The sequence below is a fragment of the Arthrobacter sp. 05L44 genome (assembly GCF_056397605.1).
Genome location: NZ_JBFTNS010000002.1, coordinates 625,648 through 740,990 on the forward strand (window position 1 = coordinate 625,648; position 115,343 = coordinate 740,990).

Here is a 115,343-nt window from a genome sequence, read left to right on the forward strand (position 1 = left end):
ACCCTAGGGATGGAACGGATCGAGGTCCGGTGCGCGGCGTGTGACTCGCACCTTGGCCACGTGTTTGAGGGTGAGGGCTACGGCACGCCCACGGACCAGCGCTACTGCATTAACTCGGTCTCGCTGAAGCTGGTGGCCGCGGAGGACGCACCCGCCGCCGGCACGGACGCCTGAGCCTTTCTCCGCCAAACCGACGCCAAACCAGCTCCAGCCGGCGCTAGCCCTCGCCGGGCTGGAGCTGGGCGGCCCGGCGCAGTCCGGATGCCCCAGAGTTTCTTATGCTCAGCTGCTTTTTGGGTTAGAGGTTCTGTTTGCTTGCTACGCTCGCCGTAGACGTTCCCAGCAACCAGAAAGGCGACCGACGATGACCACGACCGCCCTCACCGCACCTGCCCCGATCACCGCCGCATCCCCGGAGTGGCAGCGCCTCAAGGCCGCCGCCACCGCCCTCCAGGCCCTGCAGGTGAAGGACGGTTCCGTTCCCGACGCCGCCGACCACGAGGCGGCCGCCGCCCACGTCACCGCCATCACCACGGCCATCGCGGCCCTCGCCCCGGCCTTCCCGCACGACGCCAGCTACCTCGAGCTGCTCGCCGTCGACTTCGGGCGCTGGGCCGACGGCGGCTTCGGCGTCCCCGACTTCCTGGACTCCCTCCAGGCGTTCCAGCCGCAGCAGCAGCGCGTCAACGGCCTGCAGCACCTCGTGGTCTTCCCGATGTACACCCAGAACGGCAGCAACAACCGCCTGGTCGAGGCCGTCCTCATCGAGGTCATCTGGCCGGAGTTCATCGCCGGCCTGGAGGCGGGCGAGTACTCCAACAAACTCTTTGTCCCGATCCGCTTCCTCGACTTCACCCCGGGCTACGACACTAATTCCGCCGTCCTCTTCCCCGAGACGGTCGCCGTCCGCGAGACCCCCACCTTCACGTGGGGCGCGATCTTCGCCGACCGCGAGGCCGCCCGCTTCCGCCGGGTCCTGGCCGCCGCCGCGGACATCACCTCCCTGCAGCTTCCGGCTGACGCCGCCGCCCTGCTCGAGGACCAGGAACTGACCCAGGAAACCTTCGTCATGTGGGACCTCATCCACGACCGCACCCACATGCGCGGCGACCTGCCGTTCGACCCCTTTATGATCAAGCAGCGTATGCCGTTCTTCCTGTACTCGCTGGAGGAACTGCGCTGCGACCTCACCGCCTTCCGCGAGTCCGTCAGGATCGAAAAGGACGAGGACGCTGATCCGGAAGCACGCCGGCACGCCAAGCTGGTCCAATACGCCGTCATCTTCGACCGCATCTTCCGCTTCGCCATCACCGGCAGCCGGGTCCGCAACTACGACGGCCTCGGCGGGCAGCTGCTCTTCGCCTGGATGCACCAGCACCACGTGCTGCACTGGACCGACAGCAAGCTCAGCATCGACTGGGACGAGGCCGCCGACGTCGTGGTGGAACTCGGCGCAAAGATCGAGGAACTGTACTGGCGCTCGATCGACCGCCCCAAGATGGCCCACTGGCTGGCCGCCTATGAGCTCATCTCCGGCACGGTGACACCCAACCCGGCATCCGTCTGGTCCAAGGGGCCCGGCGCCCTGCCGCTGGACGGGCCGCCGCGCGGCCTGACCGACCAGGTGCTCGACGACGAATTCCCGCTCTCCATGTTCTACGAGGCGCTGGAGAAGAAGATGCGGACCGTCATCGAATCGACCGCCGGCATCACGGGGTCCACCGGCAACCGCCAGGACACGGCCGCCGAATGAGCGGTGAAACGCCCCTGAACATCCTTGTGGCCGGCGGCAGCGGTCCGTCCGGGATCGCCGTCGCCCGCGCCCTCCGGGGTGCCGGCCACACGGTCTTCACGGTCGGTTCCGATGCCGGCCGCATCCAGGCGGCAGCAGCCGCAGCGGGCGACGGCGTCGTTCCGCTGACCTGCGACCTCGCTGATCCGGCCGCCGTCCGGCAGTTCCATGCCGACCTCACCGGACCGACCGGGGGCATTGACGGCGTGATCCACCTGGTGGGCGGATGGCGCGGCGCGAAGGGCATCGCGGACCAGAGCGATGAGGACTGGGACTTCCTGGAACGCAACGCCGTCACCACCCTGCGCAACGTCAGCCGCGCGTTCTATGACAACCTCGCCGCGTCGGCTAACGGCCGCCTCGCCATCGTCTCGTCCACTGCCGTGGCCGCGCCGACGGCGGGCGGCGCCAGCTACGCCGCCGCCAAAGCCGCCGCCGAGGCGTGGACCCTCGCCGTGGCCGACGGTTTCCGGCGCGCCCAGTCGGGGCGCAAGGAAGACCCGGTGGAGCAGCACAGCGCTGCCGTCGTCTTTGTGGTCAAGGCCCTGGTCGACGCCGCCATGCGCGCGGCGTCGCCCGAGCGCACGTTCGCCGGCTTCACCGACGTCGAAGACCTGGCCGCCGCCGCCGTCGACCTCTTCCGCACCCCCGCCGCTGAACTGAACGGCCGGCGCCTGCCGCTGGCCCGGTAAGCCGGCACCCCTAAACTGAAAGTGTGAGCAACGAGATGACCACCACGGTCGAAACCACCACAGACACTGCCCCTGCCAGCGCCGCGGCGCGGCTCCACGATCCGTCGGTCCGGGGCTTCGCCTCGGACAACTACTCCGGTGTGCACCCCGAGGTCCTCGCGGCCCTGGCGGCCGCCAATGAGGGCCACCAGGTCTCCTACGGCGAGGACGACTACACCGCCCGGCTGCAGCAACTGATGGAGCAGCACTTCGGCGAGGGCATCGAATGCTTCCCCGTCTTCAACGGCACCGGCGCGAATGTCCTCTCGCTCCAGTCCCTGCTCCCCCGCTGGGGCGCGGTCATCTGCGCTTCCACCGCCCACATCAACATGGACGAGAACGGCGCCCCGGAGCGGATCGGCGGCATGAAGCTGCTCCAGGTCCCGACGCCGGACGGCAAACTCACCCCGGCCCTGATCGACCATGAAGCCTGGGGCTGGGGCGACGAACACCGCGCCCAGCCGCTGGCCGTCTCGATCACGCAGACCACGGAGCTCGGCACCTGCTACACCCCGGACGAGGTTCGCGCCATCGCCGAACACGTCCACTCCAAGGGCATGAAACTGCACATGGACGGTGCCCGCCTGGCCAACGCCGCGGCCCACCTCGGTGTCCCGCTGCGCGCCTTCACCCGCGACGCCGGCGTGGACATCCTTTCCTTCGGCGGCACGAAGAACGGGCTGTTGTTCGGCGAGGTGGTCATTGCGTTGAACCCGGAGGCTGCCCACGGCTTGTTGTTCCTGCGCAAAATGAACATGCAGCTGGCCTCCAAGATGCGGTTTATGTCCGCACAGTTTATCGCCCTGCTCGAGGGCGATCTCTGGCTGCGTTCGGCCTCGCACGCCAACGCGATGGCAACCCGGCTGCGCGCCGGCGTCGAGTCCATCCCGGGCGTCGAACTGAGCCAGCGCACCGAATCCAACGGTGTCTTCGCCGTCCTGCCCGCCGGCGTTGCCGACCGGCTGCGGAAGTCGTTCCGCTTCTACGACTGGAACGAAGCGAACCGCGAAGTCCGCTGGATGTGTTCCTTCGACACCACCGAGGACGACGTTGATTCCTTCATCGCCGCGGTCAAACGCGAGCTCGCGGACAGCTAGGATCGGACCCCGGTTCCGGCGGGCGGCGAGCCTGCCGGACCGGGACCACGCCCGTGCATAACCTTTCACTGTGAACGCACTCGACCAGGTTCCGGCGGATTTCCTCTTCGCCCTGGGGACCCTTCGATCAGCACGGTGCCGGAGCGAGCTGCGCCTGGACGAGATCCCGGCACCGGCCCGGCTCGCACCGTACGCTGTCGCGCTGGGCGCGGAGGTTGTGGTCCCCGGCGACGGTGCCTCCGGGGCGGTCCATGGCCCCGCCGCTGCTGCGCTGGCGCCGGCGTCCGGCAGCGACGACGTCGAACTCGCCACCGGCCGCTTTATCCTCCTGCACGATCCTGACGGCTCCGCAGTCTGGGACGGTCAGTTCCGCATCGTGACCTACATCCGCGCCCAGCTGGAACCGGACATGGGCAACGACGAAATGCTCGGCTCCGTGGCCTGGACCTGGCTCGTGGAGGCGCTGGAAACCCACCGCGCGCCGTACCGCTCGGCCGGCGGGACGGCCACCCGGGTGCTCTCGGAAAGCTTCGGCACCCTCGCCGGAAGGCCGGACACCATCGACATCGAACTGCGTGCATCCTGGACCCCCGAGGGCAAGGACATCACGGCCCACCTGGAGGCGTGGTCGGACATGGTGTGCACGTTCGCAGGCCTGCCGCCCCTGCCCGAAGGGGTCTCCGCACTGCCCCGCAGGCGTCCGCGGCTGTCATGACCGGACCCGGACCGACGCCGCTTCGGCCGCTAACGCCCGCGATGTCGGTAAACTGGGGTCATCATGACCCCTCATAATCCGGAAACCACCACCGCGGGCCCGTCCACCACTGCAGCGGCCGCCACGGCCGCCGGCGCATCGGAGGCCGCGGAAACCCCGGCCCACATCACGGTGGAAGGCTTCGACAGCCTGGTCCCCGAGGTCATCGACCTCGACGCCCCCCGTGACGGCGTGCCCCTTGTCATCGAGACCCGGTCAGGACTGGAACGCTGCGCCGCGGCCCTCGCCGCAGGGCACGGCCCCGCCGGGGTGGACGCGGAGCGGGCCTCCGGATTCCGCTACGGCCAGCGCGCCTTCCTCGTCCAGATCCGGCGCGAAGGCGCCGGCACCTGGCTGATCGACCCCGAGCCCTTCGGCGACCTCAGCATCATCAACGACGCGCTGCGCGGGGTCGAATGGATCCTGCACGCGGCCAGCCAGGACCTCCCCTGCCTGTCCGAACTCGGGATGTGGCCGGACAAACTCTTCGACACCGAGCTCGCCGCACGCCTGGCCGGCCTGCCGCGCGTGGGCCTCGCCGCGGTCATCGAACAGCTCCTCGGCTTCGGCCTGGCCAAGGAACATTCGGCCGCCGACTGGTCGACCCGGCCGTTGCCGGAGCCCTGGCTGCGCTACGCGGCCCTCGACGTCGAGGTCCTCACGGAACTTCGCGAGGAGCTGATCGAGCTCCTCACCGCCGACGGCAAACTGGACTACGCGGAACAGGAATTCGCCGCGATCCTTGAGGCCGGCCAGGCTCCTCCGCGGGTGGACCCGTGGCGCAAGACCTCCGGACTGCACCAGATCCGTGACCGCCGGCAGCTCGCCGCGGTCCGCGAACTCTGGCTGGAGCGTGACTCCCTAGCCCAGAAGCGCGACGTCGCCCCGGGCCGGCTCATCCCCGATTCCTCCCTGGTGGCCGCGGCCAAGGCCATGCCCAGCACGGTCCCGCAGCTGCTCGGCACCAAGGGCTTCCACGGCCGCGCGGCCCAGCGCGAGGCCCCGCGCTGGCTGCGCTGCATCAGCACCGCCCGCACCCTGGAGGAGCTGCCGCCGCTGCACCTGCCCACGAACGCTCCCCCGCCGCCGCGCGTCTGGGCGGACCGGGACCCGGAGGCCGCGGCACGCCTGGCCACGGCCCGGCCCAAACTGCAGGCCCTGGCCGAGGAACTGAACCTGCCGGTGGAAAACCTGCTGACCCCGGATTACCTGCGCCGCGTGGCGTGGCGTCCGCCGGCGGAAATCAGCGAGGAAGGCATCGCCGAAGAGCTCCAGAACCTGGGCGCCCGGCTCTGGCAGATCCAGCTGGCCACGCCGCTGATCACCGAGGCGTTCCTGAACCCCCAGCCGGTGCCGCCCAAGGAACCCAAAGCAGCCCCGGCTGAGGCTCCGGGCGCCGGTTCCTGACCGGCCGGCCACTACTCCTTGCCAGCTATGTTACTGATGAGTAACATAGCTAGGGATGCCGCCAGGATCATCCTGTGCCGCGCCGTCACCGGCAGCGGCCTGGATTCCGGCACCCATGTCTCAATGAGGAGTAATACGTGAGCCAAGCCAGCAGCGCAAAGCAGGGCACCGGAAGCCCCCGTGCCGTCCGCGACGTCGTGTTTGTCGACGGCGTCCGCACCCCCTTCGGCCGCGCCGGCGAGAAGGGCATTTACGCCGGCACCCGCGCCGATGACCTTGTGGTCAAATGCATCCGCGAACTTATGCGCCGCAACCCGTCACTGCCGCCCGAGCGCATCGATGAGGTAGCCATCGCCGCCACCACCCAGACCGGTGACCAGGGCCTGACCATCGGCCGCACCGCGGCCCTGCTCGCCGGGCTCCCCCGGACCGTTCCCGGCTTCGCGATCGACCGGATGTGTGCCGGCGCCATGACCGCCGTGACCACCACGGCCAGCGGCATCGGTTTTGGGGCGTACGACGTCGTCATTGCCGGCGGCGTCGAACACATGGGCAACCACCCGATGGGCGCGGGCGCGGACCCGAACCCGCGCTTTATGTCCGAGCGGATCGTGGACCCCGCCGCCCTGAACATGGGAAACACCGCGGAGAACCTGCACGACCGGTTCCCCGCCATCACCAAGGACCGCACGGACGCCTACGCCGTGGCCTCCCAGGACAAGCTGGCCGCCGCCTACGCCAAGGAACAGATCCAGCCGGACCTGGTGCCCGTCGCCACCATGAAGCCGGGCCAGGGCTGGGCCGTGAACACCGTGGATGAGCCGCCGCGCCCGGGCACCTCAGTGGAGGACCTCGCCGCGCTGCGCACCCCGTTCCGCGCGCACGGCCGGGTCACCGCCGGGAACGCCGCCGGCCTCAACGACGGCGCCACCGCCGCGCTCCTGGCCTCCGCCGATGCCGCAGAGGAACTTGGCCTGCCGGTGAAGATGCGCCTGGTCAGCTACGCCTTCGCCGGCGTCGAACCCGAAGTCATGGGCATCGGCCCGGTCCCGGCCACCGAGAAGGCCCTCAAAAACGCCGGACTGGGCATCGAGGACATCGGCCTGTTCGAGATCAACGAGGCCTTCGCCGTCCAGGTGCTCAGCTTCCTGGACCACTTCGGCATCGCCGACGACGACCCCCGCGTCAACCGCTACGGCGGCGCGATCGCCGTGGGACACCCGCTGGCCTCCTCCGGCGTCCGGCTGATGAACCAGCTCGCCCGGCAGTTCGAGGAAGACCACAGCGTCCGCTTCGGCATGACCACCATGTGCATCGGCCTCGGCATGGGGGCGACCGTCATTTGGGAAAACCCGCACCACGCCGACTACACCACCCAGACTGGAGCCGCAGCATGAGCGCCGCCGATTTCCACAAACTTGCCGAGCTGTTCCCGCAGGAAACCGTGACGCACTCCTACGTCCAGGACATCCAGCTCCCCGCCGTCAACGGCACGAGCCCCGGCACGTTTGCCCTGGTGACCCTGGACAACGGCCTGGACCACTCCAAACCCACCACCCTGGGCCCGAACACCCTGATCGAACTCGGCACCGTACTCGAGGGGCTGCGGGACCGTGCGGCACGCGGCGAGATCGTTGGCGTCGGGGTCACCGGCAAGCCGTACTTCCTGGTGGCCGGGGCGGACCTGTCCACGGTCAAGTCCGTCAGCGGCCGGGAGCAGGGCCTCTGGATGGCCCAGCTCGGCCACGACGTCTACGCCACCCTGGCCAACCTCGGTGTGCCCAGCTTCGCGGTCATCAACGGCCTGGCACTGGGCGGCGGGCTGGAAATTGCCCTGCAGTCCACCTACCGCACGGTCTCCACCGGGGCCGGCGCGCTGGCCCTGCCGGAAGCGTTCATCGGGCTGATCCCGGGCTGGGGCGGCGTCTACATCCTGCCGCGGCTGATCGGGCCGGAGAACGCCGTAAAGGTGATGATCGAGAACCCGCTGAGCAACAACCGCACCCTCACCGGCCCGCAGGCCTACGAGCTCGGCGTGGCCGACGCCATCTTCGAACCCGCCGACTTCGTGGAGCAGTCCGTTGCCTGGGCCGCGCAGGTCATTGCCGGTGCCGTGAGCCCCGAGAGGGCCAACGCCGTCGATCCCGCCGCCCCGGAGGTCGCCGAACGCTGGGCGGCGTCCGTTGCCGCCGGCCGCGCCTTCGTGGAGGCCAAGACCTCCAACGCCTCTCCCGCCCCGGCCAAGGTGCTGGACGTGCTGGAAGCCAACCGCACCCTGACCCAGTCCGAATCCGCGGAACTCGAATGCGAGACCCTGGCGGACCTGATGCAGACGGACGAATTCCGCTCCACCGTCTACGCCTTCCTGGACCTCGTGCAGCGCCGCTCCAAGCGCCCGGCCGGCGCCCCGGACCGCAAGCTCGCACGCCCGGTGACGAAGATCGGCGTCGTCGGCGCAGGGCTGATGGCCAGCCAGCTCGCCCTGCTCTTCGCCCGCCAGCTCAAGGTCCCCGTGGTGATGACGGACATCGACCAGGCCCGGGTGGACAAGGGCGTGGGCTACGTCCACGCCGAGGTGGATAAGCTGCTGGCGAAGAAGCGGATCAGCGCGGACGCCGCCAACCGGACCAAGGCCCTGGTCAGCGGCTCGGTGTCCAAGGAGGCCTTCGCCGACGCCGACTTTGTGATCGAGGCGGTGTTCGAGGAGCTCAACGTCAAGAAGCAGGTGTTCAAGGAGGTCGAGGCGATCGTCTCGCCGGAATGCATCCTGGCCACCAACACCTCGTCACTCTCCGTCACGGCCATGGCCGAGGATCTGCAGTACCCGGAGCGCCTGGTGGGATTCCACTTCTTCAACCCGGTGGCTGTGATGCCGCTGCTGGAAATCGTCCGGGCGCCGAAGACCGACGACGCCGTCCTGGCCACCGCGTTCGAGCTCGCCAAAGGCCTGAAGAAGTCCGCCGTGCTGGTCAAGGACGCGGCCGCCTTTGTGGTCAACCGGCTCCTGCTGCGGCTGATGGGCGAAGTGACCGCGGCCTTTGACGAGGGCACCCCGGCCGAGGTGGCGGACAACGCCCTGCGGCCGATGGGCCTGCCGATGACACCCTTCACCCTCGGCGCCATGGTGGGCCTGCCGGTGGCGCAGCACGTGCAGGAGTCCCTGCACGCCGCGTTCGGGGACCGATTTACGGTCTCGCGGAACCTGCAGGCGCTGATCGAGAACGGCATCACCTCGATCTGGGATCCGGCGTCGGTGAAGGCCGGCAAGCCCGTCATTCCGGCCGAAACCCTGGCCCTGATGACGTTCGGCGACTCGCCGTCGACCGCCGACGAGGTGCTGCGCCGCACGCAGGACGCCCTCGCGGAGGAGATCGGACTGATGCTGGCCGAGGGCGTTGTGGCCGGCCCGGAGGACATCGACCTTTGTATGATCCTCGGTGCAGGCTGGCCGATGTTCCTCGGCGGCATCACCCCGTACCTGGACCGGGTGGGCGCCTCCGAGCGCGTCACCGGCAAGAAGTTCCTGGCACCGGGGGTGGCTTCGGAGCCCGCCTCCTGAGCACCCGCCTCCTGATCACCCTCCGCCCAGCGCGCAGCCGTCCCGTCCTTCCGGCCGGGACGGCTGCGCCGTTTTGTCAGGCCTCCCGCAGGCGCCCGCAGTCGAGCGCCAGGACCCTGTGGGAGTTGGCCCGGGCGTAGGCGGCGTCGTGGGTGACCATTACGACCCCGGCGCCCCGCGCCGCCGCCGCCGTGATCGCGTCGTGCAGCCGGTCGAGGCCGTGCCGGTCCAGCCCCACCGTGGGTTCGTCCAGGGCGATCAGGGCGGGCCTCCGGGCAAGGACCGTGGCGAGGGCCAGCAGCCTTTGCCGGGACGACGGCAGTTCCGCAGGATGCGTTTGGGCGGCATCGGCAAGCCCGACGGTGGCCAGCGCCTCACGGGCCTGCTCCGCCGCGGCGGCGGCACCGACAAGACGGCGCAGCCCGAAACCGGCCTCCCGCAGCACAGTCCGCTCGAAGAGCTGGTCCCGCGGCTGCTGGAAGAGCAATCCGGCCGATGCCGCGATCCGGCCCGTGGGAACTCCGGCAATGGATTGGCCCAGCACGCGGACATCGCCTGCCTGCGGCCGGAGCAGACCGTTGATGTGCCGCAGGAGCGTGGATTTACCGGTGCCGTTGGGGCCGGTAATGGCGACGATTTCGCCGGCTCTAACGGTGAGGTCCAGGCCGGACAGCAGGTCCGGGGCGTCCGTGTGCCCGGCAGGAGCGTCTCCGGCCGGGTACCGGAAGCTGATCCCCCGCAGTTCCAGGACGGGGGCTCCGGTGCCGGGTCCCAGATCCGGAGGCAGCGGAGCGTGTATGCCGTCGACTACGACGGCGGCATCGCGCAGGGCGGTGCCCCTCGCAACGTCGGCGGGCCGGCCTTCCGCCGTCATGGTTCCGTTGTTCAGGACCAGCCAGTGCCCGGCGCTGCGGGCCAGCGCGTCCGCGGCCTGGGTCAGCAGGATGACGGCGGTCCCGGCCTCGAGCAGCCCGTCCAGCAGTGTCCGGAACTGGCCGGCCCCGGCCGCGTCCAGCGAGGCGAGGGGTTCGTCGAGTACCAGCACCTCCGGGCCCGCGATGACGGCGCAGCCGAGGGCCAGGCGCCGGAGCTCGCCGCCGGAGAGCCGGGCCGGGTCGCGGTCCAGCAGCTCGGACAGTCCCGTCTGCCGCGCAGTGTGGGCCACCTGCCGGAGCATGTCGGGACGGGGCACACCGCGGTTCTCCAGCCCGAACGCCAGTTCTTCGGCCACCGTGGTGCGCACCGTGGAGAGAATCGCGGCGGCGTCCTGGGGCACGTAGCCCACCCTGGCCGACCAGGCCGCAGGGTTCACCCGGGGATCGTCGCTGCCGCCGTTGAACTGCAAGCTTTCCGCGCCAAGGGCCAAGCTGCCGCGCAGGACCCCGGAGTGGCCGGCCCGGAGCCAGCCGGCGAGCAGTTTGCCCAACGTGGTCTTGCCGCTGCCGGAGCCGCCCAGGACGGCTGTGAGCGTGCCGGGCCGGACGTCGAGCCGCACGTCCCGCAGCGCGTCGGCGTCGTCGCCGTGGAAGCTGAAGCTGCCGATGTGCGCGGCAAGCGCGGGGCCGGCGGGAACCGGCGCCGACCCTGCACGCCCCTGCGCGGGCAACGGCTGCCCCCCGTTCACGAGGGCACCGCGGCGGGCCAGGCGGTGATGAGCCGGACGACGACGGCGGCCGTGGCCAATGCCAGGGCGGCGGCCCGGAAGATACGCTGCCCGGCGGGGTCCGGCAGTTCCCGGTAGCTGGTCCGTGGACCGGGTCCGCCGAAGCCCCTGGCGTCCAGGGCCTGTGCCCTGACACCGGCGTCCTCGACCAGGCCCAGGACCAGCGGCACGGCCTGCAGCCGGGCGGCGGCAATCCGGGGCACGAGTCCGCGCCGGATCACGAGTCCCCGGGCCTCCTGGGCCTGCCGGATCCGTTCGAGCCGGCGGCCCATGGCCGGGATCAGCGACAGGGTGGAGGCGATCACGAAGCTTGCCTGCGGCGGGATGCGCCGCGCGGCCAGGGCGGTCAGGAGGTCAGGGACCCGGACCGTGAAGGAGAACAGCAGGAAGACCAAGACACATGCGGCCGTTCGGGCGGCCAGCTCAAGGCCAAAGCTGAGCCCCTCGGCTGTTACCCGGGCCGACCCCCACTGGGCCAGGACGGTCCGGCCCTCCGGGAAGAACAAGCCGTGCAGCAGGAGCAGGGACAGGAACAGCGGCGCCAGGATAGCCGCAGCGCTCCCGAGCACCCGTAGCGCCACCCGGGCACGTGCCGCGAGCAGCACGGCGGCCAGCGCCACGGCGACGGACACCGCCCAGTTGCCGGCCGCCGTCGTGATGACAGCCGCGCAGCCGGCCGCGGTCAGCGCCGTCAACGGGTGCAGGCGCATGACTCAGTCAGCGGGCGTCGCGGGGGCCTTGCCGGCGAGGACCCGGAAGCGGCGGACAAACGCGAACTGGAAGGTGGTCCGTCGGGGCAGGGCGTAGGCCAGGAGCGCCGCGATGGTGAAGACGATCGCCTTGTCCATCGGGTCCGAAATGAGGGCCTGCTTGGTGATTGCGGCCAGGAGGGTGTCCCCCATTGCCCGGAAGGCGCTGACGATGGCGCCGGTGCCCAGCCCTGAGGTGCCCCCGAAGACGAAGGCCGCGATCGGCGCAGACACAACGCCCGCGAGGATGCCGGTCACAAAGCCGGCCACGGGCGCGAGGTAGAAGCGGCGGAAGAGTCCGGCGCGGGCCGCCATGCCCGCGAGGAAGCCGATCAGGGCCGCGCCGGCGGCGAAGGGAAGCACCGTGGGGTTGAAAAAGGACCAGGCGATGCTGCCGAGCACGCCGGTGGCGGCGCCGGCTGCCGGTCCCGCGAGGACGGCGATCAGGACGGTGCCGATCGCGTCCAGGTAGAACGGCAGGCCGGTGTTGCCCATCAACTGGCCGAGGCCCACGTTCAGCACGATCGCGACCGGCATCAGGACCAAAGTGGAGGTGGGCAGGACGGGAAGCACGGCCACAAGGAGCAGCACTGCGCCCAGCAGGAACCCGCCGAGGGCTACCAGGGCGGAGAAGCTGGTGGGCCCGTTCGCGATGTCCGCGGGCTGCGTGAGGACCAGGAACACGTAGGTGGCGGCGATGGCCACGGCACCGGCGATTTCAAGCAGCCGGCGCCGGCGGGGTGCCGTTCCGGTCCCGGAACCGGCTGCGGGGAGGGTGAGGGGCTGCTGTGACATGGGAAGGGTCCTTAGGCGTGGTTGTGCAACGTCCGCCTCATGTCACCTCGGCGCAGCTATCATCTTAGCGATCCGCGGGCCCGCCCGGGAACACGGACGGGCCTCGGCAGTGCTACCGGCCGTCCAGGGTGCGCGCCAGGGCGCCCACGGAGGAGATCAGCTCGTCGAAGCAGTGTTCCGGGTTGTTCCCCGTCACGATCCTGGCGTTCGGCGCCAGGCCCCAGAGCCCGCGGAAGTCAGCCACCGTGGTCCCGGCCAGCAAGGGCGAGTCCGTCTCGACGTCCACCGTGGCCAGCCGGGTGCTGAACGGGGTGCGTTCGACGGCGGCACAGGCGGCGAAGGCGTCGTGCATGTGCGCGATGTAGCCCTGGTCGTAAAGTCGGTGGAACTCCATGTAGAACCGGATCGCATCTGACAGGCAGGCCACCAGCGGGCTGCTGGACCGGCTGCGCTGGCCCTCCGGCTGGTCCGGCAGCACTAGCTCGGGTTCCGCGGCCCCGGCGGCCTCACCCAGGAGCCGCAGATGTGCCGGCACCATTTCGATGCGCTCGGTGGATTCCAGCGCGCACACCACCGGGAGTTTCTCCTCGGGCAGCCCGCGGTAGGCGGCGTAGACCTCCTTGGCGGCGTGGGGGTCCACCGCGGTGTTCCACTCCGCCGTCGGCGTGGTGTTGCCCTGGTAGTAGAAGCTGCCGCCCATGATGACCAGGCCCTTGAGCAGCCGCGGCAGTTCCGGCTCCCGGCGCAGGGCGAGGGCGAAGTTGGTCAGCGGACCGGTGATCAGCCCGGTGATTTCCCCGGGATGCGCCCGGGCCTCCTCCACCCAGACGTCGACGGCGTGGCGCTGCGAGATCGGCTGGGCGGGGGCGGGCAGCTCGGCGTAGCCGATCCCCTGCGGGCCGTGGGTCTCTTCGGTGGTCACGAGCGGTATCTGCAGCGGGACCTCCGCGCCGGTCGCCACCTCGATCCCCTGCCGCCCGCACAGCTCCAGCAGGGACAAACTGTTCAGGGCCACCTGGCGCGCCCCGACGTTCCCGGCAGTACAGGTGATCGCCTGCAGCCGCACCTCGGGCCGGGACAGCAGGTAGACGATGGCCAGGGCGTCGTCGATCCCGGTATCGACGTCCATCAGGATCCGGCGGACGTCGGTGTCGGTTTCAGGCACGCGCGGGCTCGGAACGATGCTGCTCACTCCGGCGGCTCAGAACAGGGCGACTTTGGGCGTGCGCGGGAAGATCTGGTCGAGTTCGGCGAGCTCCGCGGCGTCCGGGACCCAAGCGACCGCGGCCGCGTTCTGCCGGACCTGTTCGGGCCGGGTGGCGCCGGCAATGACGCTGCTGACGGAGGGCTGCGCGGCAAGCCAGGAGAACGCCACCTGGATCTCGTTCAGGTCCCGCTCAGCGGCGAAGGCCGAGAACTTGGCGAGCTGGTCCCAGTCGGCGTCGTGGACGAGGTTGGTGCGGGTGTGGCTGAGCCGCGACCCCTCCGGCGCCTGCCCCTTCGAGTACTTGCCGGTGAGCAGGCCGTTGGCCAGGGGGAAGTACGGCAGCACCCCGAGGCCGTAGGCTTCGGCGGCCGGGGTGACTTCCAGTTCGGCGCGGCGGTCCAGCAGGTTGTAATGGTTCTGGCTGGAGATGAAGCGCGCCCCGCCCCGGTTGTGGGCCACGAATTCGGCCTCCGCGATCTGCCAGCCGGCCCGGTTGGAGTGGCCGATGTAGCGGACTTTGCCGCTGGTGACGAGCTCGTCGAGGGCGGCGAGGGTCTCGTCGATAGGGGTCAGCGGATCCGGGGTGTGGAACTGGTACAGGTCGATCCAGTCCGTGCCGAGCCGACGCAGGGACGCCTCGGCCGCGCTGACGATGTAGCGGCGGGAACCGCGGGCGCCGAAGTCGTTGCCGTTGGCCCCGCGCATGTCCATGCCGAATTTGGTGCCGATGATGGCGTCCTCGCGCCGGCCGGCGAGGGCCTTGCCCAGCATTGTTTCGCTGAGGCCCGGCTCGCGGCCGTAGGCGTCGGCGACGTCGAAGAACGTGATCCCGGCGTCCAGGGCGGCATGCACGACGGCGTCGGTCCCCTCCTGGGACTCGGTGGCGGTGTTCGCGCGGCCCAGGTTGTTGCACCCGAGGCCCACGGCAGAGACGGTCAGTCCGGAATTTCCCACACGGCGGTAATCAGTCATGGGATTCAGCCTATAACGGCGGCGGTCGGCGGCCCGTCAGGCCAAGGAGGTGCCGGCGGCGTCAGCCCGCGGAGGCGGCGGGCACGCGGGGTGGGGTGCCTTATCCGGCCGGCAGTTCGAGCCCGTGCTCATCCATGGCGTCCTGGAGCTGGGCGAGGGTGCGCGGGCAGACGCCCGGCATCCCGGTCAGTCGGCGGCGGCCCAGTTCCCGGACGTGTTCCAGGGTTTCCACCCCGGCGTGGGCGAGCGACTTGCGCGCCGGCGCCGCCAGGCCCGCGGGAAGTGGAGTGCTGCCGGGTCGAGGGGTTTTTCGCGTCATTGCGTAGCCTTCCGGTCGTTTGCCCCCAATTGGGTGTGAGCCGTGCCCGGCTCCGTTCGGGTGGTCACGGGCCGGCATCGCCGGCCGCGTCGCCTACAGCGAGAAACTATTGGCCGGTTTGGCCGAGTGTTTGAGCTTGAATTCCGTCCCGCCGAAGGGGGCGGCGCCGATGCTGAGCTTGGTGAAGTCCAGGTCCTCGCCGCGGATGCAGACCTTGATGGCATTGACGGTCTTGTTGACGTCCGGGGTGAGGCAGAAGATGTTGAGCTTCGCGTCCGCGAACTCGGAACGGTCCACCACTCCCAGGCCGCGCCAGGCGAGGTGGCTGATCAGGGCGTCCTTCGCCTTTTCCTCGAGGTAACGGTCCCGGCTGGTGCCGTCCTTGGTCTTGAGCGCGTACTGCGCCACCACCCAGAACTGGTCCTCGTCGGGGATCTCCGCGTACCCGTCTTCGGCGCATTGCGCGGCGAAGGCCTCCATCAGTCCTTCGCCGGCGGCGGCGTCCGCAGCCTCGGTCTCCTCGGTCTTGCTCTGGTGCCCGACGACGCCGTGGTTCATCACGAACTCGTTGTACTCCTCGTCGATCCAGGCCTCCCGGAAAAGCAGGGTCCCTTCGTCGTCGCGCTTGTAGACCCGGATAATGCCGCTCACGGCTGTCCCTTCGTTAATTGACACAAGATCGGCGTTGACTGTCACAGGATCGGCAGGCTGCCGGTGCTGGGGTGCTGCTGACCGGGCAGCGGCCGGGCGAACGGCACCTTGGTCCCAAGGACCTGGGCGACGACGTCGTGCGTGATTTGCTGGGCAGTCAGGCCCACCCGTTCGAGCACCTGGCTCCGGCTGCCGTGGTCCAGGAACTCCACCGGGAGGCCGACCTCATTGAGTGCCGTGTCCACCCCGGCGGCCCGCATTTCCTGGCGGATGCGGGATCCAACGCCGCCGGCTCGGACGCCGTCCTCGATGCAGATGACCAGGCGGTGGTGCGAGGCGAGGGCTATGACGGAGCGGGGCACCGGCAGGACCCAGCGCGGGTCCACGACCGTGGAGCTGATGCCCTGGGCGCCCAGCCGGTTCGAGACGTCCAGCGCGAGTTCGGACATGGCACCGACGCTGACGATCAGGACGTCGTTCTCGTTTGACCCTGCCGGCCGGCGGGCCAGGATGTCGACGCCGTCGCCCAGCCGTTCGACGGCCTCGACTTCGGCACCCACGGTGCCCTTGGAGTAGCGGATGACGGTCGGGGCGTCCTCGATGGCCACGGCCTCGCGCAGCTCCTCGCGGAGCCGGGACGCGTCGCGGGGCGCCGCGAGGTGCAGGCCCGGCACTATCTGGACCATGGCCATGTCCCACATGCCGTGGTGGCTGGCGCCGTCGGGTCCGGTTACGCCGGCCCGGTCCAGGACCACCGTGACGCCGGCTTTGTGCAGGGCCACGTCCATCAGCAGCTGGTCGAAGGCACGGTTCAGGAAGGTCGCGTAGACGGCCACCACCGGGTGCAGGCCGCCGAACGCCATGCCTGCGGCGGAGGTCAGGGCGTGCTGCTCGGCGATGCCGACGTCGAACACCCGGTCCGGGTGACGGGCGGCGAACTTGTGCAGTCCCACCGGGATCAGCATGGCCCCGGTGATGCCGACGATGTCTTTCCGCTCGTCCGCAATGTCCGCGATCTCATCGGCGAAGACGGAGGTCCAGGACTTCGCCCCGCCCGCTTCGGTGGGCTCCCCGGTTTCGGGGTCGATGATGCCCACGGCGTGGAACTGGTCCGCCTCATGGGCCCGGGCCGGCGCGTAGCCGTGGCCCTTTTCGGTCATGGCATGGACGATCACGGGGCCGGCGTAGGTCTTGGCCGTGGCAAGGGCATTTTCCATGGCCTGGAGGTTGTGGCCGTCCACCGGGCCGATGTACTTCATGCCGAGGTCCTCGAACATGCCCTGGGGTGCCCACCAGTCCTTGATGCCCTTCTTCATTGCATGCAGGCTCTTGTAGGTGAACTGGCCCACCGGGCCGCCGCTCTGCAGCCGCTTTTTCCACCAGTCCAGGGCGCCCTCGTAGGCGGGGGCCGCGCGGAGCGAATCGATCGTGGGGCGCAGTGACGCGAGGTAGTCCGCGACGCCGCCGACGGTCGGCGCGTAGGACCGGCCGTTGTCATTCACGACGATCACGACGCGGCGCTTCTTGTCCGCGGCGATGTTGTTGATGGCCTCCCAGGCCATACCGCCGGTCAGCGCACCGTCACCGACGACGGCGATGACGTACCGGTCGCCGTCGCCCGTCAGCTGCCGGGCGCGGGAGATCCCGTCAGCCCAGGACAGCGAGGAGGACGCGTGCGAGCTTTCGACGATGTCGTGCTCGGATTCGGCGCGGTCCGGGTAGCCGGAGAGGCCGCCCTGCTGCCGGAGGGTACTGAAGTCCTGCCGGCCGGTGAGGAGTTTGTGCACGTACGACTGGTGGCCGGTGTCGAAAACGATGCTGTCGCGCGGGGAATCGAAGATCCGGTGCACCGCGATGGTCAGTTCAACGACGCCTAGATTGGGCCCGAGGTGGCCTCCCGTCTGGGAAACGTTGCCGATCAGGAACTCCCTGACCTCGGCCGCCAGCTGGTCCAGCTGCGCCTGGGACAACTTGCTCAGGTCCTGCGGATTCCGGATGGTCTCCAAAATTCCCAACGGCCCCTCCTTGCGGGTAGTAGACATGCCTTTTAACTCTAACGCCTCGGAGCCGGGCCGGGTGCCGGAACGCGGAAGCCCCGGTCCGTCGGGACGGACCGGGGCTTTCGGGTGGTGCTGCTCTGTCTCCGCTAGCTAGCGGAGATCTGGCGCAGCACGTACTGCAGGATGCCGCCGTTGCGGTAGTAGTCGGCTTCACCCGGGGTGTCGATGCGCAGGACGGCATCGAACGAGGTGGTGGAGCCGTCTTCGGCCGTGGCGGTGACCTTCAGGGTCTTCGGCGTGGTGCCTTCGTTGAGGGCGGTGACGCCTTCGACGGAGAACGTTTCCGTGCCGTTCAGGCCCAGGCTGGCGGCGTTTTCGCCGGCCGGGAACTGCAGCGGCAGGACGCCCATACCGATCAGGTTGGAGCGGTGGATACGCTCGTAGCTTTCCGCGACGACTGCCTTGACGCCCAGTAGCGCGGTGCCCTTGGCGGCCCAGTCGCGGGACGAGCCGGAACCGTACTCCTTGCCGGCCAGGACCACCAGCGGGGTGCCCGCGGCCTGGTAGTTCTGCGCGGCGTCGTAGACGTAGGCCTGCGGGCCATCAGCCTGCGTGAAGTCGCGGGTGAAGCCGCCTTCCACGCCGTCGAGGAGCTGGTTCTTGATCCGGATGTTGGCGAAGGTGCCGCGGATCATGACTTCGTGGTTGCCACGGCGCGAGCCGTAGGAGTTGAAGTCCTTGCGCTCCACACCGTTGGCCAGCAGGTACTGTCCGGCCGGGGTGTCCGACTTGAAGGAACCGGCCGGGGAGATGTGGTCAGTGGTGACCGAGTCGCCGAGCTTGAGCAGTACGCGCGCCCCGGTGATGTCCTGGACGGGCTCCGGCTGCGCCTGCATGCCCTCGAAGTACGGGGGCTTCCGGACGTAGGTGGACTTCTCGTCCCAGGCGAAGGTGTCACCGGCCGGGGTGTCGAGCGCCTTCCAGCGGTCGTCACCCTCGAAGACGCCTTCGTAGCCGCGGGCGAACATGCCCTTGTCAATCGAGGAGTCGATGACCTGCTGGACCTCGACGGGGTTCGGCCAGATGTCCTTCAGGAAGACGTCGTTGCCGGCCTCGTCCTGGCCCAGGGCGTCGTTCTCGAAGTCGAAGTCCATGGTTCCGGCCAGGGCGTAGGCGATGACCAGCGGCGGGGAGGCCAGGTAGTTCATCTTGACGTCCGGGTTGATCCGGCCTTCGAAGTTGCGGTTGCCGGAAAGGACGGCCGTCACGGAAAGATCGTTGGCCTGGATGGCCTCAGAGATCTCCGCGTCGAGCGGTCCGGAGTTACCGATGCAGGTGGCGCAACCGTACCCGACGATGTAGAAGCCGAGCTTCTCCAGATAAGGGGTCAGGCCCGACTTGTTGTAGTAGTCGGTGACGACCTTCGAGCCCGGGGCCACGGAGGTCTTGACCCACGGCTTGGAGGTGAGGCCCTTGTCGACGGCGTTGCGGGCCAGCAGTGCCGCGGCCAGCATCACGGACGGGTTGGAGGTGTTGGTGCAGGAGGTGATCGAGGCGATCGACACCGCCCCGTGGTCCAGTTCGAACTCGCGGCCGTCGGCGGTCTTGACGGCCACCGTCTTGGACGGGCGGCCGTTGGACTTCGGGCCGTGTCCGTGCGGTGCCTGCTCCGTGAGGTGCGTCGCCGAGGCGGTGAACGAAGGCGAGTCGGAGGCCGGGAAGCTCTCGTCGATGGCTTCGTCCAGGCTGCCGTCTGCGAGGTCTTCCTTCACGTAGTTGCGCAGGTCCTCGCGGAACTGGGCCTTGGACTCGGTGAGGATGATGCGGTCCTGCGGGCGCTTCGGGCCGGAGATCGACGGGACAACCGTCGAGAGGTCCAGCTCAAGGTACTCGGAGAACTTGATCTCCCGGGAAGGATCGTGCCAGAGGCCCTGTTCCTTCGCGTAGGCCTCCACGAGGGCCACGTTCTCGTCCGAGCGGCCGGTGAGCCGCAGGTAGTCGAGGGTGACATCGTCGATCGGGAACATTGCGGCGGTGGAGCCGAATTCCGGGCTCATGTTGCCGATGGTGGCGCGGTTGGCCAGCGGCACGGCCGCGACGCCTTCGCCGTAGAACTCCACGAACTTGCCGACCACACCGTGCTGGCGCAGCTGTTCGGTGATCGTCAGCACAACGTCGGTAGCGGTGGCGCCGGCCGGGATGGATCCGGTCAGCTTGAAGCCAACGACGCGCGGGATCAGCATGGAGACGGGCTGGCCGAGCATTGCTGCCTCGGCTTCAATTCCGCCGACGCCCCAGCCGAGCACGCCCAGGCCGTTGACCATGGTGGTGTGCGAGTCAGTACCGACGCAGGTGTCCGGGTAGGCGCGGAGGGCGCCGTCGACGTCGCGGGTCATAACGGTGCGGGCCAGGTATTCGATGTTCACCTGGTGCACGATGCCGGTTCCCGGCGGCACAACCTTGAAGTCGTCGAACGCGGTCTGGCCCCAACGCAGGAACTGGTACCGCTCGCCGTTGCGCTGGTACTCGATCTCCATGTTGCGCTCCAGCGCGCCGGAGTTGCCGAAGGCGTCGATCTGGACGGAGTGGTCAATGACCATTTCCGCCGGCGCCAGGGGGTTGACCCGCTTGGGGTCGCCGCCGAGTTCCTTGACGGCCTCCCGCATGGTGGCGAGGTCAACAACGCAGGGCACGCCAGTGAAGTCCTGCATGATCACGCGCGCCGGCGTGAACTGGATTTCAGTGTCGGGCTCGGCGTTGGGATCCCAACCGGCCAGTGCTCGGACGTGATCGGCCGTGATGTTGGCGCCGTCCTCAGTCCTCAACAGGTTTTCAAGCAATACCTTGAGGCTGAACGGAAGGTTTTCTGCACCTTCAACGGAGTTCAACCGGAAAATTTCGTATTCGGTACCGGCTACATTAAGTTTGCCTTTTGAACCGAAGCTGTCCACAATGCTCATCGCAGGACTCCTCTCGCAACAGTTTCATCTTTGTCGCGCCGCAGACCCCTTGCTAGTTAGGTCATCCTAACTAAGACATGACCGTCTGGCGATCATGTCAGGGACTGCAGTGCGCGGCGTCGGACTACTTCTGCCATCCTAGTGGCCTCAGCCCCGGGGAGTCAGTAGCGCCACAGTCTCCATGTGGTGGGTGTGCGGGTAGAGGTCGACGGCGCGCAGCCGTTCCAGCCCCCAGCCGGCCTCCTGAAAGTAGCCCACGTCGCGGGCGAAGGACGCCGGGTCGCAGGAGACGTACGCGATGGCCCGCGGGCCGGCCGCGACAAGCTGGTTCACCACGGCCTTGCCGGCGCCAGCGCGGGGCGGATCCAGGACCAGTGCGTCGAAGTTGCGCGGCTTCTGGCGCAGCACGCGTTCGACCTTGCCCTGGATGATCTCCACCTGGGCCGCGCCGTGCAAGTTCTTGCGCGCGTCCCGGCTGGTCCCGGGGGCGCCCTCCACCGACAGCACCGACCCGGTGACGCCCACAGCGTCCGCGAGGGGCGCGGTGAACAGGCCGGCACCCGCGTACAGGTCGGCGACCACCGCACCGGCGCCAAGGTAGCCGCCGTCGTGCAGGAAGCCGGCGACGGCCTGCACGAGGGTCTCCGGGGCATCACGGTGGATCTGCCAGAAACCGTCGCCGGTCACTCGGTACTCATGTCCGGCGGCCGATTCCTGGACCCAGGTACGGCCGCGCAGCTGGGTCACCGCGCCGTTGGCCGGATCCACCCGGGCGACGGAGACGTCGTCGGGCAGCTGGGCCAGGATCGCGCTGAGGCGCTTCGCCCGGGTCCCCGCGGCCGGCGCGAGGAGCACCAGCGGCCGCGATCCGTTCGCCGGGGCCGCGACCTCGATCCGCTCAATGCCCTGGAGGTCGATGTCCCAGAGGCGGAGGGCGTTGATGCCGTCGACGGCCAGGGGCATCTCCCGGACGGGAAAGACGGTATCGGAGCGGTGCGCGTGCATGCCGAGCTTGCCACCCGGGGTGACGGCGAACCCGGCCCGGGTCCGCCAGGCCAGGCCGGTTGCGTCCGCGGCGGCAGCTTCCCCGACGGGCTCGACGGTGAGGTCCGGGAGGTCGACGCCGGCCAGCCGGTGTAGCTGTTCGGCCAGGACCTCGGCCTTGAGGCTGCGCTGGCGTTCCAGGGTGATGTGGCCCAGTTCCGCGCCACCGACGGGCGGGTGGCCGTGGGACCAGGAGCGCTGGGAGTCGGCCGCGTGCCAGAAGTGCTGCACCCGGTCCGGGGAGGCTTCCAAAACTTCGACGACGTCGGCACGCCAGAACTTGGCGGAGTCGCCGTCGTCGGTGAGCCGGATCCTGACTTTCTCGCCGGGGATGCCGTGGCGGACGAAGATCACCCGTCCCTCGTGCCGGGCAACGCAGTGCCCGCCGTGCGCGACGGGCCCCACCTCAACGACGAGCTCGGTCAGGGCGGGCGTCGTGGTGTCGGTGCTCATTGGATGTCCTGCAATTTCTTGGCTTCTTCGGAGGATTTCAGCTGCCACGGCACGCTGGCGACCATAACGCCCGGCTCGAAGTGCAGCCGGGTTTTGATCCGCAAGGCTGTCTGGTTGTGGACCAGCTGTTCCCACCATTTGCCCACGACGTATTCGGGGATGTAGACGACAATCAGGTCACGCGGCGAATCCCGCCGCATGTTCTTGATGTACTCCATGATGGGCGTGACCGTCTCGCGGAACGGGCTGGCCAGCACCGTCAGCGGGACCGGAATCTCCAGCTTTTCCCAGTCCTCGAGGGTCTGTTCGGTTTCCTCGGGGCTGATGTCCACGGTGATGGCGTCCAGCCGGGAGGGCCGGGAGGCGCGGGCGTACGCCAGGGCGCGGAGCACCGGTTTGCGGACGTGCGAGACCAGGAGGACGGCGTGGACCCGGGTGGGCAGGGCCCGCGGCGAGGAGTCCTCATCCACGGCGAGCTCCTTGGCGACGTTGTCGTAGTGCGCCCGGATGCTCCACATGATCAGGAACAGGACAAACATGGCCAGCAGCGCGATCCAGGCGCCCTGCTCGAACTTGGTGATCAGCACAATCACCAGGACCAGGCCGGTCATGCCGAAACCGATCGTGTTGATGGTGCGGGATTTGATCATCCGCAGTTTGGTGGCGGGGTCCTTGGCGAGTTTCAGCTCGCGGCCCCAGTGCCGGATCATGCCGAGCTGGCTCAGCGTGAAGGAGATGAAGACGCCCACGATGTAGAGCTGGATGAGCTTGGTGACGTCGGCGTTGAACGAGATGATCAGGACCAGGGCGCCCGCGGCCAGCGCGAGCACACCGTTGCTGAAGGCGAGCCGGTCCCCGCGGGTGCGCAGCTGCCGGGGCAGGTAACCGTCCTGGGCCAGGATGGAGCCGAGGACCGGGAATCCGTTGAACGCGGTGTTGGAGGCGAAGACCAGGATCACGCCGGTGGCGGCGACCACAACGTAGAAGGGGATGGAGCCGGCGCCGAAGACCGTCTGCGCGATCTGGCTGATGGCCGGGTTCTGGATGTAGTCATCAGCGAGCGGTTTGCCGTTGAGCAGGAACTCCTTGGCCGGGTCCAGCACAATGTGCACCTTGGTGGCGTTGGCCAGGTAGATGATGCCGGCGAGCATGGCGGCGGCGATCACGCCGAGCAGCAGGAGCGTGGTGGCCGCGTTTTTGCTCTTGGGTTTCTGGAAGTTCGGCACACCGTTGCTGATGGCCTCCACGCCCGTCAGCGCGGCGGCACCCGAGGAGAAGGCCCGGAGCAGCAGGAAGGCGCCGGTCAGGCCGACGAGCCCCTGGTCGAAGCCGGGGGCCGGGATGATCTCGAACTGGGCCGACGGCGCCTGGCCGAGCTGCCCGGTGACGGCCTGGAAGATGCCGACGGCGGTCATGCCGAGGATCGAGAACATAAAGATGTAGGTCGGCACCGCGAAGACGCTGCCGGCCTCCCGGATGCCGCGCAGGTTGACCAGGGCCAGGATCACCACACCGATGGTGGCGATGGTGGCCTGCTGGCCGTGCAGCGACGGGACGGCTGTGGTGAGGTAGGCCGCGGCGGAGGACATCGACACGGCCACGGTGAGCACGTAGTCCACCAGGAGCGCGGAGGCCACGGTGAGTCCCGCGTACTTGCCGAGGTTCTCGTTGGCGATTTCGTAGTCGCCGCCGCCCGAGGGGTAGGCGTGGACGTTCTGCCGGTAGGAGGCCACCACCGTCAGGAGCACCACCATCACGGCGAGGCCTACCCAGGGCGAGAACGCTACCGCGCTGACGCCGGCCAGGGCCAGGGTGAGGAGGATTTCGTCCGGTGCGTAGGCCACTGAGGACAGTGCATCCGAGGCGAAGATCGGAAGCGCGATCCGTTTAGGCAGCAGGGTATGGGCCAGACGGTCGTTCCGGAAGGGCCGGCCGACCAGCACCCGCTTCACCGCATTGAAAATTGTCAGCACCAGACAAAGCTAGTCTGATTCGGACGCGATGTCATGACGGCGGAGCCTGCCCGCACGCCCGCGGCCGGCCGCGCCGCCGTCGCACCGGCTCCGGACGGCCGCTGGCCGGTAGAGTTTTACGCAGCAACAGAACCGCAGCAGTACAAAAAGGAAGCTTGAGGAGGCACGTGTGGCGCACTTCGTGATCATGGGTTGTGGCCGTGTTGGGGCAACCCTGGCGCACACACTGGAGGACGCAGGCCATTCGGTCGCGATCATCGACCAGGACGACCGCGCGTTCCGGCGGCTCCGGACGGGTTTCTCCGGCCGTAAGGTCACCGGCGTCGGCTTCGACCGGGACACGCTCAAGCAGGCCGGCGTCGAGGAGGCCTATGCCTTCGCGGCCGTCTCCAGCGGCGACAACTCGAACATCCTGGCCACCCGTGTGGCCCGCGAGACCTTCCACGTCCCCCACGTTGTGGCGCGGATCTACGATCCGGGCCGAGCCGAGATCTACCAGCGCCTTGGTATCCCCACGGTCGCCGCCGTGCGCTGGAGCGCCGACCAGGTCCTCCGCCGGATCCTCCCGGAGCAGCATCTCGCCGGTGACTTCCGCGACCCCTCCGGCCGGCTGGTGCTGGCCGAGGTGGACGTTGACTCCGGCTGGATCGGCCACCCCGTGTCCGCGCTAGAGAAGGCTGCCGATATCCGCGTCGCCTACCTGACCAGGTTCGGCGAGGGAATCCTCCCCGGCCCCGGCACCTCCTACCAGGACGGCGATACCGTCCACGCCATGCTCAGCGTGGACCGCACCTCCGAGGTCGCCCACATTCTTGCCAAGTCCCCCGCCAAGGAGTCTAAGTGAAAGTTGTCATCGTCGGGGCGGGCAGCGTCGGGTCCTCCATCGCCCGTGAACTGCTGGCCCACAAACACGAGATCCTGCTGATCGACCTCAAGCCCGAGGTGATCGGCCGCAGCGGGCTGCGCGGCGCGCACTGGCTGGTGGGCGACGCCTGCGAGCTCAGCACCCTCAAGGACGCCCGCCTGGAGGACGCCGACGTCGTCGTTTCGGCGACCGGCGACGACAAGGTGAACCTGGTGGTGTCGCTGCTGGCCAAGACCGAGTTCGGCGTCGGCCGCACGGTGGGCCGGGTCAACAACCCCAAGAACGACTGGATGTTCGACGACTCCTGGGGCGTCGACGTCGCGGTCAATACTCCGCAGCTGATGACGGCACTGGTGGAGGAAGCTGTCGAAATCGGCGACCTCGTCCGGCTCCTGACCCTGCAGACCGGGGTGTCCTCACTCGTGGAGTTCACTGTGCCGCACGACTCCCACGTCATCGGCCTGACTGTCGGCGATATCGACTGGCCCGAGGACGCCACGCTGGTGGCCATCCTGCGCGACCAGGCGCCCATCACGCCCAGCCGGGATGACGTGATCGACGGCGGCGACGAACTCTTCTTCGTCACCACCATCGCGGCGGAAGACGGACTGCGGGCGCTGCTCTCGGCCCCGGAATCCCCCGACGGCGCCGGCGAATCAGGCGACGGCCAGCACCCGGTCACGGCCGAGCATCACGGCCGCGAAGCCCAGCCCGCCGGGGACGACGGCTTCGACGGCTAGTCCCCCGCCGGCTCCGCAACCGGCTCCCCCACGGGGGCCGGGGCCGGGCGGGTCAGCAGCCACGCGACCCACATACCCAGGATGTACAGCGGTGCGCCCATGATCAGCCGGGTGGTGGCGAGCCCGGCGAGGCCCTGCTCCCCCATCAGGTACAGCGGGACCTGGACGATCAGGCGCAGGGCCAGGACCGAGATGATTACCCATGTGCCAATCCGGTAGGACTTCACCCGCGCCGGGTGCTTGCGCCAGTCCAGGCCCTCGTTGCGGATGAATCCGAAAAGCAGGCCGGCGAAGGGCCAGCGCACCGCGATCGAGATGGCCATGGCCAGGATGTAGCCGAGGTTGGTGAAGAAGCCCAGGACGTAGAAGTCCTCGGCCTTCCCCGTGGAGTTCGCCAGCCAGGCGGAGAGCCCGACGCCGACAATTCCGGCCAGCGCCTGCGTCAGGGGTTTGCGCTGCACCAGCCTGGCGACGGTGAACAGGGCGGCGACGGCCAACGCGGCGATCAAAGCCGCCGGCAGCTCCCGGGTAACCGTGAACACGATCAGGAAGACCAGGCCGGGCAGGATGCTCTCGGCGATCCCCTGGACGCCGCCGGCGCTTTTGAGGACGTCGATGTTGCCGTTTTCGGAGCGGTGCAGGCCGGCTTTGGCGGCGTAGCCCTCGGCGAGCTGCGCCACCGTGGGCTGCGGGGCGTCGGCCTGTGGCGGGTTCTCGGGGGTGCTCATTAGTGCTCCTCGCGGGAGAGTATTTCGTAGCGCGGATTGAACATGGTGGGCAGTCCGTCGCGGACGGTGACCATGCCCTCGAGCCGGAGTTCCAGGCCGGCGGTCACCCCGGGGATGCGGCGCCGTCCCAGCCAGACCACGCGCAGCCGGTCGGCGGCCACCACGGGACGCTTGCGGCGGTTCTCCGCAGAGCCGGCCGGGGCGGCACCGGATCCGCCGGCGGCCGCCGATCCCGGCACTGCCGATTCCGTCGCTGCTGCGCGGGCCGCGGGCCGGGCCTTGGGCGGCGGGGCGTCGTGGTCGGTGATGATCGCGGTGAACGCGGCGACGTCGCAGGACGGGGCATAGGTCACGGACTCAATGAAGCCCCGGCAGAGGACCCGGCCGCGCTCCGGAAGGCCCCGCACCGGGACGGTGGCGGGCGCTTTCCTGACGGGTCCATCAACCAATCTGGGTTATCTCCGGTCCACGCTCGGGCTCTTCGAACTGCGGCGCGCCCGCGGGTGCGGCCACGCCGGTGTCCTTGGGCAGCCGCAGCTGCAGCAGGTCGCGGGGCGGCATGGGGCTTTCGCCGCGTACGACGACGATCTGGCGGAACAGCTCCTCGAGTCCGGCCGCGGCGGCGCGGTCCAGCGCGGCCTCTCCGCCGAGGACACCGCGGAGGAACCAGCGGGGACCATCGACGCCGATGAAGCGGGCGACGCGGTAGCCGTCGCTGCCGTCGCCGGCGGGCAGCTTGGCGACGAGTTCGATGCCGAAGTGGCCTTCGATCTCCTCGACCTGGCCGCCCTGGCTGCCGACGGACTGGCCGATCTGCTCGCGGATTTCGTCCCACAGCCCCTCGGAGCGGGGTGCGGCGAAGGCCTGCAGCTGGAGGCTGGAGCCTTCCAGGTCCATGGTGACGGCAACAACGCGCTGGGTGGCTTCTTCCACCTCAAGGCGCAGCTGCAGGCCCTCGCGCGGGGAAATCAGCAGCGCGCCGAGGTCCACGTAGCCGTCCTGGTTCTCGATCTCCGCAACGTCGTACGGCCCGGAGCTGCGCTGTGCTCCATCCAGGGCACCGTCCCCGGCGCCGGCTGATGCGCCGGTTTCGGCCGCGGTGTCTTCCGTGCTCTCAACGGTGTCCGTCGACTGGTCCTGCTTGGCTTTCTTGCCACGCCCAAAAACCATGGGTTGTCTCCTTAGTTGTGATCCTGCACGAACGGGCCCGGCTGCCGCTGGGGGTTCAGCCGCGCCCTCGGGCGGGGGTTAGGCCCGGGGTGCGCCGAAACCACCGGTGGAACCGAAGCCGCCGCCGCCGCGGACGGAATCGCCGAGCTCCGGGACGGGCACGAACTCCGCGTACTCCACGCGCTGGATGACCATTTGTGCAATTCTATCGCCGCGCCGAAGTTCAATGGCCGCGTCGCGGTCAGTATTCAGGAGCGTCACGGCGATCTCGCCGCGGTAGCCGGCGTCGACCGTTCCGGGCGCGTTGACCACGGTCAGCCCGTGTTTGGTCGCGAGGCCGGAGCGCGGGTGGATCAGCGCGACAAAGCCGTCCGGCAGCGCGATGGACACACCGGTGGGCACCAGGCGCCGCTCCCCGGGTGCCAGGACCACGTCCTCGCGGGCGCGCAGGTCCGCGCCGGCGTCGCCGGGGTGCGCGTACGACGGCGGTTCCAGACCGTCGTCGAGCATTTTCAGCTGCACTTTGAGGGTGGGGGTTCCGTAGGCTGGAATGTCGCCGGCTGCGGGCTCTGCCGGCAGGGTGTTCACGGCGGTGGTTTCTTCAGTCACAGTGACCCACTGTAACGCCCGGGGCGAACCTAGGACTACCACGGCGGCGCCGGGCAGGTCCGGCGTGCCCGGGCGCCGCCGGCGGCGCCGAGGTGAAATGGTCCGGGAAAAGTGAAAAGCTGGGCTCATGCCCGAATCCAGTGCAGCAGTGCCTGCCTCCAACAGCACCCCCGACGACGCCGCAGTCCTGTTCAGCGAGAAGCTGTGGCCGAATTTTTGGATCTGGCTGGTGTCTGCAGGGCTGGCTTCGGCCGGTTACCTGGTGTTCGCCCCGATCAGTATTTCTGCCGGGATTACCGCGGCGATCGTGCTGTTCATCATCTTGGCGGTACTCCTGGTCCTGTCCACCCCGTCGCTCACGGTCACGGCGGCGACGCTGCGGGTGGGCCGCGCCACGATCGAACGCCGCTTCATCGGCAGCGTGGAGGCCTTCCGCGGCGGTGAAGCGACGGCGGAACGGGGTACCCGGCTCAACGGCCTGGCCTTTATGTGCATCCGTGGCTGGATCGACCCCGTGGTCCGCATCGAAATCACCGATCCCTCGGACCGCACGCCGTACTGGCTGGCCTCCACACGTCACCCCGACGAGCTTGTGGGAGTCCTGTCCCGCTAGTGGCGGCCCGCTGGTTCCGGCGGTTAGCCTTCACAGTCCTTGCAGTACTTAAGGCCGTCCTTTTCGCGGGCTACCTGCGAGCGGTGGCGGACCAGGAAGCACGAGGCGCAGGTGAATTCGTCCGCCTGGGCGGGCAGTACCCGGACCAGCAGCTCCTCGCCGGACAGGTCAGCGCCCGGGAGTTCATAGCCCTCCGCGAGGTCGGTCTCGTCCTCATCGACCACCGCGGAAGGCTTATCCGTGCGCCGGGACTTCAATTCCTCAATGGAGTCCTCGTTGAGGTCTTCCTCGGTCTTGCGCGGCGCATCGTAATCTGTCGCCATTAGTTGTTGCTCACACTCCGCATTCGTTGGATTGGTTCGCCGGCCCGTTCCGTCCGAGGCTGGTGGCCTCGACCGGCCAGGGTCCGGTTCACCGATGTCAACGCCGGACAACCGCTTTTTGTGCCCGATGTCGGGTCATCTTTGCTCAAACCCCGGCCAAACACCAGAGGCCCGCGGTCCGGCGGCCGTGCGGGGTTGCAGGACCCGGAGCCCAGGCGGCGGAAATACCCGGAAAATCGCGGCGCGCCTGCCCTCCTCACCCGAATTACGGCCCATCGGTGGCAGAGTTTCGAATGTTAGTAATGCCAGGGTGGAGGATTTGTATGCAGGATCTACGGCTTGTAGGCGTCCACGACGACGGAGAGCATCTCCTGTTGAGTGGCACCGGCGGCGAGATGTTCCAGCTGCCGATCGATGAAGCACTGCGGGCGGCGGCAAGCCGTCCGGCGGCGAAAGCTGCGTCCGGGGCGGCCGCCGAACCCATTGCCATGTCCCCCCGCGACATCCAGGCCCGGATCCGCGGCGGTGCCACGGCGGCCGAGGTGGCAGAACTCTCCGGCATTCCGCTGGCCAAGGTCCAGCGCTATGAAGGACCGGTGCTGGCTGAGCGCGAATACGTCGCCCAGCAGGCCCGCAAGGTGGAAGTGGCCACCCCCTCCGCCGGACATGACAGCTACCGCTCCTATTTCGGAGACCAGCCGGCGACCCTGGACGACATGGTCACCCACCGGCTCCGGATCCACGGGATCGAACCGTCCACCGCGGAATGGGACTCCTGGCGGCGGCCGGACGGCAGCTGGAACGTGGTGGTCCGCTTCGAGGCGAAGTCCGGCGCCCATGCCGCCATCGGCGAAGAGCCGCCGGCCATGTGGACGTTCAGCCCGGCCCGGAAATCACTGCAGAACGCCAACCGGTGGGCCCAGCAGCTCAGTGAGCTCGAGCCGATGGACGGACCGGTCCCGGCACGCAGGCTTTCGGCCGTCTCGGACCGCCCCTTTGATTTTGAAACCGACGCCGAGGCAGCCGCACGCGGCGCCACGGCGTCGCTCAGTGTTGTCCCGCCGAACGGCGGCCAGCCGGACCAGGACGCGGACGGGCTGCTGGACATGCTCCGCTCCCGCCGCGGCCAGCGGATGGGCCTGGACGAGGACGCTGACGACGCGCTGGCCCTCTTGCTCACCAACGGCGTTCCCGCGGCCCACCCGCGGCCGTCCGAGGTTCCCGCGCTGGAAGAGGACGACGGCGACGCAGACTCTGCCGAGTCCGCCGACTCTGCCGATCACAGCGATGCCGGGAAACCCGCTGACGAGGACCGCCCCGCGGCGAAGTCCGAACCGCGGACGGCCCCGGCCCCGGACACGGTTCCGGATGCCTTCACCCGCCGCCGTGACGCCCGGCCCTCCATGCTGTCCCGGCTGACCTTGGCACCGCGGCATCAGGACGATGACGACGACTCACTGAAGCTCCACGACGGGGTCAGCACCGAAACCCGGGAAATCACCATCGCGGCCTCCCAGCTGCGGCCCGTCCGGACCGGCCCGACGTCGAGCCCCGGACTGGACGAGCTCCTGGGCGGCGGACCGTCGCGGCGGACGCAGTCCGACTCCCCCGCCGGATCCCGGGCCGACACCGTCCGGACCGAGCCCGTGCGCCCTGAGCCGGTCCACCCCGGACAGTCCCGCGCCGAGCGCGAGCCGGAGACCCCGGAACGCCAGCCCTCCAAGCCGAAACGCTCCAGCGTGCCCAGCTGGGACGAGATCGTCTTCGGCACCCGCAGCGACTAGGCAGGCCGGCGCAAGCCAGCCTGGCGTTCCCAGCACACCTGCCTGTGCACCCTGAGGAGCCGGCCGCGGGTCAGCGGCGTCCGGCTTTCCGGGCAGTCTTTCCGGTGGCCCGGAAGCTCAGCAGCGGCACTTCCCGTTCAGCCTTGGTCAGCGACCCGTGCTGGCCCACCACTTCGAGCGCCCGGGCCTGCACCCGGCGGGTGTCATAAAACGCCAGTGCGTCGCGGGCGGCAATCATCACGTCACCGATCCGGGGAGCCACCGGTCCGCGGACGTCGCCAAACAGCCCCGCCGCCACCGCCTCTTCCCGGGTGAACGCCCAGATCCGGTCGCCGAAACGGGCCCGCCAGGCATCGATGAGGCGCACCCGGCCGTCGTCGTCCGTGCCGTCTTCCAGGTACAGGTGGACCATCCGCGGTTCCCCGGCCGTGTGCCGGACCCCGGCGATCAGCGCCGCGTCCGTGGAGTAATCGATCCGCTGCGACTCCGGCACGTCGAGCATGCCGTGGTCACCGGTGACGAGGACCGTGGTGCCCGCCGGAAGGCTGGCGTTGAGCCGGCCCACGGTCGCGTCAAGCTCTTCGAGCTGGTGCTCCCACTGCGCTGACTGGCTGCCGTGGCGGTGGCCGGCCTTGTCCAGTTCATGGACGTAGAAGTACATCAGGGAGCTCTCCGCGCCGGCCATGGCCTCCGCCGCTGCGGCGGTGCGGGCGTGCGAGGTGTTCCCGGCCAGGAAGCGGCCGCCCCGAAGCGCGGCCCGCGTCATCGCGGAATCGCTGAACCGCGGCAGGCCAACGGTGCTGACATCGACGTGCCCGGCGGCCCGTTCAAAGACCGTCGGCATCGGCTGCCAGATTTCCGGATCGACGCCGTCGTCCCAGTTGCCGAGCATGTTGACCACCCGGTCCTGGTCCGGGTCCAGGACGTCGTAACCGACCATGCCGTGTTGGCCGGCGGGCAGTCCGGTCCCGAAACTGGCCAGCGATGCGGCCGTGGTGGTCGGGAACGCGGCGTCCAGTGCCACCGGCACGGGCCCCTGGCCGGCCTGCAGGACCGAGCGCAGGAACGGGGTGTGTGCGGACTTCTGCTTCAGGAGCTGGCGGCCCAGGCCGTCGGCCAGGACCACACACACGTGCTTCGCGGCGGGCAGGTTCAGCCGGTTCTCCAGACCAGGTACGCCGAGGCTGGCCGCGGCACTGCTGAGCACCTCGGCGATGGACCGCTCGCCGTAGGCCGGGGCAGCGGGCATCCCGTCGGAACCGCCGGGCGTCCAGCCGGACGGGGCGGAAGAGGCGGACGGGGCGGATTGCTGGGAATCGGAAGCGCGGACCTGCACCATCTCAGCGCTGGTGGCCGCGGCTGAGTCGGTTTCCGAACACACCGGAGCGGGCCCGCTGCGGCAGCGCGGAGACGCCGTGCGGGGCGGGGGCGGTGGATCCGGTGTTCACGGCCCGCAGCGCCCGGGCGAAGAGCTTCGCGTCCTGGACGGCCTGCAGACCGTCCGCTTCGGCGCTGATCCGAAGGACAATGTCCTCCTGCGCGATGGTGCCGCTGTAGCCGTGGTCGGCCTCGCACTGCGGGTCCCCGCAGCTGGCCGGTCCCATGTCGAGGCGCTGCCCGCCGGACCAGGCGATGGACAGCGTCAGTTCGCGGACCGGGTCCGAGGGCTTGTAGTCCTGCGGCTGGGCGTAGACATAGCTGAGCACCACGGAGCGGATCTGCGTCACCGGGACCGACTCGGTGGAGACCTGCGCGACGGTCTGCTCGCCCGCCTCATCAAGCTGCTGGTCATCGACGTGGGTAATGACCAGCATGTCGTCGGTGAGGACCAGCACGGTGATGTGCCGGCGCACCTCGGCGCGGTCGAAGTGGGTCTCAAGGTGGACCAGGTGGGCCACGCAGTCCCGGCCATCCAGGGCGTCCGCGACGACGTCGGCCACCAGGCGGGGGTAGAAACCGGCCTGCTGAAGGGCACCTTCCAGGCTCTGGCCCTGCGCGCTGTGGTCGTGCAGGCCGTGGTGCTGCGAGCCGGGGCGGCCCGAAACGGACGCCTGGGGCTGGGATGCGGGAGGCTGGGAGGTCATGGCTTCCATTTTCACAGATCGGCTGGGGACACGCTAACTGCGCATGGCACGCCGGGCGGTGTCGGTGCGCTGGGCGGCGTTGGCAATCCGGACGTCGGCCGCCAGGATCACCGCACCGTCCGGGCCGGCCAGGACGGGGTTGAAGTCCACCAGGGCGATCTCCGGGTGGTTGTCCTTGAGCCGGGTCAGCCGGGCGGCGAGGTCCTCGAGCGCGGCGGTGTCGACGGCGGGCAGGCCCTGGTAGCCGAAGAGTTTGCGCGAGGCCCGCGGGGCACGGATGAAGTCGTGCACGTCCGAGCCGGACAGCGGCGGGACGCGGTGGGCCCAGTCATCGAGCAGGTTGACGGCGTCGCCGGCCAGCCCGAAAGACACCACTGGCCCCAGGAGCGGGTCCTCGATGGCTCGGAACGTGCAGGCCTGTCCCACCGGCGCCATCGACTGGACCTCCAGCGACGGTGACCCGTAGCGCTGCAGCGACTTGCGCATGTGGGCGATGTTGCGGCGCAGCGAATCGGCGTCCTGGATATCCAGGCGCACCCCGCCCAGGTCCAGCCGGTGCCGCAGCGCCGGGTCCGTAGTCTTCAGCGCCACCGGCCAGCCGAGGCGCTCAGCGGCGGCAACGGCGTCGTCGTCCGTCTCGAACCCCTCGGACGGCAGCACCCGGATGCCATAGCGGCCCAGCAGGCTCGCGGCGGCGGCGGGCTCCAGCCGGACGAGTTGTTCGCCGCCCACCGGACGGAGCAGTTCCTCGAGTTCCTCGTGGGCTCCCTCCGGGTCGCACCCCTCGGGCTCCACAAACAGCCCCTGGTCACGGACCACCCATTCGGCGTAACGGACCACCGCGGCGAGGGCGGCGACGGCGGCGCCCGGGTTGGAGTAGCAAGGCACCCCGGCGGCCGTCTCCAGCGCGGCGTCGTCGGCGGCCGCCCCGACCATGCCCTCCACGTAGATGGACGGGTCCAAGAGGCCGGTGAAGGCGGCCACCACCGGCTTGCCGGCAGCCGCCGAGCACTCGGCCAGGACCGCGCCGATCTTCTCCACGGTCAGTCCGCGAGCCGGCAGCAGCGCCACCACCACGGCGTGGACCGATTCGATGGTCAGCGTCTCCTGAAGGCTGCGCCGCAGTGCCGGCAGCGCGCGGGACATGCCAGTGTCCAGATCGACGTCGGCCACGACGCGTTCGACGCCCAGCCCGGCCGCAGCCGCGTTGTCCGCCACCACCTTGCCAAGCGCTCCGGAGTTGCTGAACACGGCGACGCCGGGCCCTTTGGGCAGGGGCTGGCTGGAGACGATCTGGGCGACGTCCATAAGCTGCTCAATGGTCCCGACCCGGATCACCCCGGCCTGCCGCATCATGGCGTCCAGGGCCTCGGACGGCGCCTGCGTGGTGCGCACGGCGTGGCCCGGCGGCAGGTTCAGGCCCATGGCATCGGACTTCGCCACGATCACGGGTTTGGTCCGGGCGAGGCGGCGGGCCAGCCGCGAGAACTTACGCGGGTTGCCGATCGATTCGAGGTAGAGCCCGACGGCGGTGGTGTCGGCGTCGTCCTCCCAGAACTGCATCATGTCGTTGCCGGAGACGTCGGCGCGGTTGCCCGCCGAGAGGAACGTGGAGATGCCGACCCGGCGGCGGCTGGACGCGGCGTAGAGCGAGACGCCGATGGCCGCGGACTGGCTGAACAGGCCGAGGCCGCCGCGGCGGGCCAGCGCCGGCGCCATGGAGGCGTTCAGGGAGACGGCCGGGTTGGTGTTGACGATCCCGAGGGAGGAGGGGCCGATGACGCGCATGCCGTTGGCCCGGGCCTGCCGGACCAGTTCGCGCTGCCGGGCCAGGCCGCGTTCGCCGTCTTCGGCATAGCCGGCCGAGGCGACCACAATCCCCTTAACCCCGGCGGCACCGCATTCCTGGACCACCTTGGGGACCTCGTCGTACGGCACCGCGATGATGGCGAGGTTGACCGGGCCCGGAACCTCGGAGAGTTTGGCGAAGGAAAGCATGCCGGCCAGTTCCAGGGCCTCGGGGTTGATGGCGTAGACCGGTCCGGTGAAGCCGCCCTCGATGATGTGCTCCAGCAGCTGGTAACCCACGGTCCCCCATTTGCGGCTGGCGCCGATGACCGCCACCGAGGACGGTGCGAGGAGCTCCTGGATGCTGCGCGCCTCGGCACGGTGCTCACGGGACTCCATCACGGCCCGGGATTTGTCAGTCGGGTCGATGTTGAACTCCAGGCTGACCACGCCGTCGTCGAAATGCCGTTTGACGTCATAGCCGGCGTCGGAGAACACCATCAGCATCTTGCGGTTCTCCGGGAGGACCTCGGCGCTGAATTTGCGGATGCCGTTCTCCCGGGCGGCGGCGGCCAGGTGTTCGAGCAGGATGGAGCCGATGCCGCGGCCCTGGTGCGCATCGGCGATGTTGAAGGCCACCTCGGCCTCTTCGGGATCGTCGAGCCGGTCGTAGCGGCCGATCCCGATGATGTCGCCGCCGATGGTGATCACCAGGGCCACCCGGTCCTTGTAGTCGACCTCGGTGAAGCGCTTGAGTTCCTTGGCCGAAAGCTTGGATTTGAACGCGAAGAAGCGCATGTAGATGGACTTTTGGGACTGCCCGACATGGAAGGACTGCACGGCATCGGCGTCGTCGGGGTGGATGGGGCGCAGGTGCGCGGTACCGCCGTCGCGCAAGACGACATCGGCTTCCCAATGTTCCGGATATACGCCGCCTACGGGCTGATCCACCATAGGCTTAGCCTAGCCATAAACTTACGCAGTACCCGTTTAGCACCCCGCAGAAGGACCCACTCGCCTCATGGCACGCCGCCAAACCACGCCCCCGGCCGGGGAAGCAGACCAGGACTTTACCGAGAACATCGTCGACATCGACGTCACTTCCGAAATGGAAGGCTCGTTCCTGGAGTACGCCTATTCGGTCATTTACTCCCGGGCCCTGCCCGACGCCCGGGACGGCCTCAAGCCCGTGCAGCGGCGCATCCTCTACATGATGAGCGAGATGGGACTGCGCCCGGACCGCGGCCACGTCAAGAGCGCCCGCGTGGTGGGCGAGGTTATGGGCAAGCTCCACCCGCACGGCGACACTGCGATCTACGACGCCATGGTCCGGATGGCGCAGGACTTCTCGCTCCGGCTGCCGCTGATCGACGGGCACGGCAACTTCGGCTCGCTCGACGACGGCCCTGCCGCCCCGCGGTACACCGAGGCCCGGCTGGCGGCGGCGGCGCTGACCCTGACGGACCACCTCGACGAAGACGTGGTGGACTTTGTTCCGAACTACGACAACCAGCTCACCCAGCCGGACGTGCTTCCGGCCGCCTTCCCGAACCTCCTGGTCAACGGCGCCACCGGCATCGCCGTCGGTATGGCCACCAACATGGCCCCGCACAACCTCAGCGAAGTGGTCGCGGCGGCGCGGCACCTGATCGCGCACCCGGACGCCACGCTCGAGGACATCATGAAGTTCGTTCCGGGCCCGGACCTGCCCACGGGCGGCCGGATCGTGGGACTGGACGGCATCCGCGACGCCTACGCCACCGGCCGCGGCTCGTTCAAGACCCGGGCCAAGGTGGACGTCGAGCAGCTCTCGGCCCGGCGCACCGGCCTGGTGGTCACGGAACTGCCGTACATGGTGGGCCCGGAAAAGGTCATCGAAAAGATCAAGGACGCGGTCAACGGCAAGAAGCTGGCCGGCATCAGCGACATCGTGGACCTCACTGACCGCAAGCACGGCCTCCGGCTCGTGATTGAACTGAAGAACGGTTTCAATCCCAACGCCGTCCTCCAGCAGCTCTACCGCTTCACGCCGATGGAAGATTCCTTCGGCATCAACAACGTCACCCTGGTCGACGGCCAGCCGCAGACCCTGGGGCTGCTGGAACTGCTGTCCGTCTACGTGAACCACCGCATCAACGTGGTCCGCCGCCGCACCGCGTTCCGCCTGGCCAAGAAGCAGGACCGCCTGCACCTGGTGGAGGGCCTGCTGATCGCGATCGTCGACATCGACGAGGTCATCCAGATCATCCGTTCCTCGGACGAGGCCGCCGCGGCCCGCACCCGGCTGATGTCCATCTACGACCTCTCCGAAGTTCAGGCCAACTACATCCTGGAACTGCGGCTCCGGCAGCTGACCAAGTACTCGCGCATTGAGCTGGAAAAGGAACAGGACGAGCTGCGCCGCGAGATCGCCGAGCTGCAGGCCATCCTGGACTCGCCGGAACTCCTGCGCGGGCTGGTCTCCGACGAACTCGGCGAACTGGCGGACAAGTACGGGACACCCCGCCGGACCGTCCTGCTGGAGTCCGAGGCCGTCTCCCCCACTGTCGCTGCTGCCCTGGCCGCGGCCCCCGGCGGAAAGGGCAAGGCGGCGCCGCTGGCCCTGGAGATCGCCGACGACCCCTGCTGGGCGGTCCTCACCGCGTCCGGGCAGATCGCGCGGACGGCCAACCAGGACAGCCTGGCCGAGTCCGGTCCGCGGACCAAGCACGACGTCTTCCGTTCCGTGGTCAAAACCTCGGCACGCGGGGAGATCGCCGCGGTCACGTCCCAGGGCCGGATGCTGCGGCTCCAGGTGATGGACATGCCCGTCCTGCCGCCGACGTCGGGCACCCCCAACATGGCCGGCGGCGTCCCGGCCAAGGACTTCATCACCCTGCTCAAGGGCGAATCCCTCGTCGCGTTCGCGCCGCTGGACCAGGTCCTGGCCATCGGAACCGCCCAGGGCGTCGTCAAGCGCGTGCAGCCGGAGTACCCGCTGAACCGTGAGGACTGGGAGGTCATCGCCCTCAAGGACAAGGACACGGTGGTGGGCGTCGAGCCTGCCGGTTCCGACGACGTCGAACTGGTTTTTGTGACCCGCCAGGCCCAGTTGCTGCGCTTCAGCGCCTCCGCGGTCCGGCCCCAGGGCCGCACCGCCGGCGGTATGGCCGGCATCAAACTGGCCGCCGGGGACCGGGTACTGCACTTCGGCACGGCCCGTTCCGACGACGACGCCGCCGTGGTCGTCACGATCGCCGGCACCGAGGGAGCCCTTCCGGGGACCGCCCCGGGCGCGGCCAAGGTCACGGCGCTGGCCGAATACCCGGCGAAGGGCCGCGGAACAGCCGGCGTCCGTGCGCACCGCTTCCTCAAGGGCGAGGACACCCTGCTCCTCGCGTGGGCCGGACACGGGCCGGCGAAGGCGTCGTCCCTGGCCGGGGTGGCACGTTCCCTGCCGGGCGAGCACGGCCGCCGCGACGGGTCCGGCATCCCGCTCTCCCAGGCTATCGAAGCGATCGGCCCGAGCATGGCATGGGCGGAGCCCGGGGTCCCGGAGACGTAGGGGTTCTGGCGCGGCTGCTGGGCGGGGCGGCCTCGCCGCATGAACCGCTCTGACCGCACCGATTTGCCACAATTGGCCGCTACCGGGGCACCCAATGCGGCCATTTGTGGCGAATCGATGACGACGTGGCGGGGCGGATCTCGGCTCGTGGGGCCCAGCCTTCAGCCCCACGCCGGTGACTAAGCTCCAGTCCCGCGCACGTGCCCAAGCTCCACGACTGCTGGGACCCAGGCTTCAGCCCCACGTATGTGACCAAGTTCTCTGCCACCCCTGCGCCGCCATCTGGACTCGCCACCACGCCGCGCCTGCTACCCGCCATATCCAGTCGCGTGCGTCGCCGGAACCGCATCCACTTGCCGCAAATGGCCGCTTCGGGCCCACCAACCCGGCCATTTGTGGCAAATGGGTGGCAATTGGCCGCAGTGGAGCACGACAAGAGCGCGGTGGAATGCCACAAGGGCGGGCGCAAATTCCCTTCACCCCTCGGCGCAGCAGAGACGTCTCCCGATACCGCCGCCTCGGCACCACCACCTGGGCCCTTCGACACGTGGCACCCTCTGCCGACACGTCCGGGCACAGCCGCCACCTCCACCGCACCCAATCACCAGAAAAGGCCGCTTCCAAGGCCACCAATCCGGCCATTTGTGGCAAATGGGCGGGGCGCGCCGACGCCCACAGCACAGCCAACCAGCCCCGGGCCGCCGACGTGTGTCGCAGCCCGGAGCCAAGCCGCGCCAGAGCGCCAGCTACATGCCGGAGTTGATGTTCAGGATGTTGCCCTCGCTGTCCAGGAACCAGGCTGCGGAACTTCCGTCCGGCAGGGTGGCGACGCCGTTTTCGGTCTTCAGGCCCGGGAAGTCGTATTCCTCGAACACGACGCCGGCCGCGCGCAGTTCCGCGACAGTGCCCGGCAGGTCCGTGACCATCCACCCCATCTGGGTGTTCTTGGCTGATCCGGCGTTGGACGTCTGGTAGAGCAGGAACCTGCTCCCGGCGCCGCACGTGTACATCAGGTTGTCGTCGGCACTCGCATTATCCGGTTCGAGTCCGAGTTTGTCGCGGTAGAAATCGCGCGCGCGGGCGAGGTCCGCGGCCGGCAACACGGCGCCGACCGGCTGGTCTTTGAGCATGGCTATGTCCCTTTCCAGGCCCTTCCCCCGAGAGGCATTTTACTCCTTCCCCTAGACTGCACACATGCCTATCGTGCCCGATCAAAAAGACTGGACCTGGGTGCTGTCCCGGCCGTGCCCCGAGTGCGGATTCGACGCCGCCACCTGCACGCCCGCGACGACGCCGGGGATGCTCGCCAACATGCTCCCCCGCTGGCGTTCCGTGCTGCGACGCCCGGATGCAGCGGCCCGTCCCGATGAGGACACCTGGTCACCGCTCGAATACGCGTGCCATGTCCGGGATGTGTTCAGCCTCTTCGACCACCGGCTCGCCCTGATGCTCTCCGACGACGACGCACGCTTCGAGGACTGGGACCAGGACCGCACCGCGCTCGAACAGGATTATGCCAACGCCGATCCCGCGAACGTCAGCGCCGCCCTAACGGCCGAAGGCGAGCAGATCGCGGACTCCTTCGGCCGGGTCCCCGAGGAAGAGTGGGGCCGGCGCGGAACCCGCAGCAACGGCTCGGAATTCACGGTGCTCACCTTCGCGCAGTACTTCATGCACGACGTCGTCCACCACCTCCACGATGTGGACGGCTAACGCCTAACCCGGCTAAGGCCTGACCCGGCCACCGCAGCTCCACACCCGTTCCGGGGCCGCCGTCGCCCGCGGCTGACGGTCCCCCGCCGCCCCGGACCTAGCCCCGCGCCAACGCCGCTTCCGGCTGCGGCCGGGCTGCCCGGTCGAGGTCCAGCCGGGCATCCGCCGGGCTGACGTCGTCCGGGTTGTGCGTCACCAGGACCACGGTGCGCCCCGCCAGGCCGCTGCGAAGCTCGGCCAGCAGGAGCTGGCCGGCTTCGGCATCGAGGTGGGCGGTGGGCTCGTCGAGCAGAATGACGTCGGCACCGGTCAGCAGCGTGCGGGCTACGGCCAGCCGTTGACGTTCGCCGCCGCTAAGGAATGCCCCCGCCGGCCCGATGGGCGTATCGAGGCCCCGATCGAGCCGGGCCAGGAGCTGGTCCAGCCCGACGGCGGCCAAAGCATCGAGCAGCCGGTCTTCCAGGACCAGGTCCCCGGCCGCGTGGCGTTCCCCCTCGGGCAGCCCCAGCATCAGGTTGCCGCGGATCGTGGAGTCGAACAGGTGCGCCTCCTGGGGGCACCAGGCCGCCCGGCCGGTCAGCTCAAGACGTCCGCCGCCCGGCGGCAGGAAGCCCAGCATCACGGCCAGCAACGTGGACTTTCCGGAGCCGGACGCCCCGGTGACGGCCAGCCACCGGCCCGGTTCAGCGGTGGCGGACAGCCCGGTGAACACCGGGGCACCCCCCGGCCACGCCGCCGACAGGTCCTCCAGCTCCAGCCCCGGCCGGACGGCGTCCCGGGCGGGAGGCCGGGCGTGAACTCCCACGGGTCCGCGGGCCGCCTCCGCCGTTGCGGGCGCCAGCACCCCGGAGTCGCTGATGCGCTGCAGCACCGAGCGGAGGGCCGGGTACTGCCGGACCGCCGTCGTCGTCGCCGAGTAGGGCTCCACAAGTGCCAGTTGCAGCAGCACGACGACGGCGACGATCGCCGGCTGCGCGGCTCCGGCCAGGGCCTGCGGCCCCACAAGGACGGCGCTGGCGAGGGCGGCGCCCCCGCAAGCCAGGACCGTGAGCGCATGCCCGAGGCCCTCGGCCAGGGCCGACCTCTGCGACGCTGAGGTGGCGGCGCGGTCCGCCCGCTGGATGGCGGCCAGGACCGGGGTGGCCACGCCGTTGGCGTGCAACTCGGCGCGGGCATCGAGCGCTGCAGCCACCCGGCGCAGCACGCCGGAGCGCAGCTGCTGTTCCGCGCGGGCCGACATCCGGTCCGCCAGCAGGGCGAGGCCCGGCGCGGCCACAAGGCTGACCACCGCGGCGGCGATCGCGGCCGGGAGGGCAACCGGGAGCAGCAGCCCCACCCCGGTGACGACGGCCGCACCCACTGCCAGGGCGGTCAGTGGTGGAAGCACCACACGGGGCAGCAGGTCGCGGACGGTGTCGACGTCGTCCACGACGGCGCCCAGGACATTGCCGCCCTGCAGGAGCCGCCGCAGCGACAGGGCCCGCCCGCTCAGCGACTCCCAGAGCTGCCCGCGGAGGCGCGTCAGTGCGGTGAAAATGGCGTCGTGCGTCAGCAGGCGTTCGGTGTACCGCAGTGCGGCCCGGCCGACGCCGAAGAATCGCACACCCACGATCGCCGTGAGCAGGTAGAGGATGGGCGGCTGCTCGCTGGCGCGGATTATCAGCCAGCCGGACAGGCCGGCGAGGGCGACGGCGAACAGGGCGGCCAGCACGCCGACGGCACCGGCCGCGGCGAATTTCCCGGCCACGGGGGCGAGGAGGCGGCGCACGTGGGCTGCCGCCGACCCGCGCCCGGCCGAGGTGTCAGCATCGGCAGCCCCGACGCCGGCACCGGCGCGGATACTCGGAGTACCCTGGCTGCCCAGCGGGACCGCCCCCGCTGCCGGGTCTCCCTCGCCGGGTTCCGCACCGGGTGCAGCACCTGGTCCGGCAAGGGGCTGGGCGGGGGGTTTCCCTGCGGTCCCGATCGGCACCAGCCGGTCGGCGAGCTCCCGGGTCTGCCGGTCGTGGGCCACCAGCAGCACGGTCGCCTTCCCCCGGAGGCCCGCGATGGTGCGGGTGACGGCGTCGGCGGAGGCGCGGTCCAGGTGGGCGGTGGGCTCGTCCAGCAGCAGCACCGTGGCGCCGGCCTCGATCCGGGCCAGGCCGCGGGCCACAGCCACCCGGCGCAACTCCCCCGGGCTGAGCTCGGCAGGATGCTTCGCGGCCAGGTGGCCGGCGGCGCACGCGGCGAGGCAGCGCCGGGCGGCGGCGTCGTTATCCTCCGGTGAGCGGCCGGCGCCGGTGCCCAGGTAGAGCAGCACTTCGCCCAGCACAGTGTCCTCAACCATCACCGGGTGCTGCGGGACCCAGGCGAGGTCCGCCGTCGTAAACCCTTCCACCCGGCCTGTGACCTCGGTACCGCCGCCGGTCCCGACAGTGCCGGCCAGGACCCCCAGGACGGTGCTCTTGCCGGCCCCGCTGCGGCCGTCCAGCGCGGTGATGCCGCCCGGCGCGGCAGTGAAGCTGAGCGGCCCGACGGCGGCGTTCCCGCGGCCGGCGTACCGGACGGACAGTTCCGTCACGGTGACGGCCGGAGGCACCACCGCGGCTGTTAGCCCGGCGGTTTCCGGGGCCAGGGGCACGGCCGGCCGGGCGTCGAGGACCTCAGTGGTGTCCGCGAGCGCCGCCCGGCCCTCGTCGCTGGCGTGGTGGGCGGTACCGAGTTCACGCAACGGCAGGTAGCAGTCCGGCGCCAGGATCAGGGCCAGGAGGCCCGCCTCCAGTGCCATGTCCCCGTGGACCAGCCGGACGCCGATGAAGACGGCCACAACGGCGACTGAGATCGTGGCTATGAGCTCGAGGGCCAGCGCCGAGAGGAACGCCGTGCGAAGCGTGGCCATGGTCTTGGAGCGGTATTCGTCGGAGATGTCCTCGAGGGCCTTGCGCTGGGCGGCGGCCCGGCCCAGGCCCACCAGCACGGGAAGTCCCTTGGCCAGTTCCAGCATGTGCCCCGAGAGCCTGGCCAGGGCCGACTGCGCCTCCCAGACCCTGTCCTCGGTATAGCGGCCGATCAGGACCATAAAGAGCGGCACCAAGGGGACGGTCAGGACGATCACGACGGCGCTGACCCAGTCGGCGAAGAGAATCCGCGCGCCGAGCAGCAGCGGGATGGCCGTGCAGTTCACCAGGGCGGGGAGGAACTGGCTGTAGTAGCTGTCCAGTGCGTCCAGCCCCCGGGTGGCCAGGACAGCCAGGCCGCCGTCGGCCGGTCCCGCCGTGCGCGTTCCCGAGTGCAGGGCACGCTCCAGCAGTTGCGAGCGGAGTTCCTCCTTGACACCCAGGGCGGCGCGGCGCGACGCCACCGCCTGCGCCCACACGGTGAGCGAGCGCAGCACCACACCGGCCAGCCCCCAGGCCAGCTGCTCTGACCAGGCCGGGTTGTGGCCCATGAGGCCTGCCAGCATGGCGGCGACGGCCTGCCCCATGAGCACCAGGGACAGGGCTTTCAGTGCGGCCAGTAACCCCAGCAGGTAGAGCGCGGAACGGGTGGCGGGGCCGGTGGGGAACTGCGGTCTCATCGGCGGCTAGTCCTTCGGGGCCAGGGCCTTGGCGGCAATGGCGGGCAGGAAACTGTGCGCTTCCGGGATGTGGTGGACGCTGACCCTGCGGCGGAACACCCAGTACGTCCAGGCCTGGTATGCCAGAACAAGGGGCAGCCCGATGCAGGCCACCACGGTCATCAGGCCCAGGGTGTAGTCCGAGGAGGAGGCGTTGGCGACCGTCAGGTTGAACTGCGGGTTCAGGGTGGAAGGCAGCACCACCGGGAAGGCCGCGCCGAAGATGGAGGCGCTGCCCAGCAGCAGGAAGGCACCGAGCGAGAGGAAGGCCTTGCCTTCCGCGCCGCGCCGGGCGAAAGTCCAGGCCAGCGCGGCGGCCACCACGGCGGCAGCGACGGCGGCCACGGTCCAGGCCTTGCCGCTCTGCACCTGCAGGGCAATCGCCCAGCCCGCGATGGGCAGGAGCAGCACCGGGAGCAGCCGGACGAACCATTGCCGGGCGCGGTGGCGGATGTCGCCGTCGGTCTTCAGCGCGAGGAAGGCCAGGGCGTGCAGGAGGGAGAAGCCGGCGACGGCCAGGCCGCCCAGCACGGCGTAGGCGCTGAACCAGGAGAACGGGCCGCCCTCGCGGTCGCCGTTAGCGTTCAGGGGCAGGCCTGTGGTGGTCAGTGCCAGGGCCGCGCCCACCCCGAAGGCCGCGACGGCGGAGCCCAGCACAATGGCCCAGTCCCAGCGGGCACGCCACTGCGGGGTGTCCACCTTGCCGCGGTACTCAAAGGCCACGGCGCGGAAGATCAGGGCCACCAGGACCAGCAGCAGCGGAAGGTACAGGGCGGAGAACAGGGAGGCGTACCAGAGCGGGAAGGCCGCGAAGGTGGCGCCGCCGGCCGTGAGGAGCCATACTTCGTTGCCGTCCCAGACGGGGCCGATGGTGTTGAGCAGTACGCGGCGTTCGGTGTTGTCCCGGGCGAAGCCCCTCATGAGCATTCCCACGCCGAGGTCGAATCCCTCGAGGAAGAGGTAGCCCGTCCACAGCACCGCGATGGCAATGAACCAGATGGTCGGTAGCAGTTCCATGCTGAATATTTCCTCTGCTTCTTGTGGAGGGCCGTTAGTAGGCGAAGGCCAGGACGTCGTCGGCGCCCGGTGTGCCGGGAGTACCGCCGGACGGGGTGTTGTCCTCGTTCTCGTCCGGCGGGACGTGGGTGAGCTCGGGCATCGCCGAGACCACGCCGCCGCGGATGTACTTCACCAGCAGTTTCACCTCCACCACCAGCAGCACCGCATACACCGCGGTCAGCACCACGAGTGAGGTCAGCAGCTCGCCAGCTGAGACGCCGGGGGAAACGGCCGCCGCAGTGAACATAAAGACCTGGTCGATGCCGCTGGGGTCCGGGTTCGGGGCAACCACAAAGGGCTGCCGGCCCATCTCGGTGAAGATCCAGCCGGCGGCGTTGGCGCCGAAGGGGGCCAGGATCCCGAACACCGCAAGCCGCATCAGGCCGCGGGAGGCCGGCACGGTTCCCTTCCGGGTCGCCCAGAGGGCCACGAGGGCGGCAAGGGCAGCCACACCGCCAAAGCCGATCATCATGCGGAAGCCCCAGTAGGTCACTTCCATCACGGGCACGTACTGGATTTCCTGGCCGGCACGGTCGCCGTAGATCGGGTTGTTGGGCAGGTGGGTGCCGTAGTCGGCCTTGTACTGGTCGAGCAGGCTGTTGACGCCTTTGACCTCGGTGGTGAAGTCGCCCTTGGCCAGGAACGACAGGATGCCCGGGACTTCGATGACGGCGACGACGTCGTCGCAGTTCTTCGAGCCGACGTTGCCGACGCTGAGCACCGAGAAGCCGGTGCCGTCATGGCAGGCAGCCTCGGCGGCGGCCATCTTCATGGGCTGCTGCTGGAACATCAGTTTGCCCTGCAGGTCCCCGGTGATGGCGGTGCCGGCGAAGGAAATCATCGCGACGACGGCGCCGATCCGGAGGGAGCGGATCCAGACGGCGTGATCCGCGCGGTCGCGGCCGGGGACCTCCGACTCGCCGGGGATGACTTTCCCGTCGGCGCCCACGGTGTCGATGCCGTCGTGGCGGCGGCGCCATAGGTGGTACCAGGCGATGCCGAGCAGGAACGCCCCGGCCACGGCCAGGGCCCCGAAGAGGGTGTGCGGCACGGCGACCAGGGCGGTGTTGTTGGTGAAGACGGCCCACGCATCGGTCATAACCGGCCTGCCGTTGATCATTTCGACGCCGACGGGGTGCTGCATCCAGCTGTTGGCCACGATGATGAAGTAGGCGGAGAAGGCAGAGCCGATCACGGCCACCCAGAGGCAGGCCAGGTGCACGCCGCGCTTGAGCTGCTTCCAGCCGAAGATCCAGAGGCCCAGGAACGTGGATTCGACGAAGAAGGCCAGCAGCGCCTCCATCGCCAGGGGTGCGCCGAAGACGTCCCCGACGAAGCGGCTGTATTCGCTCCAGGCCATGCCGAACTGGAACTCCTGCACAATGCCGGTGGCCACGCCCATGATGAAGTTGATCAGGAAGAGCTTGCCCCAGAACTTGGTCATCCTGAGGTATTCGGGCCGGCCCGTGCGGTACCAGAGCGTCTGGATCACCGCCACGACCAGGCCGAGGCCGATAGTGAGCGGCACCATCATGAAGTGGTAGACGGTGGTGATACCGAATTGCCAGCGTGCGATTTCCAAGGCGTCCAAGGCAGTCCCTTTGGCTAGGTTCCCGAGATTTCTACGTTGCGTAGAAGTACTACTTCTACAGAGTGTAGAACAATTTCATGCCCTCCCGCACCCAGCGTGGCACGGCACACCCGGGCCCGCAATGGACCTGCCGCCGCCCGAAGGCTGCCCGGACGCCCCGCACCCGGCGTGGCAGGCGACACGCCGCGGACTCCTTGTTCTACCTCATGTAGAAACTGGGCGGATTTCGCGGTAAATTTAATGCTGAAGTATTCGGCACCTCACCCGGACGGCATCGGCATCCGGGTGGCATTCAAGAAGGACGTACGGAATGGCAAGTCTCGGCGAACTGGAACGGGCAGTGATGGACCTGCTCTGGGCAGGCCAGGAGGCTGCGACTGCGAACACCCTGCGTGACCTGCTGGCGCAGAGCACCCGGGCTGCGGGCGGCTCGGCCGGGCATGAGGGCAAGGATCTGGCTGTCACCACTGTGCTGACCGTGCTGTCCCGGCTGGAGCGCAAGGGCCTGGTGGAGCGCGAACGCGGCACCCGGCCGCACCGCTACCAGGCCGTCTCGAGCCGGGAGGACCACACGGCGGAACTGATGCACGAGGTGCTCGGCTCCGCCCCGGACCGCGAGGCCGTCCTGGCCCGCTTCATTGGTTCAGTGTCCGCCACCGAGGCGGAGACGCTGCGCAAACTGCTGGGCCACAGCTAACACCGGATGTTCTGGACCTCATACTTTCTGGCGGTCCTGGCGATAGTACTGGCCTGGCCGGTACCTATCCTTCTTTCCCGCGCCCAGTGGCCGGCCCGGTCCCCGTTTACGGCCATGCTGCTCTGGCAGGCCATCGCCTTGGCCGGCGGGCTGTCGATGATCGGCGCGATGCTCGTTTACGGCCTGGAGCCGGTGGGCGAGAACCTGCTCGCCGGGCTCCGGTCCCTGGCCGGCATGGTCCTGCGCGACGAGCCCACCACAGCCCTCGGCTTCTGGCACATTTTCGCGCTCTCCGCCGCGGCTCTCCTCAGCGCCCACCTGGTCTTCACCCTGCTGCTGACCTATTACAAGATCCAGCGCCAGCGACGGCGGCACCGCGAGTTGCTCGCGCTGCTGGCCTCCCCCTCCGCGGACGGACCCGCGACCATGGTAATCAGCCATGACTCCCCCGTGGCATACTGCCTGCCCGGCGGGGCGCGTTCGGTGACGGTGCTCTCCGACGGGCTGATGGCAGCCCTGGAACCCGGGGAACTCCGGGCCGTCCTCATCCACGAAAACGCGCACCTCAGCCAACGCCACCACCTGCTGCTCTGGGCCTTCGCGGCCTGGCGCCAGGCCCTGCCCTGGCTGCCGACCACCCGGCTCGCGCAGGAGGCCGTCAACTCGCTGATTGAGATGCTGGCCGACGACGTGGCCCTGAAGACGGAAAGCAAGGCCACGCTGATCAAGGCGATCGCGATCGTGGCGAGCGGTTCCACCGGCGCGGCCGGCGCCCGGATGGCCTTCGGCGAGGCGGGCATGGAGTCCGACGCCGGTCAGCCCGGTGCCACCGGTGGCGCCGGCTCGGCCGTGACCACCGTTTCGCGCGTCAGCCGGCTGCTGTCGCCGCAGCCGCCGTTGCCGGAGGCCGCCCGCCTCGGCGTCCTCGGAGCCTGCCTGCTGCTGCTCGCCCTGCCCACGGCCCTGCTGATCGTGCCGGGCCTGCTCGGCTAATCCGCGCTCAGGCGTCGATCCGTTCCCGGTCCAGGCTGGCCGCCCCGGCGATGATGAAGTCCTTGCGGGGCGCCACGTCTGAGCCCATCAGCAGGTCGAAGGTTTCCTCGGCCTGCTTGGCATTGTCGATACCGACCTTCCGCAGGGTCCGGTGCCGCGGGTCCATGGTGGTCTCCGCGAGCTGCTCGGCGTCCATTTCGCCCAGGCCCTTGTACCGCTGGATCGGTTCCTTGTAGCGCTTGCCTTCCTTGGCGAGGCGGGCCAGCAGAACGTGCAGCTCCGCTTCGGAGTAGGTGTAGATCATCTCGTTCGCCTTCTGGCCGGCGTTGATGACCTCCACCCGGTGCAGCGGCGGGACCGCGGCGAAGACCCGGCCCTCGTCGATCATCGGGCGCATGTAGCGGAAGAACAGCGTAAGCAGCAGCGTCCGGATGTGGGCGCCGTCGACGTCGGCATCGGTCATCAGGATGACCTTGCCGTAGCGGGCTGCCCCAATGTCGAAACTGCGGCCGGACCCGGCGCCGACCACCTGGATGAGGGCTGCGCACTCGGCGTTGGAGAGCATGTCCCCCACCGAGGCCTTCTGTACGTTCAGGATCTTGCCGCGGATCGGCAGCAGGGCCTGGAAGTCGGAGGAGCGGGCCAGCTTGGCGGTACCCAGCGCCGAGTCACCCTCCACGATGAAGAGCTCGGAGCGGGCGACGTCGTCCGTGCGGCAGTCCGCGAGCTTGGTGGGCATCGAGGAGGTCTCCAGCGCGTTTTTCCGGCGCTGTGTTTCCTTGTGGACGCGGGCCGAGATCCGCGACTTCATCTCGCTGACGACCTTTTCCAGCAGCAGCGCCGACTGGGCCTTGTCGTTGCGGTTGGAAGAGGTGAGCTTGGCGTTGATCTCCTGCTCCACCACCTTGGCCACGATGGCGCGGACCGCCGAGGTGCCGAGGATTTCCTTGGTCTGGCCCTCGAACTGCGGTTCGGCAAGCCGGACGGTCAGCACGGCGGTCAGGCCGGCGAAGATGTCGTCCTTTTCGATCTTGTCGTTGCCGGCCTTGAGCTTGCGGGCGTTGGTTTCGACGGCTTTGCGGAAGGTCTTCAGCAGTGCCTGTTCGAAGCCGGACTGGTGGGTTCCGCCCTTGGGGGTGGAGATGATGTTGACGAAGCTGCGGACGGTGCTGTCGTAGCCGATGCCCCAGCGCAGGGCGACGTCGACCTCGCAGTCGCGCTCCACTTCGGCCAGCTGGCTGTGGCCGCGCTCGTCCAGGACGGGCACGGTTTCCTGGAACTTGCCGGCGCCGTGCAGCCGCCAGATGTCGGTGACGGCCGGGTCGGCGGCGAGGAAGTCGACGAACTCGGAGAGGCCGCCGTCGTGGTGGAAGATTTCCTCGTGCGGGCCGAACTCCCCGGGGGTGCCGGGGACCTTGCGCTCGTCACGGACGGTCAGCTTCAGTCCCGGGACCAGGAACGAGGTCTGCCGGGCGCGCGCGGCCAGCTCCTCGTAGGAGAATTTCGCGTCCGGGGTGAAGATCTGGCGGTCGGCCCAGTAGCGGATCCGGGTGCCGGTGACGCCGCGCTTGGCTTTGCCGACGATGTCGAGCACGGAGCCGTCGACGAAGGGCTCAAACACCGCGGCGGGGTCCGGTTTGGTGCCGGGCTCCTTGAAGCGGCCGGGCTCGCCGCGGCGGAAGGACATCTTGTAGGTCTTGCTGCCGCGGTCCACCTCGACGTCAAGGCGGGAGGACAGGGCGTTGACCACGGAGGCGCCGACGCCGTGCAGGCCGCCGGAGGCCGTGTAGGACCCGCCGCCGAATTTGCCGCCGGCGTGCAGTTTGGTGAAGACTACCTCGACGCCGGTGAGTCCGGTTTTGGGTTCGACGTCGATCGGGATGCCGCGGCCGTCGTCGTGGATTTCCACCGAGCTGTCGGCGTGCAGGATCACCTTGATGTCGTGGCCGAAGCCGGCCAGGGCCTCATCGACCGAGTTGTCGATGACCTCCCAAAGGCAGTGCATCAGGCCGCGGGAGTCCGTGGAACCGATGTACATGCCCGGGCGCTTGCGGACGGCTTCGAGGCCTTCCAGCACAGACAGATGCCGGGCGGTGTAATCAGAGCTTGGTGCCACGGGTCGGAAACTCCTTCGGGGATGGAACGTAAAGACGCTCTTCCTAGGTTAGTCGGCTTGGAGCCCTACGCCGGGTTGCCACTCCCCCGCACGGACGGCCGGACCCGGGGCGTTATGGAGCCGTGATACGCGGACAGCGAAAGTGTCCCATCCTTGCCATGGAATGGTGACGAATGCTGGTTATATAGATGTATCGATCTACCAAGGAGGCCGAACATGACAACAGCAGTTGCGGACCGCACACTCACCACCGTTGACCGGTGCGACCGTTGCGGAGCTCAGGCATACGTCCGGGTTGTTCTCGGAGCCTCCGGCGGTGAACTGCTCTTCTGCGCTCACCACGCACGCGCCGTAGAACCGAACCTTCGTCCGCTCAGCTCGGACTGGCACGACGAGTCGGGCCGCCTCCTGGAGAAGGAACCGGTTTCGGTCGACTAGACGTTCAACCAGGGACCCCGGCCGGGGTCCCGCGAAAGGCCCCTCCGTTGCGGAGGGGCCTTTCGGCGTTAAATGGTGGGTGGATAACCGCTTAGACGACCAACGCCTTAAACGACCAACGCGGGGTCACTTCACGCCCGTGGATCCGTGGATCGCGGGCGGGAGGTGACCCCGCGTTGGCTGGAGAATGTTTAGTCCAGGTAGTCGCGCAGGACCTGTGAGCGCGACGGGTGCCGCAGCTTGGACATGGTCTTGGATTCGATCTGGCGGATGCGTTCGCGCGTGACGCCGTAGACCTTGCCGATTTCGTCTAAAGTCTTCGGCTGTCCGTCGGTCAGCCCGAACCGCATGGCAACGACGCCGGCCTCGCGCTCGGAGAGCGTGTCCAGGACCGAGTGCAGCTGCTCCTGCAGGAGGGTGAAGCTCACCGCGTCGGCCGGGACCACGGCCTCGGAGTCCTCGATGAGGTCACCGAATTCGGAGTCGCCGTCCTCGCCCAGCGGGGTGTGGAGCGAGATCGGTTCGCGGCCGTACTTCTGGACTTCGACGACCTTTTCCGGGGTCATGTCCAGCTCGAGGGCCAGCTCTTCCGGCGTGGGTTCGCGGCCGAGGTCCTGCAGCATCTGGCGCTGGACGCGGGCCAGCTTGTTGATGACTTCGACCATGTGCACCGGGATACGGATGGTGCGGGCCTGGTCGGCCATAGCGCGGGTGATCGCCTGGCGGATCCACCAGGTGGCGTAGGTGGAGAACTTGAAGCCCTTGGTGTAGTCGAACTTCTCGACTGCACGGATCAGGCCCAGGTTGCCTTCCTGGATGAGGTCCAGGAACAGCATGCCGCGGCCGGTGTAGCGCTTGGCGAGCGAGACCACCAGGCGGAGGTTGGCCTCCAGGAGGTGGTTCTTGGCGCGCTTGCCGTCGTGGATGACGAACTCGAGCTCACGCTTGAGCTTGGGTTCCATGGAGCCGTCGTCGGCCGCGATCTTCTCTTCGGCGAACAGGCCGGCCTCGATGCGGAGGGCCAGGTCAACTTCCTGCTCGGCGTTCAGCAGGGCGACCTTGCCGATCTGCTTCAGGTAGTCCTTGACGGGGTCGGCCGTGGCGCCGGCGGACATAACCTGCTGCACGGGGGCGTCGTCGTCGTCGGCGTCTGAGTAGACGAAGCCGGAGCCGGTGGTGGCGGTCGCGGACTTGCCTGCGGCCTCGTCACCGTCCTCCGTCAGCTCGGCGGCGTCGGGGGCCGCCTCATCGAGGTCCTCATCGGCGTCGACGTCGTCGGAGTCCTCATCGCGGGACTTGTTTGCGGCTTCTGCCGCGGCTTTGGCGCCGGGCTTGGGCCCGCGCTTCTTGGGCTCAGGCTTGGCGACTGCCGAGTCGGTGTCATCGCCCGCTGCGGAGGCTGCGTCTTTTGCTGCCTTGTTGGCTGCACGCGTGGCGGCACGCTTGGCGTTAGCCGCGGCCTTCTTCTCCTCGGGAGACAATACGGCCTGGTCGGCGGGTTCCTTCTTCGCGGAAGACGGGGTCACAGAAAACCTTTCTAGCGGCGGTCTGTGGAATCACCATACGGGCAACACCACTATGACCCTGTCAAGTCCGCGTTTGACATCAGGCGCAAATCACGTCCGGCAGGGCCACTTAGTAGAACTGCCGGGGCGACCGTAATGTTCCCTGTTTCCAAGGTTCGCTACACGCACTCGATACACGGACCCAACCGGGTCTCGCCAACCATTGTCTCACGATTTTCCGGATCGGGCCCTCGGGCCTCCCGCCATGATGGAATATAAGCGCCCGGCTCAGGCGGCATCGGGGTCGAACTTCTGCCAGGCGGCCTCCTTCCGCCGCGCCCATCCGCACAGCGTTCCCCGGCGGCCGAGCTCGGCCAGCAGTTCCGCCAGGCGGTACCCGGGCAGCTCCGCGACGGCGCCGGCGAAGAGGGCGTCCGCGAAGGATCCCCGGCCCCGGCACCATTCGATCCATCCCCGGGCGGTGAGGGCCGCGGCGCGGGCTTCTCCCCCGCCGCTGTTGCCCAGCCGGACCAGGGTCCCCTCAAGGTGAGCCAGCCGGGTCCAGTCGGGTACCCGGGGCTGGAGCCCGAGGAGCACATCCCCGTAGCCGGGCGGGTCCATTCGCCGCGCTGCGGCCCCGGCGGGCGCATCGCGCGGCGCCGCCATGGCCTCCGGGAATCCCGTGAAATCCGGTGCCGGGACTGGCCGGCCGGGGCCCGCATCGAACATGCCGAACTGCTCGGCACCGGCTTCGGCGGCATCACGCCCGGCCGCGGCCATCACCAGGACCGCGTCACGCCAAGCCGCGACGCACAACGTGGCCCGAAGGTATCCGGCGAGCCCCGCCGGCAGCGCGGGCGGGATCGCCGACAGCTCGGCCCCGCCACCAAGAACGCGCTGCCACATATCCAGTACGGCACCGAACTGCGCACGGTCCCGCCATCTTCCTGAGAACTCCCGCGACCACCGGTCCTCGGCCGCCAGTTCCTCCGGGTCGTCCGCGGGCGGGTGGGCCCGTACGGACGTGCCGGGCGCCGCCCCGATGCTGCTGCCCCGGAAAACCATCTCGGCGTTGAGGAGGCTGTTCCGGATGTCCTCGACGGGCCGCCCCGGCGGGGTGCAGCACGAGGGGTCCGTGCAGAAGGCGTTGCGCCAGTACCGCTCGCCGACCACCCAGGCGTCCCGGACAGGGAGCCCGGCCCGGCCGAGGGTTCGGTCGAGTGCCCGAAGGAGCCGGTCCAGCGCCGCGGCATCGGGACGGTCCCCGCCGTCGTTGTCTGGAGCATCCCCGGCCTCGTCCGCAATACCGTCAGTTGACGTGCTGCCGGGCGCGCCTTCAAAGACAGCCAGCAGGCTGCCGTCGGCGTCCTCATCCGCCACCAGGTAGTCGCGGACCGTCCTGGCAAAGGCGGCCGGGCCGCCGCCCCGGCAGCGCGAGGCCGGCGGGAGGTCGACGCGCAGTGTTGCCCCCAGGCGATTGCCCTGCAGGGTCATGGCGACCAGGCTGTTGGCCGGCCAGTAGCCGAGGGAATGCGGAATGAACCCAAGGATGTCCTCGGGGCCGCTGATCTTCAGATGGTCGGGAGCTGTCATAGGGCCAGCCTCGTCCGGGCCGGCCGGCCGCGTTAGCCCGGAGCTGCCGTATGTGGACAACCGCCCTCACAGAACGAGAGGGAGCAACACGGCCAGCGCCCAGGCGCGCCCGCGCCAGTACACCGAGTCAGGGTGTGCGGCGGCGTTCCGCGGCAACCCGGCGTTGCTCGGCCAAGGCCTTCAGCAGCGGCGGGACAACGACACCCTGCGCCGCCATCTGCCGGCGCACCTTGCGCCGGATGATGAGGATGGCCACGGCGCCCCCGCCGAGGATCAGGAACTGCACACTCAGCGCGATCCGGAAGGCGTCCAGGCTGTAGAGTCCCTCGGGCGAGAATCCGCCCAGGTGCAACGCGTCGAGGGAGAGCCCGATCAGGAAGATGGACATCAGGGCCGCGATGAAGCCACCCACGTTCACAATGCCGGTGGCCGTCCCGATCCGGTGCGCCGGGTTGAAGGTCCGGGCGAAGTCGAAGCCGATCATCGAGCCGGGCCCGCCGATGGCCAGCACCACCACCAGGCCGGCCAGCAGCCAGAGCGGAGACCGGCCGGGCTGGAGCAGCACCGCGGCCCACGCGGCGGCCGTGGCGGCGGAGATCAGCAGCACCATGGTGGAGCGCCGCAGCGGGTGCCTGGCCACGAACCGGCCCATCAACGGTCCGGCCGCGATCGCCGCAGCCACGTAGAGCGCCATCAGCGCGGACACGGTGGCCGGGCTGAGTTTCTGGGCCGAGATCAGGAACGGGTAACCCCAGGTCATGGCGAAGACGGTGCCGCTGAACTGGACGGTGAAGTGGCTCCACAGGCCCAGCCGGGTGCCGGGCTGCCGCCACGCCCGGGCCAGGGAGACGCCGGTGGCGCGCAGGCCTTGGGACGGTTCCGGCGCGGGGTGGCCCGGCGGCAGGTCCTGCAGCAGCAGGACCACCAGCACGACGGCGAGCCCTGACATTCCCGCCAGGGTCAGGAAGGCCGGGGTCCAGCCGGCTGAGTGCAGGATCAAGGCGAACGGCACCACGCTGAACAGCTGTCCGAGCTGGCCCGACATGCCGGTCAGCTGGGTGAGCAGCGGCACGCGGGAAGGCGCGAACCACAGCGGGAGCAACCGGATCACGGCGATGAAGGTCATGGCGTCGCCGGCGCCGACGAGGACCCGGCCCAGGACGCCGCCGGGGATGCCCTCGGCGAAAGCGAGTTGCAGTTGGCCGAGACCCATCAGCAGGGCGCCCCCGGCAATCATGGCGCGGGAGCCGAACCGGTCCACCAGCACACCGACCGGGATCTGCAGGCCGGCGTAGACCAGCAGTTGCAGGACGGTGAAGAAGGAAATTTCGGCGGCACTGGCGTGGAACCGTGCGGTGGCTTCCAGGCCCACCACGCCAAAGGAGGTGCGCTGGCTCACAGCCACCAGATACGCGAAGACCCCGACGATCCAGATCAGCCAGGCGCGGGGGGAAGTCACTCCCCTATTATGCCCCGCGCGTCATAAATAGTATTTATTCGCCGGGATCTTTACGGGCAAGGTACGCCTCAACAGCGGCACCGAGCGCGTCGGCGTTCGGCAGTTGGTCGTTCTCGTCCGCCAGCAGGGACCGGCGGACGGTTCCTTCGGCCTTCTCGTCGTAGCGGGTTTCCAGCCGGGAGACCACCTGCTGCACTTCTTCGGAGGCGTTGATCTGTTCGGCGATCTGGCGGCCGACTTCCCGTCCGGCCTCCCGGAGCCGGTCTGTCGGCAGCATCAGCGCGGTAGCCGCGCCCAGGTATTCCAGGCCCGCGACGGCGGCGGTGGGGTACTCGGCTTCGGCCAGGTAATGCGGGACGTGGATGACGTAGCCGGCGATGTTGCGTCCCGCCTCGACCAGTCGCAGTTCGAGGAGATGGCCGACGGCGGAGGGAACTTCCACGGTGGGCTTCCAGACCGAGATTCCCTCGATCAGCTCCGGCCGGTTGCCGTGGACCGTCACCCCGACCGGGCGGGTGTGCGGCACCGGCATGGGGATGGAGTGGATCCAGGCCGCAATGTTGACGTCCAGTTCCTTCACGATGCCCACCACGGCGCGGGCAAACCGTTCCCATTGCAGGTCCGGCTCGGACCCGGCCAGCAGCAGGAACGGATTCCCCAGGCCGTCCGTCAGCCGGTACAGTGCCAGCCGCGGGGCCTGGTAGTCCTGCAGGTGGTCTTCGACGAAGCTCACCTGCGGGCGCCGGGACCGGTAGTCCATCAGCTGGTCGGCATCGAACTCGGCGACGAGTTCGGAATCCAGGGTGTCAAGCAGTTCCGCGGTGATCTGGCTGACCACGTGGCCCGCGTCCGCGAAGCCGGTAAAACCCATCAGCAGGTTCAGCCCGCGCAGTTCGGGGCTGCGGAACAGCGCGTCATCACGGACGTAGAGCGTTTCAGGGTCCAGCAGGGAGCCGGAAATCCGTTCCATCACGACGTGTTCCTCTCTCGGTAGCAAAGGGGGCGGCAGTGCCGCCGCGGCGGGCACCGTGGCCGCTGCGGGCCGTGTGCCGATACCACCTACAACGCGCGGCCAGCCGGGGTAATTCCTGCCCCAACTGTGTGCCAGCTCTCATTAAATTGAACTCCGGCACCGGGGAGAGACTACGATCGGAACTGGCCTTACAGCTGGCCTTGCAGACACCGGGATGCGTGCAACGCCGACGGTGGCGCAGGTACCCATGGCAGGGCGCCAAACATGCAGTTCCTGCCGAAATATCATAGAGAATTGAGGACTGTCCTCGTGGTCAAGAATACCGAAGTCAAACTGAGCGCGGTCAGCGGAGACCTGAAAAAGTCCCCGTCCGATGCCCTCGTCGTTGGCGTGGGACAGGGCACCGACGGCCCCGTCCTGCTGGAAAACCCGCTCACGGCCAAGGCAGCGGAGGCGCTGGCCGAATCCCTCAGCGTCCTCGGCCTGACCGGCGCCGCAGACCAGGCACACCGCCTTCCGGGCCTGCCTGAGGCCGGCGCATCCGTCCTGGTCCTCGCCGGTGTTGGCAAGGTCTCCGCGGGCACCCCCATCGCGGAAGAGGCCCTGCGCCGCGCGGCCGGCTCGGCTGTGCGCCAGCTTGCCGGCGTCGCCACCGTCACCCTTGCGCTTCCGACGCCGGACCTCGCCGCCGTCGCCGCCGTCGCCGAGGGCGCCGCCATGGGCGCGTACTCCTTCAATGAGTACCGTTCCACCAAGGACGGCCTCAAAGACCCGGTCAAGAACGTCCGGATCCTCACTGACTTCGCCACGGACAAGGCGCTTGCGCCCGTCCTGGAGCGCGCCTCCCTCATCGGCAAGGCCGTCAACGCAACCCGCTCCCTGGTAAACCAGCCGCCGAGCCACCTCTACCCCGAGACGTTCGCCGACGCCGCCAAGGAACTCGCCAAGGGCCTGCCGGTCAAGGTGACGGTCTGGGACGAGAAGCGCCTGGAGAAGGACGGCTACGGCGGCATCCTCGGCGTGGGCAAGGGCTCCACCCGGCAGCCGCGCCTGGTCAAGGTCGAATACGCCCCCGCCAAGGCCACCGCAAAGATTGCCCTCGTAGGCAAGGGCATCACCTTCGACACCGGCGGAATCTCGCTGAAGCCGCACCTCGGCATGGGCGAGATGAAGAGCGACATGGCCGGTGCCGCCGTCGTGCTCAACACCGTCCTGGCCCTCGCCGAACTGGGCCTGCCGGTCAAGGCCACTGCGTGGCTGTGCATCGCCGAGAACATGCCTTCCGGTGCCGCCCAGCGCCCCGCTGACGTCCTGACCATCTTCGGCGGCAAGACCGTCGAGGTCCTGAACACCGACGCCGAAGGCCGGCTGGTCATGGCGGACGGCATCGTCGCGGCCAGCCAGGAATACCCGGACGCGATCATCGACGTCGCCACCCTCACCGGCGCGCAGCTGATCGCCCTTGGCGACCGCACCGCCGGCGTGATGGGTTCGGATTCGGTCACCAGCGCACTGAAGGCCGCCGCGGACCGCGCCGGCGAGCTGGTGTGGCCGATGCCGCTGCCCGAGGAACTGCGCCCCAGCCTGGACTCGCAGGTGGCGGACATCGCCAACATCGGCGAACGCCACGGCGGCATGATGACCGCGGCGGTGTTCCTGCGCGAGTTCGTCGGCAAGGGCAAGGACGGCGAGCAGATCCCGTGGGCCCACATCGACATCGCCGGGCCGTCCTTCAACAACGGCAGCCCGTACGGCTACAACCACAAGCAGGGCACGGGCAGCACGGTCCGGACCCTGGTGGCTTACGTAGAGGACATCCTCGCCCGTACTGTCTAGTCCGCCACGCGGCGCTGTGGCGGCGGGAACTGATCCCCCCGCCACAGGGCCGCGTGACACTGGACACAAGCGCTCCACAAACGCCACAACAAGGTGGAGCATGTATTAGTGGTTCGCTAAGGTGAACCGTAGTTTCACAGCAAAGAGCTTCACAGAAGTAATTCCAAACGAAAGGGAACCAGCGCTGCTGGCATAATCGCGGCAGACAGGTTCCAAGACCAGATGATGCGTACTCTCGTGTCATCGTTCACGCGAGGGAGCGTTTTAGTGGCCGATCAGGCAACTGCGCAAGAATTCGACATCCTGGTACTCGGCGGCGGCAGCGGCGGCTACGCGACTGCGCTCCGCGCCGTCCAGCTTGGCCTTACCGTCGGCCTCATCGAAAAGGGGAAGCTCGGCGGCACCTGCCTGCACAACGGCTGCATCCCCACCAAGGCACTGCTGCACTCCGCGGAACTGGCCGACCACGCCCGTGATTCCGCCAAGTACGGCGTCAACGTGACCCTGGACAGCATCGACATCACCGCCGTCAACGCCTACAAGGACGGCATCATTGCCGGTAAGTTCAAGGGCCTCCAGGGACTTATCAAGGGCAAGAAGGGCATCACCGTCATTGAGGGTGAGGGCAAGCTCCAGGGCAACGACACCGTGGTCGTAAACGGCACCGCGTACAAGGGCAAGAACATTGTCCTCGCGACCGGCTCTTACTCCCGCACCCTGCCGGGCCTGGAAATCGGCGGCAAGGTCATCACCTCGGACGAAGCCCTCACCATGGACTTCATCCCCAAGAGCGCCATCATCCTCGGCGGCGGCGTCATTGGCGTCGAGTTCGCCTCGGTATGGAAGTCCTTCGGCGTCGATGTCACCATCGTCGAAGGCCTGCCCTCCCTCGTTCCGAACGAGGACGCCACCATCGTCAAGAACTTCGAGCGTGCCTTCAAGAAGCGCGGCATCAAGTTCTCCACGGGCGTCTTCTTCCAGGGCGTCGAGCAGAACGACGACGGCGTCAAGGTCACCCTTGTTGACGGCAAGACCTTCGAGGCCGACCTCATGCTGGTCGCCGTCGGACGCGGCCCCGTCACGGCCAACCTCGGCTACGAGGAAGCCGGGCTGACCATCGACCGCGGCTTCGTGATCACCAACGAGCGCCTGCACACCGGCGTCGGCAACATCTACGCCGTGGGCGACATCGTCCCGGGCGTCCAGCTTGCCCACCGCGGGTACCAGCAGGGCATCTTCGTCGCCGAGGAAATCGCCGGCCTCAAGCCGGTGGTGGTCGAGGACGTCAACATCCCCAAGGTCACCTACTCCGAACCGGAAATCGCGACCGTCGGGTACACCGAGAAGGCCGCCAAGGCCAAGTTCGGCGACGATCAGGTCGAGACCCAGGAATACAACCTGGCCGGCAACGGCAAGAGCTCCATCCTGGGCACCTCCGGCCTCGTCAAGCTGGTCCGCCAGAAGGACGGCCCCGTCGTCGGCGTCCACATGATCGGCGCCCGCATGGGTGAGCAGATCGGTGAAGCACAGCTGATCGTGAACTGGGAAGCCTACCCGGAGGACGTGGCCCAGCTGGTCCACGCCCACCCGACGCAGAACGAGTCCCTGGGCGAAGCCCACCTCGCCCTCGCCGGCAAGCCCCTGCACGGCTAACCCAGCCAGCACAAGCATTACCCCGTGCCTAGTGCACCCGGCCCGAAAGCCGGGTGCACTAGGCTCGAAGACACGGCAGCAACCATCCGCACTACATCAATAAGGAGAACGGGGACGACATGTCTGAATCCGTTAACTTGCCCGCCCTCGGTGAGAGCGTCACCGAAGGAACCGTCACCCGCTGGCTGAAGCAGGTCGGTGACCGGGTGGAAGTGGACGAGCCCCTGCTCGAAGTGTCCACCGACAAAGTAGACACCGAGATCCCCTCTCCGATCGCCGGCGTGATCGAGGAAATCCTCGTCGCCGAGGACGAGACCGCCGAAGTCGGCGCCCCGCTGGTGCGCATCGGTGACGGCTCGGGCTCCGCCGAAGCTGCCCCGGCCGCAGCTCCGGCCGCCGAAGAAGCACCCGCCGAGTCGCCCTCCGCTGCTGAAGCACCGGCCGCCGAAGCCGAAACCCCCGCTGAGGCTGCCCCGGCCGCCGAGGCCGCACCCGCGGCGGACGCCGCTCCGGCCGGCGAGGGCCACGAGGTCACCCTCCCCGCCCTTGGTGAAAGCGTCACCGAAGGAACCGTCACGCGCTGGCTCAAGAGCATCGGCGACACCGTCGAGGTCGACGAGCCCCTGCTCGAAGTCTCCACGGACAAGGTCGACACCGAGATCCCGTCCCCGGTCGCCGGCACCCTGCAGGAAATCCGCGTTGCCGAGGACGAGACGGCCGAGGTCGGTTCCGTCCTGGCCGTCATCGGCTCCGGTGCCGCGGCTCCGGCTGCCGCTCCGGCACCCGAAGCCCCCAAGGAAGCTCCCAAGCAGGAAGCACCCGCCGCTCCGGCTGCTGCTCCCGCCCCGGCCAAAGCCCCCAAGCAGGAAGCACCGGCTGCGCCGGCGCCGGCTCCGGCCGCAGCCCCGGCCCCCCAGCAGGAAGCCCCGAAGCAGGACGCCCCCGCGGCTTCCGCTGAGTCCGGCTACGTCACTCCCCTGGTCCGCAAGCTCGCCAACCAGCAGGGCGTGGACATCTCCTCGCTGACCGGCACCGGCGTCGGCGGCCGCATCCGCAAGCAGGACGTGCTCGCAGCGGCCGAGGCCAAGGCAGCCCCGGCTGCCGCCGCCGCACCGGCGGCTTCTTCCGCAGCACCGGCCGCGGCGTCGGCTGATGTTTCCTCGCTGCGCGGCACCGTGCAGAAGGCCCCGCGCATCCGCCAGGTCATCGCCCGCCGCATGCGCGAGTCGCTGGACATCTCCACCCAGCTGACCCAGGTGCACGAGGTGGACATGACCAAGGTCGCCAAGCTGCGCGCCAAGGCCAAGAACTCCTTCCAGGCCCAGAACGGCTCGAAGCTGACCTTCCTGCCCTTCATCGCCAAGGCGGTCGCCGAGGCCCTGAAGCAGCACCCCAAGGTCAACGCCTCCTACGACGAGGACAAGCAGGAAATCACCTACCACAACGCCGAGCACCTGGCGATTGCGGTAGACACCGACAAGGGCCTGCTGGTCCCCGTCATCGCTGATGCCGGGAACCTGAACCTGGCCGGCCTGGCGGGCAAGATCGCCGACGTCGCGGACCGTACCCGCAACGGCAAGATCGGCCCGGACGAGCTCTCCGGCGGCACGTTCAGCATCACGAACATCGGCTCCGTCGGCGCCCTCTTCGACACCCCGATCATCAATCAGCCGCAGGTGGCCATCCTCGGCACCGGTGCGATCGTCAAGCGCGCCGTGGTGGTTTCCGATGAGAACGGTGACGACTCGATCGCCATCCGCTCGATGATGTACCTCTCCCTGACCTACGACCACCGCCTGGTGGACGGCGCCGACGCAGGACGCTTCCTGCAGACCCTCAAGGCCCGCCTTGAGGAAGGCGCCTTCGAAGCCGACCTCGGCCTCTAGCAGCAGGCAGTCCCCGGGTCCGGGGGCCACACAGTACCAACGGCGACGGCGGTGCGGGCAGCAGTGGGAAACCACCGCAACGCCCGCACCGCCGTCGCCGTTCTGCGTCCAACCCACCCGCCGGTCCTACTACGTTCCGTAGAAATCTCTGGTTAGACTGAAGCCATGAAAATTTTGTTCGACATCCTGGTCTTCCTGCACATCATCGGCGCGACCATGATCGTCGGCATCTGGATCGGCCAGATGAAGAAGCCCACCGTCCACCCCCGCCAATTCGATGGCGCCGTCCTGCAGCTGATCACCGGCATTGCCATGATGGGCCTAATCCCGGCCCTCGACATGGACGCGAACTACGCCAAACTCGGCGTGAAGTTCACGGTGGCCCTGGTCGTGGCCGTGCTGGCCTTCATCGGCCGCCGCAAGTACAAGAAGGACGAGCCGATCAGCAAGGGACTCGCCCACAGCGTCGGCGGACTGGCCCTGCTCAACATCGCGATCGCGACCCTCTGGCAGTAGCCTCCGCTTCTCCACCACGACGGCGGCGTACCCCACACGGGGTGCGTCGCCGTCGTCGTTAGCCCTAGGATGGACAAGGCAGGATCCGCCGCCAGGCAGGATCCTGATTCAACGACGCTGAGGAGTGGACATGGCAACGACACGCACCGCACACACTGTATGGAACGGCGACCTGATGTCGGGGGCGGGCAACACCACCCTGGACAGCTCGGGGCTGGGCAACTTCGACGTCACCTGGAAGGCGCGCGCCGAAGCCGCCGAGGGCAAGACCAGCCCGGAAGAACTGATCGCCGCCGCGCACTCGGCCTGTTTCTCCATGGCTTTCAGCCACGCCCTGGCCCAGGCCGGCCACACGCCGGAGGAAGTCAACACCAAGGCCGACGTCACCTTTGAGCCCGGCACGGGGATCACCGGAAGCCACCTGACCCTGAACGCACGCGTACCCGGCATCTCCGAGGACGAGTTCCAGCGCATCGCCGAGGAAGCCAAGACCGGCTGCCCGGTGTCGGCCGCCCTGACCGGCATCAAGATCAGCCTGGACGCGACGCTCGCTGCCTAGTCCTGGCCTGCCCTGCACGCACAACGGCCCCCGTCCGGAGATTCCGGACGGGGGCCGTTCTGCATACTGGCTAGTTGCCTGGCTGGCGGGCGGGAAGCGGGGCAGGCCGCACCCGGCGGTACCCTTCGCGCAGCGGCGGCCGGTCGGTCGGCAGCTCCTGGATCATTTCCTTTAGCGCCCCGATGCCGTACTCCAGCTGCGGATCGGCGCCCGCGGCGTAGGCGTGCGGCGGGAAGGCCACCTCAATGTCGGGAGCAACACCATAGTTCTCGACGCCCCAGCCCACGCCCCCGGTGAACCAGGTGGCGTAGCGGGGCTGGGTGACCCCGGTGCCGTCCGCGAGGGCGAACCGGTTGTCGATCCCGACGACGCCGCCCCAGGTGCGGGTGCCGATGACCGGTCCGATCCCGCGCAGCTTGGACACCTGGGTGATGATGTCCCCGTCGGAGCCGGCGAATTCGTCGGTGAGGATGATGACGGGTCCGCGCGGGGCGTGGTGCGGGTAGGTGCGCGGACGCTCGCCCCGGGGCATGCTCCAGCCGGTGACTTTGCGGCCGATCAGCTCGGCGACAAGCTGCGACGTGTGACCGCCCCGGTTCCGGCGGACGTCCACGATCAGGCCGTCCAGCGACGTTTCCGTGTCCAGGTCGCGGTGCAGCTGGGCCCAGCCGTTAGCCATCATGTCCGGGATATGCAGGTACCCGAAGGTGCCCTGCGAGGCTTCCCGCACAGTGCGCCGGTTGGAGGCGACCCATTCCTGGTAGCGCAGCCGTTCCTCGTCCTTGACGGGTACGACGGCGACGCGGCGCTGGTTGCCCGCCTGCGCGCCGTGGCCGGCGCCGTTGCGCAGGGTCAGCTCGACGGCCCGGCCGGCGGCGCCGGCCAGCTGCACGGCGGGCGTCAGGGACTCTGTCAACTCAACACCGTCGATGGCCAGCAGGACATCGCCGGCGCGGGCGTCGACGCCGGGCCGGGTCAGCGGTGAAGTCGCCAGCGGATCCGAAGACTCCCCCGCAAGGACGCGGGTGATCTCCCAGCCTCCGGCGGTGAAGGCGAGGTCGGCGCCGAGCCGGCCCTGGCCGTTGCTGCCGTTCTCCGTGACCATAACCGGGCGGACGTAGGCGTGTGAGGTTCCCAGTTCGCCGTGCAGTTCCCACAGCAGGTCCACGAGGTCATCGTGGGAGCCCAGCCGGTCCACGATCGGCCGGTACCGTGCGTGCACCGAGTCCCAGTCCTGGCCGGCCATGTCCTCGGTCCAGAAGAAGTCCCGCTGCAGGCGCCAGGCCTCGTCGAAGGCCTGGCCCCAGACGCTGACCGGGTCCAGCCGGACCCGGATGCGGGTCAGGTCGACCTTCACCAGCTGGCCGGCGTCCTCGTCGGCCTTCGAGGCCGACGGCGAGACGCGGATCTGCTTGTCCTGCACCAGGACAACCTTCTCGCCGTCGCCGGTCAGCCGGTAGCTGTCCAGCGCCTCGACGATGGTCGTGGTGCGGCGTTTGGCCAGGTCGAAGCGGACCAGGCTCGGTGCCGCATTTTTGTCTTCCAGGCTGGCGCGGCCGTCGCCGGTCACGCCGGCCAGCTCGTGGTCCAGCCACAGCAGGGCGCCGCCGGCGGCGGAGAGGTCCGTGTAGTTGCCCTGCGGCACGGGAACGCTGATGACGCGGTGCGCCAGGCCCTCGGCGTCGACCCGCACCCGGACGCGACTGTCAGTGCCGTTGGCGGCATCACCGTCGGCGTCGTCGCCGTTGGCGTCCCCGTCGGCGCCGGTCGTGGCGGCAGTGCCGGCCGTGTCGGGGAGGGCGACGCTCGGGCCGAACGGCGACGGCGTATCGGCGGCCAGGGCCACGAGGTAGGGCTTGATGGGGCTGGGGAAGGAGAGGTCGAAGGCGTGACCGTCGTAGACCGGGTCGAAACTGCGGTTGGACAGGAAGGCCAGGAACTTGCCGTCAGGGGTGAAGGCAGGCGATTCGTCGCGGAAGCGGCCGTCGGTGACGTCGATGATGGTCGGCTTGGACTTTTCACTGCCCGCCACGGCGTCCCCTGCTGCGGGTTCCGCGATCAGTGCCAGCCGGAGCCGGGTCCGCGATCCGAAGGAGGTGACGGGTTCGGCCCAGCCGAGCCACGCCGAGTCCGGCGACCAGCTGAAGCCGTCGATGCTGCCGTCGCCGATGCTGCTCAGCAGGGTGAGGGCACCGGTGCGGGTGTCCGCCAGGTAGATATCGCCGAAAGAGGTCCCGATGGCAATCCAGTTCCCGTCCGGGCTTGCCTCCATGGCGCTGGCACGGCTCGGCTTCGGGAAATCGATCCGGGTGAGCCCGGCCTCAGCGGCGTGTTCCTGGGCGGGTCCGGTTCCTGTCGCGGAGTCGTGGCCTGCACCGGGGACGGTGTCCGCGGTGCCGGCGGCTGGGGCGGCAGTGTCTGCTGGGGCGGCAGTCTCCGCCCGGGCGCTGGCCTCGGCGGGTCGGTTCAGGGCTGCTGCGGACACGGGGCGCGGCAGCGGCGTGCCGCCGTCGGCGTCGTGCCCGGCCTTGGCGGCGGAGTCCTGGGACGGCATCGGGGCAACTGCGCCGCGGATGCCTGCCACGGGGGCGGCGATGGCTTTCAGGTAGAGCGCCTCGATGCCGTCGTGGTCAGCAATGTATGCGATGCGCCCGGCTCCGAAGGGCCTCGGCAGCCTGGCGCGGACGCCCGGGGTGGCCTCAAGGATGCGCGACGGACCGTCCTTGTGCCGCAGCCAGTGCAGGGTGCCGTGCGCTTCAACTGCGCTGGCGTCGCCGGTACGGTCGGGGATGACATCGCCGAGGTGGCGGGACGGCTTCAGCGCGGCCGCGCGGCGTGCCTGCGAGGCGGAGCCCAGGGTGATGTCGAGCTTGACGGCCTCGGCGTCCAGTCCGGAGAGGAGCCAGAGTTCGCCGGCCGATTCGAACACCACGCGTTCGCCGTCGGTGGCCGCATGCCGGACGTAGAAGTCCTCGTGGTCCGTGTGGCGGCGGAGGTCGGTCCCGTTGGGCAGCACGGAGTACAGGTTGCCGTAGCCCTCATGGTCGGACAGGAAGGCGATCCGGCCGCGGACCCACATGGGGTCGGTGAGGTTGCCGTCGAGTTCGGCGGCGAGCCGCTCGAACTCGCCATTGCCGTCAGCGTCGATCCACAGCTTTCCTGCCGTTCCGCCGCGGTAGCGCTTCCACCAGGCCGGTTCACGGGAGAGGACGCTGGCCAGGACGACGGGGCGCTCATCGCCGACCACCGTGCCGTAGGCGACGGACTCGACCGGTCCGAATGGCAGTTCCTCGGCCCAGCCGCCGTCCACCGGCAGGCTGTAGGCGTTCGTCAGGCGGCTGTCCGCCTGCCGGAAGGCACTGGTGACCACAATGTCGCCGTCGGGCGTGAAGCCTTTGACCTTGGTGGAGGCGTGGCCGAAGTAGCTGAGCTGGCGGTATCCGCCGCCGTCGACGGCTGCGGTGACGACCTCCGGTGCCGTGCCCTGGACGACGGTCCAGACCAGGTGCTGGCCGTCGGGCGTGAAACGCGGGTTGCGGGCGGGAAGCTGGAGCGAGGAAACCCGCCAGGCGCGGCCGCCGTCGAGGGGCGCGATCCACACGTCGTCCTCGGCCACGAAGGTGACCAGATCGCCGTGAAGATGCGGGAAACGGAGGTAGCTCGAAGAGGTCATCGTTCGATCATAGTCAAAGAGCGCCGCGCCTCCGGGGAGGTTTCCCTGCCGTGCCGGGCATGGTGAGATGGATCATGCGCATCCTCATTGCCGGCGCCTCCGGGCTGATCGGAACCGCCCTGTCCAGCACCCTCCGCGAGCAGGGGCACGACGTCGCCAGCCTGGTTCGGCGGCCGCCGGCCTCCCCCGCTGAGTTCCAGTGGGATCCGGCTGCGGGGCGCATTGACGACACGGCGCTGCAGGGTGTGGACGCCGTCGTTAACCTTTCGGGCGCCGGCATCGGCGACCGGCCATGGACCCGGCGCCGGATCAATGAACTCAGCGCCTCCCGGCTGGGGCCGACGCGGACGCTGGCAGCCGCAATGGGCCGCACGGACACTCCCCCGCAGGTCTTCCTGAGCCAATCGGCCTCCGGGTACTACGGCACCGCCGGTTCAACGGTCCTGCGGGAAAACGCTCCCTCCGGGAGCGGGGTGCTGGCACGGATCTGCTCGGACTGGGAGGCCGCGGCCCACGAGGCGCCGGCGGGGGTTCGGGTGGTCACGCCCCGCACCGGGGTGGTCCTCAGCCGCAGCGGCGGAGCCCTCGGACGGCTGATGCCGCTGCTGCGCCTGGGCGTAGGCGGACCGCTGGGCTCCGGGCGGCAGTACTGGCCGTGGATCACACTCCCCGACGTGGCAGGCGCGTTCTCCTTCCTGCTGACCGCGCCGGTGGAGGGACCGGTCAACGTGTGTGCGCCCGAAGACGCGGACGTGAACTCCCTGATCGCGCGCCTGGCCGAGGCGCTGCACCGGCCGGCCCTGCTGCGTGTTCCGGCTCCGGTGCTGCGCCTGGTGATGGGCGAGCTGGCCAATGAACTCCTGCTCGCCAGCCAGCGGATGGAGCCTGCCGTCCTCGCGGAGGCCGGGTACCGGTGGCAGCACCCGTCGCTGGCCGAGGCAGCAGCCTGGGTGGCCGCCCGCGGTTAGCCCGGTGCGACTGGGAGGATCTCCTGGATCCGCCATTGTCCCTGCACCCGGACGAGCACCAGGCGCAAATGCTGCCCGACCGCTGCGGCGCCGTCGGCCACCACCGTCCCCGCGGCGTCGCGTTCCCGATAGGCCGGGGAGGCCACGGTGACGGCCACCACGGCCCGCGTACCGGTGCTTTCCGGTTGGCGCAGCACCCCGGACAGGTGCGCCTCGAATCCGTCGAGGGCGTGCCCGGACGCCGCCAGCCGGGAGCCGATCAGGGCATCCGCCGCCGCGGCAGGCGACGACGGCGCGTTCACCTGTGCCAGCAGGCCGACGTTGCCCGTGCTGAGGGCATAGGACCGGAGACCGGCGAGACCGCGGACCGCCTCCTCGGGCCGGGGCGCCGCAAGCAACCCCCGCAGGTCCTCGGGCACAGAGCCGGGGGTTTCCGGGCGGACGGCCGGTGGGTTCGGGACGGCCGGTGGGTTCGGGCCCGCCGGTGTGGTGCGGCCAGTAAGCGGGGGCGCGGTGGCGGAAGCCTGCCGGCCGGCCGAGCCGTCCGGCGCCCGCACTTCCGCAGCCCATTCTCCCGCCGCCAGCTTTCCGGCAAGGAACAGCGTTCCGAACACTCCGGCCGCAAGGACGAGGACTGACACAACACCGGTGGCCAGCGCCCTGCGGATCTCCGGACGCCGCCGTCGGGTCGACCTCACAGCTGGAGCCCGGCCCGTCCCCACACTTGGAGCCCGGGTCCGGCCGGAGTTTCGGCTAGGGCCGACTCGGCCACCCCGGGTCCAGCGGCCGCCCCACGTGTCCCGCCCGCCCAGGCGCCGCCGGGAGCGGGAGGCATGCCGTGCCGACGAGGCGGGGCCGGCTGCGGCGGCACCTGCCGGAACCGGCGAACGTCGCGGCGCGGAATGCGCCAGGGCGTTGTGCCCGCGATTCCGTCCGGGCAGCATCCGGTGCCGCAAGGCCCTCAGCCGCGCGGCCCGCCGTTCCCGTGCGCTCATCGGGAACGAGCGGCGGGTCAGGAGCTGCGGTAGGACGCTGGCATGCACGGAGACGGAGAGGTCCACGGGTGTGGCGGCGGCACTGCGGTAAATCGATGTTGCCAGCTCCGCGGCGGAGGGCCGTAGGCGGCGGTCAGCGCTCAGGCCGGAATCCAGGGCGTCAGCGAGTTCGGCGGGGACTCCGGGCACCAGCAGCGTCAGGGGCGGCCGCTCAGGCTCCGGACCGGGCGCACTGCCGGTGAGGCAGAACCAGCCCACGGCCGCCAGGGAGTAGACATCGCGCTCCGGCTGCAACCCGGCCCGGACGGCGTCCACCGGCGCGGGGTCGCTGAAGCCCTTGGTGCCCTCCCGGCCCTCCGCCGGCGGATCGACCAGCATCCGCGCCACCCCGAGGTCCGCCAGCAGCGGCTTGCCATGGGCAGTGAACAGCACGTTTCCAGGCGACACATCACCATGCGTGAAGCCCTGCCCGTGCAGGTAGGCAAGGACCTGCGCGATCGGCGTCAGGACGGTGACGGTCTCCCCGGCCGTCACCCTGCCCCGCGCCGCAAGGAGCTGCGCCAGCGATCCGCCGGGGGCATAGTCCAGAACCAGCCCCAGGCCGAGTCCTTCCCGGCCGTACCGTGCCCGAACAACACCATGTGCCCGGACCAGGTGCTCGTGGTCGAGAACTGAGAGAATCCGGACCTCCCGCCGCAGCGCGTCCTCCGCGTCAGCGCTCCGGGCTGCGTCCTCCGGCGGGCCACCGCCGGCAATGGCAGCTGTCAGGCACTTCAATGCCACCTCCTGCCCGGAAGCAAGGTCCGTACCGAGCCACACCTCGGCGCTGCCGCCCCGCCCCAGCCGCCGTCCGACGTCGTACCCGGGAACCTCCGGCGTCTGGCCGGGGAATAGGGAATTGGCGGGCACGTTGTTGTCCATACCTCAGGGATAGCCGATCCGCGGGATTTCCGCAGAAGTTATCCACAGGTGTGAGAGCTTGGCCACACAATCGGTTCGCTGGAGCGCCGGGGACTAAGCTGGATGCCATGACTCTTGAGTTCTCCCAGCTGGGTCTCGCTCCGGAATTCGTCGACTACACCCGCGGCTGGGAAATCCAGCGCGAACTCCACGAGAAGGTCGTCGCCGGAACCGCACCCAGCACCGTTCTGTTGCTCGAACATTCCCCGGTCTACACCGCTGGCAAGCGCACCGAGGACCACGAACGCCCCTTCGACGGGACGCCTGTGGTGCCCGTGGACCGCGGCGGCAAGCTCACCTGGCACGGCCCCGGCCAGCTGGTGGGCTACCCCATCATCAAACTGAAGAACAAAGCCGGGATCCGCGACTATGTTGAACGCCTGGAAGCAGTCATGATCGCAGTCCTCGCTGATTACGGCATCGACGCCGTGCGAATCAAGGGCCGGGCCGGCGTCTGGATCGAACAGGACAGTAAAGGACCCGACCGGAAGATCGCCGCGATCGGCATCCGCGTGCACGAAGGCGTGACCATGCATGGATTCGCCATCAACTGCAACAACGATCTCGCCCCCTACGGCCAGATTATTGCCTGCGGCATCACCGACGCGGGGGTCACCACCATCGCGCAGGAGACCGGCCGGGACGTCGCTCCGGCCGACATCGTGTCGCGGGTCATCGAGGAATTGCGCAACAATGAAGAAGCCCTAGTTGCAAACCATGAAGGAGCCCTACTGTGACACTGGCACCAGAAGGCCGCAAGATGCTGCGGATCGAGCAGCGCAATGCGGCCACCCCGGTGGAGCGGAAGCCCGAGTGGATTAAGGCCAAGGTCCAGATGGGCCCGGAATTCGTCCAGCTCAAAAACCTCGTCAAAAAGGAAGGCCTTCACACCGTCTGTGAAGAGGCCGGCTGCCCCAACATCTTCGAATGCTGGGAAGACAAGGAGGCTACCTTCCTGATCGGCGGCTCCGAGTGCACCCGCCGCTGCGACTTCTGCCAGATCGACACCGGCAAGCCCTCCCCCGTGGACATGTTCGAACCCACCAAGGTGGCCCGCTCGGTCCAGTCCATGGCCCTGCGCTACGCGACCGTGACCGGTGTGGCCCGCGACGACCTCGCAGACGAGGGCGTCTGGCTCTACGCCGAAACCGTCCGCAAGATCCACGAACTGAACCCGGGCACCGGCGTCGAACTCCTCATCCCGGACTTCTCCGGCAAGCCGGAGCACATCGCCGCGATCTGTGACTCCAAGCCCGAGGTCTTCGCGCACAACGTCGAGACCGTCCCGCGGATTTTCAAGCGCATCCGTCCCGCGTTCCGGTACGAACGCTCGCTGGACGTCATCACCCAGGGCCGCAACCTCGGCATGGTCACCAAGTCCAACCTCATCCTCGGCATGGGCGAGACCCGCGAGGAAATCTCCGAGGCCCTCCGTGACCTGCACGAGGCCGGCTGCGACCTGATCACCATCACCCAGTACCTGCGCCCGTCCGAACGCCACCTCCCCGTGGACCGTTGGGTCAAGCCGCAGGAATTCGTGGACCTCCAGCAGGAAGCGGACGAGATCGGCTTCCTCGGTGTGATGTCCGGTCCCCTGGTCCGCTCCTCGTACCGTGCGGGCCGCCTCTGGGCCACCGCAATGCGCAAGAAGGGCTGGGAAATCCCCGCCGAACTCGCCCACATCGAGTCCTCCGGCAGCACCCGCCAGGAAGCCAGCTCGCTGCTCGCGGCACACTCCTGACCGACCCCGCACACCCTTGCCGCCCAGGGCCGGCGCCGGACCATCAGGTGTCCGGCCCTGAGCCGTGCATCACGTAGAATTAAGGCACTATGGCGAATTTCCCTGACTCCAGCACGTCCACGTCTTCTGCAGACGAGCCGAAGCGCGGCCTCTTCTCCCGCAAGCCAAAAGAGGCCAAGGCGAAGAAGCCCAGCCGGCTGAAGCAGATCCGCGAAGTCTTCCAGATGACCCGCCGCCACGATCCCATGGTTCCGTGGCTTATGCTTCTGGCCTTCCTCGGCGTGGTCGCGGTCAGCTTCCTGGTGGGCTTCCTGCTGGACAACTGGATCACCGGCCTGATCATCGGTATTCCGCTGGGCATCCTGGCCGCCACACTGATCCTGTCGCGGCGCGCCGAGCGTGCCGCGTTCGCCCAGATTGAGAACCAGCCGGGCGCCTCGGGCGCCGCGCTGGGCACCCTGCGCCGTGGCTGGATCACGGAAGACCAGCCCGTGGCGGTCAACCCCCGGACGCAGGACGCCGTGTTCCGCGCCGTCGGACGTCCCGGCGTCGTGCTGGTCAGCGAAGGTCCCAGCCACCGCGTCAAGCCGCTGATCGACGGCGAACGCAAGCGCCTCTCGCGCATCCTGCCCAACGTCACCATCCACGTGATCGAGAGCGGCCGCGGCGAGGGCCAGGTGCCGATCAGCCAGGTCGCCAAGAAGATGGGCAAGATGAAGAACGAGCTGACCAAGACCGAGGTCAACACCGTTTCGAAGCGCATCTCCTCCCTCGGCAACCGCCTCCCGATCCCCAAGGGCATCGATCCCTACAAGGCTCGTCCCGACCGCAAGGCCGCCCGCGGCCGCTAGCCGGATCGCGCCGAGCCAGCTTTCCAGAACCGCCCCAGGGTACCGGCATCACGCCGGCAGCCGGGGCGGTTTTGTTTAGCGGCGGACGGGCCTTCCGCGCGGGTCCGGCTCGGTGCGGTCCGCCGCAGCAACCCGTCACCTGCCCCCTGCCCCGTGCCACTTCCACAGCCACCACCGACCCTGGAGACTGTCCATGAAGCTCCCCGCAAAGTCCGCCGTCATCAAGACCTTCCGGATCCTTGCCGTTGCCGAGGCCTGCAGCTGGGCGGCGCTCCTGGTAGGAATGTTCCTCAAGTGGGTGCTCCGCAGTACGGAGCTGGGCGTGCAAATTGCAGGGCCGGTCCATGGCGCGTTCTTCATCGGCTACGGGATCGCCGCCCTGGTGCTCTGGCGGCAGCAGCGCTGGCCCTTCCGGGTGGCACTGTTCGCCGGACTCTCCGCCGTGCTGCCGTTCACCACCATCTGGTTCGAGCACTGGGCAGCCCGCCATGGTCACCTGGGAGCGGAGCCGCGTGGAGTCGCGTCGACGCCGGTCGAGGAATCGGCCCGGGTCTAGGGGCAGGGGTCCGCCGGACTTGAGGCCAGCCTCCAAGGCCGCCGGGCTTTGAGCCAGCATCCAGGTCCGCCGGGCTTGAGGCCAGCCTCCAAGGTCGACCGGCCCACAACCTCCAACGCCGACCTCAGCACCGTCGCGCTTCCGACGCCGGCCCCTTGCTTAGTCCCGTCGCCGTCGGCGGTTGCGCGACTCCTATCCGATCACCACAAATGGCCGCTTTGAGGGCGCTATAGCGGCCATATGCGGCAAATCGACGTCGGAGGTGCGTCCCCGCGAACGCGGCAGCCAGGTTCGGGGTGCTGTGCAGGCACAGCGGCGCGGTTGGGCAATTCCCAGACACCTGGTTGGTTTCTTGGGACGACGACGTCGGTCGAGTCCCCCGTAGCCCACCCACGCCTCAGAAACGAGACGCTTCGCCACAAATGGCCGCTTCGACGGGTGTCATAGCGGCCATATTCGTCAATTCGGCGTCGCAAGTGCGTCCCAGCGGCGCGGTTGCGCATTCCTCGCACCTGATTGGTTGCGCGGGACGACGATGTTGTCCGACGCCCCCGGAGAGCTCATACGTCAACGGACGCACACCATTCGCCACAAATGGCCGCTTCGACGGGGGTCATAGCGGCCATATACGGCAGATCGACGTTGTAGGTGCGTCCCCCGGCGACGCTGCAGCCACATTTGGGCTGCGGTCCAGGGCACAGCGGCACGGTTGGCAATTCCCGGGCACCTGGTTGGTTGCTTGGGACGACGACGTCGGTCTAGTCCCCCGTAATCCACCCACGCCTCAGAAACGAGACGCTTCGCCACAAATGGCCGCTTCGACGGGTGTCATAGCGGCCATCTTCGGCAAACCGACGCGCTTTGGACACGCACGGCGGCGATGACTTGCCTATCGGAGTGTCGGTATCGCGCCAGGAGTGGCACCGGGCCGCCAAGCAAGGCACCCTCACCCTCGCCGGCACAAAACGTGAGAAGCTACCGGCGGACGAGCACCGTGTTCATGGCCTTGTCGTGCAGACCGCGGCGATCCGGGTCGAAAATAACAGCCGGGATCACCAGGCACAGCAGCACGCTGCGGACCAAGCCCGGGAGCGGTCCGGCCGGGCCACCGTCGAGCCGGGTGACGTGGATGCCCATGACGCGGTGGCCGATGCTGTAGCCGAGGGTCCCGACCAGCAGCGCCTGTTCGACGGCGAACACGGCCAGGGTGGCCCAGGAATCCCCGGCGAAGGCAAAGTTGCTGATCAACATGGCAATGCCCCAGTCGATGCAGATGGCGACAATTCGCCGGCCCGCGCGGGCGATCGACCCCGGGCCGGACTCGGGCAGGCCCAGCCGCTCGCCCGGGTATTTGGAGATGCCGGACGTGTCCGGTCCGCTGAGCCAGGAGCCTATGTCTTTACGATCAACCACACCCCAAGCCTATCGGTTCCCGGGCCTCAACCCCGCGGCGGCCGGAAGGCACCTGGCCTCATACGGACCTCATTCGGACGGGTCCCGGCCAGGCCCGGACCGCAGGGTCCCCATGTTCACATCGTGGACGAAAGTAGGTCACACAGCGGACGCGGATAGGCCACACTGTGGACAGCGTCTAGGTTTAACACGTCAGTGCATTCTGTAACCTGCCCGAAACAAAGCGGACACCGAGGGGAAATCCCGTGTCCTTAGGGTGGTAACAGTTGCTAGGGCATCGCTGGCAGGGTGAACTGCGTTCGCCCGGCGGGTGTACTGCGCTGGACCACACGGCCTGACGGCCAGATCTTTTTATATGCGTAAGGAGCATAGATGTTCAAGACTGCGGACGAAGTCCTCAAGTTCATCAAAGACGAAGACATCAAATTCGTTGATATCCGCTTCACCGACCTGCCGGGCGTTCAGCAGCACTTCAACGTTCCCGCCAAGAGCGTGGACGCGGACTTCTTCGTCAACGGCCAGCTCTTCGACGGTTCGTCGATCCGAGGCTTCCAGGGCATCGCCGAGTCGGACATGCAGCTCATCCCGGACGTGACGACGGCGTTCGTTGACACCTTCCGCATTGAGAAGACCCTCGCGCTGAACTTCTCCATCGTCAACCCGCGCACGGGCGACCCGTACCACCGCGACCCGCGTGGCGTGGCCGAGAAGGCTGAGGCCTACCTGGCCTCCACCGGCATCGCCGACACCGCGTTCTTCGCTCCCGAGGCCGAGTTCTTCGTCTTCGACAACGTCCAGTACCAGTCCTCCCCGCAGGGCAGCTTCTACAAAATCGACTCCGAGGAAGCACACTGGAACTCCGGCCGCGAGGAAGAGGGCGGCAACCTCGGCTACAAGACCCCCGTCAAGGGCGGTTACTTCCCGGTGGCCCCGACAGACAAGCAGGCTGACCTGCGCGACGCCATGTGCATCGCCCTGGACGAGGCCGGTCTTGAGGTCGAACGCAGCCACCACGAGGTCGGTTCCGCCGGCCAGGCTGAGATCAACTACAAGTTCACCACGCTGACCCACGCGGCAGATGACCTGCAGAAGTTCAAGTACGTCATCAAGAACACCGCCGATGCCTGGGGCAAATCGGTCACGTTCATGCCGAAGCCGGTCTTCGGTGACAACGGCTCGGGCATGCACTGCCACCAGTCGCTGTGGAACGGCGGCGAGCCGCTGTTCTACGACGAGAAGGGCTACGCCGGCCTGTCCGACACCGCCCGCTGGTACATCGGCGGCCTGCTGAAGCACTCCTCCGCGGTCCTGGCCTTCACCAACCCGACGGTGAACTCCTACCGCCGCCTGGTCAAGGGCTTCGAAGCCCCGGTCAACATGGTCTACTCGCAGGGCAACCGCTCCGCCGGTATCCGCATCCCGATCACGGGCTCCAACCCGAAGGCCAAGCGCATCGAGTTCCGCGCGCCGGACCCCTCCTCCAACCCATACCTGGCGTTCGCTGCCCAGCTGATGGCCGGTATCGACGGCATCCGCAACCGCATCGAACCCCCGGCTCCGATCGACAAGGACCTCTACGAGCTCCCCGCCGAGGAAGCCAAGGACATCCCCAAGGCCCCGGGCACGCTCGAGGAAGCCCTGGATGCCCTCGCCGAGGACAACGAGTTCCTGCAGGCCGGCGGCGTCTTCACCCAGGACCTCATCGACACCTGGATCGAGTACAAGTACGAGAACGAAATCCGCCCGCTGTCGCTGCGCCCGAACCCGTACGAGTTCGAGCTCTACTACGGCGTCTAGCCAAAGCGTGCGGCCGCCCCGGGTTTAGCCCGCGGCGCGCCTGCACGGCCCTGGTCCATTGGACGGCGAGCCGTAAGCACAAAGACCGGCCCGGGAATTACCCCGGGCCGGTCTTTCTTTGTTCCGGGCGCCCAGGCAGCACCTTTACCGGCCGGCCTATCGACGTCCGTACTTCTTGTGCACCGCCTGCTTGCTCACGCCAAGACAGACGGCTATGGCTTCCCACGAGAGTCCGGCCTGGCGCGCCCGCAGGACCGCCTCGGTTTCTGTTCGAGCCAGCTCCTTGCGGAATTCGGCAACCGCGTTGAGTGCCTCGGCGGGACCTTTGCCGCCCATCGCTCCGATTAATGTCTCCATCGCGCACCTCCGGCGTCAACATTAGTTGACCACGGCGGCGGAGGTCAATGGCGGCGTCAATGCCTGTCCTGCAGCAGTGCGCTCAGCTCGCCGGCGGGGTCGGGGACCTCGGGTCCGTGCGCGAAGAGCCACCGTCCTGCGGTAAGCGATCCGAGCCGCCGCAGGGATTTTTCGGCCTCTTCGGCGTCAGCTGTGAACACCTCCGGCGCCCGTCGCATGGTGCCCCCGACGGTCGCGACAGCGTCGCCGACGAAGAGGATGCCGTCGTCGTGCAGCAGGCTGATGTGCCCCGGCGTGTGGCCCGGAGTTGCCAGCACCTGGAGATTCCGGACCCGGTCGCCGTCATTCAACGGCTGCAACGCGGCACCTGCGGCAATGGCCGCGCAATCCGCCGCGCCCGCCCAGACCCGCGCAGTGGGGCACTCCTCGAGCACCTCGCCGAGGCCGCCCGTATGGTCCGGGTGGGAGTGGGTGAGCACAACGTCTGAAATGTCGCTCCAAGCAGCACCAAGTCTGGCCAGGGCCGCCGCTATCGGCCCTGCGCTTCCCTGCGGACCCGCATCGACCAACAGAAGTCCCTTGGCGTGCGGGACCAGGAAGCAACGCACGTCGACGGCTATCGCATCCGGCCCCGCCAAGCCGGCCGGAAGGTGCAGCTCCTGCACAATCGGTTCGACGGTCGTCCCGGCTTTGCCCATGGCGCACCTCTCCCTGTGGGTCCGGTCTTCACTATCGGCGGACCGGGCTTCCCCCGTCAAGGGCTGCCGGCCTCCCCTGTGCGACCCCGTGACCGCGTGGCCCGACCGTCCGGCCCGCCCTGGCTCCCAGACCCCGCCCCCGTCACTCCCCCGTGCTGCCGTCGATCTGTTCCCGGAGGAAGTCGGCGTGGCCGTTGTGGCGGGCATACTCCTCGATCATGTGCACCAGCAACCAGCGGAGCGAGATGGGACCGCGCCGCCGGTCTGTGCCGGTAAAGCCAAGGTCCGGCGTCGAGGCGACAAACGAGTCGGCAAAGTCCACGGCCTCGCGCCAGGCCTGCCACCCCTCCGCCACGCCCGCGGCCGTGGGCTCTGCGCCGTCGAAGTCGCCGTCAGGGTCGGCGGCAGAATGAAACCGTGCCGGGACATCCTCGCCAGCCAGCACCTGCTGGAACCAATACTGCTCGACGTCGGCCAGGTGCCGCACCAGGCCCAGGAGCGAGAGGGTGGACGGGGGAACGGCAGCAAGGGCCAGCTCATCGGGGGTCAGGCCGGCACACTTCAGCTCCAGGGTCTGGCGCTGCCAGGCCAGGAAACCGGTGAGGGTGGTGCGCTCATCGGCGTGCTGTAAGGGCTCGGTCCGGGGGTCCACTTCCGCGTCTGCTGTCATGGGCGCCAGTCTACGGCCGGCCCTTCAGAACCCCCGGTACATGGTCCGCTGCGGCCCCGCGTCGCCGCCGAGGTACTGCCCGCGGTCTTCGAAGCCGCCCTTGCGGTAGGCGGCCTGCCCGGCCGGGTTTGCCTCGTTGACGGAGAGCACGACGCCGCGCTGGTCACCGCCCAGCGTGGCGGTCAGCCGGGCCGCTTCCCGGACGGCCGCCACCGCGGCCGCGGTGCCGAATCCCTGCCCCTGTTGCCGGTGGTCCACGAGGAAGCCGCGCAGCAGCCAGGCGGATCCGTCATCGGCCCACCCTGCGGCGCGCCCGGCGCCGGACTGCAGGGTCACGACGCCGACGGCCGAGCCGTTGGAGTCCATGACGTAGGGGTGGCGGCTCTCCTCTTCCAGGCCCAGGAGCATCATCCGCAACGGGTCTCCGACAAACCGGCGTTGGCCTGCCCCGAGCTCAAGGCCGGCGACCTCGCCGAGCTTGATGGCGCGGGCGTCGTCGTCGAGCTTCTTCAGGGCGATCAGCCACACGTGTCCTGCCATCACACCAGCTTATCCGCGTCCGGGCCGCCCCTTGGGGACGGCCCGGACAGCAGGAACAGCGCCTACAGGACTTTGGAGAGGAACTCCCGGGTCCGCTCCTGCTGCGGGTTGCCGAAGAGGTCCTCCGGTCCGCCCTGCTCGCAGATGACCCCGTCGGCCATAAACAGGACCCGGTCGGCCACTTCGCGGGCGAAGCCCATCTCGTGGGTGACCAGCACCATCGTCATACCCTCGCGTGCGAGGTCCTTGATGACCTGCAGTACCTCGCCCACCATCTCCGGGTCCAGCGCCGAGGTGGCTTCGTCGAACAACATAATGTCCGGGTTCATGGCCAGGGCCCGGGCGATCGCCACGCGCTGTTTCTGGCCGCCGGAGAGCGACGCCGGGCGGGCGTCGGCCTTCTCCGCGAGCCCGACGCGGTCCAGGAGCTTCAGGGCGTTCTCGCGGGCCTGGTCCTTACTCTGCTTCTTCGATTCCACGGGTGCCAGCATGATGTTCTCGATGACGGACATGTGCGGGAACAGGTTGAAGTGCTGGAAGACCATACCGATGTGCCGGCGGACCTCGTTGATGTCCACCTTAGGATCGGTGACATCGAAGCCGTCCACCGTGACGTGGCCGCCGGTGATGTCCTCAAGCTTGTTTAGGCAGCGCAGGAAGGTGGATTTGCCGGAGCCCGAGGGACCGATCACGCACACCACCTCACCTTCGGCCACTTCGGCGTTGATGCCTTTGAGGACCTCGTTGGAACCGAAGGACTTCTTCAGCTCCCGGACCGAGATCTTGCTGGGTGCAGTGACTGCCGTGCTCATTTGTTGAACCTCTTATCCGCGACGTTGGCCAGCTTTGTCAGCAGCATGATGACAACGAAGTACATCACCGCGACGATCAGCAGGGTTTCGGTGATCCTGAAGTTGCCGGCGTAGATCTGCTGGCCCTGGTAGAGCAGTTCGGCGAAGCCGATTGCGAGCAGCAGCGAACTGTCCTTCAGCATGATGATCAGCTGGTTGATGAGCGAAGGTGTCATGATCTTGAAGGCCTGCGGGACCACCACTTTCTGCATGGACTTCGCGTAGCCCAGGCCCAGGCTGCGGCTGGCTTCGAGCTGGCCCGGGTCCACCGACTGGATGGAGCCACGGACGATCTCCGTGATGTAGGCGCCGGAGTTGAGGCTGAGCGTGAGCACGGCGGCCACCCAAATGTCGATGGGCTGGCCGGTGAGCTGCGGGATGCCGAAGTAGAAGAAGAACGCCCAGACCAGCAGCGGGGTCCCCCGGAAAACGCTGACGAAGGTGGTGGCGATCCCGCGCAGGATGACGCTGGTGGAGATCTTGAAGAACCCCATAAACAGGCCGATCAGCATGGCCAGGGCGAAGGAAATCGCGGTGACCAGGACGGTGTTGCCGAGGCCCTTCATCAGCGCAGGGAAGCTGTTGGCCAGCAGGTCCCAGAAGCTCGTCTGGGCGGCCTGGGTGGGGTCCTTGAGGTACTTGTCCAGGATCTCCTGGTACTTGCCGCTGGACTTGAGGTCTGCCAGGCCGGTGTTGAAGGCCTTCAGCAGTTCCGGGTTCTTGCCCTTGTTGACCGCAAAGCCGTAGGAGCCGCCTTTCTCCTTCTCGGAGACGGCCTTGAGGCCGTTGTTCTGGCTGATGCCGTAGGCCAGCACCGGGTAGTCATCGAAGACGGCGACGGCGTTCCCGGACTTCACGAGTTCGTACATGGTGGCGGACTGGTCCAGGGACTTGACCGTGAAGCCGTACTTGTCCGCGATCGACTTGGCGAAGGTTTCCCCCTCGCTGCCGGTCTTCGCGGCGACGGTTTTGCCTCGAAGGTCCTCGTAGCCCTTGATGTCCGAGTTGGACTTGGAGACCGCCATCTGCACGCCCGACTCGAAGTACGGGTCGGAGAAGTCGTAAGTCTGCCGGCGGGGTTCGGTGATGGACATCCCGGCGATCACGCCATCCACCTGGTTGGAGGAGAGCGCCTGGAGCGCGGCGTTGAAGCCGAGCGATTTGATCTCGACGGCGAAGCCCTGGTTCTTGGCGATCTCACGGATGATGTCCATGTCGATGCCGGTCAGTTCACCGCCGGCATCCCTGAACTCGAAGGGCGCGAACGTGGTGTCCGTACCGATGACGAACGTCTTTCCGGCAAGGCTCGACGGCGGCGCCGCCGGCTGGGCGCCGTTGGCCTGCCGGTGCGCTGCGGTGGCGGCCGGTGGCGCGTCCGCGGGCGCCGCTGCGGCACCTGACGCTCCGAGAAGCATTGCGGCAAAGGCCAGCAACGCTCCAATGACCGTGACCGTCCGCGGCCTGGCGGTCCCGGTCTGCTGGAGTCTGGGCAAGGTAAACAACCCCTAGGTAAAGTGTGGCGGCCGGCCTCCGTGGCCGGCAAAGTACCCCTCGAGGCTACCCTCAATCGCCACGGCGTTCCTGCCCGCGGCGCCTGTTACGGCCGCCCCCGCACCCTACTGCCCGTAAAAGACCCGCTCGAAGACGGCCCGGGCCCGCCGGCTGAGGCGCAGGTAATCCTCTTCGAGCTCGGCCGCGTTGCCGTGTCCGTAGCCGCACCAGCGGGCGACGGCTTCCAGGTCCCGGCGGGAGGACGGCAGCAGGTCCGAGGCGCGGCCGGTCCAGATGACGTTGGCCGAACGGATCCGGCTCGCCAGCCGCCAGGCGCGCAGCAGCAGGACCACTTCCCCGGCCTCCAGGAGTTCCAGGGCGGCGGCGGCCTCGAGGGCCTGGACGGTGGATGTGGTGCGCAGTTCCGGGTGCCGGCCGGCGTGCCGGAGCTGCAGGAGCTGGGCCAGCCATTCGACGTCGCTCAGGCCGCCGCGGCCAAGCTTCAGGTGCCGGGCCGGGTCCGCGCCGCGGGGCAGCCGCTCGGACTCCACCCTGGCTTTGACCCGCCTGACTTCGCGGACGTCCTGGTCCGAGACGGCATCCGGGTAGCGGATGGGGTCGATCAGCGCCACGAAGTCCGCGGCGAGTTCGTCGTCGCCGGCCATGGGCCGTGCCCGCAGCAGCGCCTGGGCCTCCCAGATCAGCGACCAGCGCCGGTAGTACTCGGCGTAGGACTCCAGCGACCGGACCATCGGCCCGCTCTTGCCTTCCGGGCGGAGGTCCGCGTCGACCATCAGCACCCGTTCGGCCAGGATGGCGGGCTTGAGCGGCTGGGTCAGCAGGCTGGAGAGCTTTCCGACGATCTTGGCGGCCTGCTGCTGCGCCTCATCCTCCGGGACGCCGGGCAGGCCGCGGTGGACGTACATCACGTCGGCATCAGAGCCGTAACCGATCTCGCGGCCGCCCTGGCGTCCCATCGCCACCACAAGGACCCTGGTCTTGAGCGGTTCTTCGGCGGTGACGATCGTCTCGGCGACGCGGAGGGCCCCCAGCACGGCGGCACGGTCGGCGTCGGCCAGCGCAGCTCCCACCTGGTCCTGGTCGAGCAGCCCGGCGCTGTCCGCGATGGCGATCCGGAGGATCTCACGGCGGCGGATCAGCCGGATGAGCCGCATGGCGCTCTCCGGGTCTGAGTGCCGCGACATTTTGGCGGTGATCTCCAGCCATTGGGCTTCGTAGCTGAGCGGGACCAGGTCCTTGTCCGAGCCGAGCCAGGCCACCGACTCCGGCGAGACCTCCAGCAGGTCGGAGATGAGCCGGGAGTTCGCGAGCACATGGCACAGCCGCTCGGCAGCCGCCGTCGAATCCCGCAGCAGCCCGAGGTACCAGTGGGTGGTACCGAGCGCCTCGCTGACGCGGCGGAACGCGAGCAGGCCACCGTCCGGGTCGACGCCGTCGGCGAGCCAGCCGAGCAGGATCGGCAGCAGCTGACGCTGCAGGGCCGCGCGCCGGCTGACCCCTCCGGTCAGCGCCTCGATGTGCCGCATGGCACCGGGCGGGTCGAGGTAGCCAAGGGCGGCGAGCCGGCCCTGGGCGGCCTCGGGGGTGAGTTTGGCGTCCTCAGTGCTGAGCGCCGCGGCGGTGTTCAGCAGCGGGCGGTAAAAGATGCGCTCATGCAGTTCACGGACCGACCGTTTGGTCTGGCGCCACGCCTTGAGCAGGGAGTCCGGGTGCGGGCGTTCGTTGGAGAAGGGGCCCAGCACGGCCTTGGCGAGGGAACGCAGCGAGGCTTCCTTGACCGGCATCAGGTGGGTGCGGCGGAGCTGGAACAGCTGGATCCGGTGTTCCAGGAGCCGGAGGTAGCGGTAGTCGCGGTCGAATTCCTTGGCGTCGGCGCGGCCGATGTAGCCGCCCGCGGACAGCGCGGCGATGGCTGCGGTGGTGTCGCGGCAGCGCAGGGTTTCGTCGGACTTTCCGTGCACGAGCTGGAGCAGCTGCACTGTGAACTCCACGTCCCGCAGGCCGCCGCGGCCCAGTTTGATCTGCCGCTGTTCCTCTTCAGCGGGAATGTGGTCGGTGACCCGGCGGCGCATCGACCGGACCGATTCGACGAACCCCTCACGGCCCGCGGACGACCAGATCAGCGGCCCGACGGCGGCCTCGTAGCGGGCGCCGAGCCCGGCGTCGCCGGCGATAGTTCGGGCCTTCAGGAGCGCCTGGAACTCCCAGCTCTCCGCCCAGCGAGCGTAGTAGGTTTCGTGCGAGGCGAGGGTGCGGACCAGGGGCCCGGACTTGCCCTCGGGCCGAAGGTTGGCATCCACTTCCCACAGCCCGGGCTCGCGGCTGGTGGACATGATCGCGCGCGAAATCCCGGAGGCCAGTGTCGTGCCGATGGTGTTCGCCGTGGAGTCGTCGAGGGCGCCGGGATCGATCACGTAGATGACGTCGACGTCGGAGATGTAGTTCAGTTCCCGCGCACCGCACTTGCCCATTCCGATCACGGCCAGTCCGACGTCGGCCACGTCCGCGGCGCTGAACTGTTCGGCCGCTTCGGCGCGGGACACAGCCAGTGCGGCTTCGATCGCCGCGCCGGCGAGGTCGGCGAGTTCGGCGCCGACGGCGGGCATAAAGTCCAGCGGGTCGGCGGCGCAGAGGTCCTTGACGGCCAGCTCCACGAGTCCCCGGCGGTAGGCCGTGCGGAGGGCGGCGTAGCCTTCCTGGCCGGTCAGGGACGCGACGGGCCGGGCGGCCTTCGGATCGGCCCGGACAGACTGCAGGAGCCGGGTGCGCAGGGCGGCCGCGTCCGCGGGCTGCGGCTCGGGACTCACGGTGGTGTCGAACGCGTCCAAATGTTCGGGGTGGCGGATCAGGAATTCGCCGAGGGCCTCGGACGCGCCGAGCACCCGGTACAGCGGCTCGCTGCGGTCCGGTTCGGCCGCCGCCAGCCGGCGAAGGTCCGGGTGTCTTTCGATCAGCCGGACCAGGGATTGCAGGGCCGTGTCCGGGTTGGCGGCCAGCTGCAGCCCGGCGAACAGGGCGTCCTGGTCCACGCCGTCCAGTTCCGGGGCGGCCAGGAACCGCTCGCCCTTCTCCAGGTCGCTAAACCCTGCGGCGATGAGGCGCCGTGCCAGGCTCACCGCAGCGGCCTAAAGGATGGCCAGGTTGCGCTGCAGTTCGTAGGGCGTCACCTGGAGCCGGTAGTCCTGCCACTCGGCGCGCTTGTTGCGCAGGAAGTGCTCGAAGACCTGTTCGCCCAGGATCTGCGGCATGAGCTCGGAGTCCTCCATGGTGCGGATGGCGTCGTGCAGGCTGGCCGGCAGCGGGTCGTGGCCCATCGCGCGGCGTTCGGCCGAACTCAGTGACCAGATGTCGTCCTCGGCCGCGGCGGGCAGCTGGTAGCCCTCCTCGATGCCCTTCAGCCCCGCGCCGAGCAGTACGGCGTAGGCGAGGTAGGGGTTGGCGGCGGAATCGATGCCGCGGTATTCGATCCGCGCGGACTGGCCCTTGCCGGGCTTGTACAGCGGGACCCGGACAAGGGCGGAGCGGTTGTTGTGGCCCCAGCTGAGGTAGCTGGGTGCCTCTCCCCCGCCCCAGAGGCGCTTGTACGAGTTGACGAACTGGTTGGTCACCGCGGTGAACTCCGGGGCGTGTTTCAGGATGCCGGCGATGAACTGCCTGGCCGTTTCGGAGAGCTGGAATTCCGCGCCGGCTTCGTAAAACGCGTTGGTGTCGCCCTCGAAGAGCGAGAAGTGGGTGTGCATGCCGGAGCCGGGGTGGGCGGTGAACGGCTTAGGCATAAAGGTGGCGTAGGTTCCCTGCTGCAGCGCGACCTCTTTGATCACGGTGCGGAAGGTCATGATGTTGTCCGCGGTCTGCAGGGCGTCCGCGTAGCGCAGGTCGATCTCGTTCTGCCCGGGACCGGCCTCGTGGTGGCTGAATTCCACCGAGATGCCAACGGATTCGAGCATGGTGACGGCGGTGCGGCGGAAGTCCTGGGCTACGCCGCCGGGTACGTGGTCGAAGTAGCCTCCCTCGTCCACGGGGACCGGTGCGCCGTCGGGGCCCGGCTGCTGGGACTTGAGCAGGTAGAACTCGATTTCGGGGTGCGTGTAGCAGGTGAAGCCCATGTCCGCGGCCTTTGCCAGGTTCCGCTTGAGGACGTTGCGCGGGTCAGCGGCGGACGGTTCGCCGTCGGGGGTCAGGATGTCGCAGAACATTCGGGACGTTGCTTCCGTCTCGCCGCGCCACGGCAGGATCTGGAAGGTCGAGGGGTCAGGCTGCGCCAGCATGTCCGATTCGAACACCCGGGCCAGTCCCTCGATCGAGGAGCCGTCGAAACCGAGGCCCTCCTCGAAGGCGCCTTCGACCTCGGCCGGCGCCAATGCCACGGACTTGAGCGAGCCTACGACGTCGGTGAACCACAGGCGCACAAATCGCACGTCGCGCTCTTCGATCGTCCGCAGGACAAACTCTTGCTGGCGGTCCATGGTGCCTCTTTCCGGGTCTACGTCCGTGCCCCGGACCCGCCCCGACTACTCGTCTCGGCTGGCGCCCGCAGCTGCTCTCGAATCACTCTACTAAGCATTCCCGGCGTTTGCTGGACTAGCGCCCCGGCGTAACACACCGTTAACACAAGGCCCCGTCAGGCGGTCCGGCCGGTGCCCCTGCTGACCCTTCCGGCGGCCCGGTTTGTGACGGGTTTCACCGGGCCGCGGGTGGCCTCCGGTAGCTAGGACCCCGGGTATCGCACTACGCTCGTGGCATGGCCCCCAGCAGCAGCCCCGAATCCAATGTGCCCGCCGAACTCGCCGCCCCGTACGGGAACGGCCCCGCCGCGGCGGCTCCCGCACCGGACGGCGGCGGCGGCCAGGACAGCGGCGCCAAAGCCGGCGCTACGAAGCCGGCGGCCCGGATCCGCACCCACCACCTGCGGCAGGCGAAGCTCAACGGCGATCGCTTCGCCATGCTGACGGCCTACGACCAGTACACGGCCGAGATCTTCGATCAGGCCGGCATCGAGGTGCTGCTGGTGGGCGATTCGGCGTCCAACAACGTCTTCGGCAACGAGACCAGCCTCCCGGTCACCGTCGACGAGCTCCTCCCGCTCTGCCGCGCCGTGGCCCGTTCCGCCCGGCGCGCCCTGGTGGTGGCGGACCTGCCGTTCGGCAGCTACGAGGTTTCAGCCGAACAGGCGGTGGCCACAGGAGTCCGCTTCCTGAAGGAGGGGCTCGCGCACGCCGTCAAGATCGAAGGCGGAAAGTTCTACGCCGGGACGGTCCGGGCCATGGTCCAGGCCGGGATCCCGGTGATGGCGCACATCGGTTTCACGCCGCAAAGCGAACACGCCCTCGGCGGCTACAGGGTCCAGGGCCGGGGCGACGACGCCCAGCGGCTGATCGACGACGCCGTCGCGCTGGCGGACGCCGGGGCGTTCTGCGTGCTGATGGAAATGGTGCCGGCACCGACGGCGGCTGCCGTGGACGCCGCCGTCGAGGTACCCACCATCGGCATTGGGGCCGGAAGCGCGACCACCGGCCAGGTGCTTGTCTGGCAGGATATGGCCGGGCTGCGCGGCGGGAAGATGGCCAAGTTCGTGAAGCAGTACGCTGATCTGCGGACCACGCTCTCCGACGCCGCCAAGGCCTACGGCGACGACGTCCGTTCGGGCCAGTTCCCCGGCCCGGAGCACTCCTTCTAGCGGGCGCCCCGGACCGGGGTCCCCTGTGATACCGGCGGGCTACGCGTCGTTGGCGGCGCCGTCGTCGACTTTGATGGCGGACACCTCGAATTCCAGTGTGATCTTGTCCGACACCAGCACGCCGCCGGAGTCCAGGGCCGTATTCCATTTCAGGCCAAAGTCCTGGCGGTCAATGCGGCGCGAACCCTCGAAACCGGCCCGGAGGTTGCCCATGGGGTCCTTCTCGACGCCGATGAAGTCCAGCGGGATCGAAATTTCCTTGGTCACGCCGCGGATGGTCACCTCGCCGCTGACGATGAAGTGCCCCTCGTCGACCTGGTCCACCCGGCTGCTCTTAAACACGATGGTGGGGAACTGCGGGGCGTCGAAGAAGTCGTTGGTCCGCAGGTGCTGATCACGGTCGGCATTACGGGTGTCGATGCTGGCCACCTGGACGGTGAGCTCGACTGCTGAGCGGTCCGGGTGTTCCGGATCCACGGTGATGAGGCCCTCGAAGTCGTTGAATGCTCCGCGCACCTTCGTCACCATTGCGTGCCGGGTGGAAAAGCCAATCCGGGTGTGGGTGGGGTCGAACCGCCACTTACCCGCATATCCCGGCATAAGTTCGGCCATGATGTGCCTCCTAGTGGGACCTGCCGTCCCGGTATTCGGATGTGGGTGGAAATTCCTGCGAACGGATTTCCGGCTGGAGCTTAGTCGTCGTCGCCCTTTTCCCAGGCGTCATTGCGGGCCTTGACCTTCTCGAGGGCATGTTCGGCTTCTTCTCGGGTCTTGTAAGGGCCGATCAGCTGGCTCCAGTCGGACATCGCGTCTTCCTCGATCTCGTGGGTGTTGACGTTGTACCAATACTCGGGCATTGGATCTCCTTCTGCGTAGGTGCTTTCCGGCCCCTCTTTTCCGGCCTGTGGCCGGGGGCTTATAGAATCAATCTATGCCTTCCCTCACCTCGACTGCACCCATTGGCACCCTCGGCCCGGGAACAGTCAGTCCCCAGCTTGCCGTGCCGGCTTCCATTGCGCGCCCCGAATACGTGGGTAAGCCCGCCCCGGCCAAGTTCACGGGCTCAGAGGTCAAGTCGGCCGAGACGGTGGAGAAGATCCGCATCGCGTCCCGGATCGCTGCCCAGGCCATTGTGGAGGTGGGCAAGCACATCGCCCCGGGCGTCACCACGGACCAGTTGGACCGGGTGGGCCATGAGTTCCTGCTCGACCACAGGGCGTACCCGTCCACGCTGGGCTACCGGGGCTTTCCGAAGTCCCTGTGTTCCTCGCTGAATGAGGTCATCTGCCACGGCATTCCGGACAGCACCGTGGTTCAGGACGGGGACATCCTCAACATCGACATCACGGCCTTCATCGGCGGAGTGCACGGCGACACCAACTTCACGTTCCTCGTCGGCGACGTCGACGAGGAGTCCCGCCTGCTGGTCGAGCGCACCGAGGAATCACTGCGCCGGGCCATCCGCGCCGTGGCCCCGGGCCGGGAAATCAACGTTATCGGCCGGACCATCGAGTCCTACGCCAAACGGTTCGGCTACGGCGTGGTCCGTGACTTCACCGGACACGGCGTGGGCGAGGCTTTCCACACCGGCCTGATCATCCCGCACTACGACGCCGCCCCGGCCTACAACACCGTGATGGAGGCCGGTATGGTGTTCACCATCGAGCCGATGCTGACCCTCGGCACCGTCGACTGGGACATGTGGGCCGACGACTGGACGGTGGTCACCCGCGACCGCAAGCGCACGGCGCAGTTCGAACACACGCTGCTGGTCACCGAGTCCGGCGCCGAGGTCCTGACCCTCCCCTGATCCACGCACCACCCCTTTAAGCCCACCCCTCCCCTGCCACGAACGGAATCCCATTGGCCAAGAAGGACGAGAAGTCGAAGAAGAACGCCCCGCTGATCGGCATCGACATCGGTGGCACCGGCATCAAGGGCGGCATCGTTGACCTCAAAAAGGGCAAGCTCGTCGGCGACCGGCTCCGCGTGCCCACCCCGCAGCCCTCCACCCCGGAGGCCGTCGCCGAGGTGGTGGCACAGGTGGTCAGCGAGCTGTCCAAGCGCTCCGGCGCCCCTGCCGCCGACACCCCAGTGGGCGTGACCTTCCCCGGCATCATCCAGCACGGTGTGGTCCACTCGACAGCGAACGTGGATAACTCCTGGCTGAACCTGGACATTGACGCCATGCTGACGGCGCGCCTGGGCCGCCCTGTCGAGGTCATCAACGACGCCGATGCCGCCGGCCTGGCCGAGGCCCGCTACGGCGCCGGTGAGGGCGTCCACGGCACGGTCCTGGTCATCACCCTGGGCACGGGCATCGGCTCAGCCTTCATCTTCAACGGCAAGCTTGTCCCGAACGCCGAGCTGGGCCACCTGGAAATCGACGGTTTCGACGCCGAGAGCAAGGCCTCCGCCGTCGCCCGTGAGCGGGACGGCCTGAGCTGGACCGAATACAGTGTGCTGCTGCAGCGCTACTTCTCCCACGTCGAGTTCCTTTTCTCCCCGGAACTGTTCATCGTGGGCGGCGGCATTTCCAAGCGGGCCGACGAATACCTGCCGCACATGTCGCTGCGGACGCCGATCGTCCCGGCGGAGCTGAAGAACGACGCCGGCATCGTGGGCGCCGCCATCGAGGTTGCGCTGACGCACAAGCTGGCTAAGTAGCCGGAAAAATTGGAGCCGGTGGTGGCCGCGGCTTCCCCTCCGCTGCCACCACCGGAACTTGGCTGAGCCTAGAGCGGGCTCTTTTGCGCGCTCTTGCCGTCGCGTCCCTTGGACTCGGCCTCACGGCGGAGCTGGGCGATGGCGGACTCAAAATCTTCCAGGGACTCAAACGCCTGGTAGACGCTCGCGAAGCGCAAGTACGCAACTTCGTCGAGGCGCTGCAAAGGGCTGAGGATTGCAAGGCCCACCTCGTGGGCGTCAATCTCGGCTGCGCCGGCGGCCCTAATGGTCTCTTCGACTTCCTGCGCCAGCATCGCGAGGTCGTCCTCGGTCACGGGACGGCCTTGGCAGGCTTTCCGCACACCGTTGATGACCTTGCTGCGGCTGAACGGCTCGCCAACGCCGGAGCGTTTGATCACGGTCAGGCTGGTGGTCTCCACAGTGGTGAACCGGCGTCCGCATTCGGGGCACTGACGGCGGCGGCGGATAGCCGAGCCGTCGTCGGCGATGCGGCTGTCCACCACACGGGAATCAGGGTTACGGCAGAACGGGCAATACACGTTGTTTCCTCCCCTGCCGCAACCTGGATCTCGGATCTGCCCGCGAGGCCCAAAGTAGTGGATTCCATGCGCGGCCGGCGCGCACTGCATGGCGCGTCCGGGATCAGTTTACGACTAGATATTGCTAAATAACAAGCCTGTAATTACTACATGTAGTGGTCTGGCGGGATAGTGGCCCTCTAGCTGCCCGCCGCGAAACGTGCGGTCACGGCCTCGCCGTGGGCGGGCAGGTCCTCGGCTCCCGAGAGGCTGACGATGTGGCCCCGGACTTCAGCGAGGGCGCTCTCGCTGTAGTTGATCACCTGGATGGCCCGCAGGAAGGTGGTCACGTTCAGCCCGGAGGAGAAGGCGGCCGTGCCGCTGGTGGGCAGCACGTGGTTGGACCCCGCGCAGTAGTCGCCCAGGCTCACCGGACTGTAGTCACCCACGAAGATGGCGCCGGCGTTGCGGATCCGGGCCGCCACACCGGCGGCGTCGGCGGTCATGATTTCGAGGTGCTCGGCAGCGTAGGCGTCGCAGGCAGCGATCCCCTGCTCCAGGTCCTCAACCAGGACGACGCCGGATTGCGGTCCGGAGAGGGCCCGCCGGACCCTGGCGCTGTGCTTGGTGGCGGCGGCCTGGACCTCGAGCTCGTCCCGGACTGCGGCCGCGAGGGCCTCGGAGTCGGTGAACAGCACGGAGGCGGCCTGCGGATCGTGTTCGGCCTGGCTGATGAGGTCGGCCGCGACCAGCGACGGGCGTGCTGTGGCGTCGGCCAGGATGGCGATCTCGGTGGTGCCCGCCTCGGAGTCGATGCCCACGGCGCCCTTGACCAGCCGTTTGGCCGTGGCCACGAAGATGTTCCCGGGCCCGGTCACGACGTCGACCGGGTCGATGCCGGGCCCGTCCTCCGCTCCCCCGGGAATACCGTAGGCGAAGGCGGCGATGGCCTGGGCGCCGCCGATCGCATAGACCTCGTCGATGCCGAGCAGGCATGCGGCCGCCAGGATGGTGGGGTGCGGCAGCCCGCCAAAGTTCTTCTGTGGCGGCGAGGCCAGGGCGATGGATTCGACGCCGGCTGCCAGCGCCGGGACGACGTTCATGATGACCGAGGACGGGTAGACCGCCAGGCCGCCCGGGACGTAGAGGCCCACGCGGGCCACCGGAACCCAGTTCTGGCTCACCACGGCGCCCTCGCCGAGTTCTACGTCGGTGTCCGCCGGGCGCTGGGCGTCGGCGAAGCGCCGGGCCCGGCGGATGGACTCCTCAAGCGCGGCGCGCACGGCGGGATCAAGCCCGTCCAGGGCTGCCTTCAGCGCCTCCGCCGGGACCCGCGGATGGGACTGTTCCACGCCGTCGAACGCCAGCGCGAGCTCACTGAGCGCCGCGAAGCCCCGCGACCGGACCGCGGTGATGATGTCCTGGACCTTTTGCTCGGCGTCGGCCACGGTGCCGTGCTGCGCCCGCGGAACGGCGGCCCGCAGCCCCGCGAGGGAGAGCCGCTGGCCGCGCACGTCGACGGTGCGGAAGTCGAGGGTGGGGGCTGTGGGCGCGGCGGCGGAAGGGACGGTGCTGTCAGCAGATGGGGTCACTCGTCCATTTTACGCGCCGCTGCGTTGGCCTCCGGACGCTGCTACGCGGCGCAGGGCCGCCCGCGGTTCAGGCGTCCGGTCCCGGTCCGGGCTCGGACTTGGCAAAGACCGTGGAGAAGAAAATCGCGAGGGCGATGGCGGCTGGCCAAATGACCAGCATGGCGTAAGCCCGGAGCGAGAACGCGATGCTGGCGCTGGCCGAGGTGTCCTCGGCCGCGCCCCAGATGCTGCCCGCCAGAACCCCGGTCCCCCACGCCAGCAACGCGCCGGCGGCGCCGGCTGCGACGGCCAGGATCACCGTCGCAGTCCCCAGCCGGGCGGGCCGGTTGCCGGCGAGGAAGACCCCGGACAGGCAGCCTGCCAGCAGGAACAGCCCGGCGAGGACGAGGTCCCGGGGCAACCAGGCGGCGGGGTTGCTTCCCGCCCCCAGCGCCGGGTCCCGGGTGATGAGGTTCAGGCCCGTGGGTGCCAGCAGCCACCACAGCAGCCCGACCGGAACACCGGCCGCAGCGATCACGGCCAGCGCCCGCCACGGAACGCGGTGGAAGTCCGGGCCGGGCACAGCGGAGCCCGGGGCGCCGTCGTGGTGGTCAACGGGAACGTGCACCGCGGGTTGTGTCATGCAACAAACCTTAACAAAGGTTTCCGGGCCGCAGGACATTACGCCGGCGCCCGATACGTGACGCCCGGATGACTAAATGGTGAAGGCCGAATACCGCGGGCCGCCCTGCCGGAATACGCTGGCAGTGAGTACCAGTCGCAAGCGCAGGGAGATGAACCACAGTGGCATCAGCCGAAGAAGCCTTTGAAGGAACTTTCAAGGAGATGTTCCGCCGGCACGCGGCGGGCGTCGCCATCATTACGGCGAACCTGGATGGCGTGCCCTACGGTTTCACTGCAACCTCGGTAGCCTCCCTGTCCGCCCGGCCGCCACGCTTCACCTTCAACATGGCCCGCACCTCCAGCTCCTGGCCCGCGGTGGCCAACTCCAGCTATATCGGCGTGCATATGCTGGGGCTGGAGAACCAGGAACTCGCCGACCGCTTCGCAAGGACCCGGAACCGCTTCGAGGGCGACCACTGGGAGCTCGGCCCGCACGGGGTCCCGGTCCTCAAGGACGTGTCCGGCTGGCTGATCGGCAAAATCCAGATGCGGCTGTCCTTTGAGAACAACGCCGTAGTAGTGGTCGAGGTGGTCGACGGCGCCATCGGCGGCGAGGGCGCCCCGCTGCTCTATCACGGGGGCAGCTACAGCCAGCCCGTGCCGCTCGATTACGAGATCTAGCCGGTAGGCGGGCCTAGCTGTCCAGGCAGGTCGGGCCGAGGAGAACCTTCAGGTCCCCGAACAGGGACGGGCTGGGGTTGACGCGCAGGTGCACGGGCAGGCCCATAACCTCCACGCGGGAGTCGCCGTGCAGGTGCAGCCGGACCTCCGACTTGCCGCGGTGGGTCCGCAGCACGTAACCGAGTTCGTTGACCACGGCCTCGGTGGCCTTGTGCGTCGGCATGGTGATGACCAGGGGCCCGTCGAGGCCCTCGCTGAGGTCCGGCACGGAGAGTTCCATGCAGTTGAGGGCGACGGCGCCGTCGTCGCGCCGCTGCAGCCGTCCCTTGACGACCACGATCAGGTCCTCGGCCAGGACGGAGGCGATCGGCCCGTAGACCTGCCCGAAGAACATCACCTCCACGGAACCGCCGAGGTCCTCGATCTCGGCGCGGGCGTAGGCGTTGCCACTGGCCTTGGCGATGCGCCGGCTCAGCGAGGTGATCATGCCCGCGATGGTAATGATGGCGCCGTCGTGCGGTCCGTCCTCGGCGATGATCGAGGTGATCGACTGGTCGGCATGCTGGCTGAGGAGGCCTTCGAGGCCCTGCAGCGGGTGGTCCGAGACGTAGAGGCCGAGCATGTCCCGTTCGAAGGAGAGTTTGTCCTTTTTCTCCCACTCGGGCAGCTCGGGAATCTCGATGCTCAGCGAGGACTCTGATTCGGTGTCGTCGATGCCCGCGAACAGGTCGAACTGCCCGATGGCCTCGTTGCGCTTGAGCGTGATCACCGAGTCGATGGCTTCTTCGTGGATCATGGCCAGGGCCCGGCGGTGGTGGCCCAGGGAGTCGAAAGCGCCGGCCTTGATCAGCGATTCGATGGTGCGCTTGTTGCAGACCACCGCCGGGACCTTCATCAGGTAATCCTTGAAGGAGGTGTACGCCCCTTCGCGTTCGCGCGCGGCCACCATGGCGTCGACGGCGTTGGCACCGACGTTGCGGATGGCACCCATGCCGAAGCGGATGTCGTTCCCGACCGGGGTGAAGTTGAGCGCCGATTCGTTGACGTCCGGCGGCAGCACCGTGATGCCCATCCGGCGGCACTCGTTGAGGTAAATGGCCGATTTGTCCTTGTCGTCCCCCACGGAGGTCAGCAGTGCGGCCATGTACTCCGGGGCGTAGTGCGCCTTCAGGTACGCGGTCCAGTAGGAGATCACACCGTAGGCCGCCGAGTGCGCCTTGTTGAAGGCGTAGTCGGAGAAGGGCAGCAGGATGTCCCACAGCGTCTTCACGGCGGCCATGGAGTAGCCGTTGTCCTGCATGCCCTGGGAGAAGCCGGCGAACTGCTTGTCCAGTTCCGACTTCTTCTTCTTGCCCATGGCGCGGCGCAGGATGTCGGCCTGGCCCAGGCTGTAGCCGGCGAGCTTCTGCGCCACGGCCATCACCTGCTCCTGGTACACGATCAGCCCGTAGGTGCCGCCGAGGATTTCGGCCAGCGGTTCCTTCAGCTCCGGGTGGATCGGGATGACCTCCTGGATGCCGTTCTTGCGCAGCGCATAGTCCGTGTGCGCGTTGGCGCCCATGGGTCCCGGCCGGTAGAGGGCCAGGACGGCGGAGATGTCTTCGAAGTTGTCAGGCTTCATGAGCTTCAGCAGTGACCGCATGGGGCCGCCGTCGAGCTGGAACACGCCCAGGGTGTCGCCTCGGGCCAGCAGCTCATAGGATGCGGCGTCGTCCAGCTCCAGGGATTCGAGGTCCAGCTCGATCCCGCGGTTCATGGTGATGTTTTCGAGGGCGTCGGAAATGATGGTCAGGTTCCGCAGGCCCAGGAAGTCCATCTTGATCAGGCCGAGGCCCTCGGACGTCGGGTAATCGAACTGCGTGATGACCTGGCCGTCCTGGAACCGGCGCATGATCGGGATGACGTCGATGATGGGGTCCGAGGACATGATCACACCGGCGGCGTGGACGCCCCATTGCCGCTTCAGGCCCTCGATGCCGAGCGCGGTCTCGAAGACCTTCGCGGCTTCGGGGTCCGTGGAGATCAGCTGCCGGAAGTCGCCGGCCTCGCCGTAGCGTTTGGCCTCCGGGTTCTGGATGTCCGCCAGGGGGATGTCCTTGGCCATCACGGCGGGCGGCAGCGCCTTGGTCAGCGTCTCGCCCATGCTGAAGGGATAGCCGAGCACACGGGAGGAGTCCTTGAGGGCCTGCTTGGTCTTGATGGTGCCGTAGGTGACGATCATGGCCACACGCTCGTCACCGTACTTGCGTGTCACGTAGTCGATGACCTCGGAACGGCGCCGGTCATCGAAGTCGACGTCGAAGTCAGGCATGGAGACGCGGTCCGGGTTCAGGAACCGCTCGAAGATCAGGCCGTGGTGCAGCGGGTCGAGGTCGGTGATGCGCATCGCGTACGCCACCATGGAGCCGGCACCCGAACCACGGCCGGGGCCCACGCGGATGCCGTTGTTCTTGGCCCAGTTGATGAAGTCGGCCACCACCAGGAAGTAGCCGGGGAAGCCCATGGACGTGATGACTTCCAGCTCATAGTCGGCCTGCTGGCGGACCTTGTCCGGAATGCCCTTCGGGTAGCGGTAGTGGAGTCCCTTGTCCACTTCCTTGACCAGCCACGACGTCTCGTCCTCACCCTCGGGGCAGGGGAAGCGCGGCATGTAGTTGGCGCCGGTGTTGAACGAGACTTCGCAGCGCTCGGCGATCAGCAGTGTGTTGTCGCAGGCGTCGGGGTGGTCGCGGAACAGCTCGCGCATCTCCTGCGGGGACTTCAGGTAGTAGCCGCTGCCGGAGAAGGCGAACCGTGAGCCGCCGTTGTCGTAGGTCGGTTCCAGCAGGGTGGACCCGGACTGGATGGCCAGCAGGGCCTCGTGCGCCTTGGCGTCGTGTTCGTGGGTGTAGTGAAGGTCGTTGGTGGCCACCAGGGGCAGGTTCAGTTCCTTGGCCAGCCGCAGCAGGTCGCCCGTGACGCGGCGCTCAATGTCCAGGCCGTGGTCCATGAGTTCGCAGAAGTAGTTCTCGGCCCCGAAGATGTCGCGGAACTCGGCTGCGGCCTCCACGGCCTCGCGGTACTGCCCCAGCCTGAGCCGTGTCTGGACTTCGCCGGACGGGCAGCCGGTGGTGGCGATCAGGCCCTCGGAGTACGTGTTGAGCAGTTCCCGGTCCAGGCGGGGCCATTTGCCGAACACCGAGTCCAGGGAGGCAATCGAGGAGGCCCGGAAGAGGTTCCGCATGCCGGCGTTGTTGTAGCTCAGCAGGGTCATGTGGGTGTAGGCGCCACCGCCGGAGATGTCGTCCTTGCGCTGGTTCTCTTCGCCCCAGCGCACCCGGGTCTTATCCGTGCGTGCGGTGCCGGGCGTGACGTAAGCCTCGACGCCGATGATCGGCTTGATGCCCTTGTCCGTGGCCCGTTTCCAGAAGTCGAACGCCCCGAAGAGGTACCCGTGGTCCGTGGTGGCCAGGGCGGGCATGCCCAGCCGTTCGGTCTCATCGAAGAGTTCCCCGAGGCGCGCCGCACCGTCCAACATGGAGTACTCGGTGTGGTTGTGGAGGTGGACGAACGAGTTGTTGCTGGAAGTCACCGACTCATTCTAGTGCCGGGTGCGGACACTTCCGTGCCCGGCACGGCGGCCGGTCACGCCTGGCCTGACTCCAGTACCTCGAGGGCGTACTTGAGGTCTTGCGGGTACTCGCTGGTCACCGTGACCCGCTCCCCCGTCCGGGGGTGGTCGAACGACAGCTGACGGGCGTGCAGCCACTGCCGGGTCAGGCCCAGGGTGGCGGCGAGCCGGGGGTCCGCCCCGTACGTCAGGTCGCCGGCGCAAGGGTGCCGGAGGGCGGAGAAGTGCACCCGGATCTGGTGGGTGCGGCCCGTTTCCAGGTGCACCTCCACCAGGGAGGCCTTGCCGAAAGCTTCGAGCACCTCATAGTGGGTCACCGAGTCGCGGCCGTCTTCAATCACCGCGAAGCGCCAGTCGTGGCCGGGGTGGCGTCCGATCGGGGCGTCGATGGTGCCGGCCAGCGGGTCCGGCAGGCCCTGGACGACGGCGTGGTACACCTTGTCCACGGTGCGCTCCTTGAAGGCCCGCTTGAGCGCCGTGTAGGCGTTCTCGGTTTTGGCGACCACCATCACGCCGGAGGTCCCGACGTCGAGCCGGTGGACGATGCCGGCACGTTCGGGCGAACCGGAGGTGGAGATCCGGTAGCCGGCGCCGGCGAGGCCGCCGACGACCGTCGGCCCCACCCAGCCCGGCGACGGGTGGGCAGCGACCCCAACGGGCTTGTCGACGACGACGAACTCGTCGTCGTCGAGCAGGATTTTCAGGCCTTCCACAACTTCCTCCACGACTTCCAGGGGGTCCCGGCGCTCCGGGACGACGACGTCGAGCCCGACGCCGGCGCTCAGCTTCAGGGACTTGCCCACGGCCTTGCCATGGCTGCTGACATTGCCCTCCGCGATCAGCGCGGCGGCCTGCGACCGGGAGATGCCCATAAGTTTCGCCAGGCCTGCGTCCACCCGGGCTCCGGTAAGTTCTTCGGGCACGGTGAAGTGCCGGGCGGCGTTTTCCGCCGGCACTGCGTCAGACATTGTGGTCCCGGGCAGCCGGCGGGGCGGCTTTTTTGTCCTGGCCGCCGGTCACCCGTGAGCCGTCCAGGGTGATGCCGCGCAGCGTGAGCAGGCAGATGATCACGACGGCGGAGACCACCGCGGAGTCGGCGATGTTGAAGATCGCAAAGTTGGGCAGCTGGATGAAGTCCACCACGTGGCCCATCGCGAAGGAGGGCTCGCGGAACAGGCGGTCAGTCAGGTTGCCCAGCGCCCCGCCAAGCAGGAGGCCCAGCGCCAGGGCCCACCAGGCAGAGCCGAGCTTGCGCAGCTGGAGCAGGATCGCGACGGAGACCGCGGCCATGATGATGGTGAAGACCCAGGTGACGTTCTCGCCGATGGAGAACGCGGCGCCGGAGTTCCGGATGTAGTACCAGTGCAGCAGCGGCGGAAGAACGGGGATCCGCTCCCCCTCGGTCATGGTTTCCGTGACCCAGAGCTTGGTCAGCTGGTCGAACGCGTAGGCGAACACCGCGAACCCGGCGAAAAGGGTGAGCAGCGTCGCCCGCCGCGGCCGGCGCGTCGGCAGTGCTTCCACGGGAGCGGGCTGGGCGGCGTCCGCGGGCTGGGCGGCGTCTGGGGTTGGTGCGTCAGTCATAGTGCTTTCGTTCCGGTGCCGGTGGTGGCTGAGGCGTACCACCGGCGGGCGCTTCCCGCGAGGGAGGCCGGGAGGCGGCGGTTAATGCCAAAAGCCGGTGGCGGAGGAGTCCTCTGCCACCGGCTTTCAGAATACGGGTAAAACGTCCTAGTTGGCTTCGACCTCGGGGGCCGCCACCGAACCACGGGCGTCCAGGTCGCGCAGCTGGCCTTCGATGTAGGCCTTCAGGCGTGAGCGGTAGTCGCGCTCGAAGCCGCGGAGCTGCTCGACCTTGCGTTCCAGCACGGAGCGCTGCTGCTCGAGGGCACCAAGGATCTTGCGGGACTTTTCCTGCGCGTCGTTGACCAGGCTGCTGGCTTCGATCTGCGCTTCGGCGATGATCTTGTCGCGCTGCTGCTCGCCGTCGGAGACGTGCTTGTCGTGCATCTGCTGCGCCATGGCCAGCAGGCCTGCGGCGGACTCGGCGGACGCGGTGGCGGCGACGGGAGCCGGGGCTGCTGCCGGGGCGGGAGCCTTCTCGGCTTCCTTCTTCTTGGCGGCTTCAGCGGCTTCGGCGGCCTTTGCTTCGGCTTCTGCCTTGGCGCGGTCTTCCTTCTCGGCCTTGACGGGTGCAGGCACCTTCTCCACAACGGGAGCGCCAGCGGCGGAGCTGGCGGCCGTGCCGGAACCGGCTTCGGCGAGCTTCTTGCGGAGCTCGTCGTTCTCCTGGTTCAGGCGTCGCAGTTCGACGACGATCTCGTCCAGGAAGTCATCAACTTCGTCCTGGTCGTAGCCCTCGCGGAACTTGGTCGGCTGAAAGCGCTTGTTGACAACGTCTTCTGGCGTCAAAGCCATCTGGTCACCTCGTTGGTCTAGTTAGTCAGTAGGCCTTCCGGCCGTCAAAACTACGGTACCTAAATATGGTCTGGTTCCTCTAATTCAACACCGCAGTGTCAAACCGGAGTTTTTATCTTTTTGGCCGGCGGTCGTGGTCCGCCGGCCGGTCATGTGGCGATCGGCTGCGCGTAGGTGAAGTACCTGGCGATTCCCATGGCCACGGACACGGCCAGGAAGAGCACCAGGAACGCCAGGTCCAGCGAGATTCCGCCGAGCCGCAGCGGCGGGAGGATCCGGCCGAGCAGTTTGAGGGGTTTGTCTGTGACGGAGTAGACAGTGTGGGCGGTGACGAGCGCTACACCGCGCGGACGCCAGCTCCGGGCGAACATCTGAACCCAGTCGAAGATCAGCCGGATGATCAGGGCCACGAAAAACAGCAGCAGCGCGATATAGATGAGTCCGAAAACAATTCCCATGAGTTAGCTCATATCTCCATGATCATTCCGGATACCGCAGTAGCCTGACTGTTTGCCCATCTATTCCACCACGTCTATTCCAACACGGATCCGTCAGCACGGATGCCAGGCAGGTTTCCCTGCCTGGCATCCGAACCGGAATCCCGGACTAGCTTTGGTTGAAGAAGGAGGCCGTCGTTTCGCTGGCCTTCTTGTCGTCGCCAATCACTTCGACGTACGACGGCGAGAGCAGGAACACCTTGTTGGTCACCCGTTCGATGCTGCCGCGCAGGCCGAATACCAGGCCCGCGGAGAAGTCGACCAGGCGCTTGGCGTCGGCTTCGCCCATGTCGGTGACATTCATGATGACGGGGATGCCGTCGCGGAAGCTCTCACCGATGAGTTTGGCATCGTTGTACGACCGGGGGTGGATCGTGGTGATCTGCCGGAGGCCGGTGGTTTCTTCGCGGCTCGCGGCCGCTCGCTTGATCGGTGTCACGGGTGCGCGGTATTCCTCTTCAGCGGCGTAGGGCTCGTCCCGGGGGGCTTCGCGGATGGGGGCCGGGGCGCGGCGCTCCTCGCGGTCGTGCTCCATCGAATCGTCCTCATCCTTGTGCAGTGTGTGATGCTCGGACTCGTAGTGTTCGTCGCCGTCAGCGAGCCCAAGATAGATCATTGTCTTGCGCAGAGCGCCAGCCATGGTCGACTCCTAATCGTGTCCGTGTGCGGGCCGCTTAGTGACCTGACAGTACTGGAGTCACTGACCTGAATCACTTCATTGGAATCCCCGCCATTACCTTCCAATACGTTGAACCTACCCCAACGCCGGGCGCGGACCGAGAATATCGGAGCCAATTCGAAGGTGTGTCGCTCCGAAACGGATGGCGGCCTCGAGGTCCTGGCTCATCCCGGCGGAAATGCCCGTGGCCTGCGGATGGTCGGCGCGGAGCCTGGCGGAGATCCCCGCGAGTTTTTCGAATGCGGCGTCCGGGGCGGCGCCCAGCGGCGCGACGGCCATCACGCCGGCCAGCCGCAGCCCGGCGGCCGAGGCCACCAGTCCGGCCAGCGCCGGGACGTCCGCAGGCAGCGCCCCGCCGCGGTGGCCGTCGGCGGCGCCGTCGAGGCTGACCTGGATGTAGCAGTCGAGGTTGGCGCGGCCGGTGCGGTCCTGCTCGGCGAGCACGGCCTTATCCAGCGCGGTGACCAGCTGGGCGCGGTCTACGGAGTGCACGGCGTGGGCGTACTTCACGACGGACTTAGCCTTGTTGCTCTGCAGCTGGCCGATGAAGTGCCAGCGCAGCGGCAACTCGTGCAGGCGGGCGGCTTTCCCGGCGGCTTCCTGGTCGCGGTTTTCCCCCACGTCGGTAACGCCGAGCGCCGCCAGCCGGGCGACGTCGTCGGCCGGGTGGAACTTGGTGACAACAATCAGTTGGGGCGCAGGGCCCGGCCGCCCGGCGCCGGCTACCGCCGCGTCGATCCTCTGCCTGACAGCCTCAAGCTTTCCGCGCAGCTCGGCGAGCCGCGGGTCGCCGTTCGCGGCGGGCGCGGTCACGTCGTTGCTCCCGTTGCCGCGGGCGCAGTCCAGACCAGCCCGGCGAACCGGCCCGTCTGGTTGTTGCGACGGTAGGAGTACAGGTCCGCGTCCTCCAGCGTGCAGCCGCCGGAGTATTCGACGCTCACTCCCGCTGCCTCCAGCTGGCTGCGCACCCCTGCGGGCAGGTCCAGGCCGGGCGTGCCCTGGGAGGTGGTGCACCAGGCGTCCGGGACAACGGCCGCGACGTCAGCGCGCATCCCCTCCGGAACCTCGTAGCACTTGCCGCAGATGGACGGGCCGATCCAGGCGCTGATGCCCGTGGCTCCCAGCGCCTGCATCTGCGCCACCGCCGCGGGCACAACCCCGTTAGCCAGGCCGGGCCTGCCAGCATGGACAACACCGAGCACCGGGGCGCCGGCAGCGCCCTCCCCCGCGAGCACGATCGGTACGCAGTCCGCCACCATAACGGCCATTGGCTGGCCGGTGGAGACCATGGCGTCGGCGGTCGGCGCCGGACCCTTGCCGGACTCCGGTGCAGGCTGCCCGGCCGGCAGGACCGCCACCTCGCGGCCATGGACCTGGTTCATGTACTGGAAGGTGCGGGAGCCCAGGCCCGCGGCCTGCTCAAGTGCCCTGCGGCGCTGATGCACCGCCTCGGGGCCATCCCCGACATGGAGCGCCAGATTGCCTGCTCCCACGTCAGTAAACGCCACCCAGACGCCGGGCCGTACCTCCGCTTGCCATGAGAACACTTAGTGCACCATCCCTGTGGGAGACGGAATCATCATAAAAGCCATACCAAACACCGTAACCCTAGAAAGCACCATGGCACTGCCGGAGGCAGTGCCATGGTGCTGATTGCTGCTTGCTGAATGCAGGCCCGGGACTACTTCAGGAAGTCGGGCACATCCAGGTCGTCCGAGTGGCGGCCGGAGAGGTCCGGCTCGACCACGGAAGGCAGGTCGAGGTCGAACCCGGAGTCCGCCGGAACAGCGGAGGGCCGCTGCTGGCCCCAGTTGCTCAGTCCGGAGGCGCCGACGCCGGCGTGCATGGGCTGCGCCGGTGCCGAAGCGGGTGCCTGGGCGGGTGCCGGGGCAGCTGCCACCGGACGCGCCGGAGCAGGCTGCGACTGGTCCATGGACGGCGACGTGGCCTTGACGTCGTCGAAGCCTGCGGCGATCACGGTCACGCGGGCCTCGTCACCCAGGGCGTCGTCGATCACGGCGCCGAAGATGATGTTGGCCTCCGGGTGTGCCACTTCCTGCACCAGGCGGGCGGCTTCGTTGATTTCGAACAGGCCGAGGTCCGAGCCACCCTGGATGGAGAGCAGGACGCCGTGGGCGCCATCGATGGACGCTTCGAGCAGCGGCGAGGCGATGGCCAGTTCCGCGGCTTTGACCGCGCGGTCTTCGCCGCGGGCCGAGCCGATGCCCATGAGGGCGGAACCTGCACCCTGCATCACGGACTTGACGTCGGCGAAGTCGAGGTTGATCAGGCCGGGGGTGGTGATCAGATCGGTGATGCCCTGAACGCCGGAGAGCAGGACCTGGTCGGCGGAGCGGAAAGCATCCAGTACCGATACGTTGCGGTCGCTGATGGACAGCAGCCGGTCGTTCGGGATGACGATCAGGGTGTCGACCTCGTCGCGCAGGGCGTCGATGCCGGCTTCGGCGGAGCCGGCGCGGCGGCGTCCTTCGAAGGTGAACGGGCGGGTGACGACGCCGATGGTCAGGGCGCCGAGGGAGCGCGCGATGCGGGCCACGACGGGCGCGCCGCCGGTGCCGGTGCCGCCGCCCTCGCCTGCGGTCACGAAGACCATGTCTGCGCCCCGGATGACCTCTTCGATTTCGTCGGCGTGGTCCTCGGCAGCCTGCCGGCCAACCTCAGGATTCGCACCGGCTCCCAGGCCGCGGGTCAGCTCACGTCCGACGTCGAGCTTGACGTCGGCATCGCTCATCAGCAGCGCCTGCGCGTCGGTGTTGATGGCGATGAATTCGACGCCGCGAAGACCGACCTCGATCATTCGGTTGACTGCGTTCACGCCACCGCCGCCGATGCCGACGACCTTGATGACGGCCAAGTAATTCTGCGGAGCTGCCACGTTACGTGTCCCTTGTTCGTGTTCTATTGCGAAAACTGATGGAGTTGGGCTTGAGACCTGAACCTTAACCTTCGAGTTGAAGGTTAGAGTTATGTCAAGTAACTCTTGTTGTGACGCTATTTCCTATGCCGAGGACATTCAATAACCGGCTCCGCGTGTCGCGGGAATACCCGGTAAATGCCGCTCTGTTTCTGCTGCCGTACTTGTTTGCCGCCCTGCGGGGCGGACCATGTTCCGGCCCGGCACCTTTTGCACTATCGCCCGTGCAGGGCCGAATGTAAGGAATCGCCGGCTACCGGGTTACCGGGTGCCTGGGCACGCTGACGTCATAGATCGCCACGGGGTTTTTCGGATCTGCCGGGACCTTGAGCAGTGCCGCCAGCACCCGCGCCTTCAGTTCCTTGTCCCCCGCGTTGCCCCACACAATCGTCTGCCCGTCCACGAGCTTGAGCTCGACGGCGTCGGCGGACTTCGCGGAGGCGTCGGAGAGCCGGGCCAGGACATCCGGCGGCAGGGCCCCCAGGACGGCCGTGATGGCGTGGAAGAGATCCTTGGCCAAAGCGCCGCGGCCGGCGTCGATGACCGGAAGCTTCACCGTACCGGGGTCCTTGGTGGTGCTGAGCTGGATGCCGTCAACATCGACCAGCTGGTAGGCATCCCCCTTCTTGACCAGCGCCACGGGAACTCGCTCGGTAATCCGGACCTGAAGTGTGTAGGGCGGCCGGGCCTGCGTGGTGACGGCCTTGACCTGCACGAGCGGACGCAGCAGCGCGGTGACCTCGTCGTCGCTGATCTGTGTCAGGGGTTTCCCCTGCAGCGGCGCCAGGGCGGCCGTGACCTTTTGGGTGGTCAGCATCCGGTTGCCTTCGACAGTCACGGTGCGCACGGCGAGCCACGGCGAATACAGGGCCGCCGCCACGATTGCGGCGACCAGGAGGGCCACCACGCCGACGGTGGTGAGCACAATCCGGCGCCGCCGCTTGGCCCTCGGTTCCGGGAACGCCAGCACATTGCCGCGCTGCGGTCCCGGAGTGTTCCCGCCACCGTTGCCGGTGGCCGCCACGTCCGGTCCTGCTTTCGAGGCGGAGATGACGTCATCGTGTCCCGTGTGGGGCCCTCCGGTGTCCGGTCCCCGCTGGCCTGAGGGGTAGCCGGGCCGCCGCGAACTAGTCACCCGGTGCCTCCGCCGTGAGGGCCTCGACAATACGCGGGCCATACGCGGTGACGTCGCCGGCGCCGGCTGTGAGGATGATGTCCCCCGGCGCTGCGGCGTTGACGACGGCGGAGACCGCATCCGTGCCGGCAACGAGCCGGCCGCCGGCGCTGAGGTGATCGGCAATCAGCTGGCTGGTCACTCCGGGAATGGGATCTTCGCGGGCGGGGTAGATGTCCAGGACCAGCGCGGTGTCGGCGGCATTGAGTGCTTCCGCGAATTCGTGCGCGAACTCCCTGGTCCGGGAGAACAGGTGGGGCTGGAAGAGCACGTGCACCCGGTGTTCGCCGGCCACGGAGCGTGCCGCGGCGAGGGCTGCCCGCACCTCGGTGGGATGGTGGGCGTAGTCGTCGTAGACACGGATGCCGCGCCCGCTGCCTTTGTATTCAAAGCGGCGCGAGGCGCCGGAGAAAGTGGCCAGCGCGCCGGCGGCGGCAGCCGGGGCGATGCCCAGCTCAAGCGCCACGGCGAAGGCGGCGGCGGCGTTCAGCGCGTTGTGTCGGCCAGGCACCTGGAGGTCGACGGCGAAGCTTCCGGCTGGTGTGGAGATCCGGACGTCGCCCGGGCCGCCGTCGTGCAGGAGCACGTCCGCATCCGGCGCGGTCCCGTAGAGGACCACGCGGGTGGTGCCCCGCTCCCGGGTGCGCAGCGCCAGGGCACGGGCGCCGGCGTCGTCGGCGCAGGCCACCAGCAGCCCGTCGGCGGGCAGCAGCTCCGTGAAGCGGTCAAAGGAGGCATAGACGGCCTCGGCGGTGCCGTAGTGGTCCAGGTGGTCCGGTTCGACGTTGGTGACCACGGCGATCTGCGGGCGGTAGTTGAGGAAGGAGCCGTCCGATTCGTCGGCCTCGGCGATGAACACCGGGGACGTACCGGACGCGGCGTTGACGCCGAGCGCCGGGACGTTGGCGCCGATAGCGAAGGACGGATCCAGTCCGGCGCCCTGCAGGAGCACCGTGATCATCGAGGTCGTGGTCGATTTCCCGTGGGTGCCGGCCACTGTGACGGCCGTGTCCTGCGCCATCGTGGCGGCCAGCGCCTCCGAGCGGTGCAGCACCGGGAGCCCGGCGTCGCGGGCCGCGGCGAGTTCGGGGTTATCCGGGCGGATGGCCGAGCCGGCGACCACCGTCTGCGCGTCGCCCAGGTGCGCCGCGTCGTACCCGACGGCAATCCGTGCCCCGGCCGCGGCGAGTTCGCCCATCACCGGGAGGTCTTTGGCATCCGAGCCGCTGACCGGCACACCGCGGGCCACCATAATGCGGGCCACGGCGGACATGCCGACGCCGCCGATGCCGATGAAGTGCACACGTCCCAGCGAGTCCTGGGTGTGCGCCGTCGGCGGGGTGCCGTTCTGGGCCTGGGTCATTGCTGTACCGCTTCCTGCCTGCTGTTCAGTGCTGCTTCGTGTTCAGTGGTGCTGGTGTTCGTGTTCGTGTTCAGTGTTCGTGTTCAGTCCCGGCCGTTCCCGGTGAGGTCCGGGGCGTGGAGCGGGCCGCGTCGAGGACCAGGGCCGCCATCCGTTTGTCGGCGTCCCGGACACCGAGCTTCTCTGCGGCCGCGGCCATTCCGGCGAGCCGGGCGCCGTCGCGCAGGAGGGGGATGATGTGTTCGCCGATCCACGTGGCGTCGAAGCCGCTGTCCTCGACCAGGAGGGCGGCGCCGGCGTCCACCAGCCCGGCGGCGTTCAGCGCCTGCTCGCCGTTGCCGATCGGGAGCGGGACGAAGACGGCGGGAACGCCAACGGCGGCGACCTCGCAGACGGTGGCGGCGCCGGCGCGGGCCAGCAGCAGGTCCGCGGCCGCGTATACCAGTTCCATACCGTCCACGTACTCGACCTGGCGGTAGCCGGGTGCGGCCAACGGCCTGCCCTCGGCGTCGTGGACGGTCTTGCCGCGGCCGGTGATGTGCAGCGTCTGGATCCCGGCGTCGGCCAGGGCGGAGACGGACGCGGCGATGGCGCGGTTAATGCTTTGCGCGCCGGATGACCCGCCGGTGACGATCAGTGTGGGCTTGTGCTGGTCCAGTCCGAGGGCGGTGCGTGCGGCCTCACGGGCGGCGGTGCGGTCCAGGCCGGAGATCTCCCGCCGCATCGGCATCCCGACGTGCCGTGCCCCGGGGATCCTGGTCGCGGCGAAGGCCACGGCCACGTGGTGGCTGAGCCGGGCGCCGACGCGGTTCGCGAGGCCTGCCCGGGTGTTCGCCTCGTGCACCACGATCGGGATGCGGCGGCGCCGGGCGGCCAGGTACATCGGGGTGCAGACGTAGCCGCCCACCCCGACCAGGACATCCGCGCGGGCGTCGTCGAGGATGACCCCGGCCTGCCGGACGGCACCGGCAAGTTTTCCGGGCAGTCGCAGCAGTTCCATCGATGGTTTACGTGGGAAGGGGACCCTGCTGATGGTGGCCAGTTCCAGCCCTGCGGCCGGCACAAGCCGGGCTTCCATCCCGCCGGGGGTGCCGACGGCCAGGAGCTGGGCCTCGGGCCGGACCTCCCGGATGGCTCCCGCGATGGCGAGCAGCGGGCTGATATGCCCGGCGGTACCGCCGCCGGCGAGGACGACTGACAGGGACGAATCGGTCTTCATGGGAGGCTAGGTACGCTTTCGTGCGGGGTTCTTAGTGGCGGGGTTCCGGGTTCCGGACGCCGGGCCCGGGCTACGGGGTTTAGCCGGGGCCTTTGGGGCCGGTTGCTTGGCGGCCCGTCGGGAGGCGGCCTGCTTGCGCAGAACCGTGGCGAAACCGGCCGGCCCGAACTTGATCAGCTTTTTCGGTTGCATGGTCGGAGCCATCTGGGCGCGGGCCAGGGATAACACTACGCCGATGGCGCACAGGGACATGAGCAGCGCCGAGCCGCCGTAGGAGATAAACGGCAGGGGCACCCCGATCACGGGCAGCAGGCCAGTGACAACGGCCATGTTGACGGTGGCCTGGCCGAGCAGCCACACCATGATCGTTCCGGCGAGGACGCGGTGGAAGAGGTCCTGCTGGGCCACAACGACCCGGTAGATCGCGGTGCCCAGGACGGCGAACAGGGCCAGGACGACGATGGTGCCGATGAGGCCGAGCTCCTCGCCGATGATCGCGAAGATGAAGTCGTTGTGGGCTTCCGGGATCCAGCTGTATTTCTGCCGGCTTTGGCCCAGCCCGACTCCGAACCAGCCTCCGGAGGCGAGGCCGTAGAGTCCGTTGGTGGACTGGTAGTTCAGGTCGGAGCCGTCGGCACAGGTCTGTCCGGTCCAGGACAGGATGCGGCACATGCGGTTGGGGCTCGTGACGGCCAGGATGGCTGTTCCGATCGACAGGGCGGCTCCGGCGATGGCGAACAGGTAGAGGCGGACCCCGGCGAAAAACAGCCCGGCGGCCATGATGATCATGACGATCATCGCAGTGCCGAGGTCGTTACCGGCGAGGATGAGGCCCAGGATGGCGGCGGCGCCGGGGAAGACCACCGGGACCAGGACGTGCCGCCATTCGCTGAGGTATCGGGCCTTGCGGTTGAGCACGGTGGCCATCCAGAGGGCCAGCGCGAGCTTGGCCGCCTCGGAGGGCTGGAACGTGAAGGGGCCGACGTCGATCCAGTTCTGGTTGCCGAGGGTGCTGCGCCCGACCAGGAGGACGAGTCCAAGCAGGATGACGGCCAGGATCATGGCCGGCCACGCGACGCGCTTAAGCCACACCACGTTCACCCGTGAGAGCACCAGCATCACGAAGACGCCGATGGCCGCGAAGAGTCCCTGTTTGAGGGCGGCCGAGTACGGCGACTCCCCCGCGGCGATGGCTTCCACGCTCGAGGCGGAGAGCACCATCATGATGCCGATGGCGGTGAGCGCGAGGGTGGACCCGAGAATGAGGTAATACGTAGACCCGTTGCGGGACGTGCCGGTGCCTTCCAAGGCCGCCCAGAAGCGGCGGTGCCAGCCCAGGACGCGGGCGACGGGTGCTGTTCCCCCGGCCGTTTGGCCGGTGCTCCGGCCTGCTGGCGTGCGAATTGCGTTAGCGGCTTTGTTAGCGGCTGCTTTTTTGCCTGCTGCTGATGCGCCTGCGGCGGGCGGCGCCGCAGCGGGACGGGTGGGCGTGCTGACCATTGCTACTCCTCGGTGGTCTGAGCCTGCCCTTCCACGAGCTCGCGGACAGCTTCGATGAAGGCGTCGCCACGGTGAGCATAGGAAGAGAACTGATCCATGGATGCAGCCGCCGGGGCCAGGAGCACAGTGTCCCCCGAGGTGGCCAGCTGTGCTGCCGAGGCAACGGCCCGTGCCATTACAGTCTCGCCAAAAATCGGCGAGGGGCCTGCGTCGGCGTGGGCAGTTTCGGCAGTCTGCACGTCTTCAGTGTCGCCCTTTGCCTGGCCGATCACGGGGACATCGGGCGCGTGTCGCTGGAGCGAGGCCAGGAGTCCGGCAGAGTCCGCACCGATCAGCACCACGGCCTTGAGCCTGCTGGCGTTCTCGCGGACCAGTGAGTCGTAATTCACGCCCTTGGACAGGCCGCCGGCGATCCACACCACGTTCTGGAACGCGGCGAGAGACGCTGCGGCGGCGTGCGGGTTGGTGGCCTTGGAGTCGTTTATCCAGAGCACGCCTTCGTGGCGGGCCACCGGCTGGATCCGGTGGTCCCCCGGCAGATAGTCCTGCAGTCCCCGGCGCACGGCGGAGGGCTCAACGCCGTACGCGCGCACCAGGGCAGCCGCGGCGAGGGCGTTGGCCACCATGTGCCGGGGCGCCACCGGGCCAAGGTCGGAGACGGCGGCCAGTTCGGCGGCGCTGTCCTTGCGCTCCGGGATGAATGCCCGGTCCACAAGCAGTCCCTCAACGACCCCCACCATGCTGATGGCGGGGGTAACGGTGGTGAAGCCCACGGCGCGGCAGCCCTCCACGACGTCGGCGTTCTCGACCATACGTTCGGTTTCGATCTGCTCGGCGTTGTAGATACACGCCTTCTGTGTCCGCTCGTAGACCTTGGCTTTGTCCGCCAGGTACGAGTCGTACGATCCGTGCCAGTCCACGTGGTCTTCGGCGATGTTCAGGCACACGCTGGCGACCGGGGACACCGAGTGGCTCCAGTGCAGCTGGAAGCTGGAGAGTTCGACGGCGAAGACGTCGTACTCCACCGGGTCACGGAGCGCATCAAGGATGGGGGTCCCGACGTTGCCGACGGCGATGGCCTTGAGTCCGGCGGCCTGCAGCATCGCTTCGGTCAGCCCGACGGTGGTGGTTTTGCCGTTGGTGCCGGTGATGGTGATCCAGTCGGCCGTCTTGCGCCCTGCGCGTTCGCGCACGCGCCAGGCGAGTTCGACGTCGCCCCATACGGGGATGTGCGCCCGCGCGGCGGCGGCGAGCAGCGCCTGGTCGGGCCGCCAGCCCGGGGAGGTGACAATGAGTTCGGGTTTCTGGCCGTCCACGGTGGGTACGGCGTTGACGGCGTCGGCTCCGAGGAGCACGCCGGCCGCGCCGACAATCGTCAGGGTGTCGGCCTGGGCGCGCGCTGTGGCGCCGTCGGCGGCGTCCACTACCACCACGCGGGCACCGAGTTCGATCAGGGTGTCGGCGGCGGCGAAACCGGAGATGCCGATTCCGGTGACCACCACACGGAGCCCGGACCAGTCCGCGTCCCAGCTGGTCAGGCCCTCGAGCCGGGGCGAGGTTGCCAGCGGTTCGGGGATCACACCGCTCACAGGAGCACCACCCATTCGGCGTAGAAGATGCCGAGGCCGGCCGCGACGAACAGGCCACAGAGGATCCAGAACCGGACCACGACGGTGACTTCCGCCCAGCCCTTGAGCTCAAAGTGGTGCTGCAGCGGGGCCATCTTGAAGAAGCGCTTGCCCTTGGTGACCTTGAAGTAGCCGACCTGGATGATGACCGACAGGGTGATCATCACGAAGAGGCCGCCGATGAAGGCAAGGAGCAGTTCGGTCCGGGACAGGATCGCGAAGCCGGCCACGGCGCCGCCGATCGCCAGCGAGCCGGTGTCCCCCATAAAGATCTTCGCCGGCGAGGTGTTCCACCAGAGGAACCCAACCAGGGCGGCGCTGACGATGGCGGCAAGCAGGGCGAGGTCCAGCGGGTCCCGGACGGTGTAACAGCCGGCGCCGGCCTGCCGCGGTGAGCCGCAGGACTGGTTGCTCTGCCAGATCCCGATGAGGGTGTAGGCGCCGAAGACCATCACGGAGGCACCGGCGGCAAGGCCGTCCAGGCCGTCCGTGAGGTTCACGCCGTTGGTGGCCGCGGTGACGATCAGGTTGGACCACAGCACAAAAAGGATGGCGCCCACAACCGTGCCGCCGAAGGCGAGGTTCAGCCACGGGATGTCACGGACCAGGGAGATCTGGTAGGACGCCGGGGTGACCTTGTTCTCGTCCGGGAAGTTCAGGGCCAGGACGGCGAAGATGATGCCGACGGCGGCCTGAAGGATCAGTTTGGCCTTGGCGTTGAGGCCCAGGCTGCGCTGCGCGGAGATCTTGATGAAGTCGTCCAGGAACCCGACAAGGCCCATGCCGACCATAAGGAAGAGCAGCAGCAACGCGGAGGCGGACGGGCCCGGCGAGCGGGGGTTCATCATCCACATCACGAGGTGCGTCAGCCCGTAGCTGACCAGCACGGCCACCACGACGACGGTGCCGCCCATGGTCGGCGTGCCGCGCTTGGTGTGGTGGGAGGTGGGCCCGTCATCGCGGATGAACTGGCCGTAACTCTTGCGGACCAGGAACCGGATAAACAGCGGGGTGCCCAGGAAGGAAAGCAGCAGGGCCAGTCCGGCGCCCATCAGCAGTGCGATCACAGCAGTGCGCTCCCTTCAGTGGCGGTTCCGGGTAATGCTATCCGATCGCCCAAATGGCGCAGCCCGATGCTGTTGGAGGATTTGAAGAGGACCAGGTCGCCGGGCTCGAGCTCGGCGCGCAGGATGTCATAGGCCTCATCGACGTTTTCGGCGAACAGGCACTCGTCGCCCCAGGATCCTTCGTTGACCGCGGAGACGTAGAGCGCCCGGGCCTCGCGTCCGATGACGAGCAGTCGGGAAATGTTGAGCCTGACCACCTGGGTGCCGACGGCGGTGTGCTCGCGGATGGAGTCCTCGCCGAGTTCCAGCATGGCCCCGAGCACAGCCCAGGTGCGCCGGCCGCGGCCGAGGTCCGCGAGGGTCCGCAGGGCTGCGCGCATGGACTCCGGGTTGGCGTTGTAGGCGTCGTTGATGATGGTCACGCCGTCGGCCCGTTCGGTGCGTTCCATCCGCCAGCGGCTGGCGGCGGTCTGCGCGCTGAGCGACGCGGCGATGCCGGTACCGGGAATGCCGGCGGCGTGGGCGGCGCCGGCAGCGGCCAGAAGGTTGCCCACATGGTGTGCACCGATCAGTTTGGCCGACACGTGGTGGCGCTCGGTGCTGCCGGGCAGCTGCAGCTCGAATTCGGGGTTGCCTTGGGCGTTCAGCTCGACGTCGTCGGCCAGGACCAGCGCATTCTGGCCGCTGCCGGTGCGCTGGGCGGAGAAGCCGAGGACCGTTGCGGAGGTCCGTGATGCCATGGCGGCCACGCGCGGATCGTCGAGGTTCAGGACGGCCGTGCCGTCCGTGGGCAGTGCTTCGACCAGTTCGCCCTTGGCCTTGGCGATGTTTTCGACCCCACCGAACTCGCCGGCATGGGCTGTTCCGACGGCCAGGACGACGCCGATCTCCGGGCGGACCATGTCCGCGAGGTAGCGGATGTGGCCGATGCCGGTGGCGCCCATCTCGATGACCAGGAACCGGGTCTCGTAGCCGGCGCTGAAGACGGTCAGCGGGACCCCGACCTCGCCGTTGTAGGAACCCTGTGGGGCCACGGTGGTGCCGTAACCGGAAAGAATCCCTGCCAGCAGGTCCTTGGTGGTCGTTTTGCCGGCGGAACCGGTGATGCCGATGACGGTGAAGGCCTCATTGCCGGCGGCGCAGTGCGCCCGGATCCGGCGGACGGCTTCGGCGGCGAGGGCGCCCATGGCCAGGACGGAGTCCTCGACGACGACGGCCGGGTACGTGGACCCGTCCGGGGCGGCGACGTCGCGCTCGACGAGTGCCAGCACAGCTCCGCGTTCAAAGGCGGCCGCCACGAAATCGTGCCCGTCTGCGGTTTCTCCGGGTTTGGCCACGTAGAGGGAGCCTGCCGTGGCTTCGCGGGAGTCGGTCACCACGGAGCCGGGGGTGATGCCCGGTTCCGCGGCCAGCCGGCCGTTGGTAATTTCGGCGATTTCAGCCGCAGTAAATGCAATCATCTCGGTTTAGGACTCTATCCGCTGGTCATCGAGAACGGTGAATCCTCGTGCTGTCAAGGCGGAGCGGAGCTCCACCCGGTCATCGAGCGCCAGGTTGACGCCCTTGACCTCCTGCCAGACCTCGTGGCCGCGGCCGGCAACCAGGATGGTGTCGCGCGAGTCCGCCAGTTCCACGGCCTTGCGGATGGCGGCGTCGCGCGGGAACACTTCCAGGACGGTGCAGGCAAGGCCTTCGCGGGCCTGGGCCTCGAGGGCTCCGGCGAGCACGTCAGCGCGGATGGCGGCGGCGTCCTCGTCGTGTGGGTCGTCGTCGCTGACAATCACGGTGTCGGCCAGGCGGGCGGCGATGGCGCCCATGGCCGGCCGTTTGCTTTGGTCGCGCTGGCCGGTCGCGCCAAAGACGATGATGACCTTGGAACCCGGCTCCGGGGAGCGCACGGCTTCCAGGGCACGGGCGAGGGCGTCCGGGTTGTGCGCGAAGTCGACGACGGCGGCCGGCTCCGTTGCCACGAGCTGCATCCGGCCGGGCACGGCGACGGTGAACGGGTCGGCGCTGTCCAGAGCGGTCTGCACCTCGGCCGGGGAGGTACCGCCGGCGATGACCATGGCCATGGCGAGGGCCGCATTGGCGACGTTGAAGCTTCCCGGCAGCCCGGTGTGGACCCGGAGCTCGGTGCCGTCGCGGTGCCGCAGCCCGAAGTCGGTGCCCAGGCCGCGCGGACGGGGATCAACGACGGTCCAGTCCGCCGCCGGACCGCCGGCGTCCGTGGCGAGGGTGCTGACGGGGATGCCGGCGCCGGCGGCAAGCTTCCGGCCCCATTCGTCGTCCACGGTCACGACGGCGGCGCGGGCGCGTCCGGCGGTGAAGAGCTGCGCTTTGGTCCCGAAGTACTCCTCCATGCTCCCGTGCAGGTCCAGGTGGTCCTGGGTGAGGTTGGTGAAGCCGGCCACGTCGAACTCCACGCCGTCGACCCGGTGGAAGGCAATGGCGTGCGAGGAGACCTCCATGGACGCGGCGTCGAGCCCGCGTTCACGCATCAGCGCCAGCAGGGCGTGGACGTCGGTCGACTCGGGGGTGGTGAGGAGGCTGGGGATCGGTTCGCCGCCGGCCAGGATCTCGATGGTTCCGATCAACCCGGTCTTCTTGCCGAGCGCCTGGAGCAGGGAATTGATGAAGTACGTGGTGGTGGTCTTGCCGTTGGTCCCAGTCACCCCGAACAGGGCCGGCGCCGGGGCGTCTGCCGGCCGGCTCCGGTAGATCAGCGCGGAGAGGCGGCCCACCAGGCTCCGCGGCTCCTCGGCGAGCAGGACGGGCACGGAGATGTCGTTGGAGAGAGCCAGCAGGCGCGCGCCGGCGTCGTCCGTCAGGACCGCGGCAGCACCGGCGTCGACGGCGTCCGACACAAAGTCCGCGCCGTGCCGGGCCGCGCCGGGCAGAGCGACGTACAGGTCCCCCGCTTCGACGGTCCGGGAGTTCAGTGAAATTCCGGTGACGGGCACGTCCGCGGAGGCACCCGGGACGACGACGCCGATCCACTCACCGATGGTTTCAAGCGGCACGGCGGCAACCGTCGAGGGCCGGAACGCCGAGGTGGAGTCCTGGCCGGATGGCGCTGGTGCCGCATCGTGGGCATTGGGCTCTGACAAGGGGATCTCCGTTGCGGTGCTGGGCAGCATGCGCCGCGCGCGGAGGATTGCCCCGCACGCAGGCCCGGCTGCGTGGAACTGGTGGGTGTTGCTGACTCGTGAAGCTGGGTGCTACTTGGCGTACTGCGGGAGCCTGACCGGCTTACCGGTGGACGGCTCAACGTTGTAGGTGCGCAGCGTCTGGCTCATCACCGAACGGAACACGGGCCCCTGGGTGATGCCGTAGATGCTGCCCTTGGGCCGCTGCAGGACAACTTCAACAATAAACCGCGGATCGTCCATTGGCGCCATCCCGATCAGGGAGGCCGTGTAGCCGCAGAATCCGGACTTGCCGTCATCACACGGGGATTCGGACGTACCCGTCTTGGCGCCCACGCGGTAGCCGTCGATTGCGGCGTCCTTGATCTCGCCCTCGGTGACGGCGCTTTCGAGGATGTCGCGGACCTGCTTGGCGGTGCTCTTGGAAACCACCTGCCGGCTGGGCTTCGCCGGGACTTTCTCCACGGTGCCGTCGGGGCTGATGTAGCTGTCGATCAGGCGCGGCTGGAGCATCACGCCGTCGTTGGCGATGCTCTGGTAGGCCCGGACGGTCTGGAGAGTGGACTGGGCGACGCCCTGGCCGAACAGTACGGTGTACTGCTGCCGGCCGTCCCACTGGTCGGCCGGCGTCAGGATGCCCCGGGCCTCGGCCGGGAGCCCGATGTCCGGAGCCTCGCCGATGCCGAACTTCTGCAGCCAGTCGTGCCGCTTTTCCTTGCTGATCCGCTGGCCGACCATCACCGTGCCGGTGTTCATGGAGTAACCCACGATGCCCGCCAGGGTCCGCTTCTCGGTGCCGTGCTCGAACGCGTCGGTGAACGTCTGCCCGTCCACCGTGTAGGTCGGCGGGATGATGAACTTGTCCAGCGGCTTGGCCGTGCCCTCCTCGATGGCCGAGGCGGCGGTGATCATCTTCTCCACCGAGCCCGGCTCGTACGCGGCGGTCACCGACCGGACACCGCGGTCCGCTGCGGCCACCTTGCCGGGATCATTAGGGTCCGGGGCGTTGGTGTCCGCCATCGCGATGATGTTGCCGGTCTTGACGTCGGAAACGACGATGACGCCCCACTCCGCGCTGAGCTGGTCCTTCTGGCTCTGGATGGCCTGCTGGGCGAAGTACTGCAGGTCCGAGTTGAGTGTGAGTTTGATGTCCTTGCCGTTGACGGCCGGGGTGAACTGGTCCACGCCTACCGGGATGCGCAGCCCGTCGGCGCCGATTTCGAACAGCCGCTTGCCGGCGGTGCCCTTGAGCACGTCGTCCTGGGTCTGTTCCAGGCCCGCCTGGCCGGTAGTGCCGTCCTTCAGGAAGCCGACAATCCCGCCGGCCACGGAGCCGTTGGGGTAGACCCTCTTGCTGGTGCCTTCGGTGACGATGCCGGGGATCTGGAGTTTGGAGATCCGGTCCTCGACGTCGGGCCGGATGTCCTTTGCCACGATGTAGTAGCGCTGGGTGCCGGTCAGGGCGGTCTTGAGGTCGTCCTTCTTCATGCCCAGGACGGTGGCGAGTTCCTCGATGCCCTCATCCCGCGTGATCTTCACCACCGTGTCCTTGCCGTCGACTTTGTCCAGCCGCGGGAACGTCTCGGTGTTGGTGTTGACGGTCTGGTCCACCACGACGTTGTAGCGGATCACACTGCTGGCCAGCACGGTGCCGTGGGAGTCGAGGATGCTGCCCCGTTCTGCGGGCAGTTCAATGGGCTTGAGCCGGTTCTTCAGCGCTGCCTCGGCCATGCCGCCGACGTCGAGGCCCTGCACCAGGAACAGCTTGCCGCCCACCACCAGCAGCAGCGTCAGCATAATGCCGAGCCCCAGCCGCAGCCGCCGTGTGGCGCTCGGCGTCTTGCCTGGTCGTGCCTTGCCGGTGTTTTGCGCCACGGGAGTTTCCTTGCTTCTTGCCTTGCTGGTGGTTGGTGCCGCCTGCTATTTAGCCGGGATCTTCTGGGCCGGAGCGGGAATGGTGCCGCCGTAGAGGTCCACGGCCGGTACCCGCACGGCGGGGACCTGGACTGCGGGGATCTTGGCTGCCGGAACCTTGGCTGCGACCTTGGCCGCTGCCTTGGCCACAGTGTCAGCGGGTTTGAGGTTCAGGAGCGGTTCGTTCTCCGTGGCGGAGGGAACCACGTTGACCTGGCCGGCGACGGCGGGGGCCGCGATGACGGCGCCGGGGGCGTCGCTCTTGGCGGCCGGCTTGGCCTTGCCGGACACGG

Annotated in this window: 95 protein-coding genes (2 of these 95 only partly in view); 32 read left to right on the forward strand and 63 right to left on the reverse strand. The window is 68.4% G+C overall.

What is annotated here, in order from left to right; genetic code table 11:
• From msrB to AC1DHY_RS08190, 8 genes are all read left to right on the forward strand, one after another.
• Positions 1–174: the 3' end of a peptide-methionine (R)-S-oxide reductase MsrB gene (msrB, locus tag AC1DHY_RS08155; protein WP_476877773.1), read on the forward strand. Its footprint begins 348 nt before the window's first position; only the last 174 of its 522 coding nucleotides appear in the window; its start codon lies beyond the left edge, outside the window; the stop codon is at positions 172–174.
• A gap of 190 nt (positions 175–364) precedes the next feature.
• Complete coding sequence (locus tag AC1DHY_RS08160) at positions 365–1,753, forward strand: DUF6421 family protein (protein ID WP_476877772.1); 1,389 nt, start codon at positions 365–367, stop codon at positions 1,751–1,753.
• Entirely contained in the window at positions 1,750–2,484 is a 735-nt protein-coding gene (locus AC1DHY_RS08165) for an SDR family NAD(P)-dependent oxidoreductase (RefSeq protein WP_476877771.1), read from the forward strand. The genes AC1DHY_RS08160 and AC1DHY_RS08165 overlap by 4 nt, the downstream gene beginning before the upstream one ends.
• Positions 2,485–2,519: 35 nt before the next feature.
• Positions 2,520–3,620 (forward strand): threonine aldolase family protein, encoded by a 1,101-nt coding sequence (locus tag AC1DHY_RS08170; RefSeq protein WP_476877791.1) that lies wholly within the window; start codon positions 2,520–2,522, stop codon positions 3,618–3,620.
• A gap of 70 nt (positions 3,621–3,690) precedes the next feature.
• Positions 3,691–4,335, forward strand: coding sequence for a DUF3000 domain-containing protein (locus AC1DHY_RS08175; RefSeq protein ID WP_476877770.1), 645 nt, complete (start codon positions 3,691–3,693; stop codon positions 4,333–4,335).
• A gap of 63 nt (positions 4,336–4,398) precedes the next feature.
• Positions 4,399–5,781 carry an HRDC domain-containing protein gene (locus AC1DHY_RS08180; RefSeq protein WP_476877769.1) on the forward strand — a complete coding sequence of 461 codons (1,383 nt, stop codon included), beginning with the start codon at positions 4,399–4,401 and terminating at the stop codon, positions 5,779–5,781.
• A 137-nt stretch (positions 5,782–5,918) separates the two neighbouring features.
• Positions 5,919–7,178: a thiolase family protein gene (locus AC1DHY_RS08185; protein ID WP_476877768.1), complete on the forward strand. Its 1,260-nt coding sequence runs from the start codon at positions 5,919–5,921 to the stop codon at positions 7,176–7,178.
• Positions 7,175–9,340: a 3-hydroxyacyl-CoA dehydrogenase NAD-binding domain-containing protein gene (locus AC1DHY_RS08190; RefSeq protein ID WP_476877767.1), complete on the forward strand. Its 2,166-nt coding sequence runs from the start codon at positions 7,175–7,177 to the stop codon at positions 9,338–9,340. Before AC1DHY_RS08185 ends, AC1DHY_RS08190 begins: the two co-directional genes overlap by 4 nt.
• 76 nt (positions 9,341–9,416) lie before the next feature.
• Here the strand turns inward: AC1DHY_RS08190 and AC1DHY_RS08195 are convergent, their stop codons facing one another.
• From AC1DHY_RS08195 to AC1DHY_RS08245, 11 genes are all read right to left on the reverse strand, one after another.
• On the reverse strand, positions 9,417–10,964 hold the full coding sequence (locus AC1DHY_RS08195) for an ABC transporter ATP-binding protein (RefSeq protein ID WP_476903450.1): 1,548 nt from the start codon (positions 10,962–10,964) through the stop codon (positions 9,417–9,419).
• On the reverse strand, positions 10,961–11,713 hold the full coding sequence (locus AC1DHY_RS08200; RefSeq protein ID WP_476903451.1) for an energy-coupling factor transporter transmembrane component T: 753 nt from the start codon (positions 11,711–11,713) through the stop codon (positions 10,961–10,963). The genes AC1DHY_RS08195 and AC1DHY_RS08200 overlap by 4 nt, the downstream gene beginning before the upstream one ends.
• 3 nt (positions 11,714–11,716) lie before the next feature.
• Positions 11,717–12,547, reverse strand: a complete 831-nt coding sequence (locus tag AC1DHY_RS08205; protein ID WP_476877764.1) for an ECF transporter S component — start codon at positions 12,545–12,547, stop codon at positions 11,717–11,719.
• Between the two features lie 112 nt (positions 12,548–12,659).
• Positions 12,660–13,676: a nucleoside hydrolase gene (locus AC1DHY_RS08210; RefSeq protein WP_476877790.1), complete on the reverse strand. Its 1,017-nt coding sequence runs from the start codon at positions 13,674–13,676 to the stop codon at positions 12,660–12,662.
• Between the two features lie 72 nt (positions 13,677–13,748).
• Positions 13,749–14,726 carry an aldo/keto reductase gene (locus AC1DHY_RS08215; protein ID WP_476877763.1) on the reverse strand — a complete coding sequence of 326 codons (978 nt, stop codon included), beginning with the start codon at positions 14,724–14,726 and terminating at the stop codon, positions 13,749–13,751.
• A 100-nt stretch (positions 14,727–14,826) separates the two neighbouring features.
• Complete coding sequence (locus AC1DHY_RS08220) at positions 14,827–15,045, reverse strand: helix-hairpin-helix domain-containing protein (protein ID WP_476877762.1); 219 nt, start codon at positions 15,043–15,045, stop codon at positions 14,827–14,829.
• 93 nt (positions 15,046–15,138) lie between these two features.
• Positions 15,139–15,696, reverse strand: a complete 558-nt coding sequence (locus AC1DHY_RS08225; protein WP_476877761.1) for a hypothetical protein — start codon at positions 15,694–15,696, stop codon at positions 15,139–15,141.
• Positions 15,697–15,737: 41 nt separating this feature from the next.
• Positions 15,738–17,711 (reverse strand): 1-deoxy-D-xylulose-5-phosphate synthase, encoded by a 1,974-nt coding sequence (gene dxs, locus AC1DHY_RS08230; protein WP_476903485.1) that lies wholly within the window; start codon positions 17,709–17,711, stop codon positions 15,738–15,740.
• A gap of 131 nt (positions 17,712–17,842) precedes the next feature.
• Positions 17,843–20,656 (reverse strand): aconitate hydratase, encoded by a 2,814-nt coding sequence (locus tag AC1DHY_RS08235; protein ID WP_476903452.1) that lies wholly within the window; start codon positions 20,654–20,656, stop codon positions 17,843–17,845.
• Positions 20,657–20,803: 147 nt separating this feature from the next.
• Entirely contained in the window at positions 20,804–22,153 is a 1,350-nt protein-coding gene (locus AC1DHY_RS08240) for a class I SAM-dependent RNA methyltransferase (RefSeq protein ID WP_476903453.1), read from the reverse strand.
• The gene (locus AC1DHY_RS08245; protein WP_476877757.1) at positions 22,150–24,126 is read right to left on the reverse strand and encodes an APC family permease; all 1,977 of its coding nucleotides are present in this window, start codon (positions 24,124–24,126) and stop codon (positions 22,150–22,152) included. Before AC1DHY_RS08245 ends, AC1DHY_RS08240 begins: the two co-directional genes overlap by 4 nt.
• 169 nt (positions 24,127–24,295) lie before the next feature.
• Between AC1DHY_RS08245 and AC1DHY_RS08250 the strand changes: the two genes are divergently transcribed.
• Both AC1DHY_RS08250 and AC1DHY_RS08255 read left to right on the forward strand, forming a co-directional pair.
• Positions 24,296–24,970, forward strand: coding sequence for a potassium channel family protein (locus tag AC1DHY_RS08250; RefSeq protein ID WP_476877756.1), 675 nt, complete (start codon positions 24,296–24,298; stop codon positions 24,968–24,970).
• Positions 24,967–25,731: a potassium channel family protein gene (locus AC1DHY_RS08255; protein WP_476877755.1), complete on the forward strand. Its 765-nt coding sequence runs from the start codon at positions 24,967–24,969 to the stop codon at positions 25,729–25,731. The genes AC1DHY_RS08250 and AC1DHY_RS08255 overlap by 4 nt, the downstream gene beginning before the upstream one ends.
• Here the strand turns inward: AC1DHY_RS08255 and AC1DHY_RS08260 are convergent.
• The 4 genes from AC1DHY_RS08260 to dut form a co-directional block, all read right to left on the reverse strand.
• Complete coding sequence (locus tag AC1DHY_RS08260) at positions 25,728–26,459, reverse strand: DUF3159 domain-containing protein (protein ID WP_476877754.1); 732 nt, start codon at positions 26,457–26,459, stop codon at positions 25,728–25,730. The genes AC1DHY_RS08255 and AC1DHY_RS08260 overlap by 4 nt on opposite strands.
• Positions 26,459–26,908 (reverse strand): hypothetical protein, encoded by a 450-nt coding sequence (locus AC1DHY_RS08265; RefSeq protein WP_476877753.1) that lies wholly within the window; start codon positions 26,906–26,908, stop codon positions 26,459–26,461. The genes AC1DHY_RS08260 and AC1DHY_RS08265 overlap by 1 nt, the downstream gene beginning before the upstream one ends.
• Entirely contained in the window at positions 26,901–27,629 is a 729-nt protein-coding gene (locus AC1DHY_RS08270; RefSeq protein WP_476877752.1) for a DUF3710 domain-containing protein, read from the reverse strand. Before AC1DHY_RS08270 ends, AC1DHY_RS08265 begins: the two co-directional genes overlap by 8 nt.
• 78 nt (positions 27,630–27,707) lie before the next feature.
• On the reverse strand, positions 27,708–28,238 hold the full coding sequence (gene dut, locus AC1DHY_RS08275; protein ID WP_476877751.1) for a dUTP diphosphatase: 531 nt from the start codon (positions 28,236–28,238) through the stop codon (positions 27,708–27,710).
• A 127-nt stretch (positions 28,239–28,365) separates the two neighbouring features.
• Between dut and AC1DHY_RS08280 the strand changes: the two genes are divergently transcribed.
• Entirely contained in the window at positions 28,366–28,851 is a 486-nt protein-coding gene (locus AC1DHY_RS08280) for a DUF3093 domain-containing protein (RefSeq protein WP_476903454.1), read from the forward strand.
• Between the two features lie 23 nt (positions 28,852–28,874).
• Here the strand turns inward: AC1DHY_RS08280 and AC1DHY_RS08285 are convergent, their stop codons facing one another.
• The gene (locus AC1DHY_RS08285) at positions 28,875–29,174 is read right to left on the reverse strand and encodes a DUF4193 domain-containing protein (protein WP_476878798.1); all 300 of its coding nucleotides are present in this window, start codon (positions 29,172–29,174) and stop codon (positions 28,875–28,877) included.
• Between the two features lie 323 nt (positions 29,175–29,497).
• On the opposite strand from AC1DHY_RS08285, the gene sepH reads away from it, so the two are divergent.
• Positions 29,498–30,958, forward strand: a complete 1,461-nt coding sequence (gene sepH / locus AC1DHY_RS08290) for a septation protein SepH (protein WP_476878799.1) — start codon at positions 29,498–29,500, stop codon at positions 30,956–30,958.
• Positions 30,959–31,028: 70 nt separating this feature from the next.
• Here sepH and AC1DHY_RS08295 read toward each other — a convergent pair whose 3' ends face one another.
• From AC1DHY_RS08295 to AC1DHY_RS08305, 3 genes are all read right to left on the reverse strand, one after another.
• The gene (locus tag AC1DHY_RS08295; RefSeq protein ID WP_476878800.1) at positions 31,029–32,207 is read right to left on the reverse strand and encodes an alkaline phosphatase family protein; all 1,179 of its coding nucleotides are present in this window, start codon (positions 32,205–32,207) and stop codon (positions 31,029–31,031) included.
• Positions 32,208–32,298: 91 nt separating this feature from the next.
• Positions 32,299–33,042: a DUF5998 family protein gene (locus tag AC1DHY_RS08300; protein ID WP_476878801.1), complete on the reverse strand. Its 744-nt coding sequence runs from the start codon at positions 33,040–33,042 to the stop codon at positions 32,299–32,301.
• A 33-nt stretch (positions 33,043–33,075) separates the two neighbouring features.
• A complete protein-coding gene (locus AC1DHY_RS08305; RefSeq protein WP_476903455.1) occupies positions 33,076–35,784 on the reverse strand; it encodes a bifunctional acetate--CoA ligase family protein/GNAT family N-acetyltransferase in 2,709 nt (902 codons plus the stop codon).
• Positions 35,785–35,851: 67 nt separating this feature from the next.
• On the opposite strand from AC1DHY_RS08305, the gene AC1DHY_RS08310 reads away from it, so the two are divergent.
• Positions 35,852–38,374, forward strand: a complete 2,523-nt coding sequence (locus tag AC1DHY_RS08310; protein WP_476878803.1) for a DNA gyrase/topoisomerase IV subunit A — start codon at positions 35,852–35,854, stop codon at positions 38,372–38,374.
• Positions 38,375–39,120: 746 nt separating this feature from the next.
• Here the strand turns inward: AC1DHY_RS08310 and AC1DHY_RS08315 are convergent.
• The gene (locus AC1DHY_RS08315; RefSeq protein WP_476878804.1) at positions 39,121–39,504 is read right to left on the reverse strand and encodes a VOC family protein; all 384 of its coding nucleotides are present in this window, start codon (positions 39,502–39,504) and stop codon (positions 39,121–39,123) included.
• Positions 39,505–39,568: 64 nt separating this feature from the next.
• Here AC1DHY_RS08315 and AC1DHY_RS08320 point away from each other — a divergent pair, with 64 nt between their 5' ends.
• A complete protein-coding gene (locus AC1DHY_RS08320) occupies positions 39,569–40,087 on the forward strand; it encodes a DinB family protein (RefSeq protein ID WP_476878805.1) in 519 nt (172 codons plus the stop codon).
• Positions 40,088–40,184: 97 nt separating this feature from the next.
• On the opposite strand, the gene cydD is transcribed toward AC1DHY_RS08320, so the two are convergent.
• Genes cydD through AC1DHY_RS08335 form a run of 3 tightly spaced genes read right to left on the reverse strand, consistent with a single transcriptional unit; the run spans position 40,185 to position 46,335 of the window.
• Positions 40,185–43,646, reverse strand: a complete 3,462-nt coding sequence (gene cydD / locus AC1DHY_RS08325) for a thiol reductant ABC exporter subunit CydD (protein ID WP_476903456.1) — start codon at positions 43,644–43,646, stop codon at positions 40,185–40,187.
• Between the two features lie 6 nt (positions 43,647–43,652).
• Entirely contained in the window at positions 43,653–44,702 is a 1,050-nt protein-coding gene (gene cydB, locus AC1DHY_RS08330) for a cytochrome d ubiquinol oxidase subunit II (protein WP_476903457.1), read from the reverse strand.
• Between the two features lie 34 nt (positions 44,703–44,736).
• The gene (locus AC1DHY_RS08335; RefSeq protein ID WP_476878808.1) at positions 44,737–46,335 is read right to left on the reverse strand and encodes a cytochrome ubiquinol oxidase subunit I; all 1,599 of its coding nucleotides are present in this window, start codon (positions 46,333–46,335) and stop codon (positions 44,737–44,739) included.
• Between the two features lie 310 nt (positions 46,336–46,645).
• On the opposite strand from AC1DHY_RS08335, the gene AC1DHY_RS08340 reads away from it, so the two are divergent.
• Positions 46,646–47,032 (forward strand): BlaI/MecI/CopY family transcriptional regulator, encoded by a 387-nt coding sequence (locus AC1DHY_RS08340; protein WP_476878809.1) that lies wholly within the window; start codon positions 46,646–46,648, stop codon positions 47,030–47,032.
• 6 nt (positions 47,033–47,038) lie between these two features.
• Positions 47,039–48,025 carry a M56 family metallopeptidase gene (locus tag AC1DHY_RS08345; RefSeq protein ID WP_476903458.1) on the forward strand — a complete coding sequence of 329 codons (987 nt, stop codon included), beginning with the start codon at positions 47,039–47,041 and terminating at the stop codon, positions 48,023–48,025.
• Between the two features lie 7 nt (positions 48,026–48,032).
• Here the strand turns inward: AC1DHY_RS08345 and AC1DHY_RS08350 are convergent, their stop codons facing one another.
• Positions 48,033–50,141 (reverse strand): DNA gyrase/topoisomerase IV subunit B, encoded by a 2,109-nt coding sequence (locus AC1DHY_RS08350; protein ID WP_476903459.1) that lies wholly within the window; start codon positions 50,139–50,141, stop codon positions 48,033–48,035.
• A 216-nt stretch (positions 50,142–50,357) separates the two neighbouring features.
• Between AC1DHY_RS08350 and AC1DHY_RS08355 the strand changes: the two genes are divergently transcribed.
• Positions 50,358–50,579, forward strand: a complete 222-nt coding sequence (locus tag AC1DHY_RS08355; protein ID WP_476878812.1) for a DUF7455 domain-containing protein — start codon at positions 50,358–50,360, stop codon at positions 50,577–50,579.
• Positions 50,580–50,770: 191 nt separating this feature from the next.
• On the opposite strand, the gene AC1DHY_RS08360 is transcribed toward AC1DHY_RS08355, so the two are convergent.
• The 4 genes from AC1DHY_RS08360 to AC1DHY_RS08375 all read right to left on the reverse strand — a co-directional run bounded on the left by AC1DHY_RS08360 (position 50,771) and on the right by AC1DHY_RS08375 (position 56,109).
• On the reverse strand, positions 50,771–52,105 hold the full coding sequence (locus AC1DHY_RS08360; RefSeq protein ID WP_476879994.1) for an RNA polymerase sigma factor: 1,335 nt from the start codon (positions 52,103–52,105) through the stop codon (positions 50,771–50,773).
• A 267-nt stretch (positions 52,106–52,372) separates the two neighbouring features.
• Entirely contained in the window at positions 52,373–53,677 is a 1,305-nt protein-coding gene (locus AC1DHY_RS08365; RefSeq protein WP_476879995.1) for a DUF4192 family protein, read from the reverse strand.
• Positions 53,678–53,804: 127 nt separating this feature from the next.
• Positions 53,805–55,136, reverse strand: a complete 1,332-nt coding sequence (locus tag AC1DHY_RS08370; RefSeq protein WP_476879996.1) for an MFS transporter — start codon at positions 55,134–55,136, stop codon at positions 53,805–53,807.
• 34 nt (positions 55,137–55,170) lie between these two features.
• A complete protein-coding gene (locus tag AC1DHY_RS08375) occupies positions 55,171–56,109 on the reverse strand; it encodes a proteasome assembly chaperone family protein (RefSeq protein WP_476879997.1) in 939 nt (312 codons plus the stop codon).
• Positions 56,110–56,418: 309 nt separating this feature from the next.
• Between AC1DHY_RS08375 and AC1DHY_RS08380 the strand changes: the two genes are divergently transcribed.
• From AC1DHY_RS08380 to AC1DHY_RS08400, 5 genes are all read left to right on the forward strand, one after another.
• On the forward strand, positions 56,419–57,945 hold the full coding sequence (locus AC1DHY_RS08380) for a leucyl aminopeptidase (RefSeq protein ID WP_476903486.1): 1,527 nt from the start codon (positions 56,419–56,421) through the stop codon (positions 57,943–57,945).
• 267 nt (positions 57,946–58,212) lie between these two features.
• A complete protein-coding gene (gene lpdA / locus AC1DHY_RS08385; RefSeq protein WP_476903460.1) occupies positions 58,213–59,598 on the forward strand; it encodes a dihydrolipoyl dehydrogenase in 1,386 nt (461 codons plus the stop codon).
• 119 nt (positions 59,599–59,717) lie between these two features.
• Positions 59,718–61,484 (forward strand): 2-oxoglutarate dehydrogenase, E2 component, dihydrolipoamide succinyltransferase, encoded by a 1,767-nt coding sequence (gene sucB, locus AC1DHY_RS08390; protein ID WP_476903461.1) that lies wholly within the window; start codon positions 59,718–59,720, stop codon positions 61,482–61,484.
• 165 nt (positions 61,485–61,649) lie between these two features.
• Positions 61,650–62,000, forward strand: coding sequence for a hypothetical protein (locus AC1DHY_RS08395; RefSeq protein WP_476879660.1), 351 nt, complete (start codon positions 61,650–61,652; stop codon positions 61,998–62,000).
• Positions 62,001–62,130: 130 nt separating this feature from the next.
• On the forward strand, positions 62,131–62,559 hold the full coding sequence (locus tag AC1DHY_RS08400) for an OsmC family protein (RefSeq protein ID WP_476879659.1): 429 nt from the start codon (positions 62,131–62,133) through the stop codon (positions 62,557–62,559).
• Positions 62,560–62,629: 70 nt separating this feature from the next.
• Here the strand turns inward: AC1DHY_RS08400 and AC1DHY_RS08405 are convergent, their stop codons facing one another.
• Positions 62,630–66,232, reverse strand: coding sequence for a S41 family peptidase (locus AC1DHY_RS08405; RefSeq protein ID WP_476879658.1), 3,603 nt, complete (start codon positions 66,230–66,232; stop codon positions 62,630–62,632).
• A gap of 74 nt (positions 66,233–66,306) precedes the next feature.
• On the opposite strand from AC1DHY_RS08405, the gene AC1DHY_RS08410 reads away from it, so the two are divergent.
• Positions 66,307–67,200, forward strand: coding sequence for a TIGR01777 family oxidoreductase (locus tag AC1DHY_RS08410; RefSeq protein ID WP_476903487.1), 894 nt, complete (start codon positions 66,307–66,309; stop codon positions 67,198–67,200).
• Here the strand turns inward: AC1DHY_RS08410 and AC1DHY_RS08415 are convergent.
• Complete coding sequence (locus tag AC1DHY_RS08415) at positions 67,197–69,116, reverse strand: protein kinase domain-containing protein (protein ID WP_476903462.1); 1,920 nt, start codon at positions 69,114–69,116, stop codon at positions 67,197–67,199. The genes AC1DHY_RS08410 and AC1DHY_RS08415 overlap by 4 nt on opposite strands.
• Positions 69,117–69,223: 107 nt before the next feature.
• On the opposite strand from AC1DHY_RS08415, the gene lipB reads away from it, so the two are divergent.
• The 4 genes from lipB to AC1DHY_RS08435 all read left to right on the forward strand — a co-directional run bounded on the left by lipB (position 69,224) and on the right by AC1DHY_RS08435 (position 72,303).
• Positions 69,224–69,892 (forward strand): lipoyl(octanoyl) transferase LipB, encoded by a 669-nt coding sequence (lipB, locus tag AC1DHY_RS08420; RefSeq protein ID WP_476879494.1) that lies wholly within the window; start codon positions 69,224–69,226, stop codon positions 69,890–69,892.
• Positions 69,889–70,896, forward strand: coding sequence for a lipoyl synthase (gene lipA / locus AC1DHY_RS08425; protein WP_476903463.1), 1,008 nt, complete (start codon positions 69,889–69,891; stop codon positions 70,894–70,896). The genes lipB and lipA overlap by 4 nt, the downstream gene beginning before the upstream one ends.
• A gap of 89 nt (positions 70,897–70,985) precedes the next feature.
• A complete protein-coding gene (locus tag AC1DHY_RS08430; protein ID WP_476879492.1) occupies positions 70,986–71,747 on the forward strand; it encodes a DUF4191 domain-containing protein in 762 nt (253 codons plus the stop codon).
• A 193-nt stretch (positions 71,748–71,940) separates the two neighbouring features.
• Complete coding sequence (locus tag AC1DHY_RS08435) at positions 71,941–72,303, forward strand: DUF3817 domain-containing protein (protein ID WP_476879491.1); 363 nt, start codon at positions 71,941–71,943, stop codon at positions 72,301–72,303.
• A 975-nt stretch (positions 72,304–73,278) separates the two neighbouring features.
• On the opposite strand, the gene AC1DHY_RS08440 is transcribed toward AC1DHY_RS08435, so the two are convergent.
• Positions 73,279–73,716 carry an RDD family protein gene (locus AC1DHY_RS08440; RefSeq protein ID WP_476879490.1) on the reverse strand — a complete coding sequence of 146 codons (438 nt, stop codon included), beginning with the start codon at positions 73,714–73,716 and terminating at the stop codon, positions 73,279–73,281.
• 372 nt (positions 73,717–74,088) lie between these two features.
• On the opposite strand from AC1DHY_RS08440, the gene glnA (AC1DHY_RS08445) reads away from it, so the two are divergent.
• Complete coding sequence (glnA, locus tag AC1DHY_RS08445; RefSeq protein WP_476903464.1) at positions 74,089–75,513, forward strand: type I glutamate--ammonia ligase; 1,425 nt, start codon at positions 74,089–74,091, stop codon at positions 75,511–75,513.
• 156 nt (positions 75,514–75,669) lie between these two features.
• On the opposite strand, the gene AC1DHY_RS08450 is transcribed toward glnA (AC1DHY_RS08445), so the two are convergent.
• The 8 genes from AC1DHY_RS08450 to glnA (AC1DHY_RS08485) all read right to left on the reverse strand — a co-directional run bounded on the left by AC1DHY_RS08450 (position 75,670) and on the right by glnA (AC1DHY_RS08485) (position 84,607).
• Positions 75,670–75,870: an AsnC family protein gene (locus tag AC1DHY_RS08450; protein ID WP_476879488.1), complete on the reverse strand. Its 201-nt coding sequence runs from the start codon at positions 75,868–75,870 to the stop codon at positions 75,670–75,672.
• Between the two features lie 56 nt (positions 75,871–75,926).
• Complete coding sequence (locus tag AC1DHY_RS08455; protein WP_476879487.1) at positions 75,927–76,568, reverse strand: MBL fold metallo-hydrolase; 642 nt, start codon at positions 76,566–76,568, stop codon at positions 75,927–75,929.
• Positions 76,569–76,710: 142 nt separating this feature from the next.
• Positions 76,711–77,238: a DinB family protein gene (locus tag AC1DHY_RS08460; protein WP_476879486.1), complete on the reverse strand. Its 528-nt coding sequence runs from the start codon at positions 77,236–77,238 to the stop codon at positions 76,711–76,713.
• 24 nt (positions 77,239–77,262) lie between these two features.
• Positions 77,263–77,778, reverse strand: a complete 516-nt coding sequence (locus AC1DHY_RS08465; RefSeq protein ID WP_476879485.1) for a GNAT family N-acetyltransferase — start codon at positions 77,776–77,778, stop codon at positions 77,263–77,265.
• A 62-nt stretch (positions 77,779–77,840) separates the two neighbouring features.
• The gene (locus AC1DHY_RS08470; protein ID WP_476879484.1) at positions 77,841–78,590 is read right to left on the reverse strand and encodes an amino acid ABC transporter ATP-binding protein; all 750 of its coding nucleotides are present in this window, start codon (positions 78,588–78,590) and stop codon (positions 77,841–77,843) included.
• Positions 78,587–80,044 (reverse strand): amino acid ABC transporter substrate-binding protein/permease, encoded by a 1,458-nt coding sequence (locus AC1DHY_RS08475; RefSeq protein WP_476903488.1) that lies wholly within the window; start codon positions 80,042–80,044, stop codon positions 78,587–78,589. The genes AC1DHY_RS08470 and AC1DHY_RS08475 overlap by 4 nt, the downstream gene beginning before the upstream one ends.
• Positions 80,045–80,245: 201 nt before the next feature.
• Positions 80,246–83,257, reverse strand: a complete 3,012-nt coding sequence (locus AC1DHY_RS08480) for a bifunctional [glutamine synthetase] adenylyltransferase/[glutamine synthetase]-adenylyl-L-tyrosine phosphorylase (RefSeq protein WP_476878713.1) — start codon at positions 83,255–83,257, stop codon at positions 80,246–80,248.
• A gap of 9 nt (positions 83,258–83,266) precedes the next feature.
• A complete protein-coding gene (gene glnA / locus AC1DHY_RS08485) occupies positions 83,267–84,607 on the reverse strand; it encodes a type I glutamate--ammonia ligase (protein WP_138769615.1) in 1,341 nt (446 codons plus the stop codon).
• Positions 84,608–84,882: 275 nt separating this feature from the next.
• Between glnA (AC1DHY_RS08485) and panB the strand changes: the two genes are divergently transcribed.
• On the forward strand, positions 84,883–85,818 hold the full coding sequence (gene panB / locus AC1DHY_RS08490; protein ID WP_476878712.1) for a 3-methyl-2-oxobutanoate hydroxymethyltransferase: 936 nt from the start codon (positions 84,883–84,885) through the stop codon (positions 85,816–85,818).
• 39 nt (positions 85,819–85,857) lie between these two features.
• Here the strand turns inward: panB and AC1DHY_RS08495 are convergent, their stop codons facing one another.
• Together AC1DHY_RS08495 and AC1DHY_RS08500 are read right to left on the reverse strand one after the other, a co-directional pair.
• Positions 85,858–86,430 carry a YceI family protein gene (locus AC1DHY_RS08495; RefSeq protein WP_476878711.1) on the reverse strand — a complete coding sequence of 191 codons (573 nt, stop codon included), beginning with the start codon at positions 86,428–86,430 and terminating at the stop codon, positions 85,858–85,860.
• An 80-nt stretch (positions 86,431–86,510) separates the two neighbouring features.
• On the reverse strand, positions 86,511–86,675 hold the full coding sequence (locus AC1DHY_RS08500) for an SPOR domain-containing protein (protein ID WP_476878710.1): 165 nt from the start codon (positions 86,673–86,675) through the stop codon (positions 86,511–86,513).
• A gap of 74 nt (positions 86,676–86,749) precedes the next feature.
• Here AC1DHY_RS08500 and map point away from each other — a divergent pair, with 74 nt between their 5' ends.
• A complete protein-coding gene (gene map / locus AC1DHY_RS08505) occupies positions 86,750–87,628 on the forward strand; it encodes a type I methionyl aminopeptidase (RefSeq protein ID WP_476878709.1) in 879 nt (292 codons plus the stop codon).
• 53 nt (positions 87,629–87,681) lie between these two features.
• Positions 87,682–88,485, forward strand: a complete 804-nt coding sequence (ppgK, locus tag AC1DHY_RS08510) for a polyphosphate--glucose phosphotransferase (protein ID WP_476878708.1) — start codon at positions 87,682–87,684, stop codon at positions 88,483–88,485.
• A 68-nt stretch (positions 88,486–88,553) separates the two neighbouring features.
• Here ppgK and nrdR read toward each other — a convergent pair whose 3' ends face one another.
• The 3 genes from nrdR to AC1DHY_RS08525 form a co-directional block, all read right to left on the reverse strand.
• The gene (gene nrdR / locus AC1DHY_RS08515) at positions 88,554–89,045 is read right to left on the reverse strand and encodes a transcriptional regulator NrdR (protein WP_476878707.1); all 492 of its coding nucleotides are present in this window, start codon (positions 89,043–89,045) and stop codon (positions 88,554–88,556) included.
• 179 nt (positions 89,046–89,224) lie between these two features.
• A complete protein-coding gene (gene hisD, locus AC1DHY_RS08520; RefSeq protein ID WP_476903465.1) occupies positions 89,225–90,616 on the reverse strand; it encodes a histidinol dehydrogenase in 1,392 nt (463 codons plus the stop codon).
• Positions 90,617–90,683: 67 nt separating this feature from the next.
• Complete coding sequence (locus AC1DHY_RS08525) at positions 90,684–91,238, reverse strand: hypothetical protein (protein ID WP_476878705.1); 555 nt, start codon at positions 91,236–91,238, stop codon at positions 90,684–90,686.
• A gap of 203 nt (positions 91,239–91,441) precedes the next feature.
• Here AC1DHY_RS08525 and AC1DHY_RS08530 point away from each other — a divergent pair, with 203 nt between their 5' ends.
• Positions 91,442–91,900, forward strand: a complete 459-nt coding sequence (locus tag AC1DHY_RS08530) for a flavin reductase family protein (protein ID WP_476878714.1) — start codon at positions 91,442–91,444, stop codon at positions 91,898–91,900.
• Between the two features lie 13 nt (positions 91,901–91,913).
• Here the strand turns inward: AC1DHY_RS08530 and dnaE are convergent, their stop codons facing one another.
• The 19 genes from dnaE to ftsL form a co-directional block, all read right to left on the reverse strand.
• Entirely contained in the window at positions 91,914–95,471 is a 3,558-nt protein-coding gene (gene dnaE / locus AC1DHY_RS08535) for a DNA polymerase III subunit alpha (RefSeq protein ID WP_476903466.1), read from the reverse strand.
• A 53-nt stretch (positions 95,472–95,524) separates the two neighbouring features.
• Complete coding sequence (locus AC1DHY_RS08540) at positions 95,525–96,478, reverse strand: RluA family pseudouridine synthase (protein WP_476878704.1); 954 nt, start codon at positions 96,476–96,478, stop codon at positions 95,525–95,527.
• Positions 96,471–97,094: a signal peptidase II gene (gene lspA / locus AC1DHY_RS08545; RefSeq protein ID WP_476903467.1), complete on the reverse strand. Its 624-nt coding sequence runs from the start codon at positions 97,092–97,094 to the stop codon at positions 96,471–96,473. The genes AC1DHY_RS08540 and lspA overlap by 8 nt, the downstream gene beginning before the upstream one ends.
• 147 nt (positions 97,095–97,241) lie before the next feature.
• Positions 97,242–97,928, reverse strand: coding sequence for a DivIVA domain-containing protein (locus AC1DHY_RS08550; RefSeq protein ID WP_476880245.1), 687 nt, complete (start codon positions 97,926–97,928; stop codon positions 97,242–97,244).
• A gap of 149 nt (positions 97,929–98,077) precedes the next feature.
• Positions 98,078–98,386 (reverse strand): YggT family protein, encoded by a 309-nt coding sequence (locus AC1DHY_RS08555; RefSeq protein WP_476880244.1) that lies wholly within the window; start codon positions 98,384–98,386, stop codon positions 98,078–98,080.
• A gap of 148 nt (positions 98,387–98,534) precedes the next feature.
• Positions 98,535–99,065, reverse strand: coding sequence for a cell division protein SepF (locus tag AC1DHY_RS08560; protein WP_476880243.1), 531 nt, complete (start codon positions 99,063–99,065; stop codon positions 98,535–98,537).
• Between the two features lie 114 nt (positions 99,066–99,179).
• Complete coding sequence (locus tag AC1DHY_RS08565; protein ID WP_476880242.1) at positions 99,180–99,917, reverse strand: YggS family pyridoxal phosphate-dependent enzyme; 738 nt, start codon at positions 99,915–99,917, stop codon at positions 99,180–99,182.
• A complete protein-coding gene (locus AC1DHY_RS08570; RefSeq protein WP_476880241.1) occupies positions 99,914–100,651 on the reverse strand; it encodes a purine nucleoside phosphorylase YfiH/LACC1 family protein in 738 nt (245 codons plus the stop codon). Before AC1DHY_RS08570 ends, AC1DHY_RS08565 begins: the two co-directional genes overlap by 4 nt.
• A gap of 134 nt (positions 100,652–100,785) precedes the next feature.
• Positions 100,786–102,000, reverse strand: coding sequence for a cell division protein FtsZ (ftsZ, locus tag AC1DHY_RS08575; protein ID WP_476903468.1), 1,215 nt, complete (start codon positions 101,998–102,000; stop codon positions 100,786–100,788).
• Between the two features lie 292 nt (positions 102,001–102,292).
• Positions 102,293–103,174, reverse strand: a complete 882-nt coding sequence (locus AC1DHY_RS08580) for a cell division protein FtsQ/DivIB (RefSeq protein WP_476880239.1) — start codon at positions 103,172–103,174, stop codon at positions 102,293–102,295.
• The gene (gene murC / locus AC1DHY_RS08585) at positions 103,167–104,576 is read right to left on the reverse strand and encodes a UDP-N-acetylmuramate--L-alanine ligase (RefSeq protein ID WP_476880238.1); all 1,410 of its coding nucleotides are present in this window, start codon (positions 104,574–104,576) and stop codon (positions 103,167–103,169) included. Before murC ends, AC1DHY_RS08580 begins: the two co-directional genes overlap by 8 nt.
• A 70-nt stretch (positions 104,577–104,646) precedes the next feature.
• Positions 104,647–105,795, reverse strand: coding sequence for an undecaprenyldiphospho-muramoylpentapeptide beta-N-acetylglucosaminyltransferase (gene murG, locus AC1DHY_RS08590; RefSeq protein WP_476880237.1), 1,149 nt, complete (start codon positions 105,793–105,795; stop codon positions 104,647–104,649).
• A 6-nt stretch (positions 105,796–105,801) separates the two neighbouring features.
• Positions 105,802–107,295, reverse strand: a complete 1,494-nt coding sequence (gene ftsW / locus AC1DHY_RS08595) for a putative lipid II flippase FtsW (protein WP_476903469.1) — start codon at positions 107,293–107,295, stop codon at positions 105,802–105,804.
• A 2-nt stretch (positions 107,296–107,297) separates the two neighbouring features.
• Entirely contained in the window at positions 107,298–108,899 is a 1,602-nt protein-coding gene (murD, locus tag AC1DHY_RS08600) for a UDP-N-acetylmuramoyl-L-alanine--D-glutamate ligase (protein ID WP_476903470.1), read from the reverse strand.
• Positions 108,881–109,990 carry a phospho-N-acetylmuramoyl-pentapeptide-transferase gene (mraY, locus tag AC1DHY_RS08605; protein ID WP_476879849.1) on the reverse strand — a complete coding sequence of 370 codons (1,110 nt, stop codon included), beginning with the start codon at positions 109,988–109,990 and terminating at the stop codon, positions 108,881–108,883. The genes murD and mraY overlap by 19 nt, the downstream gene beginning before the upstream one ends.
• On the reverse strand, positions 109,987–111,450 hold the full coding sequence (locus AC1DHY_RS08610) for a UDP-N-acetylmuramoyl-tripeptide--D-alanyl-D-alanine ligase (RefSeq protein WP_476879848.1): 1,464 nt from the start codon (positions 111,448–111,450) through the stop codon (positions 109,987–109,989). Before AC1DHY_RS08610 ends, mraY begins: the two co-directional genes overlap by 4 nt.
• Before the next feature lie 6 nt (positions 111,451–111,456).
• Positions 111,457–113,097 (reverse strand): UDP-N-acetylmuramoyl-L-alanyl-D-glutamate--2,6-diaminopimelate ligase, encoded by a 1,641-nt coding sequence (locus AC1DHY_RS08615; RefSeq protein WP_476879847.1) that lies wholly within the window; start codon positions 113,095–113,097, stop codon positions 111,457–111,459.
• 111 nt (positions 113,098–113,208) lie between these two features.
• Entirely contained in the window at positions 113,209–115,011 is a 1,803-nt protein-coding gene (locus AC1DHY_RS08620) for a peptidoglycan D,D-transpeptidase FtsI family protein (RefSeq protein WP_476879846.1), read from the reverse strand.
• Between the two features lie 45 nt (positions 115,012–115,056).
• Positions 115,057–115,343: the end of a cell division protein FtsL gene (gene ftsL / locus AC1DHY_RS08625; RefSeq protein WP_476903471.1), read on the reverse strand. The gene runs 397 nt beyond the window's last position; the window shows 287 of its 684 coding nt (coding positions 398–684); its start codon lies off the right edge, out of view — the gene reads right to left on this strand; it ends in the stop codon at positions 115,057–115,059.

Excerpts from the sequence above, each read along its gene's own strand:
- AC1DHY_RS08160 (WP_476877772.1), top strand. The coding sequence starts at position 365 with ATGACCACGACCGCCCTCACCGCACCTGCCCCGATCACCGCCGCATCC.
- AC1DHY_RS08165 (WP_476877771.1), top strand. The coding sequence starts at position 1,750 with ATGAGCGGTGAAACGCCCCTGAACATCCTTGTGGCCGGCGGCAGCGGT.
- AC1DHY_RS08170 (WP_476877791.1), top strand. The coding sequence starts at position 2,520 with ATGACCACCACGGTCGAAACCACCACAGACACTGCCCCTGCCAGCGCC.
- AC1DHY_RS08180 (WP_476877769.1), top strand. The coding sequence starts at position 4,399 with ATGACCCCTCATAATCCGGAAACCACCACCGCGGGCCCGTCCACCACT.
- AC1DHY_RS08190 (WP_476877767.1), top strand. The coding sequence starts at position 7,175 with ATGAGCGCCGCCGATTTCCACAAACTTGCCGAGCTGTTCCCGCAGGAA.
- AC1DHY_RS08200 (WP_476903451.1), bottom strand. The coding sequence starts at position 11,713 with ATGCGCCTGCACCCGTTGACGGCGCTGACCGCGGCCGGCTGCGCGGCT.
- AC1DHY_RS08205 (WP_476877764.1), bottom strand. The coding sequence starts at position 12,547 with ATGTCACAGCAGCCCCTCACCCTCCCCGCAGCCGGTTCCGGGACCGGA.
- AC1DHY_RS08210 (WP_476877790.1), bottom strand. The coding sequence starts at position 13,676 with ATGGACGTCGATACCGGGATCGACGACGCCCTGGCCATCGTCTACCTG.
- AC1DHY_RS08215 (WP_476877763.1), bottom strand. The coding sequence starts at position 14,726 with ATGACTGATTACCGCCGTGTGGGAAATTCCGGACTGACCGTCTCTGCC.
- AC1DHY_RS08220 (WP_476877762.1), bottom strand. The coding sequence starts at position 15,045 with ATGACGCGAAAAACCCCTCGACCCGGCAGCACTCCACTTCCCGCGGGC.
- AC1DHY_RS08235 (WP_476903452.1), bottom strand. The coding sequence starts at position 20,656 with ATGAGCATTGTGGACAGCTTCGGTTCAAAAGGCAAACTTAATGTAGCC.
- AC1DHY_RS08240 (WP_476903453.1), bottom strand. The coding sequence starts at position 22,153 with ATGAGCACCGACACCACGACGCCCGCCCTGACCGAGCTCGTCGTTGAG.
- AC1DHY_RS08260 (WP_476877754.1), bottom strand. The coding sequence starts at position 26,459 with ATGAGCACCCCCGAGAACCCGCCACAGGCCGACGCCCCGCAGCCCACG.
- AC1DHY_RS08270 (WP_476877752.1), bottom strand. The coding sequence starts at position 27,629 with ATGGTTTTTGGGCGTGGCAAGAAAGCCAAGCAGGACCAGTCGACGGAC.
- AC1DHY_RS08280 (WP_476903454.1), top strand. The coding sequence starts at position 28,366 with ATGCCCGAATCCAGTGCAGCAGTGCCTGCCTCCAACAGCACCCCCGAC.
- AC1DHY_RS08285 (WP_476878798.1), bottom strand. The coding sequence starts at position 29,174 with ATGGCGACAGATTACGATGCGCCGCGCAAGACCGAGGAAGACCTCAAC.
- sepH (WP_476878799.1), top strand. The coding sequence starts at position 29,498 with ATGCAGGATCTACGGCTTGTAGGCGTCCACGACGACGGAGAGCATCTC.
- AC1DHY_RS08295 (WP_476878800.1), bottom strand. The coding sequence starts at position 32,207 with ATGCCCGCTGCCCCGGCCTACGGCGAGCGGTCCATCGCCGAGGTGCTC.
- AC1DHY_RS08300 (WP_476878801.1), bottom strand. The coding sequence starts at position 33,042 with ATGACCTCCCAGCCTCCCGCATCCCAGCCCCAGGCGTCCGTTTCGGGC.
- AC1DHY_RS08305 (WP_476903455.1), bottom strand. The coding sequence starts at position 35,784 with ATGGTGGATCAGCCCGTAGGCGGCGTATATCCGGAACATTGGGAAGCC.
- AC1DHY_RS08310 (WP_476878803.1), top strand. The coding sequence starts at position 35,852 with ATGGCACGCCGCCAAACCACGCCCCCGGCCGGGGAAGCAGACCAGGAC.
- AC1DHY_RS08315 (WP_476878804.1), bottom strand. The coding sequence starts at position 39,504 with ATGCTCAAAGACCAGCCGGTCGGCGCCGTGTTGCCGGCCGCGGACCTC.
- AC1DHY_RS08320 (WP_476878805.1), top strand. The coding sequence starts at position 39,569 with ATGCCTATCGTGCCCGATCAAAAAGACTGGACCTGGGTGCTGTCCCGG.
- cydD (WP_476903456.1), bottom strand. The coding sequence starts at position 43,646 with ATGAGACCGCAGTTCCCCACCGGCCCCGCCACCCGTTCCGCGCTCTAC.
- cydB (WP_476903457.1), bottom strand. The coding sequence starts at position 44,702 with ATGGAACTGCTACCGACCATCTGGTTCATTGCCATCGCGGTGCTGTGG.
- AC1DHY_RS08340 (WP_476878809.1), top strand. The coding sequence starts at position 46,646 with ATGGCAAGTCTCGGCGAACTGGAACGGGCAGTGATGGACCTGCTCTGG.
- AC1DHY_RS08345 (WP_476903458.1), top strand. The coding sequence starts at position 47,039 with ATGTTCTGGACCTCATACTTTCTGGCGGTCCTGGCGATAGTACTGGCC.
- AC1DHY_RS08355 (WP_476878812.1), top strand. The coding sequence starts at position 50,358 with ATGACAACAGCAGTTGCGGACCGCACACTCACCACCGTTGACCGGTGC.
- AC1DHY_RS08365 (WP_476879995.1), bottom strand. The coding sequence starts at position 53,677 with ATGACAGCTCCCGACCATCTGAAGATCAGCGGCCCCGAGGACATCCTT.
- sucB (WP_476903461.1), top strand. The coding sequence starts at position 59,718 with ATGTCTGAATCCGTTAACTTGCCCGCCCTCGGTGAGAGCGTCACCGAA.
- AC1DHY_RS08395 (WP_476879660.1), top strand. The coding sequence starts at position 61,650 with ATGAAAATTTTGTTCGACATCCTGGTCTTCCTGCACATCATCGGCGCG.
- AC1DHY_RS08400 (WP_476879659.1), top strand. The coding sequence starts at position 62,131 with ATGGCAACGACACGCACCGCACACACTGTATGGAACGGCGACCTGATG.
- AC1DHY_RS08405 (WP_476879658.1), bottom strand. The coding sequence starts at position 66,232 with ATGACCTCTTCGAGCTACCTCCGTTTCCCGCATCTTCACGGCGATCTG.
- AC1DHY_RS08410 (WP_476903487.1), top strand. The coding sequence starts at position 66,307 with ATGCGCATCCTCATTGCCGGCGCCTCCGGGCTGATCGGAACCGCCCTG.
- AC1DHY_RS08415 (WP_476903462.1), bottom strand. The coding sequence starts at position 69,116 with ATGGACAACAACGTGCCCGCCAATTCCCTATTCCCCGGCCAGACGCCG.
- lipB (WP_476879494.1), top strand. The coding sequence starts at position 69,224 with ATGACTCTTGAGTTCTCCCAGCTGGGTCTCGCTCCGGAATTCGTCGAC.
- AC1DHY_RS08430 (WP_476879492.1), top strand. The coding sequence starts at position 70,986 with ATGGCGAATTTCCCTGACTCCAGCACGTCCACGTCTTCTGCAGACGAG.
- AC1DHY_RS08435 (WP_476879491.1), top strand. The coding sequence starts at position 71,941 with ATGAAGCTCCCCGCAAAGTCCGCCGTCATCAAGACCTTCCGGATCCTT.
- glnA (WP_476903464.1), top strand. The coding sequence starts at position 74,089 with ATGTTCAAGACTGCGGACGAAGTCCTCAAGTTCATCAAAGACGAAGAC.
- AC1DHY_RS08450 (WP_476879488.1), bottom strand. The coding sequence starts at position 75,870 with ATGGAGACATTAATCGGAGCGATGGGCGGCAAAGGTCCCGCCGAGGCA.
- AC1DHY_RS08455 (WP_476879487.1), bottom strand. The coding sequence starts at position 76,568 with ATGGGCAAAGCCGGGACGACCGTCGAACCGATTGTGCAGGAGCTGCAC.
- AC1DHY_RS08460 (WP_476879486.1), bottom strand. The coding sequence starts at position 77,238 with ATGACAGCAGACGCGGAAGTGGACCCCCGGACCGAGCCCTTACAGCAC.
- AC1DHY_RS08465 (WP_476879485.1), bottom strand. The coding sequence starts at position 77,778 with ATGGCAGGACACGTGTGGCTGATCGCCCTGAAGAAGCTCGACGACGAC.
- AC1DHY_RS08470 (WP_476879484.1), bottom strand. The coding sequence starts at position 78,590 with ATGAGCACGGCAGTCACTGCACCCAGCAAGATCTCGGTCCGGGAGCTG.
- AC1DHY_RS08475 (WP_476903488.1), bottom strand. The coding sequence starts at position 80,044 with ATGCTTCTCGGAGCGTCAGGTGCCGCAGCGGCGCCCGCGGACGCGCCA.
- glnA (WP_138769615.1), bottom strand. The coding sequence starts at position 84,607 with ATGGACCGCCAGCAAGAGTTTGTCCTGCGGACGATCGAAGAGCGCGAC.
- panB (WP_476878712.1), top strand. The coding sequence starts at position 84,883 with ATGGCCCCCAGCAGCAGCCCCGAATCCAATGTGCCCGCCGAACTCGCC.
- AC1DHY_RS08495 (WP_476878711.1), bottom strand. The coding sequence starts at position 86,430 with ATGGCCGAACTTATGCCGGGATATGCGGGTAAGTGGCGGTTCGACCCC.
- AC1DHY_RS08500 (WP_476878710.1), bottom strand. The coding sequence starts at position 86,675 with ATGCCCGAGTATTGGTACAACGTCAACACCCACGAGATCGAGGAAGAC.
- map (WP_476878709.1), top strand. The coding sequence starts at position 86,750 with ATGCCTTCCCTCACCTCGACTGCACCCATTGGCACCCTCGGCCCGGGA.
- AC1DHY_RS08525 (WP_476878705.1), bottom strand. The coding sequence starts at position 91,238 with ATGACACAACCCGCGGTGCACGTTCCCGTTGACCACCACGACGGCGCC.
- AC1DHY_RS08530 (WP_476878714.1), top strand. The coding sequence starts at position 91,442 with ATGTTCCGCCGGCACGCGGCGGGCGTCGCCATCATTACGGCGAACCTG.
- AC1DHY_RS08540 (WP_476878704.1), bottom strand. The coding sequence starts at position 96,478 with ATGTCTGACGCAGTGCCGGCGGAAAACGCCGCCCGGCACTTCACCGTG.
- lspA (WP_476903467.1), bottom strand. The coding sequence starts at position 97,094 with ATGACTGACGCACCAACCCCAGACGCCGCCCAGCCCGCGGACGCCGCC.
- AC1DHY_RS08550 (WP_476880245.1), bottom strand. The coding sequence starts at position 97,928 with ATGGCTTTGACGCCAGAAGACGTTGTCAACAAGCGCTTTCAGCCGACC.
- AC1DHY_RS08555 (WP_476880244.1), bottom strand. The coding sequence starts at position 98,386 with ATGGGAATTGTTTTCGGACTCATCTATATCGCGCTGCTGCTGTTTTTC.
- AC1DHY_RS08560 (WP_476880243.1), bottom strand. The coding sequence starts at position 99,065 with ATGGCTGGCGCTCTGCGCAAGACAATGATCTATCTTGGGCTCGCTGAC.
- murC (WP_476880238.1), bottom strand. The coding sequence starts at position 104,576 with ATGACCCAGGCCCAGAACGGCACCCCGCCGACGGCGCACACCCAGGAC.
- murG (WP_476880237.1), bottom strand. The coding sequence starts at position 105,795 with ATGAAGACCGATTCGTCCCTGTCAGTCGTCCTCGCCGGCGGCGGTACC.
- ftsW (WP_476903469.1), bottom strand. The coding sequence starts at position 107,295 with ATGGTCAGCACGCCCACCCGTCCCGCTGCGGCGCCGCCCGCCGCAGGC.
- murD (WP_476903470.1), bottom strand. The coding sequence starts at position 108,899 with ATGGGTGGTGCTCCTGTGAGCGGTGTGATCCCCGAACCGCTGGCAACC.
- AC1DHY_RS08610 (WP_476879848.1), bottom strand. The coding sequence starts at position 111,450 with ATGATTGCATTTACTGCGGCTGAAATCGCCGAAATTACCAACGGCCGG.